Origin of the sequence: Flavobacterium melibiosi, from assembly GCF_048158545.1 — a bacterium.
GTDB lineage: Bacteria > Bacteroidota > Bacteroidia > Flavobacteriales > Flavobacteriaceae > Flavobacterium > Flavobacterium melibiosi.
This window is the reverse complement of record NZ_JBLNKU010000015.1, coordinates 1-115,343: the sequence shown is the minus strand read 5'-3', so window position 1 is coordinate 115,343 and position 115,343 is coordinate 1. Positions and strand designations below refer to the sequence as shown.

General features: G+C 32.1%; 106 protein-coding genes, 1 tRNA gene, 1 other RNA gene and 2 pseudogenes (1 of these 110 running past the window's edge). 69 read left to right on the top strand and 41 right to left on the bottom strand.

Annotated elements, in window-relative coordinates:
• The coding region annotated (locus ACM55F_RS16400; protein WP_416854919.1) for an immunoglobulin domain-containing protein crosses the window boundary (this coding region is incomplete at its 3' end): on the bottom strand, positions 1-684 show 684 of its 1,964 nt. The annotated region extends 1,280 nt beyond the left edge of the window.
• 546 nt (positions 685-1,230) lie between these two features.
• Here ACM55F_RS16400 and ACM55F_RS16395 point away from each other — a divergent pair.
• The 4 genes from ACM55F_RS16395 to ACM55F_RS16380 all read left to right on the top strand — a co-directional run bounded on the left by ACM55F_RS16395 (position 1,231) and on the right by ACM55F_RS16380 (position 5,340).
• Positions 1,231-1,716, top strand: a complete 486-nt coding sequence (locus ACM55F_RS16395; protein WP_416854918.1) for a SixA phosphatase family protein — start codon at positions 1,231-1,233, stop codon at positions 1,714-1,716.
• A 5-nt stretch (positions 1,717-1,721) separates the two neighbouring features.
• Positions 1,722-3,791 carry a polyphosphate kinase 1 gene (gene ppk1, locus ACM55F_RS16390; protein WP_416854917.1) on the top strand — a complete coding sequence of 690 codons (2,070 nt, stop codon included), beginning with the start codon at positions 1,722-1,724 and terminating at the stop codon, positions 3,789-3,791.
• A gap of 68 nt (positions 3,792-3,859) precedes the next feature.
• A complete protein-coding gene (locus ACM55F_RS16385) occupies positions 3,860-4,750 on the top strand; it encodes a Ppx/GppA phosphatase family protein (RefSeq protein ID WP_416854916.1) in 891 nt (296 codons plus the stop codon).
• Between the two features lie 8 nt (positions 4,751-4,758).
• Positions 4,759-5,340, top strand: coding sequence for a TMEM175 family protein (locus ACM55F_RS16380; RefSeq protein ID WP_416854914.1), 582 nt, complete (start codon positions 4,759-4,761; stop codon positions 5,338-5,340).
• Positions 5,341-5,361: 21 nt separating this feature from the next.
• On the opposite strand, the gene ACM55F_RS16375 is transcribed toward ACM55F_RS16380, so the two are convergent.
• The 4 genes from ACM55F_RS16375 to ACM55F_RS16360 form a co-directional block, all read right to left on the bottom strand.
• Positions 5,362-5,736 (bottom strand): DNA polymerase III, encoded by a 375-nt coding sequence (locus ACM55F_RS16375; protein ID WP_416854913.1) that lies wholly within the window; start codon positions 5,734-5,736, stop codon positions 5,362-5,364.
• A gap of 278 nt (positions 5,737-6,014) precedes the next feature.
• Entirely contained in the window at positions 6,015-7,100 is a 1,086-nt protein-coding gene (gene dnaX, locus ACM55F_RS16370; protein ID WP_416854912.1) for a DNA polymerase III subunit gamma/tau, read from the bottom strand.
• 224 nt (positions 7,101-7,324) lie between these two features.
• Positions 7,325-8,437: a class I SAM-dependent methyltransferase gene (locus tag ACM55F_RS16365; protein ID WP_416854911.1), complete on the bottom strand. Its 1,113-nt coding sequence runs from the start codon at positions 8,435-8,437 to the stop codon at positions 7,325-7,327.
• Between the two features lie 62 nt (positions 8,438-8,499).
• On the bottom strand, positions 8,500-8,808 hold the full coding sequence (locus ACM55F_RS16360) for a hypothetical protein (protein WP_282713065.1): 309 nt from the start codon (positions 8,806-8,808) through the stop codon (positions 8,500-8,502).
• Positions 8,809-8,929: 121 nt separating this feature from the next.
• Between ACM55F_RS16360 and rnpB the strand changes: the two genes are divergently transcribed.
• The 3 genes from rnpB to ACM55F_RS16345 all read left to right on the top strand — a co-directional run bounded on the left by rnpB (position 8,930) and on the right by ACM55F_RS16345 (position 11,003).
• Positions 8,930-9,247: RNase P RNA component class A (gene rnpB, locus ACM55F_RS16355), an RNA gene on the top strand.
• A 174-nt stretch (positions 9,248-9,421) separates the two neighbouring features.
• Entirely contained in the window at positions 9,422-10,345 is a 924-nt protein-coding gene (locus ACM55F_RS16350) for a ketopantoate reductase family protein (protein ID WP_416854910.1), read from the top strand.
• Between the two features lie 100 nt (positions 10,346-10,445).
• Entirely contained in the window at positions 10,446-11,003 is a 558-nt protein-coding gene (locus ACM55F_RS16345; protein WP_416854909.1) for a hypothetical protein, read from the top strand.
• Between the two features lie 76 nt (positions 11,004-11,079).
• Here the strand turns inward: ACM55F_RS16345 and ACM55F_RS16340 are convergent, their stop codons facing one another.
• Complete coding sequence (locus tag ACM55F_RS16340) at positions 11,080-11,679, bottom strand: RsmD family RNA methyltransferase (RefSeq protein ID WP_416854908.1); 600 nt, start codon at positions 11,677-11,679, stop codon at positions 11,080-11,082.
• Positions 11,676-12,482: a DUF3822 family protein gene (locus ACM55F_RS16335; RefSeq protein WP_416854907.1), complete on the bottom strand. Its 807-nt coding sequence runs from the start codon at positions 12,480-12,482 to the stop codon at positions 11,676-11,678. Before ACM55F_RS16335 ends, ACM55F_RS16340 begins: the two co-directional genes overlap by 4 nt.
• Before the next feature lie 166 nt (positions 12,483-12,648).
• Here ACM55F_RS16335 and ACM55F_RS16330 point away from each other — a divergent pair, with 166 nt between their 5' ends.
• The 6 genes from ACM55F_RS16330 (at position 12,649) to kdsB (ending at position 18,712) form a co-directional block, all read left to right on the top strand.
• Positions 12,649-14,070, top strand: a complete 1,422-nt coding sequence (locus tag ACM55F_RS16330) for an ATP-dependent DNA helicase (RefSeq protein WP_416854905.1) — start codon at positions 12,649-12,651, stop codon at positions 14,068-14,070.
• Positions 14,071-14,180: 110 nt separating this feature from the next.
• On the top strand, positions 14,181-15,011 hold the full coding sequence (ygiD, locus tag ACM55F_RS16325) for a 4,5-DOPA-extradiol-dioxygenase (RefSeq protein ID WP_416854904.1): 831 nt from the start codon (positions 14,181-14,183) through the stop codon (positions 15,009-15,011).
• A gap of 58 nt (positions 15,012-15,069) precedes the next feature.
• A complete protein-coding gene (locus ACM55F_RS16320) occupies positions 15,070-15,999 on the top strand; it encodes a restriction endonuclease (protein WP_416854903.1) in 930 nt (309 codons plus the stop codon).
• A gap of 111 nt (positions 16,000-16,110) precedes the next feature.
• On the top strand, positions 16,111-16,791 hold the full coding sequence (locus ACM55F_RS16315) for a GNAT family N-acetyltransferase (protein WP_416854902.1): 681 nt from the start codon (positions 16,111-16,113) through the stop codon (positions 16,789-16,791).
• Between the two features lie 191 nt (positions 16,792-16,982).
• On the top strand, positions 16,983-17,987 hold the full coding sequence (locus ACM55F_RS16310) for a virulence RhuM family protein (RefSeq protein ID WP_416854901.1): 1,005 nt from the start codon (positions 16,983-16,985) through the stop codon (positions 17,985-17,987).
• Complete coding sequence (kdsB, locus tag ACM55F_RS16305; RefSeq protein WP_416854899.1) at positions 17,987-18,712, top strand: 3-deoxy-manno-octulosonate cytidylyltransferase; 726 nt, start codon at positions 17,987-17,989, stop codon at positions 18,710-18,712. The genes ACM55F_RS16310 and kdsB overlap by 1 nt, the downstream gene beginning before the upstream one ends.
• Here kdsB and ACM55F_RS16300 read toward each other — a convergent pair whose 3' ends face one another.
• The gene (locus tag ACM55F_RS16300) at positions 18,713-19,423 is read right to left on the bottom strand and encodes a potassium channel family protein (RefSeq protein ID WP_416854898.1); all 711 of its coding nucleotides are present in this window, start codon (positions 19,421-19,423) and stop codon (positions 18,713-18,715) included.
• Between the two features lie 104 nt (positions 19,424-19,527).
• On the bottom strand, positions 19,528-20,193 hold the full coding sequence (locus ACM55F_RS16295; protein WP_416854897.1) for a spermidine synthase: 666 nt from the start codon (positions 20,191-20,193) through the stop codon (positions 19,528-19,530).
• A gap of 61 nt (positions 20,194-20,254) precedes the next feature.
• On the opposite strand from ACM55F_RS16295, the gene ACM55F_RS16290 reads away from it, so the two are divergent.
• Entirely contained in the window at positions 20,255-20,806 is a 552-nt protein-coding gene (locus ACM55F_RS16290) for a 1-acyl-sn-glycerol-3-phosphate acyltransferase (RefSeq protein WP_416854895.1), read from the top strand.
• A gap of 84 nt (positions 20,807-20,890) precedes the next feature.
• The gene (locus tag ACM55F_RS16285; protein WP_416854893.1) at positions 20,891-21,892 is read left to right on the top strand and encodes a hypothetical protein; all 1,002 of its coding nucleotides are present in this window, start codon (positions 20,891-20,893) and stop codon (positions 21,890-21,892) included.
• Between the two features lie 71 nt (positions 21,893-21,963).
• Here ACM55F_RS16285 and ACM55F_RS16280 read toward each other — a convergent pair whose 3' ends face one another.
• The gene (locus ACM55F_RS16280; RefSeq protein ID WP_416854892.1) at positions 21,964-22,440 is read right to left on the bottom strand and encodes a helix-turn-helix domain-containing protein; all 477 of its coding nucleotides are present in this window, start codon (positions 22,438-22,440) and stop codon (positions 21,964-21,966) included.
• Positions 22,441-22,751: 311 nt separating this feature from the next.
• On the opposite strand from ACM55F_RS16280, the gene ACM55F_RS16275 reads away from it, so the two are divergent.
• The 4 genes from ACM55F_RS16275 (at position 22,752) to ACM55F_RS16260 (ending at position 27,668) form a co-directional block, all read left to right on the top strand.
• Positions 22,752-23,906, top strand: a complete 1,155-nt coding sequence (locus ACM55F_RS16275; protein ID WP_416854890.1) for a M14 family metallopeptidase — start codon at positions 22,752-22,754, stop codon at positions 23,904-23,906.
• A gap of 77 nt (positions 23,907-23,983) precedes the next feature.
• Positions 23,984-24,463 carry an Lrp/AsnC family transcriptional regulator gene (locus ACM55F_RS16270; RefSeq protein ID WP_035672404.1) on the top strand — a complete coding sequence of 160 codons (480 nt, stop codon included), beginning with the start codon at positions 23,984-23,986 and terminating at the stop codon, positions 24,461-24,463.
• 94 nt (positions 24,464-24,557) lie between these two features.
• On the top strand, positions 24,558-27,143 hold the full coding sequence (locus ACM55F_RS16265; protein ID WP_416854889.1) for a phosphoenolpyruvate carboxylase: 2,586 nt from the start codon (positions 24,558-24,560) through the stop codon (positions 27,141-27,143).
• A 9-nt stretch (positions 27,144-27,152) separates the two neighbouring features.
• On the top strand, positions 27,153-27,668 hold the full coding sequence (locus ACM55F_RS16260) for a DinB family protein (protein WP_416854888.1): 516 nt from the start codon (positions 27,153-27,155) through the stop codon (positions 27,666-27,668).
• Position 27,669: 1 nt separating this feature from the next.
• On the opposite strand, the gene ACM55F_RS16255 is transcribed toward ACM55F_RS16260, so the two are convergent.
• From ACM55F_RS16255 to aroB, 6 genes are all read right to left on the bottom strand, one after another.
• Positions 27,670-28,146, bottom strand: coding sequence for a DNA-deoxyinosine glycosylase (locus tag ACM55F_RS16255; RefSeq protein WP_416854887.1), 477 nt, complete (start codon positions 28,144-28,146; stop codon positions 27,670-27,672).
• 5 nt (positions 28,147-28,151) lie between these two features.
• Complete coding sequence (gene recQ / locus ACM55F_RS16250; protein WP_416854886.1) at positions 28,152-30,263, bottom strand: DNA helicase RecQ; 2,112 nt, start codon at positions 30,261-30,263, stop codon at positions 28,152-28,154.
• Positions 30,264-30,344: 81 nt separating this feature from the next.
• On the bottom strand, positions 30,345-30,755 hold the full coding sequence (locus tag ACM55F_RS16245; protein ID WP_416854885.1) for a DNA primase: 411 nt from the start codon (positions 30,753-30,755) through the stop codon (positions 30,345-30,347).
• A gap of 9 nt (positions 30,756-30,764) precedes the next feature.
• Complete coding sequence (locus ACM55F_RS16240) at positions 30,765-31,736, bottom strand: deoxyhypusine synthase family protein (protein WP_314897938.1); 972 nt, start codon at positions 31,734-31,736, stop codon at positions 30,765-30,767.
• A gap of 92 nt (positions 31,737-31,828) precedes the next feature.
• Positions 31,829-33,229, bottom strand: a complete 1,401-nt coding sequence (locus tag ACM55F_RS16235; protein ID WP_416854884.1) for a type III PLP-dependent enzyme domain-containing protein — start codon at positions 33,227-33,229, stop codon at positions 31,829-31,831.
• A gap of 289 nt (positions 33,230-33,518) precedes the next feature.
• A complete protein-coding gene (gene aroB, locus ACM55F_RS16230) occupies positions 33,519-34,586 on the bottom strand; it encodes a 3-dehydroquinate synthase (RefSeq protein WP_416854883.1) in 1,068 nt (355 codons plus the stop codon).
• A 92-nt stretch (positions 34,587-34,678) separates the two neighbouring features.
• Here aroB and ACM55F_RS16225 point away from each other — a divergent pair, with 92 nt between their 5' ends.
• Positions 34,679-35,848: a proline dehydrogenase family protein gene (locus tag ACM55F_RS16225; protein WP_416854882.1), complete on the top strand. Its 1,170-nt coding sequence runs from the start codon at positions 34,679-34,681 to the stop codon at positions 35,846-35,848.
• 97 nt (positions 35,849-35,945) lie between these two features.
• On the opposite strand, the gene ACM55F_RS16220 is transcribed toward ACM55F_RS16225, so the two are convergent.
• Positions 35,946-37,733: an ABC transporter ATP-binding protein gene (locus tag ACM55F_RS16220; protein ID WP_416854881.1), complete on the bottom strand. Its 1,788-nt coding sequence runs from the start codon at positions 37,731-37,733 to the stop codon at positions 35,946-35,948.
• A 213-nt stretch (positions 37,734-37,946) separates the two neighbouring features.
• Between ACM55F_RS16220 and ACM55F_RS16215 the strand changes: the two genes are divergently transcribed.
• From ACM55F_RS16215 to ACM55F_RS16150, 14 genes and pseudogenes are all read left to right on the top strand, one after another.
• A tRNA-Val gene (locus tag ACM55F_RS16215) sits at positions 37,947-38,021 on the top strand.
• A gap of 272 nt (positions 38,022-38,293) precedes the next feature.
• Positions 38,294-39,538: a site-specific integrase gene (locus ACM55F_RS16210; RefSeq protein ID WP_416854880.1), complete on the top strand. Its 1,245-nt coding sequence runs from the start codon at positions 38,294-38,296 to the stop codon at positions 39,536-39,538.
• A 461-nt stretch (positions 39,539-39,999) separates the two neighbouring features.
• Positions 40,000-41,067 carry a sensor histidine kinase gene (locus tag ACM55F_RS16205; RefSeq protein WP_416854878.1) on the top strand — a complete coding sequence of 356 codons (1,068 nt, stop codon included), beginning with the start codon at positions 40,000-40,002 and terminating at the stop codon, positions 41,065-41,067.
• The gene (locus ACM55F_RS16200; RefSeq protein ID WP_416854877.1) at positions 41,060-41,755 is read left to right on the top strand and encodes a LytR/AlgR family response regulator transcription factor; all 696 of its coding nucleotides are present in this window, start codon (positions 41,060-41,062) and stop codon (positions 41,753-41,755) included. The genes ACM55F_RS16205 and ACM55F_RS16200 overlap by 8 nt, the downstream gene beginning before the upstream one ends.
• A gap of 135 nt (positions 41,756-41,890) precedes the next feature.
• Positions 41,891-42,268, top strand: a complete 378-nt coding sequence (locus ACM55F_RS16195) for a DoxX family protein (RefSeq protein WP_416854876.1) — start codon at positions 41,891-41,893, stop codon at positions 42,266-42,268.
• 215 nt (positions 42,269-42,483) lie between these two features.
• Positions 42,484-43,911 carry a C1 family peptidase gene (locus tag ACM55F_RS16190; RefSeq protein WP_416854875.1) on the top strand — a complete coding sequence of 476 codons (1,428 nt, stop codon included), beginning with the start codon at positions 42,484-42,486 and terminating at the stop codon, positions 43,909-43,911.
• A 46-nt stretch (positions 43,912-43,957) separates the two neighbouring features.
• Positions 43,958-45,604, top strand: a pseudogene (locus tag ACM55F_RS16185) (TonB-dependent receptor); the annotation flags it as partial.
• Positions 45,605-45,636: 32 nt separating this feature from the next.
• Entirely contained in the window at positions 45,637-47,178 is a 1,542-nt protein-coding gene (locus ACM55F_RS16180) for a hypothetical protein (RefSeq protein ID WP_416854874.1), read from the top strand.
• Between the two features lie 89 nt (positions 47,179-47,267).
• Positions 47,268-47,807 (top strand): hypothetical protein, encoded by a 540-nt coding sequence (locus tag ACM55F_RS16175; protein WP_416854873.1) that lies wholly within the window; start codon positions 47,268-47,270, stop codon positions 47,805-47,807.
• A gap of 12 nt (positions 47,808-47,819) precedes the next feature.
• A complete protein-coding gene (locus ACM55F_RS16170) occupies positions 47,820-48,224 on the top strand; it encodes a helix-turn-helix domain-containing protein (protein WP_416854872.1) in 405 nt (134 codons plus the stop codon).
• Positions 48,214-48,669: a hypothetical protein gene (locus tag ACM55F_RS16165; protein ID WP_416854871.1), complete on the top strand. Its 456-nt coding sequence runs from the start codon at positions 48,214-48,216 to the stop codon at positions 48,667-48,669. The genes ACM55F_RS16170 and ACM55F_RS16165 overlap by 11 nt, the downstream gene beginning before the upstream one ends.
• A gap of 70 nt (positions 48,670-48,739) precedes the next feature.
• Positions 48,740-49,762, top strand: coding sequence for a hypothetical protein (locus ACM55F_RS16160; RefSeq protein WP_416854870.1), 1,023 nt, complete (start codon positions 48,740-48,742; stop codon positions 49,760-49,762).
• Between the two features lie 10 nt (positions 49,763-49,772).
• Positions 49,773-50,339: a hypothetical protein gene (locus tag ACM55F_RS16155; RefSeq protein ID WP_416854869.1), complete on the top strand. Its 567-nt coding sequence runs from the start codon at positions 49,773-49,775 to the stop codon at positions 50,337-50,339.
• Positions 50,340-50,511: 172 nt separating this feature from the next.
• Positions 50,512-53,511: a TOTE conflict system archaeo-eukaryotic primase domain-containing protein gene (locus ACM55F_RS16150; RefSeq protein WP_416854868.1), complete on the top strand. Its 3,000-nt coding sequence runs from the start codon at positions 50,512-50,514 to the stop codon at positions 53,509-53,511.
• A gap of 802 nt (positions 53,512-54,313) precedes the next feature.
• On the opposite strand, the gene ACM55F_RS16145 is transcribed toward ACM55F_RS16150, so the two are convergent.
• A complete protein-coding gene (locus tag ACM55F_RS16145) occupies positions 54,314-54,478 on the bottom strand; it encodes a hypothetical protein (RefSeq protein ID WP_416854867.1) in 165 nt (54 codons plus the stop codon).
• 522 nt (positions 54,479-55,000) lie between these two features.
• Here ACM55F_RS16145 and ACM55F_RS16140 point away from each other — a divergent pair.
• A complete protein-coding gene (locus ACM55F_RS16140) occupies positions 55,001-55,456 on the top strand; it encodes a DUF6943 family protein (protein ID WP_416854866.1) in 456 nt (151 codons plus the stop codon).
• A gap of 30 nt (positions 55,457-55,486) precedes the next feature.
• Positions 55,487-55,666, top strand: coding sequence for a hypothetical protein (locus ACM55F_RS16135; protein WP_187017824.1), 180 nt, complete (start codon positions 55,487-55,489; stop codon positions 55,664-55,666).
• A gap of 246 nt (positions 55,667-55,912) precedes the next feature.
• On the opposite strand, the gene ACM55F_RS16130 is transcribed toward ACM55F_RS16135, so the two are convergent.
• Genes ACM55F_RS16130 through ACM55F_RS18775 form a run of 3 tightly spaced genes read right to left on the bottom strand, consistent with a single transcriptional unit; the run spans position 55,913 to position 57,297 of the window.
• Positions 55,913-56,131 carry a hypothetical protein gene (locus ACM55F_RS16130; protein ID WP_416854864.1) on the bottom strand — a complete coding sequence of 73 codons (219 nt, stop codon included), beginning with the start codon at positions 56,129-56,131 and terminating at the stop codon, positions 55,913-55,915.
• Positions 56,132-56,143: 12 nt separating this feature from the next.
• On the bottom strand, positions 56,144-56,539 hold the full coding sequence (locus ACM55F_RS16125; protein WP_416854863.1) for a DUF5675 family protein: 396 nt from the start codon (positions 56,537-56,539) through the stop codon (positions 56,144-56,146).
• Entirely contained in the window at positions 56,539-57,297 is a 759-nt protein-coding gene (locus ACM55F_RS18775; protein ID WP_465245392.1) for a hypothetical protein, read from the bottom strand. Before ACM55F_RS18775 ends, ACM55F_RS16125 begins: the two co-directional genes overlap by 1 nt.
• Positions 57,298-57,563: 266 nt before the next feature.
• Between ACM55F_RS18775 and ACM55F_RS16115 the strand changes: the two genes are divergently transcribed.
• Both ACM55F_RS16115 and ACM55F_RS16110 read left to right on the top strand, forming a co-directional pair.
• Positions 57,564-57,767 carry a hypothetical protein gene (locus tag ACM55F_RS16115; RefSeq protein WP_416854862.1) on the top strand — a complete coding sequence of 68 codons (204 nt, stop codon included), beginning with the start codon at positions 57,564-57,566 and terminating at the stop codon, positions 57,765-57,767.
• Between the two features lie 359 nt (positions 57,768-58,126).
• Complete coding sequence (locus tag ACM55F_RS16110) at positions 58,127-59,269, top strand: serine hydrolase (protein WP_416854860.1); 1,143 nt, start codon at positions 58,127-58,129, stop codon at positions 59,267-59,269.
• Here the strand turns inward: ACM55F_RS16110 and ACM55F_RS16105 are convergent.
• The 8 genes from ACM55F_RS16105 to ACM55F_RS16070 form a co-directional block, all read right to left on the bottom strand.
• Positions 59,266-60,198 carry a transglutaminase gene (locus ACM55F_RS16105; RefSeq protein WP_416854858.1) on the bottom strand — a complete coding sequence of 311 codons (933 nt, stop codon included), beginning with the start codon at positions 60,196-60,198 and terminating at the stop codon, positions 59,266-59,268. The two genes, ACM55F_RS16110 and ACM55F_RS16105, sit on opposite strands and share 4 nt — an antisense overlap.
• Positions 60,199-60,219: 21 nt before the next feature.
• Positions 60,220-61,086: a substrate-binding domain-containing protein gene (locus tag ACM55F_RS16100; protein WP_416854857.1), complete on the bottom strand. Its 867-nt coding sequence runs from the start codon at positions 61,084-61,086 to the stop codon at positions 60,220-60,222.
• The gene (locus ACM55F_RS16095; RefSeq protein ID WP_416854856.1) at positions 61,086-61,613 is read right to left on the bottom strand and encodes a GNAT family N-acetyltransferase; all 528 of its coding nucleotides are present in this window, start codon (positions 61,611-61,613) and stop codon (positions 61,086-61,088) included. The genes ACM55F_RS16100 and ACM55F_RS16095 overlap by 1 nt, the downstream gene beginning before the upstream one ends.
• A 113-nt stretch (positions 61,614-61,726) precedes the next feature.
• The gene (locus tag ACM55F_RS16090; RefSeq protein ID WP_416854855.1) at positions 61,727-62,851 is read right to left on the bottom strand and encodes an SDR family oxidoreductase; all 1,125 of its coding nucleotides are present in this window, start codon (positions 62,849-62,851) and stop codon (positions 61,727-61,729) included.
• 94 nt (positions 62,852-62,945) lie between these two features.
• A complete protein-coding gene (locus ACM55F_RS16085) occupies positions 62,946-63,338 on the bottom strand; it encodes a VOC family protein (RefSeq protein ID WP_416854853.1) in 393 nt (130 codons plus the stop codon).
• Positions 63,339-63,391: 53 nt separating this feature from the next.
• Positions 63,392-64,258 (bottom strand): nucleoside phosphorylase, encoded by an 867-nt coding sequence (locus ACM55F_RS16080; RefSeq protein ID WP_416854852.1) that lies wholly within the window; start codon positions 64,256-64,258, stop codon positions 63,392-63,394.
• A gap of 131 nt (positions 64,259-64,389) precedes the next feature.
• Positions 64,390-64,719, bottom strand: a complete 330-nt coding sequence (locus tag ACM55F_RS16075) for a translation initiation factor (RefSeq protein WP_416854851.1) — start codon at positions 64,717-64,719, stop codon at positions 64,390-64,392.
• Positions 64,720-64,842: 123 nt separating this feature from the next.
• Positions 64,843-65,793, bottom strand: a complete 951-nt coding sequence (locus ACM55F_RS16070) for an isopenicillin N synthase family dioxygenase (RefSeq protein WP_416854850.1) — start codon at positions 65,791-65,793, stop codon at positions 64,843-64,845.
• A 174-nt stretch (positions 65,794-65,967) separates the two neighbouring features.
• Between ACM55F_RS16070 and ACM55F_RS16065 the strand changes: the two genes are divergently transcribed.
• Positions 65,968-67,944, top strand: coding sequence for an alpha-ketoacid dehydrogenase subunit alpha/beta (locus tag ACM55F_RS16065; protein WP_416854849.1), 1,977 nt, complete (start codon positions 65,968-65,970; stop codon positions 67,942-67,944).
• 214 nt (positions 67,945-68,158) lie between these two features.
• On the opposite strand, the gene ACM55F_RS16060 is transcribed toward ACM55F_RS16065, so the two are convergent.
• The gene (locus tag ACM55F_RS16060) at positions 68,159-69,052 is read right to left on the bottom strand and encodes a LysR family transcriptional regulator (protein WP_416854848.1); all 894 of its coding nucleotides are present in this window, start codon (positions 69,050-69,052) and stop codon (positions 68,159-68,161) included.
• A 96-nt stretch (positions 69,053-69,148) separates the two neighbouring features.
• Between ACM55F_RS16060 and ACM55F_RS16055 the strand changes: the two genes are divergently transcribed.
• Together ACM55F_RS16055 and ACM55F_RS16050 are read left to right on the top strand one after the other, a co-directional pair.
• On the top strand, positions 69,149-69,742 hold the full coding sequence (locus tag ACM55F_RS16055) for an NAD(P)H-dependent oxidoreductase (RefSeq protein WP_416854847.1): 594 nt from the start codon (positions 69,149-69,151) through the stop codon (positions 69,740-69,742).
• Between the two features lie 2 nt (positions 69,743-69,744).
• Positions 69,745-70,035, top strand: coding sequence for a putative quinol monooxygenase (locus ACM55F_RS16050; protein WP_416854846.1), 291 nt, complete (start codon positions 69,745-69,747; stop codon positions 70,033-70,035).
• Between the two features lie 288 nt (positions 70,036-70,323).
• On the opposite strand, the gene ACM55F_RS16045 is transcribed toward ACM55F_RS16050, so the two are convergent.
• A complete protein-coding gene (locus tag ACM55F_RS16045; protein WP_416854844.1) occupies positions 70,324-71,868 on the bottom strand; it encodes a hypothetical protein in 1,545 nt (514 codons plus the stop codon).
• Positions 71,869-72,022: 154 nt separating this feature from the next.
• On the opposite strand from ACM55F_RS16045, the gene ACM55F_RS16040 reads away from it, so the two are divergent.
• From ACM55F_RS16040 to ACM55F_RS15975, 14 genes are all read left to right on the top strand, one after another.
• Positions 72,023-73,198 carry a 2-isopropylmalate synthase gene (locus ACM55F_RS16040; RefSeq protein WP_082014141.1) on the top strand — a complete coding sequence of 392 codons (1,176 nt, stop codon included), beginning with the start codon at positions 72,023-72,025 and terminating at the stop codon, positions 73,196-73,198.
• 47 nt (positions 73,199-73,245) lie between these two features.
• The gene (gene leuB / locus ACM55F_RS16035) at positions 73,246-74,361 is read left to right on the top strand and encodes a 3-isopropylmalate dehydrogenase (protein WP_416854843.1); all 1,116 of its coding nucleotides are present in this window, start codon (positions 73,246-73,248) and stop codon (positions 74,359-74,361) included.
• 268 nt (positions 74,362-74,629) lie between these two features.
• A complete protein-coding gene (gene ilvD / locus ACM55F_RS16030) occupies positions 74,630-76,303 on the top strand; it encodes a dihydroxy-acid dehydratase (protein WP_039108086.1) in 1,674 nt (557 codons plus the stop codon).
• Positions 76,304-76,450: 147 nt separating this feature from the next.
• On the top strand, positions 76,451-78,145 hold the full coding sequence (gene ilvB / locus ACM55F_RS16025) for a biosynthetic-type acetolactate synthase large subunit (RefSeq protein ID WP_416854842.1): 1,695 nt from the start codon (positions 76,451-76,453) through the stop codon (positions 78,143-78,145).
• Positions 78,146-78,149: 4 nt separating this feature from the next.
• Positions 78,150-78,671, top strand: a complete 522-nt coding sequence (gene ilvN / locus ACM55F_RS16020) for an acetolactate synthase small subunit (RefSeq protein WP_416854841.1) — start codon at positions 78,150-78,152, stop codon at positions 78,669-78,671.
• A 119-nt stretch (positions 78,672-78,790) separates the two neighbouring features.
• Positions 78,791-80,260, top strand: a complete 1,470-nt coding sequence (ilvC, locus tag ACM55F_RS16015) for a ketol-acid reductoisomerase (protein WP_416854840.1) — start codon at positions 78,791-78,793, stop codon at positions 80,258-80,260.
• A 482-nt stretch (positions 80,261-80,742) separates the two neighbouring features.
• Positions 80,743-82,650, top strand: coding sequence for an acetate--CoA ligase (acs, locus tag ACM55F_RS16010; protein ID WP_416854839.1), 1,908 nt, complete (start codon positions 80,743-80,745; stop codon positions 82,648-82,650).
• A 168-nt stretch (positions 82,651-82,818) separates the two neighbouring features.
• Positions 82,819-83,949 (top strand): NAD(P)/FAD-dependent oxidoreductase, encoded by a 1,131-nt coding sequence (locus ACM55F_RS16005; protein WP_416854838.1) that lies wholly within the window; start codon positions 82,819-82,821, stop codon positions 83,947-83,949.
• The gene (locus ACM55F_RS16000) at positions 83,950-84,696 is read left to right on the top strand and encodes a methyltransferase domain-containing protein (protein ID WP_416854837.1); all 747 of its coding nucleotides are present in this window, start codon (positions 83,950-83,952) and stop codon (positions 84,694-84,696) included.
• A gap of 50 nt (positions 84,697-84,746) precedes the next feature.
• Positions 84,747-85,799, top strand: coding sequence for a type III polyketide synthase (locus ACM55F_RS15995; RefSeq protein ID WP_416854836.1), 1,053 nt, complete (start codon positions 84,747-84,749; stop codon positions 85,797-85,799).
• Positions 85,800-85,831: 32 nt separating this feature from the next.
• Positions 85,832-86,323, top strand: a complete 492-nt coding sequence (locus ACM55F_RS15990) for a 3-hydroxyacyl-ACP dehydratase FabZ family protein (RefSeq protein WP_416854835.1) — start codon at positions 85,832-85,834, stop codon at positions 86,321-86,323.
• A gap of 357 nt (positions 86,324-86,680) precedes the next feature.
• Entirely contained in the window at positions 86,681-88,000 is a 1,320-nt protein-coding gene (locus ACM55F_RS15985; protein ID WP_416854834.1) for a beta-ketoacyl-[acyl-carrier-protein] synthase family protein, read from the top strand.
• Positions 88,001-88,093: 93 nt separating this feature from the next.
• A complete protein-coding gene (locus tag ACM55F_RS15980; RefSeq protein ID WP_416854833.1) occupies positions 88,094-88,351 on the top strand; it encodes an acyl carrier protein in 258 nt (85 codons plus the stop codon).
• Between the two features lie 29 nt (positions 88,352-88,380).
• Positions 88,381-88,866 carry a 4'-phosphopantetheinyl transferase family protein gene (locus tag ACM55F_RS15975; protein WP_416854832.1) on the top strand — a complete coding sequence of 162 codons (486 nt, stop codon included), beginning with the start codon at positions 88,381-88,383 and terminating at the stop codon, positions 88,864-88,866.
• A gap of 339 nt (positions 88,867-89,205) precedes the next feature.
• On the opposite strand, the gene ACM55F_RS15970 is transcribed toward ACM55F_RS15975, so the two are convergent.
• Positions 89,206-89,802, bottom strand: a complete 597-nt coding sequence (locus tag ACM55F_RS15970; protein WP_416854831.1) for a 3'-5' exonuclease — start codon at positions 89,800-89,802, stop codon at positions 89,206-89,208.
• 2 nt (positions 89,803-89,804) lie between these two features.
• Positions 89,805-91,721 (bottom strand): DUF294 nucleotidyltransferase-like domain-containing protein, encoded by a 1,917-nt coding sequence (locus tag ACM55F_RS15965; RefSeq protein WP_416854830.1) that lies wholly within the window; start codon positions 91,719-91,721, stop codon positions 89,805-89,807.
• Between the two features lie 184 nt (positions 91,722-91,905).
• On the opposite strand from ACM55F_RS15965, the gene ACM55F_RS15960 reads away from it, so the two are divergent.
• Positions 91,906-92,412 (top strand): DUF2911 domain-containing protein, encoded by a 507-nt coding sequence (locus ACM55F_RS15960; protein WP_416854829.1) that lies wholly within the window; start codon positions 91,906-91,908, stop codon positions 92,410-92,412.
• A gap of 250 nt (positions 92,413-92,662) precedes the next feature.
• On the opposite strand, the gene fucP is transcribed toward ACM55F_RS15960, so the two are convergent.
• Genes fucP through ACM55F_RS15945 form a run of 3 tightly spaced genes read right to left on the bottom strand, consistent with a single transcriptional unit; the run spans position 92,663 to position 95,876 of the window.
• A complete protein-coding gene (gene fucP, locus ACM55F_RS15955) occupies positions 92,663-94,018 on the bottom strand; it encodes an L-fucose:H+ symporter permease (RefSeq protein ID WP_416854828.1) in 1,356 nt (451 codons plus the stop codon).
• 28 nt (positions 94,019-94,046) lie between these two features.
• Positions 94,047-94,967, bottom strand: coding sequence for a carbohydrate kinase family protein (locus ACM55F_RS15950; RefSeq protein WP_416854827.1), 921 nt, complete (start codon positions 94,965-94,967; stop codon positions 94,047-94,049).
• A 54-nt stretch (positions 94,968-95,021) separates the two neighbouring features.
• Positions 95,022-95,876, bottom strand: coding sequence for a sugar phosphate isomerase/epimerase family protein (locus ACM55F_RS15945; protein ID WP_416854826.1), 855 nt, complete (start codon positions 95,874-95,876; stop codon positions 95,022-95,024).
• A gap of 838 nt (positions 95,877-96,714) precedes the next feature.
• Between ACM55F_RS15945 and ACM55F_RS15940 the strand changes: the two genes are divergently transcribed.
• Positions 96,715-97,452 carry an NUDIX hydrolase gene (locus ACM55F_RS15940; RefSeq protein ID WP_416854825.1) on the top strand — a complete coding sequence of 246 codons (738 nt, stop codon included), beginning with the start codon at positions 96,715-96,717 and terminating at the stop codon, positions 97,450-97,452.
• Between the two features lie 446 nt (positions 97,453-97,898).
• A complete protein-coding gene (locus ACM55F_RS15935; protein ID WP_416854920.1) occupies positions 97,899-99,128 on the top strand; it encodes a multidrug effflux MFS transporter in 1,230 nt (409 codons plus the stop codon).
• A 13-nt stretch (positions 99,129-99,141) separates the two neighbouring features.
• Here the strand turns inward: ACM55F_RS15935 and ACM55F_RS15930 are convergent, their stop codons facing one another.
• The 4 genes from ACM55F_RS15930 to ACM55F_RS15915 form a co-directional block, all read right to left on the bottom strand.
• Positions 99,142-100,422, bottom strand: coding sequence for an NAD(P)/FAD-dependent oxidoreductase (locus ACM55F_RS15930; RefSeq protein WP_416854824.1), 1,281 nt, complete (start codon positions 100,420-100,422; stop codon positions 99,142-99,144).
• A gap of 97 nt (positions 100,423-100,519) precedes the next feature.
• Complete coding sequence (locus tag ACM55F_RS15925; protein WP_416854823.1) at positions 100,520-101,857, bottom strand: DEAD/DEAH box helicase; 1,338 nt, start codon at positions 101,855-101,857, stop codon at positions 100,520-100,522.
• A 187-nt stretch (positions 101,858-102,044) separates the two neighbouring features.
• Positions 102,045-103,589 carry a DEAD/DEAH box helicase gene (locus ACM55F_RS15920; RefSeq protein WP_416854822.1) on the bottom strand — a complete coding sequence of 515 codons (1,545 nt, stop codon included), beginning with the start codon at positions 103,587-103,589 and terminating at the stop codon, positions 102,045-102,047.
• A 106-nt stretch (positions 103,590-103,695) separates the two neighbouring features.
• Positions 103,696-104,223, bottom strand: a complete 528-nt coding sequence (locus tag ACM55F_RS15915; protein WP_416854821.1) for a DUF6155 family protein — start codon at positions 104,221-104,223, stop codon at positions 103,696-103,698.
• A 146-nt stretch (positions 104,224-104,369) separates the two neighbouring features.
• Between ACM55F_RS15915 and ACM55F_RS15910 the strand changes: the two genes are divergently transcribed.
• Both ACM55F_RS15910 and ACM55F_RS15905 read left to right on the top strand, forming a co-directional pair.
• Complete coding sequence (locus tag ACM55F_RS15910; RefSeq protein ID WP_416854820.1) at positions 104,370-104,654, top strand: DUF3817 domain-containing protein; 285 nt, start codon at positions 104,370-104,372, stop codon at positions 104,652-104,654.
• Positions 104,647-105,903 (top strand): mechanosensitive ion channel family protein, encoded by a 1,257-nt coding sequence (locus ACM55F_RS15905; RefSeq protein ID WP_416854819.1) that lies wholly within the window; start codon positions 104,647-104,649, stop codon positions 105,901-105,903. The genes ACM55F_RS15910 and ACM55F_RS15905 overlap by 8 nt, the downstream gene beginning before the upstream one ends.
• Positions 105,904-105,948: 45 nt before the next feature.
• Here the strand turns inward: ACM55F_RS15905 and ACM55F_RS15900 are convergent, their stop codons facing one another.
• On the bottom strand, positions 105,949-106,332 hold the full coding sequence (locus ACM55F_RS15900) for an acyl-CoA thioesterase (protein WP_035672571.1): 384 nt from the start codon (positions 106,330-106,332) through the stop codon (positions 105,949-105,951).
• 69 nt (positions 106,333-106,401) lie between these two features.
• Here ACM55F_RS15900 and ACM55F_RS15895 point away from each other — a divergent pair, with 69 nt between their 5' ends.
• From ACM55F_RS15895 to ACM55F_RS15855, 9 genes and pseudogenes are all read left to right on the top strand, one after another.
• Entirely contained in the window at positions 106,402-106,806 is a 405-nt protein-coding gene (locus tag ACM55F_RS15895) for a glyoxalase (RefSeq protein WP_416854818.1), read from the top strand.
• A gap of 213 nt (positions 106,807-107,019) precedes the next feature.
• Entirely contained in the window at positions 107,020-107,733 is a 714-nt protein-coding gene (locus ACM55F_RS15890; RefSeq protein ID WP_416854817.1) for an esterase family protein, read from the top strand.
• A 50-nt stretch (positions 107,734-107,783) separates the two neighbouring features.
• On the top strand, positions 107,784-108,731 hold the full coding sequence (locus tag ACM55F_RS15885; protein ID WP_416854816.1) for an ATP-grasp domain-containing protein: 948 nt from the start codon (positions 107,784-107,786) through the stop codon (positions 108,729-108,731).
• Positions 108,732-108,853: 122 nt separating this feature from the next.
• Positions 108,854-109,960: a carboxylate-amine ligase gene (locus tag ACM55F_RS15880; protein WP_416854815.1), complete on the top strand. Its 1,107-nt coding sequence runs from the start codon at positions 108,854-108,856 to the stop codon at positions 109,958-109,960.
• Between the two features lie 42 nt (positions 109,961-110,002).
• Complete coding sequence (locus ACM55F_RS15875) at positions 110,003-110,833, top strand: type 1 glutamine amidotransferase (RefSeq protein WP_416854814.1); 831 nt, start codon at positions 110,003-110,005, stop codon at positions 110,831-110,833.
• A 15-nt stretch (positions 110,834-110,848) separates the two neighbouring features.
• Positions 110,849-112,039, top strand: coding sequence for a hypothetical protein (locus ACM55F_RS15870; protein WP_416854813.1), 1,191 nt, complete (start codon positions 110,849-110,851; stop codon positions 112,037-112,039).
• Between the two features lie 692 nt (positions 112,040-112,731).
• On the top strand, positions 112,732-113,292 hold the full coding sequence (locus tag ACM55F_RS15865; protein WP_416854812.1) for a gluconate 2-dehydrogenase subunit 3 family protein: 561 nt from the start codon (positions 112,732-112,734) through the stop codon (positions 113,290-113,292).
• Between the two features lie 109 nt (positions 113,293-113,401).
• A complete protein-coding gene (locus ACM55F_RS15860; protein ID WP_416854811.1) occupies positions 113,402-115,105 on the top strand; it encodes a GMC oxidoreductase in 1,704 nt (567 codons plus the stop codon).
• A 28-nt stretch (positions 115,106-115,133) separates the two neighbouring features.
• A pseudogene (locus ACM55F_RS15855) lies at positions 115,134-115,343 on the top strand (gfo/Idh/MocA family oxidoreductase); the annotation flags it as partial.

Below are 115,343 nucleotides of genomic sequence, written 5' to 3'. Positions count from 1 at the left end.
ATCTCCCGTGTTTGCATTGTTAGGTTTTTGACCCGTATAATGGAAAATAAATTTCAACCTATAAACTCCTGTTGTATGAGTTGTGGCACCATTACCTGCATCAAAATTTGCAGCCCAGCTATAAGTTGAGGAACTTCCAGTTACAGTTTGAGTAGATAAGGGTATATCAGGATGTGTTGCATCACCTACTAAAACCAATTGAACAGAATAATTTCCACTATCGTAATTTACATCTATAGAAACATTAGTGTCATCTTCAATGATTAAATAAGGCGTAGTTACCTTAGAATCTTTTGAACTATCACCATCGTTTCCTGAAAATAATTTTATGTGTCCACCACTGCCTCCAACTCTTGAAATATAATTAAAATTCCAACAATCGGCTTTTAATAGTGATTCATTTAATTCAAATAACATTTGGAAATTGGCATTTGGATTCGAACCTAATGAACAATTTTGGGATATTGTAGGCGTAGTCCAAGTAAAATTAGCCCCGGACTGACCATTAACAACCACATCGGCACATTTAAATTGGTCAGGAGGACAATCAGTAATACTAATACAAGCATCACCATTTACAACACCTGTAGATTGTTGGGCATAAATGTTATCTAAATCAAAAATTATTGTTAAAAACACTAATGTTAATGAAGTAACGAACTTTAAAAAAGTAATTTTTTTCATGATTTCTTATTTAATTTATTTGGGATAAAAAAACAAAACATTTGTATAAATTAGATTTTTTTTAGATCCTTAAATATCGATATGATATGCTAAACTAATCAGAATGATTTAATTATAATTTTTTTTTCTACCAATTACCTAAATACTCGTTGAAAAGACATTTCCTGTTAAAAAAACTAAAAAAAGGCGTTAATTTTACTTTTTTTAAAGTGCTTTTTAATCTTTTAAATCCTATTACAGTTTTTTTTTGTAAAATTTTAACATTTCAAATCTATATTTTAAATTAACATTAACAAATAAAAAGCAAGAATAAACACTTAAATAACTGATTACATGTGTTTTTACTTATTTTTTTGTAAGTATAGTTGTATTTTAATTTGAGTTATTAATACTTTTACTTTGTTTTTTATTGTAAGATTAATATTTGTAAATCAATTTCATTTTATTATTTGTATTTGAATTAATAATTACATTTAAAATAAATTTTGTAATTTGTAATCTTAAATAAATTGATACAATGCCATTGGTAAATAAAAATTTTGGAGTATGAAAAATTTAATATTAGTAAGGCATGCAAAATCAAGTTGGGAAGCGCCTTTGCATGACAAGGATAGACCTTTAACAAATCAAGGAATGAAAGATGCACATCTTGTTTCCTCTTATATAAGTGATTTTATTCCTAAAACCTATATGATTTGGAGCAGTTCAGCAGAAAGAGCATCAGAAACAGCACTAATTTTTGCCCAAAATATATCTTATCCTATCGAAAGCATTGATTATAAAGATGAGCTTTACACTTTTGATGAAAATAAATTAGAGAAAGTTATTAAATCTTGTAATAATGGTATAGAAAGTGTTATTCTTTTTGGACATAATGAGGCTATTACAAATTTTGTTAATAAATTTGGAGATGCATTTATTAATAATGTTCCTACAGCTGGATTTGTGTCTTTACAATTTGATACAGATAACTGGGATAAAATTAAAAAAGGCAAAACTCAAAAAATAATATTCCCCAAGGATTTAAAATAAATAAAGTGTTAGAACATAAATATATTGATAGAGAAAAAAGTTGGTTAGCGTTTAATGCAAGAGTACTTCAAGAAGCTGCGGATGATTCAGTACCATTATTAGACAGATTACGATTTTTAGGTATTTTTTCGAATAATCTTGATGAGTTTTTCAGAGTTCGTTTTGCTGCTATCAGAAGATTAAGTCTCTCAGGAATATCTGGAGAAAAATATCTTGGTGGTATTTCGGCGCAACAATTAGTAAAAGATATTACCGAAATAGTAATTCAGCAACAGTCCGAAAGTTTACAAATTTTAAATAATATTGAAACAAAACTTGGAAAAGAAAACATATTCATTATTAATGAAAATGAAATTTCAAGAGAACAGGAAAATTTTTTAAAAGACTTTTTTATTCAAAAATTAAGTCCGGAATTAGTTACGATAATATTAAATGATTTAGCTGAGTTCCCATTATTGAAGGATACTTTAGGGTACTTAGCAGTAAAATTAGTTATGAATCAAAGTAATGAGGTTCGATATGCAGTGATTGAAATTCCAAAAACAATTAATCGATTTGTTGTTTTGCCATCTAAAAATGAAAAGCAATATGTAATATTGCTTGATGATGTAATAAGACATAATTTGAGTAGTATTTTTAATATTTTCGATTACGAAAGTGTTTCTGCCCATATGATTAAAATTACTAGAGATGCACAGTTAGACATCGATAGTGATTTGAGTAAAAGTATGATTGAAAAAATTTCTACAAGTGTAAAAGATAGAAGAATAGGGGAGCCCGTTCGTTTTATTTATGATCAGTTGATAGAAAAAGACACACTTCAATTTTTCCTCGATAAGATGAAAATTGTTACTACTGATAGTATTATTCCTGGTGGTAGATATCACAACAGACGTGATTATATGAATTTTCCAAATCTTGGCAGATTCGATTTATTGTATCAAACGAATGAACCTTTGCCAATTCCAGGATTAAGTCTTCAAGGAAGCATATTAGAAAAAATTAGCACTAAAGATTATCTGTTAAACGCACCATATCAATCTTTTTCTTATCTCACTAAATTTTTACGGGAAGCAGCTCTTGATCCAAAGGTAACTTCCATAAAAATTACTTTATACCGATTGGCAAAAAATTCTCAGATAATCAGTTCTCTGATTAATGCTGCCAAAAATGGAAAAAAAGTGACTGTTCAAATCGAATTACAAGCTCGTTTTGATGAAGCTTCTAATATTTCGTATGCAGAGCAAATGAAAACGGAAGGTATTGAACTTATTTTTGGAATAAAAGGACTTAAAGTTCACAGTAAAATATGCGTTATCGAAAGAACCGAAAATGATAAAATCAAACGTTATGGTTTTATTTCTACCGGGAATTTTAATGAATCAACAGCAAAAGTCTATACTGATGTGACTCTTTTTACAAGTCACCAACAAATTCTAAAAGACATTACAAAAATTTTCGAATTTTTCGATATTAATTATAGAGTACATCGATATAAACATCTTATTGTTTCTCCTCATTACACCCGAACTAGATTTTATAAACTGATTGATAGAGAAATTTTGCATGCTTCAGCAGGTAGAAAGACGCATATAAAATTGAAAATGAATAGTTTGTCAGATTTTAAAATGATTGATAAATTATATGAAGCCAGTAATGCAGGAGTGAAAATACAACTCGAAATTAGAGGTATTTGTTCATTGATACCGGGAATTCCGGGGATGAGTGAAAATATAGAAGCAATAAGTATTGTAGATAATTATCTGGAACATTCCAGAATTTATATTTTTGGAAATGCCGGTCAAACGGAAGTTTATATTTCTTCAGCTGATTTTATGACTAGAAATCTTGATGGTCGAGTAGAAGTTACTTGTCCTATTTATGATCAAGAAATAAAAAATGAACTCATTGATAATTTCGATTTAGGTTGGAAAGGAAATGTAAAAGCAAGATATCATTCTTATAAATTAGATAATAAATATAGAGTTCGAAATCATAACCCAGTTTTTAGAGCGCAATTAGAAACGTATAAATATTATCGAAATAAAATTGACGTTTTAGAAGAAATTGTTTAAAAAGTGGTTTCATATTTGCTATTGTCCTCGAATAAAATAAGAAACTAAATTCAAATCATAAATTAAGAATGATTAAATTAAAAAAATATGCTGCAATAGACATCGGTTCAAATGCGATGCGTTTATTGGTAGTAAATATTGTTGAGCAAGAAGGAAAAGAACCTCAATTCAATAAAAGTTCTCTTGTACGTGTACCAATTCGTTTGGGACAAGATGCTTTTACGGTAGGTGAAATTTCTCAAGAGAATATGGAAAGGATGTGTGACGCCATGAAAGCATTCAATCTATTGATGAAAGTGCATAAAGTGGAACGTTATATGGCATTTGCAACTTCGGCGATGCGGGAAGCCTACAATGGTAAGGAAGTAGTAGCAATGATTAAGAAAAAAGCAGATATCAAAATAGAAATTATTGATGGAAAAAAGGAAGCAGCTATTATTGCTTCAACTGATTTGCATCATTTGTTAAAAACAGATCAAACGTATCTTTTTGTGGATGTTGGTGGTGGAAGTACTGAATTTACCTTGTTTTCCAATGGTAAAATGATAAATTCCAGATCATTCAAAGCAGGAACAGTTCGGTTGTTGAATGAGATGGTTTGTGATGTGGTTTGGGATGAAATTGAAAAATGGATAAAGGTAAATACTCAAGAATATGATGAAGTTACTTTGATAGGTTCCGGTGGAAATATCAATAAACTCTTCAAGATGTCAGGAAAAATGCAAGAAAAGCCTTTGTCTTACATTTACATGAATTCTCAATATGCTTTCTTGAATTCACTTTCTTACGAACAAAGAATTTCAGAATTAGGATTAAATCCGGATCGTGCCGATGTAATTCTTCCAGCGACAAGAATTTATCTAAATGCAATGAAATGGAGTGGAGCAAGAAATATTTATGTGCCTAAGATTGGACTTTCTGATGGTATTGTAAAAGCTATGTATTACGGTAAAATATAAATTTTAAAATGAATAAAAACAGACTTGAAGCTTTTAGTGATGGTGTTTTGGCTATCATAATTACCATTATGATACTGGAAATAAAAGTTCCGGAAGGAGAAAATTTCACCGATTTACTATCTCTTTTTCCTAAATTTATAAGCTACATATTGAGTTTTGTATATGTAGGTATATATTGGAACAATCATCATCACATGCTGCAAAGTGTTACTAAAGTAAATGGTAAAATTCTGTGGGCAAATCTTCATTTGTTATTTTGGTTATCACTAATTCCAGTTTCTACAGGATGGATGGGGGAACATAATTTTGCCAAAGCTACCATTACATTGTATGGAGTAATTCTTTTTTTCGCAGCAATAGCTTTTTGGATACTTCAGAATGTAATTATATCTAGTGAAGGAGAAAATTCAATATTGGCAAAAGCAGTTGGGAAAAATTTTAAAGGAAGTATTTCTAATCTTTTATACCTAGGCGCAATATTGATTTCTTTTTTTTATGAAATCGTAGCTGCTTCTATTTATGTTATAGTGGCAATGATGTGGCTTATACCTGATACAAGAATTGAAAAAATAATCAATTCTAAAGAATGATCTAATTCTTATGGCATAAAATTATGCATCTAAATCTAATCCAAATGTTGTTCGTAAGAGTTCAATATTTGGATTTATTTCAAGAAGCCTGTTGTATCGGTCTTGGTCATTAAAGTTTCTTTTACTTTCAACACTTTCATTAACAATAACTTCTATTGTAATGTCATGATTGTGTAAATGACCTTTCAAATGCCCTAAAAGTCCATTCAATTCTTTTTCAAAATCCAATTTTGAACCTTCATTTGGCAATTCAATCGTGATGGCAGTTCCATTTAATTTAGGATCGTTGATGAGTAACAACGATTCCATAATTTTATATCCTTTGTCGCCTAAACGTTGTGCATATTTATTCCAATACAATAACATTTCAGTTTCGGTAAAAGATTCAGTTGGCAAATGAACGGCTTCTTTTACTATTCCTTTATTGCTTTCTTCTAATACTTTTTTTGCACGAATACTGGCTAATGAAAAAGCAGAAACCTTTGGTTCATTAGATTGCGTAATGTCAATTTTTACCGTAGGAGTTTGAACTGGAATTGTGGGCGCACTAACTATAGCTTCCGGTTTTTTTTCTTGAACCGTCGCTGCAATTGGAGTGTTTGCAATACTTTCTACTTTAGCTTTTGGACTTTCTACAATTGAGTAATCATTCTTTCTAAAATAAGTAGGAGGAATTATAAATTGTTCAACTTTTTTTTTTCTCCATCAAAAGTGATAGAGGCAAGTTGCATCAGACAAAGTTCAACAAGAAGTCGTTGATTTTGGCTTAGTTTGTATTTTAAATCACAATCATTTGCAATTTCGATTCCTTTTAAAAGAAAATCTTGACTGCATTTTTGCGCTTGTACACTATACATTTGTTGCGCTTGTTCTCCAACTTCTAATAAAGATAAAGTAGAAGGTGTTTTAGAAACCAATAAATCTCTAAAATGGGAAGCTAATCCCGATACAAAATGATGCGCATCAAATCCTTTGGCAAGAATTTCATTGAAAGCGATTAATAAATCTGGGATTTTATTTTCCAGAATCAAATCGGTTACATTAATGTACGTTTCGTAATCCAACACATTCAAGTTTTCCGTAACGGCTTGACGTGTTAAATCTTTTCCACAAAAAGAAACTACTCGGTCAAAAATTGACAAAGCATCACGCATAGCTCCATCAGCTTTTTGAGCAATGATATGTAAAGCATCATCTTCGAAATTTACACCTTGACTGGTAGCTACTTCGGCAAGATGTTCTTTTGCATCTTTTACGGTAATTCTTTTGAAATCAAATATTTGACAACGAGAAAGTATCGTTGGAATAATTTTATGTTTTTCGGTCGTAGCCAATATGAAAATGGCATGTTTTGGTGGTTCTTCTAATGTTTTCAAGAAAGCATTAAAAGCTGCCGAAGACAACATGTGAACCTCATCAATAATATACACTTTGTATTGTCCCGTTTGTGGCGGGATTCGGACTTGGTCAATTAGATTACGGATATCATCAACTGAATTGTTGGATGCTGCATCTAATTCGAAAACATTAAAAGCAAAATCTTCATTTGGATCGTCATAACCTGGCTGATTTATTTTTCGAGCGAGAATACGGGCGCAAGTTGTTTTACCAACGCCACGAGGTCCTGTGAATAATAATGCCGAAGCTAAGTGATTGCTTTCTATGGCATTCAATAAAGTATTGGTAATGGCTTTTTGTCCTACAACATCTTTAAATGTTTGAGGACGATATTTACGAGCCGATACAACAAATTGTTCCATAGAATTTTATTCGAAAGCAAATATAGGTTTTAATTTAATGATGGAAAAATTTAAGTATTGAAAGATTTTATAATTTTTCAAATGGTTTTTATATACCAAATTTCCTAGCCCAGATAAAAGTGGAAATCCTTAAGAACCGGTTTTCGGCGAATAAGATTCTAACGGATAGCTGGACAAGAGCGAAGCGAACTGACGAAGTAAATTGCTCCATATAAATTGTAATTTCAAGTGTATAAAGCTCTTGAAGAATTTAAAAATTTCAATCCCGAGAGTGGATATTCCGAAACTCCTTTTTGTTGTATCAATACTTTGAATTTTATTCCCATATCCATTAATAATCTATAATTAATGAGTGATTCCTGCATGGCTAATACTAAATTATTTGGATTATTATTTAATGTTGAATTTTGATATTCTTTTATACCCAGTGCCAATAAAAATTCTGCTTGATTCACAATTCCACAAGGTTCTATCCCATATTGTGAACCCCAATGCGATAAAGCCGAAAAGTTGATATGAGTAGTTATGTCTTGCTGGCCAATAAACTGATACGGATTGTCGCTTTTGTGATGTTTATAATAACACAGGAGTGTCCCGAAACTTCTTCGATTGTTGTATAATTCAGCCGATAATAATCCATAATCGATGGTGATTACATAGCCTTTTTGTAAAGATTGAGAAACTTCTTTTATCCAAGATACGGCTTCTAAATTGACTTCGGTGCGAAATCCTTCAGGCAATTGTACATTTAATGTTTCGAAATATTGGATAAGTTCTTTTTTAGCAGGTTTTAAAATTTCAATAAAACCCTCTTTGTAATCAACGAATACTTCTTTAAGCTGTTCTTCCATAATTACCTGATGAACAGAGAAATTATCAATCAATTCATTTGATAACACACAGCCGTTAATTTCAGGAATATCTTTAATGGAGTTGTACCAGTTTACTTTTTTGTGTAAATGTTTTTTTTGAATCTCCCGCATACTGTTACTTTTCTCGATAATGCAGTAGGTTAGGTTCTCATATAAAGGAATGTTATTTCCGAGATAATCTAAAATATCATGACACAATAAACCGGTTCCGGCACCATATTCAATGATTTTAAAAGGTTTTTTTTCTAAGTTTTGCCACATTTCTTCTATTTGACGACCTATCATAACACCAAAATCAGCAGTAAGATTTGCACTGGTGTAAAAATCACCATCTGCTCCAATCTTGTTTTGGGCCGAATTATAATATCCTAATTCCGGGTAATACAATGCCATCTCCATAAAATCCCGAAAAGAGATTGGTCCTTCTTTCTTGATCCGCTCTATTATGATTTCGGATAACAGCATCGAACTTAAATAATTAAATTTTTTTGAAGTTCTATTTCTTAAAATAAGAAGCTATACGATAACTAGAGTTTGCATTGCCCACTGGATTCGATGCATAATTTTTCCAGAACAAGCGCAGCTTCATTATCTGAATTTGCGGAAAAACCAGCTACAAAAACTCCTTTTTCACCAGAAGCAGCGCTGATACCATAAACCACTGATTCTTCTCCAGGGTCAGTATCTCCTTCATAGCGGTACACATGATTTACTTCAAATTTATGGGGATTTGCTTTAATATCGTCTTGATGAATATTAAAATCATAGGTAAAACCTTTTTCTTTTAGATCTTCTAAGGCCTCTATAACGGTGGTATAATGGTACGTTGGTTTCATGATTAATGGAAGATTAATTGTTATTTATAAAGATAACTATTTTATTATTAAGTCATTGTGAAATGGATGTTAAAGTAAATAATCTAAAATTGAGATACATGAAAAATTGTTGTAATTTCGCACCGCAGACCGCCTTATCGCCGTTTTGAGCAATCAAGAAGGAGGAAAGTCCGGACACCATAGGGAAGCATAGCGGGTAACCCCCGTCGGTTCAAGTAATTGGATTAGGACAAGTGCAACAGAAAGTATGTACAGGTAATGCTGTAGTGAAACCAGGTAAACTCTATGCGGTGAAATATCAAGTATATCAGCATTTAAGGGCTTCTCGTCCGTTGTTGAAGGGTAGATAGCTTGAACTTATGAGTAATTATAAGTCTAGATAAATGATAAGGCTCCGATTTATCGGGGACAGAATCCGGCTTATAGGTCTGCATTTTTTTTACTGCTCAATGCATTTTTTTTTGCCACAAAGACACAAAGGCCCTAAATTTTTTTCTCCTTTTTAAACGTTACACTTTTAGAATTATTTATCAATTACTCATTTTCTTTGAGCCTTTGCGGCAAGTTTGAATAATTATCTTTGTCTATTACTTGAAACGGAACTTACTATAATATGAAAACAAGAATTGGGATTTTAGGATTGGGTGGAGTAGGTGGTTATTTTGGAGGATTATTGGCCAAAGCTTATTTTGAATCAGATACTATCGAAATCGTATTTATTGCTCGTGGTGAAACCCAAAAAGCAGTAGCTCAAAATGGATTTAAAATTATTTCTGATACTAATGAAGCAATTGTTTTTCCTAGTTTGGTTTCAAATAATCCAGATGAAATAGGCAAACTTGATTACCTTATTTGTGCCACTAAAACCTATGATATAGAAACCAGTTTTGAATCCATAAAAAACTGTATTACCAAAAAAACGATAATCCTACCTTTATATAATGGTGTCGATGCCACGGAACGCATACAAATACTATTTCCTGAAAATACGGTTTTACAAGGTTGCGTTTATATTGTTTCGATGATTGTTGGTTCTGGAATTATCAAAAAAATTGGCCCTTACGAAAAACTATTTTTTGGTTCTAAAACGGCACCAATTTCTAAATTGAAGGAATTACAATCTATTTTTGAAAAGGCCAATATCGAAAGTTATCTTGTAGAAAATATTGAAGAAACGGTTTGGGAAAAGTTTATTTTTATTTCCGCTTTGGCTTCAGCTACTTCCTATTTGAATCAAAACATTGGAGGGATTTTGAATAATCCTGAAAATAAAGCAGTTTATATTTCATTGTTAAACGAGATAACTGCTGTCGCTTTTGCAAAAGGGTTAGCGTTGCCCAATGATATTGTTGCTCAAACAATTATCAAACTCGAAAAAACTCCAAAAGATGCTACCTCATCGATGCACAGAGATTTATTGGCAGGAAGAAATACCGAAGTAGTTTCCTTGACTGAATATGTGGTAAAAGAAGGTCTGAAATATGGAGTTACTACTCCTATGTATCAGATGATTTTAGACAAATTAAGGAGAGATTAAGCTTAATTTTAAAATAAAATTCTGACAAATTAAAATTTATTATTATGTTTGCTTCCGATATAAATCAAATGATATATCGACAACTTAATAATAATTATACATGCAATTATCAGTATTTAAAAATGGTAAAGCAGCGATTTTAGCTGTTTTTATTTTAATAACAATTTCACATTCTTACGCACAAGAAAAACCAGCCGTAGCAAAAAGTCAATTTAAAATAAATGTATTACTTCCGGGATTTGTTTACGAACATGGTTTAAGTGATAAAAACACACTTTACTCAGAATTGAGTTCAGGTTACGGATATACATCGAATGGTTTTGGGAAAAACTGGACCTTTTATCCTTACATTAATGAACAGTTTCGTCATTATTATAATTTAGAGAAAAGAGCTAAAAAAGAAAAGGTTACTTCTCATAATTCAGGAGGATTTGTAGCTATGTCCGCTTTTTATAATTTCAAATCAATTTCAACTAATGATAACTTTTTATCCGAAAATGCATCGATTACTATTGCTCCGGTTTGGGGTTTTCAACGAACCTACAAAGGAAATTTTAATCTTGATTTGAATATGGGTGTTGGTTATAATTTTGAAAAATATGACAGTGGCTTAGTACCTGTGTTAAATTTTACTTTGGGTTGGGTAATTGGTAAATAGTTACTTTAAATCTTTACTAAAAACAGAAAAGCTCTTGAAATTTACAAGAGCTTTTCTGTTTTATATTCTATCAAGATTATTCTTCTTCACTATCGTTTTGGTCTGATTCGTTTTCAGAATCTTCTTCTTTTTCACCAGAGCCAATTTCGAAGAAACTAAAAATAGAACCTCCGTAACTTTTTTGGAACGAAAAGTGAATCATGTGATCTAGTTTGGTATATTTCGAATGTTCGATTACCATCATTCCTTCTTCATTAAGCAATTCTTTTTCGAAAACTATCAAGATGATTTTCTCGAAAGTTTTTTGGTCCAAAGCATAAGGTGGATCCGCAAAAATAATGTCATAAGACGTTTTACATCTTTCTAAATATGTAAAAACATCACTTTTTGTGGCGGCAATATTAAAATCATATTCGGCAGCAACTTGCTTGATGAATTTTACACAGCCAAAATCACCATCAACAGAAGTAATTGGCGTGCTTCCTCTTGAGGCAAATTCGTAACTGATGTTTCCGGTTCCTGCGAATAAATCTAATATTTTAAGTCCTTCAAAACTGAAATGATTGTTCAAAACATTAAATAATGCTTCTTTAGACATATCAGTAGTAGGGCGAACGGGTAGTCCTTTTGGTGGAAAAATGCGTCTTCCTTTGTATTTTCCTGAAATGATTCTCATGAGTTGAAAAGTATAAAATGATTTCTGTTTTCGGCCTCAGAAAAATAATTGTTCCATCGCAAATCTTCCACATCTATAAGGGAAACGTTACGAATGTATTTATAAGCGATTTTGAAATAGTCGCTTTCGGTATCAATATTCCCGATTAGTTCCAATGGGAAATTTTCGGGATTTAAATTCAATTGTTCGGCTGTAAATAAAATGTAATACAAGAAATCTTCGGGCGTGTTGTAATCAAAAGAATTGAAAAGTAATAATTTTTGGTTCTGAACAACAATGATTTCAAAATGACCTGTATTAATATGTACAAACATTTTTTTCTCATCCATATTTTTGGATGCAACCAAAAGTTTTGAAACCAAAATACTATTGGCATGTTTGTAATCGAATGAACCAAATTGATCAATAAAAAAATTATTGATATTCACATACGGAATGTACACCGCATTCATTTGATAGTTTGGAATTTCATCAAAAGCAAAAAAATCGGTTTCAAAAACTTTAGTGTTGTATTGCAAATAACTTCCTAAAAAGTTTTCGTCAAATAAAGGTTCAGGTACAAAAGTCGAAAGGTTATTATTATGAATCACCAAAATTTCATCATACGAATCCTTTAACTCCGGATAATCTCTAAAAGCATCACCAAATAAATCTTCAATTTTTGTGGCTTTATGAAACGTATCGAAATGTACTTCGTTAAATGAAGTTACTGTATTATTTAGCGTGTCAAAACAACAAAAAGAAAGCCCCGTCAAGGAAACTTGAATGGAAAGTTTTTTATATTTTTTTTCGGCTATGTTCATAATACTATTGATTTTTTCAACAACGCAAACTTACAAATTTTAAAATCAATAACAATATCAATTGCAATGGCAATGGCAAAAATCAATAGTAGTAATTGAAAATTGAAATTGCTATTGGCATTGAAATTGAAAAAACATTCTTTACTTTGCAGTCAAATAATACGAAATGAATTCCTCCTTGTTTTATAGTCTTTTACAAAAAAAGTTCCCTTTTCAACCCACGTATAAACAGGATATTTTTTTTCAAAAAATTGCTATTTTTTTAACCGAAGCCGATAATAAGACCATTTTCGTTTTAAAAGGATATGCCGGAACTGGAAAAACAACCGTTATTTCTACGATTGTAAATAGTTTATTGGACATCAATAAAAAATATGTTTTGCTAGCGCCAACGGGTCGTGCGGCAAAAGTAATTGCTAATTATTCGAACAAACCCGCTTTTACAATTCATAAAAAAATCTACTTTCCCAAGAAATCTTCCGGTGGTGGCGTTTCGTTTACGTTGCAACAAAACAAACACAAGAACACCATATTTATAGTCGATGAAGCTTCGATGATTTCGGATACGAACTCGGATTCTAAGTTATATGAAAACGGTTCCCTATTGGATGATTTGATTTCTTATGTGTATTCAGGAATCAATTGCAAAATGATTTTATTGGGGGATACTGCTCAGTTGCCTCCGGTGAATTTGGATATCAGTCCCGCTTTGGACATTCGCACTTTAGGAATGAATTATGATAAGGAAGTAGAGCATATTGAATTGGACGAAGTCATGCGTCAGGAAGAAAGTTCCGGGATTTTGCATAATGCAACCGAGCTTAGGGAGTTATTGAAAGATTCCTTCATCGATGAATTCAAATTTGATGTCAAGAAATTCAAAGATATTGTTCGGTTGACCGATGGTTACGATATTCAGGATGCGATTAATTCCGCCTACAGTAATTACAGTATAGAAGACACGGCTTTTATTGTTCGTTCCAATAAAAGGGCGAATCAATATAATGAGCAAATCAGAACCAAGATCCTCGATAAAGAAAGTGAACTTTCCACAGGTGACTTTTTGATGGTGGTAAAGAATAATTATTTTTGGTTGAAAGATTCTGATGAAGCGGGTTTTATTGCGAATGGTGATATTATCGAAATATTAGAAATTTTCAATATCAAAGAATTGTACGGTTTTAAGTTTGCTAAAGTAAAAATACGAATGATTGATTACCCGAATCAGATTCCGTTTGAAACTGTATTGTTAATGGATACCATAAAAAGTGAATCGCCATCTTTAACCTATGAAGAATCCAACAGATTGTATCAGGAAGTATTGAAAGATTACGAAGGCGAAACCAAGTTCAAACAATTCCAGAAAGTAAAAGCCAATGAATATTTCAATGGTTTGCAAGTAAAATTTTCGTATGCAATTACGTGTCATAAATCACAAGGCGGGCAATGGAATACTGTTTTTATAGAACAACCGTATTTGCCCGATGGCATCAATAGAGATTATATCCGTTGGTTGTACACCGCTATGACCCGAGCAAAAAATAAATTATATTTGATAGGCTTTAAGGATGAAAATTTTGTAGAGTAAATTTCATAAACATATAAGTCATATAAGCTTAAAAATTAAAGTAAAACTTAAATGGCTTATATGGTTTAAAAAATTAATTTACCTGTTTTAAACTTTTAATAGAATTGGTTATGAATACACTAAACGACTTACATAAAATTTCAGGCTCTTTTTCGAATACTGAAAAAATGCCGGTGCTGTTTTTGGGACATGGAAGCCCGATGAACGCCATTGAAGAAAATCAGTTTGTGACGGGTTTTCGAAATTTGGCTAAAACGTTACCACAACCAAATGCTATTTTATGTATTTCAGCGCATTGGTTTACCAAAGGTACAAAGGTAACCGCTATGGAAATGCCAAGAACGATTCACGACTTTGGTGGTTTTCCGCAAGCGTTATTTGACGTGCAATATCCTGCCAAAGGAAGTCCGGAATTAGCGATAGAAACCAAACAATTGTTGACACCGATAGAAGTAGAGCTGGACGAACATTGGGGTTTGGATCACGGTGCTTGGAGTGTCATCAAACATTTATATCCCGAAGCCAATGTTCCCGTAATTCAGTTGAGTATTGATTATACGAAATCCGGGCAATACCATTTTGAGTTGGCTCAGAAACTAAGTGCATTGCGTACCAAAGGAATCCTGATTGTAGGTAGCGGGAATATTGTGCATAATTTAAGGTTGGTCGATTATCACAATTTCGATAAAGACAATTACGGTTACGATTGGGCAATTGAAGCTAGGGAATCAGTAAACAATTATTTATTAGATGGGAATTTCCAACCGTTGATTGATTTTGAGAAACAAAACAAAGCGTTCCAGTTAGCGATTCCTACGCCAGAACATTATTTACCTTTGATTTATACTTTAGGCTTAAAAGGAAAAACGGAAGAACTGAGTTTATTCAATGATAAATTATTGGCGGGTTCATTGAGTATGACTTCGGTGAAGATTATGTAGGATGGTTTTGTGAAATAAATCTTATATTTGAATAATTTAATTAAATTAAAAAGTCAAAATGTCTATACCCAAACATGATGAAATTAGAGTTCCTGCTATGGAACTATTGTTGAGAAATAGTGAGATGAAACTTAGAGATTTTATCGAACCACTTTCTAAATATTTTAAACTTTCAGAAGAGGAAATTAACGAAATGTATCCTTCTGGGAATGGACATGTTTTTTATGATAGAATTTCTTGGGCGTTGAGTTATTTGAATATGGGAGGTCTTTTAGATAAACCAAAACGAGGAATATATAAGATTAACCAAAAGGGAATTGATTTACTTAAAACGCCTGAAAATGTTGATTTTTATATAGAAAAACAATTAGAAAAAAGAGAACCAAATAAAACAAAAAAGAAGTCAAGAGAAGAGCAAATTAATATTGAAGAAATTGCTTCTGAATTAACACCTCAAGAAAGACTATACTCATCTTTTTCCAATATTCGTAACTCTGTTTATTCGGATATTTTAAATACTATTTTGACAAAGACACCAACTTCATTTGAAAAATTAGTAGTGATGCTTTTGCAAAAAATGGGATATGGTGGTGAAATCGAAAATTCAGGTTTAGTAACTAAAGTATCAAATGATGGAGGAATTGACGGTATAATCAAAGAGGATGTTCTTGGACTTGGGAGAATACATATTCAAGCTAAAAGATATAAAATGGATAGTTGTATTGGAAGAGAGGAAATTCAAAAATTTGTTGGAGCTTTAGCTGTTGCTCAATCAAATAAAGGAGTATTCATAACAACTTCTTATTATTCGAAAGGAGCAATGGAATATGTAAATAATTTGAATGGTTCAACAACAATAGTTCTAATTGATGGTAAGCAGTTAGCTGAATATATTTATGACTATAGTCTTGGAATGCAAGTTGAGCAAACTATAGAAATAAAAAAACTTGATGCAGATTTTTGGGACTCGATGAAAGATGAACAGTAATAACTTGGTTTTTAATGACGTGAACGTCTCACTCATGAACTCAAACTAAATATAACTTTTTCTTTTAATCATCATCACCAATCCCAAAACCAACTTTCAAAACTACTTATTGTGAAAATACAAGACGATAAAAAATTAGATAATCCAGTTTGGTTTTCGTTATCAGAAACGAATCAAAATTTTGCGGTAGATTATGGCAATGTGAAATTTTATCATCCTGATTATTGTCCGTTTGGAGGTTTTGAAAAAGGAAATGCGATTGCAAAGTCTGTAGATGAATACTCTGTGATGGTGGACAATTTTTTTATTGTTGGAGAAAAACCGGAACTTTCAAATCTATTGAAGTTAAATAAAGAATTGGTTTGTCTTCAAATGATTGTTTACAATCCAATCGATATTGCAATTAATGATCCAATCATAAAACTGACTGACGAACATATCGATGCTTTATATGAGTTGGTGAACTTGGTGCAACCGGGTTATTTTAAAAGAAAAACTGCTTTATTAGGCAATTATTATGGTATTTTCAAAAACGATGAACTTGTTGCTGTGACTGGTGAACGCATGCAAATGAATGACTTTGTTGAAGTAAGCGCAGTAGTCACACATCCCAATCATACCGGAAAAGGATATGCCAAACAATTAGTTGCCTATGCTGTAAATGAAATTTTCAAGCAAAATAAAACGCCTTATTTACATGTGATTGAAGATAATAAAGGAGCAATACAACTTTATGAAAAATTAGATTTTACAATCAGGCGAAAAATTAGTTTTTGGAATATCACAAAGTAAATTTAAGAATTAAGAACAGTTTTGTAAATCCTAAAAACATATTAACTTAGCGCCAAGCGAACTTGATTATTATGTTTGTTGCAGTAAAATTTAAAAATAAAACTTTGCGACTTAGTGTCTTCGTGGCAAATTAAAAATATAAAAAAAATAGCAATCATTCCAGTACGTTACGCCTTTTCTAATTAACATTTATGAAACAATTACCGTCTAATAATTCAGATTTTATACTTTATACCTCTTCTGATGGAGAAGTTCGTGTTGATGTTTTTGTAAATGATGAAACCGTTTGGCTGACCCAAAAAGCTATCGCAAATCTTTTTGATGTGGATCGAACAGTAATTACAAAACATCTTAAAAACATTTTCGATAGTGCTGAATTAGAAGAGAATTCAGTATGTGCAAAAATTGCACATACTGCCGAAGATGGTAAATCATATCAAACCAAATTCTATAATCTGGATGTTATTATTTCCGTTGGTTATCGTGTAAATTCAAAGCAAGCCACCCAATTTAGAATCTGGGCAACGAAAACTTTAAAAGAATTTATCATAAAAGGGTTTGTTTTAGACGATAAGCGATTGAAGCAGGGAGGACAGGTTTTTGGGAAAGATTATTTTGAAGAATTATTAGAAAGAATAAGGGAAATTCGAGCATCGGAACGACGATTCTATCAAAAAATAACCGATATATTTTCGCAATGCAGCGTTGATTATGATGCTAAGTCAGAATTGACAGTTAATTTTTACAAAACTGTACAAAATAAATTGCACTGGGCGATTACAGGAAATACCGCAGCAGAGATAATTGATAAAAGAGCCGATGTTGCAAAACCAAATATGGGTTTAACAACTTGGAAAAATTCGCCAGAAGGAAAAATTTTAAAGTCTGATACTGAAATTGCTAAAAACTATTTATCCGAGAAAGAGATTCGAGAATTGAACAGATTGGTCGAATTGTATTTAAACTTTGCGGAACTTCAAGCTGAAAGAAACATTCCAACAAAAATGAAAGAATGGGTTGAAGTTTTAGATTCATTTTTAAAATTAAACCGCTATGAATTACTAAATAATTCGGGTAGTATTTCACATAATCAGGCAATGTCTAAAGCTGAAACCGAATACCAAAAATTTAGAATTATCCAAGATCAAAAATTTATTTCAGATTTTGACAAAGAAATTAAAAATATAAAAAAGTAATGAAAATAATAGCAGTCATTCCCGCCCGTTACGCTTCGACACGATTTCCCGCAAAACTAATGCAGAATCTGGGTGGAAAAACCGTGATTTTAAGAACTTATGAAGCAGCCATAAACACGCAATTGTTTGATGATGTTTTTGTGGTAACGGATTCGGATTTAATTTATGATGAAATTGTTTCTCATGATGGAAAAGCCATTCGAAGTATCAAAGAACACGAATCAGGAAGTGATCGAATTGCAGAAGCAGTCGAAAATCTGGATGTTGACATTGTGATTAATGTACAAGGAGACGAACCGTTTATTGATGCGGAACCTTTGGCAAAAGTCATTGAAATTTTTAAAAATGATTTGGATAAAAAAGTGGATTTAGCTTCTTTGATGCGCGAAATCACAAATGAAGAAGATATCAATAATCCTAATAATGTAAAAGTAGTGGTGGATCAAAACGGATTTGCATTGTACTTTTCACGTTCGGTAATTCCATATCCAAGAGAGAAGAATGTGGGCGTTCGGTATATGCAACACATCGGGATTTATGCTTTTAGAAAACAAGCCTTATTGGATTTTTACAGTTTACCGATGCAATCTTTGGAAGCATCCGAAAAACTGGAACAATTGCGTTATCTGGAATTTGGAAAACGCATCAAAATGGTCGAAACCACTCATGTCGGAATCGGAATTGACACGCCGGAAGATTTAGAAAAAGCCAGAAAAATGTTGTAATTATTCCAGATTTTCATGATCAAAATACCCTTTCGTTTTTACTTTGGTGGAAAAGAAATTCAAGAAAAGCACAATGAAAAACAGAAACAACAACGCTTGTGTAGTTACCAGGAATTTCCCGATGGTAGTAATTGGATGGTAATCGCCATATCCTATGGAAGAGGAAGTTACGATACTAAAATAAACTGCATCAAACCAATGAAAGAAAGGTCTGTTCAAGTAACGATCAATAGAATAAAACACAGCATACGCAAATGCAATCTCTAAATAATTAAAAAAAAGCAATAACATTGACCTCTTGTACGATCGTGGTTTTGAAAATAAATCAGAAGCGAAAATCAATGTTGGAATGTAAAAAACGGTTTCCAAAAATACATAAACAAGAATCCAAATTATCCATTGATGACTTTGCCAATGATTTATTAATATCAATATTGGAAAAACCACTTTGAGCAAAACATAGAAATCCAAAGCTAAATCCTGATATTCGACTCCTTTTTTGCTGGCCCAATATTTAATGTAAATTCCAGGGAAAAGCAATTGGGAAGAGGCCAGCAATAACCGAACGATTTTTTCAATTCCATTGTCTTCCTGATGATCGTTATTCCAAATGGATTGAATATTTTGTATCCGTTTTTGAATGGGATTAAATTTGGGCTGAAAACCCTTTGACGTTTTCCCAAGAAGCAGTTTTTTTAAAATTTTTTTCATTCCGGCAGAGTATTAAATAACGCTATGTAAGAGTACAAAATAATTGCGTTGCTTTAAGACTATTGGATTGCAAATTTTCAGAAAGAACATTTAAGGTTCATTATTTAATTTAATTTTTCGATTACGATCAACTCATTATGAACTTCAACTCTAGGAATGGTTTTTATTTGAAATTCATTTTTGAAAAACTCGGACACGTATTTTTTATTTCTTAAATTTTGACTGTCATTTAATAGCATTGTATTGAAAAGAATAAAACCACGACTTTTTAAAAGAGAGCAAACCCTATTGATGAAAAAAGTTTCAAATAGGAAATTAGGCATTGTTGTATCTTGGAAAATATCAATAATAATTAAATCGTATTTGGCTTTAGTTTTTAGAACAAATTCAAAAGCATCATCAATTACAATTTCAAGATTTTTTACTTCATCCAATTTAAAATAGGTGTTGGCTATTTTAATTATTTCGGGGTCAATTTCAACTCCGGTAATTTTTCCTTTATATTTTATTTCATCCACCAACGTTTTGATAACACTTCCGCCGGCAACTCCCAAAACTAAAACATGATTCATTGGAACTATTTTTTCATAGCCAATATTTTTTAATCCTAATCTTAAAATGCGCTGCAAACTGCCGTACGAATAATTTGCGTTTTCAGAATCTAAAACTAATTCGCCATTAGTCCACGTCACTTCAATCGATTTACTCAATGAAGATTTTGTTTCATAAATTTTTATTGGAATGAGATAACTGAATATTTTTTTAATCATTGGTGGCGGTTTTACTCAAAAATAAGATATAAATTATTTATTTTGTACTAAATAATAAAGAATGAAGAAACAATTTTACAAATGGATATTTTTCAGGCTCATGGGTTGGAAAATAGTTGGAGGAATTGATGCAAATATCAAAAAATGTGTGATGATGGTGATGCCGCATACGAGTGCGCATGATTTTTATTTGGGAATTTTTACTAGAGGAATAACCGGATTAGAAATGAACTGGGTTGGTAAAAAGGAATTGTTTCGTTTTCCTTTCGGATTTTATTTTAGATATATGGGCGGAGAACCATTAGATCGTTCTGGAGGTTTGAACAAAGTCGATTCTATTGCGGCTATTTTTCAAAGAAAAGAAATTTTTCGTTTGGCTGTTGCTCCTGAAGGAACCCGTGAAAAAGTTACCGAACTAAAAACAGGATTTTATTACATTGCTTTGAAAGCAAATGTTCCTATAATTCCTGTAACATTTGATTTTGGAAGAAAAGAAGTAAATTTAGGAAATCCAGTTTTACCTTCTGGAGATATCGAAAGTGATATGGCTATTTTGAAGAAACATTATATAGGTGTAAAAGGTAAAATCCCGGAAAAAGGATACTCATTTTAACAAAAGTTATAATAGTATTAAAAAAGTTAAAACCAAAAGTTTAAATTTTTCGTAAGTATAATTAAATCTCTAAAAATTATACACATGAAAAATTTATTTATTAGCTCGGCTTTTTTGATGTTACTTTTCGCTTCGTGCGATAACAATGATTCTGATGGTACTCCTGCAGAGGCTTCTTTGGTCACTTCAAGTAATACTTCGGGAAAAATCACCTACTTAGACCTTTTAGCCACAACTCCAATGGTAAAATCATATATCGTAGGATCACTCGATGCAGAGGGAATTTCATACGATAGCGAAACGGATGCTGTTATTGTGGCTTCAAGAACCAATAATCGTTTGGAAACGTACACCGGATTAAAAACTGCACTGACCGCAGGAACCGATAATTTGATGTTGTCATTAAGTAGTCTTACTGGCGAATTTACTAATGCCAGAGAAACTGCCGTTTCAGGTGAAATAGTGGTTGTAACTCAAGATCAACTGGCTTCGAATGGTTTGATTAACAAACTTTTGGTTTACAAAAAAACGACTACAGGTTTCTCTTTATTGAAAACATTCACAACAGATTTTAAACTTTGGGGAATACACATGGTAGGAGCTGATTTGTATGCAGTAGCTGATTTGACAGGAGATATTGTTTTATTTAAGGACTTTATGACGAATGCTTCAGGGAATATTGCGGCAACAAAACGTGTAACTATTGCAGGTTTAGTTCGTACACACGGAATTACCTATTCCGCTTCGGATGATGTTATGATTTTAACGGATGTTGCAAGTGCTACTTCGGCAACTGATGGTGGATTAATTGTAATAAAAAATTTCTCTAGCGTTTTTGCTTCAACTGCAGCTGCAGGAACAATTGCTTTAACGAATCAAGTGAGAGTGTACGGTCTAAATTCACTTTTGGGAAATCCTGTAGATGTTGCGTATGATAGTGCTACAAAATATATTTACGTTGCTGAAAGATTGAATGCAGGAGGACAAGTTTTGACCTATAGTTATCCAACGGCTTCTGGAGATTTTGCTCCAATAAATGTAAGAGCCGAAGCTGGTGTAACTTCAGTTTTTGTTCTTAGAAAATAGAATAATTACCCTTTAGAATATTTTTTTTTGAATAACCCCAATTTGGAAATCTGAATTGGGGTTATTTTTTTTTAATCGGGAACATAACTTTTAAAAGTTCCATTTTTATAAAAAATTACGATTTTATCAATGGCACCAGAATATGATTCTTTAGCGCTATTTTGATTTTCTATTTTTTTTGTTTCTAATTCAGGAATCGGATTTGGGATTTTTATTTCCGAAAATAAATTCTCAGGAATTATTTCGGTTTTCAGTGGAGTAGGAATGTTTTGTTTTACAACTTGATCAATGTTGTTTTCTTTTGTCTCAAACTGTTCCAAATTTTTTGGAAAATTTCCTTTTCCATTCAAAATCCAATACAAATCTACATCAGGAAAAACCTCTAATATTTTAAGAATAAAATCCAAGCTGGGTTTGTTTCTTCCTGAAAGTAGGTGAGACAAACTGGAGCGCTGTACGCCAATTTTATCCGCAAAAGAAGAAGCATTCAAACTGTAGTAATCCAGTATAATTTCTAATCTTTTTATAAAATCTTCTATGTTTACCATTGTAAATTAGTATTAAAAATTAACTATTTACAAATGTAATCAAAATAGACTGAAATACCAAAATTACAACTGTAAATAGTATTTATTAGATTAAATTGTTTAAAGTTTGTAGTAACATGGATTAGTATAATATATTGATAAATAAGTATATAAAATTGATTTACTTAATAGGTGACAATTGTTAATTATAGGGAGTAGGTTTACTAGAGTTAAACGCCAAATAGTGTTTACATCGTTGAAATATTTTAAATTAAAGCAGTTTACAAATGTAAATATAAAGATGTTTACTTTTGTAAATCAAATAAAACAGTATGAATTTAGAACAATTATTCAGTCAATATAAAGAAGAAACCATTCACGGTCGTTACATTACTTTAGATTCGATTGAGCCGTTATTACAAAAATTAAACACCAATAATCAACTTAAAATTATTGGAAAATCAGTTCTTGGAAAATCTATTTATTCGTATGAAATCGGAGAAGGTAAAACTAAAATTTTCCTTTGGTCGCAAATGCATGGAAATGAAAGCACGACCACAAAAGCATTATTTGACTTTTTAAATGTGTTACAGAGTGGTTCGGAATTGGCACAAAAATTACTGAATGCATTTACTTTTTGCAGTATTCCAATGTTAAATCCTGATGGCGCAACATTATATACAAGAGAAAATGCTAACAAAGTAGATTTAAATCGCGATTCACAAGAGCTTACACAGCCAGAAAGTAAGCTGCTAAGAACGACTTTTGAGTCATTTAAGCCGGATTATTGTTTTAATCTTCATGATCAGCGAACTATATTTGGCGTAAGCGATACCGGAAAACCTGCTACATTGTCATTTTTAGCGCCTTCTTATAATGAAGAGCGGGAAATAAATGAATCCAGATTGAAGGCTATTAATTTGATTGCGAGTATAAATGAGGCGCTTCAGGAGTATTTGCCAAATCAAATTGGCCGTTTTGATGATTCGTTTAATTTAAACTGCATTGGTGATACTTTTCAATACTTAGGAGTGCCTACTTTATTGTTTGAAGCGGGGCATTTTGCAAATGATTATGAAAGAGAAGAAACGCGCAAATATGTTTTTATGGCACTAATTTCGAGTTTTATGACACTTTGCGAAAACGTTATAGTTAGCAATGGAATTGACAAATATTTGAATATTCCTCAAAATAAAGTCGTTTTTTATGATTTTATGTATAAAAACATCAGGATAAATTATGATGGTATCGAAAAAATCACCAATTTTGCATCACAATACAAAGAAGAGTTATTTGAAAATCAGATTTGTTTTAACGCCTATATTTCACAAATTGGCGAATTAGAAAATCATTTCGGTCATTATGAGTATGATGCTAAAGGAGCGCTATATAAAGATGACTATGATAATTTTCCGAAATTAAATCAAAAAGCTGATTTTTGCTTAGATAATAATATAAAATTTGTTAATGGAATGATAAAAGTATAATATTTATATCGTTTTATTAATTTTTATGTATATTTTTATACTTTGTAATAGCAATTATTAATATTAATTAAAGAAATATGAGTAAGTTTCGTTTAGATGAAGTAGATCACCAGATATTAGATATGTTGATAGACAACACAAGAGTTCCGTTTACAGATATAGCAAAAAAATTGTTGATTTCTGCAGGAACTGTGCATGTTAGAGTAAAAAAAATGGAAGATGCAGGAATTATAATGGGATCCTCATTAGTTCTGGATTATGACAAATTAGGATATTCTTTTATTGCGTACGTAGGTGTTTTTCTTAACAATACGTCTCAGACAAAATTTGTTTTAGAACGTATTAATGAAATTCCTTATGTAACAGTTGCGTCTGTAACAACAGGTAAATTTAATATTTTCTGTAAAATCAGAGCTAAAGATACTAAACATGCTAAAGATGTTATCTTTATGATTGATGATATAGAAGGAGTTTACAGAACTGAAACTATGATTTCTCTTGAAGAAAGTATAAATGATAAGAAGCGCTTGATGCATACTATTTTCAAAAATATGTAATTAAACTTGACGCTATATTTTAAAATATAACCTCAAGTTTATTCTTGGGGTTTTTTTATGATAAATTGACTAACTAAACCAACTACAACTAATTATGTACACGCTACCTAAAATAGAACGTTTCAATCAAGACGTTCTTTCTAAATATCACATTTATAATAGTGTTTTTATTACATTACCTTTTGATTCTATAGACAATACTGGTGTTTTGCTTCCTTTGTTTACAGATGTTTGTGATACTGGTTTTAAGAAGCAAGAAACTCCTAAAGAAATTGTTGATTTTTTTGCTAAAAGATATTTACATAGCGCCTCAGAAACAGAGAAAATTGATTTGATGTTTCGTTTTATTCAGTACATTGAAAGACAAATCGTTTTGTTTGATGCTATTGAAGATGCTGCTTTTCCTGTAGTTAATAATATGGAGGGAAGAGGCTCTTTGAGAGATATTAAAGAAAAGTCAGAAGCGAAAGAGAAGGAAGAAGAGTTGATTGATTTCTTAGAAAATTTCAACGTAAGAACAGTTTTAACAGCTCATCCTACCCAATTTTATCCAGGTGCTGTACTCGGTATTATCAATGATTTAACAGATGCTATCCGTAAAAATAATTTACTTGATATCAAGCAATTGTTAGCTCAATTAGGGAAAACTCCTTTTATTCAAAATGAAAAACCGAATCCTTTTGATGAAGCGGTAAGTTTGATTTGGTACCTTGAAAATGTATTTTATAAAACTTCGGGAGATATGGTTCATTATCTTCAGAAGAATATTTTTAATGGAAATTCAATTAAAAATCCATTAATTAAACTTGGATTTTGGCCTGGTGGAGATCGTGATGGAAATCCATTTGTAACTACAGAGATTACTTTAAAAGTTGCTGAACGTTTAAGAACTTCTATATTGAAATGTTATTACATTGAAATGAGAAATTTAAAACGTAAGTTAACATTCTCAGGTGTAGATGTTTTAGTTTCGGAACTTGAACACAAGCTTTACCGTTCTGTTTTTTATTCAACAGGAGATATTTTTATCACTTTGGATGAATTTAAGTCACAGTTGAAAAAAATAAAGCAAATAATTATAGACCAACACCAATCATTATATCTTGATGAGTTAGATTCATTGTTAATTAAAGTGAATTTATTTGGTTTTCATTTTGCGTCTTTAGATATTCGTCAAAATAGTAAAATTCACGATGCTGTGTTTAATGATGTTGTTGAATTTTATTTGAATTCAAATCCAGCAGTTTTTCCTGAGAATTATTTTGAATTATCAGAAGAAGAAAAATTTACAGTTCTCTCAAATGCTAAAGGAGATTTAGATCCAAATGTTTTCAATAACGAAATGACTAAATCTACTATTGAATCAATTCAGTCTATCAAAAAGATACAGGAAAAGAACGGGGAATTTGGTGCGAACCGTTATATTATCAGTAATAATGAAAGTGCTCTTAATGTAATGGAGACTTTTGCATTATTCCGTTTGAGTAATTGGGAAAATCCATCGGTTGACATTATTCCGCTTTTTGAGTCTGTAGATGATTTGCAAAATGCTCATGCTATCATGGAAAAGTTATACACTAATCCTGCTTATGCAAAACATTTAGTGAATAGAAATAACAAGCAAACTATAATGCTTGGTTTTTCTGATGGTACGAAAGATGGTGGTTATTTAATGGCAAACTGGAGTATTTATAAGGCCAAAGAAGAGCTTACTGAAATCTCTCGAAAATATGGTATAAAAGCTATTTTCTTTGATGGTCGTGGAGGTCCTCCGGCTCGTGGTGGTGGAAAAACGCATAAATTTTATGCTTCATTAGGTCCAAATATTGAAAATAATGAGATTCAGGTTACGGTACAAGGGCAAACGATAAGTTCTAATTTTGGGACTTTAGATTCTTGTCGTTATAATTTAGAAAATTTACTAAGTGCTGGTGTAACCAATCAAGTTTTTAGTAAAGGTCAAAACGAATTGTCAACTAACGAAAAAGATATTTTAAATCAATTGGCAGAGTTAGGATATGAAAAATACTTGAGTTTTAAGAATCATCCTAAATTTATTCCATACTTGGAGCAAATGAGTACTTTGAAATATTATGCTAAAACTAATATTGGAAGCCGACCTTCTAAAAGAAGTAAATCTGAAAGTTTAGATTTTGCAGATTTGAGAGCAATTCCTTTTGTGGGTTCTTGGAGTCAGTTAAAACAAAATGTACCAGGATTTTTTGGTGTAGGATCAGCTTTGAAACATTTTGAAGATACGGATCAATGGAATAAAGTTCAAAATTTATATGATAACTCTTTATTCTTTAAGACTTTGTTAGAAAATAGTATGATGTCACTGGCAAAATCATTTTTCCCATTAACAGCTTACATGAAAAAAGACCCTGAATTTGGTGTTTTTTGGCAAATAATCTATGATGAATTTTTAGAAACAAAACGTTTGCTTTTGAAAATTGCAGGTCATAAAGAATTAATGGAAAATTACCCTGACGGTAAAGCATCCATACAAATAAGAGAACGTATAGTGTTGCCATTGTTGACAATACAACAATATGCTTTATTAAGAATTAATGAAATTAATAAAGAGAAAAATCCTGATATAGACTTGATTAAAGTGTATGAGAAAATTGTAACACGTTCTCTTTTTGGAAATACAAACGCAAGTAGAAATTCAGCTTAATTGTAAAAAATGAAAACAGATCAATTGCCTATAAGTGAATATTCTGAATTCAACGCAACTTATATTAAAGCTGCCGGGAATGTTGAAATGATTGAAGAATTGGAAATTTGTCTACACGATTTTATTCGTTTTGTACAAAACATTCCAATGGATAAATTTGATTATAGATACGCCGAAGGCAAGTGGACTATCAAAGATATTATTCAACACATCATTGATACAGAAAGGATTTTTGGGTATCGTGCGTTGCGAATTTCTAGAAATGACAAAACACCATTGTCTGGTTTTGAAGAAAATGATTATGTAGATAATACGAATGCAAATGATAGAAATATTCAGGACTTATTGACAGAATTGTCAGCGGTTAGGCATTCAAATTTGTTTCTTTTTAAAAGTTTTTCAGAAGAGCAATTAAAAAGAATTGGAACAGCTTCAAATACGTCTATTTCAGTTCGTGCGATTGGTTTTATTATTATTGGTCATCAAAAGCATCATCAAAAAGTTTTTCTAGAAAGATATTTATAGTTTATTCGAAACAAGTGGACCAGATTTTTAACTTGTTTTCAAAAGACATGGTATTAGCAGGACTAGTTGAAGGCATCACATAATACGTGATGCCTTTTATCTGTCCGAATTTTTTCAGAAAGAACTTATGACTTTCTTTTCCGTTAAAGACAATTTTATTTATTGCGGGAAATTCTTTAAAAAGCGATTCAAAATCATTTTCTTTATGATTTTTAATGTGGATGTCCAAACTTCCTTTTCTTTCGCAATTTTCCAATACATCCCACAATCCAATTTTGTTATCTTGAAGTAATTGTATTTTTTCTTCGAAAATCTCTGAAATTGGTAAACTATCCAACAGTGTGTACATTATTTTCCAAAAATGATTCCTTTTGTGCGCATAATATTCCTGTTTTTCCAGAGATGCGATGCCAGGCATCGTTCCTAAAATCAAAATTTCAGTTTTGGAATTTAGAAAAGGGGAAAATGATTGTATCATAATTTTTAAAGTACAGCGTTTTCTTTTTCTAGTATAGCCAATGCCAAGCGTATTTTTCCGTAATCCATTTTCTCTTCAAAATAATCAAAATACGGTTTCAAGGTATTTGGAGATGCAAGTTTTATTTGTGCTTCGGCAATTTGAGAGACTTCTTCTTTAGATATAAATGGCGATAAATCAATAGCAACTCCGTCAACATATAATTTGGCTAAATGTGACATAATCGTACTCAAGCCTAATTTTCGCTTTTGAGAAATTTCTTCAACTGATAATCCATTTTGGTATAGTTCTAATGTCTCTTTATAAGTTGTGGTTTCTTTCTTTTTTTTGACAACTTTAGATTTTTGAAAATCAATGATAGTTTTTATAAACTGATCGCCATATTTTTCCAGTTTAGCTTTTCCAACGCCATCAATTGCCAGTAATTCCTGATCGCTTGTAGGTCTTTCTGTTTCCATTTGACGTAAAGCCGCATCACTAAAAATTACATAAGCAGGAACCGATTCTTCTTTTGAAATTTCGTAACGCAGTTTTCGTAACGTATCAAATAGTGAATTTACGGTAAATTTACTTTTTATTTCTTTGACTTCTTGTTTGTCGAAATTGATTTTCTGAACCGTGGTCAATTGTACTTTCTCTCCTTCAAACAAGACTTTTTTGGCAAATGCAGTTAGTCTAATTTTGTTTTGCTGATGAAAAGCAATTTCGCAATAGCCTAAATTAATCAGTTGAATTAAATATTGATTCCAATCAAACCAGGAAAGATCAATACCAACACCATAGGTTTTTAGGTTTTGATATTCTTTTTCATAAATATAGGCATTTTTTGAACCGCGTAAAAAATCAATGATTACGGGTAATGGTTCCGTTTCTTGCAAACGAATAATTGCTGATAATGCTTTTTGGGCAATAACAGTTCCGTCAAAAAAGGAAGGCGGGTTTTTGCAAATGTCACAATTCCCACAGTTTTCCGTAACGAGTTCTCCAAAATACGAAAGCAATATTTTCCTGCGACAACTTAAGGCATCGGCATATTGCTTCATTCTTTCTAGTTTTGCCAGCTGTACCTCGGCATTTAAACCTTGGGAAGCAAATTTTTGCAATTGGATTACATCACCGTAACTTTCAAATAATACCGTTTCTGAAGGCAGTCCATCGCGACCTGCACGACCAATTTCTTGATAATAACCTTCTATGTTTTTGGGTAAATTATAATGAATTACCCAACGAACATTCGATTTGTCAATTCCCATTCCAAAAGCTATTGTAGCGCATACTACTTGGCAATCATCATTGATAAACTCGTCTTGGGTTTTGGAGCGAATTTTATTGTCTAAACCAGCGTGATAGGCTTTTGCATTAATACCAATTTTTTGCAGTTTTTCGGCAAGTTCTTCCGTTGTTTTTCTGCTTAGGCAATACACTATTCCTGATTCGTTTGGCTTTTCTTGGATAAAATCAATAATCTGTTTTACTCTGTCTAAAGCGGGACGCACTTCTAAGCTTAGATTTTTTCTATCAAAAGAAGCGACGATTGTTTTAGGGTTTACTAGATTTAATTGTTCGCTAATGTCCTTACGGGTAGCTTTATCGGCAGTTGCAGTTAAAGCTAAGATTGGAGTAGAAGGGAAGCGATTTTTTAGATAACCCAAATTAGTATAAGCTGGACGAAAATCATGTCCCCAAGCCGAAATACAATGGGCTTCGTCAATAGCAATAAGACTTATGGTTAAACTATTGAAAATGTTATCAAGATAAGAAAGGCTTTCTGGTGCAATGTAAACTAACTTTATAACGTTCGATTTTAAGCTTTCAATATAAAATTGACGTTCGTCTTCAGTTTGACTACTATTTATAAAACAAGCTTCAATGCCATTCGCTTTCAAACTATCGACCTGATCTTTCATCAAAGCAATTAGTGGTGAAATCACGATTGTTATTCCCGGTAAAATTAAAGCTGGTAATTGAAAACAAATAGATTTACCACCACCGGTGGGCATAATAGCCAAAGTATCTTGACCGGAAAGTACACCATTTATTATGTCTTCTTGATTGGGTCTGAATTTTTCAAAACCAAAGTTTTCCTTTAGTTTGGCATGTAAAATTTGTTGGGTCATTTTGGCGTGTATTTTGAATCCTAAATTAACAAAAAAAGGAACTCGATGGGAGTTCCTTTTTATTTTTATCTAGATTCGAATTTAATCTTCATCATCATCATCGTCTTCGTCCGATATGTTTTTATCTTCAATATCGTCGTCGTCATCGTCCCCGTCATCTCCTGCGTCAGAATCTGGTTTGTCGATGGCATCGTCATCATCGTCATCGTCTACTGCATCATCATCGTCAAGTTCTAAACCGCTTATTGGTTCAACAACTGCATCGATATCATCATCTTCGTCATAATTTTCAATTCTGTCTGCTAATTTTGTACTGACTTTTACTAAATAAATGGTGTCTTCAGTACGTACTTCGACAGCTTCTATTAATTCATTTTTAGCATTTCTAAAACGGATAATGTTTGAATCATCATATCCTTCAGGAAATTTTTCTACCAAAAGGTTCAAAATTTCATTTGTAAGTTTTGCGTAATCAACTATTACTCTTTTCATAAAGTTATTCTATAAATCTAATAAATAAGCGAAAATTAAAGGTGCTACAATGGTAGCATCGGACTCAATAATAAACTTAGGAGTTTTTATATCTAATTTACCCCAAGTAATTTTTTCATTCGGTACCGCTCCAGAATAAGAACCATAACTAGTTGTTGAATCTGAAATCTGACAAAAATAACTCCAAAACGGAATGTCGTGCATTTCCATATCTTGGTATAACATTGGTACAACACATATAGGGAAATCTCCTGCAATCCCTCCTCCAATTTGGAAGAATCCTACACCATTAGTACTGTTTTTTGGGTACCAATCTGACAAGAAAACCATATATTCAATACCGGATTTCATTGTAGACGCTTTTAATTCCCCTTTAATGACATAAGATGCAAATATATTTCCCATGGTACTGTCTTCCCATCCTGGCACAATAATAGGTAAATTTTTCTCAGCAGCTGCATACATCCAGCTGTCTTTTAAGTCAATTTCATAATATTCTTCAAGAACACCTGAAAGTAACATTTTGTACATAAACTCATGTGGAAAATATCTTTCCCCTTTATCATCAGCATCTTTCCAAATTTTGTAAATGTGTTTTTGTAAACGACGGAATGCTTCATGTTCTGGAATACAAGTATCTGTAACTCTATTTAAACCTCTTTCTAATAAATCCCATTCATCTTGAGGAGTTAAATCTCTATAATTTGGAACTCTTTCATAATGAGAATGAGCTACTAAATTCATAATATCTTCTTCAAGATTTGCTCCTGTACAAGAAATAATCTGGACTTTGTCCTGACGGATTATTTCTGAAAAAATCTTTCCAATCTCCGCTGTACTCATAGCACCGGCCATACTCACCATCATTTTTGCACCGTTGGCTAATTGTTGCTCGTATGCCTTAGCCGCGTCAACTAAAGATGCAGAGTTGAAATGCAGGTAATGCTTCTCAATAAACTGACTGATTGGTCCTTTGCTCATTTTTTTAAATTTAAAGATTTAAAAATCGTAACATTGAATTTGTATTTCAAATTTAACGAATTTTTAAATTGACTAATTGTATAATTAAGTATTTATTTTTTGTCGTAACCTAATATTTTTAAAACATCATCGGAGGTTTGTTGTTCTGAGAAAACCTCAGTTGCCAAAATTCCGTTTTCGTCTCTATCTATCAGTATGTGTTTGGGTTGCGGTATCAAGCAGTGGTGTAAACCGCCATATCCACCTATTGTTTCCTGATACGCTCCAGTGTTGAAAAATCCGATATATAATGGTTTCTCTTTGTTGTATTTTGGCAAATATATAGCATTCATATTTTGCTCAGAATTGTAATAATCATCGCTATCACAAGTCATTCCGCCTAACAAAACCCTTTCGTAAGTTTCATTCCAACGATTTACTGCTAGCATGATAAACCGTTTGTTAATAGCCCAAGTATCCGGTAAAGTTGTAATAAAAGAGGAATCAATCATATTCCATTTCTCTCTATCATTTTGTTGCTTTTGATACAATATCTGATAAATTGCACCACCGCTTTCACCAACAGTAAAGGAACCAAATTCTGTGAAGATATTTGGAACATCAACTTCTGCTTCGTCGCAGGCAATTTTTATTTGATTGATAATTTCGTCAATCATGTATTGGTAATCGTATTCAAATGCCAGTGAGTTTTTGATTGGAAAACCACCTCCGATATTTAACCCATCTAATGTAGGACATTCTTTTTTTAATGCAACATAAACTTTGATACATTTTACCAATTCATTCCAGTAATATGCATTGTCATTTATACCCGTATTAATAAAAAAGTGCAACATTTTAAGCTCCAATTTTTTATTTTCTTTGATTTCTTTTTTATAAAAAGGAACGATGTTTTTGTATCCAATTCCTAATCTTGAAGTATAAAATTCAAATTTAGGTTCTTCCTCAGCAGCAATACGAATTCCAATTTTAAATTTTCCTTTTATTTGGCCTTGAAGTAAATCCAGTTCTTCGTAATTATCAATAATTGGAATAGCATTCTTATGTCCATTATTTACTAATCGAGCTATATTGTCAATATATTGATCTCTTTTAAAGCCATTACAAATAATATAGGTGCTTTTGTTGATTTTTCCATTTGCCAATAAATTTTCAACAATATTTATATCAAAAGCAGAGGAAGTTTCTATATGAATGTTATTCTTGAAAGCTTCATTCATTACAAATTCAAAATGAGAACTTTTTGTGCAATAGCAATAATAGTATTTTGCCTCATATTTATTTTTTTCCATCGATTTACGAAACCAGCTTTTGGCTTTGTTGATGTTATTGGAAATTTGAGGTAAATAAGTAAATTTTAATGGCGTACCATATTTCTCTACCAGTTTCATCAAATCAATATTGTGAAACTGAAGATTGTCTTTGTTTAAAGTAAATTCTTCTTGTGGAAAGTAATAAGTTTGATTTATTAGATCAGAATATTTTGTATTCATTTAGTTTTCAGGATTTTAGATTAAATGTACGTAAAAATAAATAATCTAAAATTCACACTCTGATATTTGCATAAATTATTTGAAGCTTTTCATTATCTGCTTTAAAATATTGAAAAACATCAAAACTAAAGTTTCCTTTGATAGAATAAAAACGTTTCAATATTCTTAAAAAAGACATATTGTTTCGGTTTTTCTTAGAACTATAATTTCTCTTGTTTTGACTTTTTTTCATCGCAGCAAATGTAAAAAATATTATATACGTAACGCAATCCTTTTTATAAAAAAATAATTAAGATTTATAATCCAAGAACGCTTTAAGAATTAATTCATTCTCAACCGATTGATTGATTTTTATTTTTCCGATACCTTCGATTAATGCAAACTGAATGTTACCGTATTCATTTTTTTTGTCGTGAATAAGCAATTCCAGAATAGGTTCGATATCATTTTCTTCGAAAATAATGTCGTCATAAATAGTCTTGATAGTTGATTTTATTTGGAAATATTCTTCTTGATTGATTAAATTTTTATTCAAAGAAATAAAGCTTTCCAATATCATTCCAACAGCAATCGCTTCTCCGTGTAATAAAGTAGTTTTGGCTTCACTTTCGAGAAAATAGCTTTCAATCGCATGACCAAGTGTATGACCAAAATTCAATGATTTTCTAATATTTTTTTCAGTTGGATCTTGTTTGACAATTTCATTTTTTATTTCGACAGAACGATAAATTAATTCATCAAAATCTGCAAAATCTATGGATTTCAAATCAAGAAATTGCTCCCAATATTCTTTGTCATATATCAAACCGTGTTTCAGCATTTCTGCAAGACCGGAACGCATTTCATTTTGTGGCAATGTATCCAGATATTGTGTGTCAATAAGAACCATTTTGGGTACATTGATAACTCCGATTTGGTTTTTTAAATTACCTAAATCAACACCATTTTTTCCACCTACAGAAGCATCAACCATGGATAATAAAGTAGTAGGAATATGAATAAAATCAACTCCTCTCTTGAATGTTGAAGCAACAAAACCACCTAAATCAGTAACAACACCACCACCTAAATTAATCACAAGGCTTTTTCTGTCAGCACCAAGTTCAGTTAATACATTCCAAATTTGAACACAAGTTTCTATATTCTTGTTTTGTTCTCCTGCTTCAAACTCAATGATTTCAATAGTAAGATCCGTTTCTAAAAAAGGTAGGAATTTTGGCAAACAAAACTCATTTGTATTGCTGTCTACAATAATAAATAGGTTAGAATACTTGTTGTCTTTTAAATGAAGGTTTAATGCTTCGTATCCTTTTTCGTTGAAATGAATAGGATAACTGTTGGCTTGAATTGATTGCATCTTTATTGATTAATTGAAAGGGCAAAATAAGGTAATTTTTGGGGAATATTATTCAAAACTCTATCTATATTTGTACAAAAATATCACAAAAAATGGAAAAAATATTCAATAATACACAAGTTGCGTTTGCATTAAAAAGCGATACTGAACTCGATAGAGCTTATTTTCTTTTCAAAATGATTGATAATCAGCCTTTAGTTCGAATAGGAACGGCGGTTACGAATTTTGCATTGAAAGCAAATCTTCCTGTTGAAGGTTTAATTCGCGCTACCGTCTTTGACCATTTTTGTGGCGGAGTAAATGAGGTTGACTGTCTTTCTGTAGTGGACAAAATGTTTACCAAAGGTGTCTCATCCGTATTGGATTATTCTGTGGAAGGAAAAGAAGAAGAAGATCAGTTTGATGCCGCATTGGAAATGACTTTAAAAACGATTGAATTTGCCAAAGAACGCGAAGCAATTCCTTTTGCCGTTTTTAAACCAACGGGATTTGGACGTTTTGAATTGTATGAAAAATTAGGAGAAAAGCAAACCTTAACTGCCGAAGAACAAGCAGAATGGAATAGGGTAGTGGAGCGTTTTGATTTGGTTTGTAAAGAGGCTCATTCTAAAAATGTAGCACTTCTTATCGATGGTGAAGAAAGTTGGATGCAAGATGCCGCCGATGATTTAGTGACCGACATGATGCGCAAATACAATAAAGAAAAACCAATTGTTTTCAATACGTTGCAAATGTATCGTTGGGATCGTTTGGATTATTTAAAAAAATTACACGAACAGGCAAAAAAAGAAGGATTCTTCATAGGAATGAAATTGGTTCGTGGAGCCTACATGGAAAAAGAAATTGCGCGTGCAGAAGAGAAAAATTATCCATCACCAATATGTGCTTCAAAAGAGGCAACAGATGAAAATTATGATGTGGCAGTGCGTTACATGATTGAACATTTAGATGTGATGTCCATTTTTGCAGGAACCCATAATGAGGAAAGTACCTATACTTTAATGGAATTGATGCAAGAGAAAGGAATTAAATCAAACGATGACAGAATCTGGTTTGGTCAACTGTACGGAATGAGCGATAATATCAGTTACAATTTAGCCGCAAATGGTTATAATGTTGCTAAATACCTGCCTTTTGGTCCAGTTAAAGATGTGATGCCGTATTTGATTCGTCGTGCCGAAGAAAATACTTCAGTTGCTGGGCAAACCAGTCGGGAATTATCAATGATAAAAGCGGAACGTAACAGAAGAAAAGGGAAGTAGAAATCAGTATTCAGTTTCTAGTATTCAGTTGTCCCGTCCTAAAAAACCCATTCAGCTTATTGAATGGAGTTTTTTTTATGTCAATGACTAATGAAATTTAAGAATTACTAAACTGCAAATTGCTTAAGTTTTTATACATTCCATTTTCTAAAGCTATAAGTTCCTGGTGAGTTCCTTGTTCAGTTATTTTTCCGTTATCAAGAACTAAAATTTGATCCGCACTTCGTATAGTAGAAAGACGGTGCGCGATAATAATACTGGTTCTTCCTTCCATCAAAATTTCTAATGCTTCCTGAACTAGCTTTTCACTTTCACTGTCTAATGAAGAGGTGGCTTCATCGAGAATCAAAATACTTGGATTTTTTAACAATGCTCTGGCAATTGCAATACGTTGTCTTTGTCCACCAGAAAGTTTGATTCCTCGTTCACCAACAATAGTTTCGAATTTTTCAGGAAATCCTTCAATGAAATTTAAAGCATTGGCTTGTTTTGCTGCCAGAAGAATTTCTTCCTCAGTTGCATCCGGTTTCCCGTAGGCAATATTTTCTTTGATGGTTCCGCCAAATAAAATTACATCTTGCGGAACAATACTCATATTTCCTCGAAGGTTTTCTAAATCATAATCATAAATATTTTTTCCGTCAACCAATATTTCGCCACTATCAATATTATAGAAACGTAACAATAAAGAGGCGATAGTCGATTTTCCAGTTCCACTAGGACCTACAATCGCTATTTTCTGACCATAATTAGCAGTAAAACTAACATCTTTCAATACTTTAATTTCTTTTCTGGAATGGTAACTAAAAGCTACATTCTTGAAAGTAACATTACCTTTTATTTTGTGGGCAGAGGATGCATTTTGGATTGAATTAATTTTTTCAGGAGTTTCATCTAATAATTCAAAAACACGTTCGGTTGCACCAATTGCCTTTTGGATTTGTGCATAAAGTTCTGCGATTCCTCCAAAAGAAGCACCTACAAATGTAGAGTACAATACAAATGAGATCAATTGTCCTACGCTCATTTCTCCGCTAATGCTCAAACGAACACCAAACCAAACAACAGCAACAATGGCTCCAAAAAGGCAGAAAATAATAAATGAAGCAAAGTAACCTCGGTATTTTCCTCCTTTGATGGCTATTTTAACTACTTCTTTTATCTTGCCATTATAGCGTGCAATTTCGTACCATTCATTGGCGAAAGCTTTAACAATACTAATCCCTTGCATAGTTTCTTCAACAATAACCTGACTTTCGGCAACTTTATCTTGAACGTTTTTTGAATATTTTCTGATAAATCGTCCAAAAATAACCGCAGCTACAGCCACAAGTGGTACTACTGATAACATTAACAAAGTTAATTTGATACTTTCATTTGCCAATAAAAGAACACCACCAATAATTAAAATGAATTGTCTTAAGAATTCGGCTATAGTAGAAGTTAAGGTATCTTGTATTTGGGTTATATCAGAACTGATTCGGCTGTTTAATTCCCCTACACGCTTTTGCGAAAAGAATGACATGGGCAACTTTACCAAATTGCTATACAGTGCTAATCTAAGATTGGCTAACGTATGTTCGGTAAAATTGACAAATAATGACAATCTGAAAAAGGAAAAAATAGATTGAAAAAACAAAATAACAACTAAGCCGAATGCGATATAATTAGCCTGTGCATTATCTTTATTTTTCACACAATCGATAAGCATTCCCATTAATTTAGGAAAAGCTAGTGCGGTTGCACCTGTTAGCAATAAAAAAACTAAACCAACATAAAATTTCCAACGATGATTTCCTGCATATTGAAATATTAGAGTTGCTTTAGTAAGTGAACTTGCGGTAATTTTTGATTTGGGTAAATCATTTTCTTTAAACCTTGCCATTATTTATAATTTATTGTCACAAATGTAAGACTATAACAACTCAATACAAAAAAATAGTATGGTTTCATCCTGCATTTAAAGTGCTATTAGAGAGTGCAAAAGAGAATTGTCGTTGTTTTTTATTTTCTTTTTTTTAAATTTAACTTGTAAATACGATTTCTAGATGTATATTTGCACTCGCAATAAGGAAATGAAAAAGTCTAAATTGTAATAGGGCGATTAGCTCAGCTGGTTCAGAGCACCTCGTTTACACCGAGGGGGTCGGGGGTTCGAACCCCTCATCGCCCACAAGTTTAATAACAAATGGTTTCAAAACCCTATAAATCTTACGATTTATAGGGTTTTTTCTTTTGTGCATATACCAAATTATTCATTCAATCTTAATTGGAAAGGGACAAAATCGAGACCCTGTAAAATTCAAAATTTAGGGTCTCGCTAAATCTTCTCAATCCTTGCAAACAGTCGTACTAACAACCAGTTCAATGCTTGTTCAGAATATGTACATCTTGTTTGTTATCCTTTAGAAAATTAAATTGAATACTAATTAAAAGGTTACCACTATGAAAGCAAAAATCACTTTACACATTTATGCAAAAACCACAAAAGCTAATGCAGCTGGACAATTACCAATTTATATTCGGCTAACAGTTGACGGCCAACGTTTCGAATTTAGTTCCAAGAAATTCATTGAAAAATCCAAATGGTCTCCAGAACTATCTAAAATGAAAGGAAGCTCGGAAGAAGCTAGAACATTAAATAACTATCTTGATTTAATGAAATCGAAAGTTTTTGATATTCAAATGGAGCTAATCCATAAAAATGAAGAATTATCCCTAGAGAATTTCAAATCAAGAATATTAGGAACCCATCAACGTGAGCGAATGATAATTCCAATTTATCAAAATCACAATGATAAAATCGAAGAACTTATCGGAAATGGGTATGCGTATGGAACACTGGAACGTTTCAAAATATCTTTGAAACACTTGCAAGAATTTATCCAATGGAAATACAGTGTTTCAGACATTAGCATTAATAAAATTGATTATGCTTTTGTAACCGAATTTGAATTCTACTTGCGAAGCGTTAAAAAGTGCAATAATAATACTGCTGTGAAATATGTTAGGAATTTTAGAAAAATAATTAAAATCTGTTTGGATAACGATTGGTTAGATAAAAATCCTTGTAGCCGATACGAAGGGAAAATGAAAGAAGTGGAACGAGATTTTCTTACTGAAGAAGAACTAAATAGAATTTACAATAAAAGGTTTTCAACAGAACGATTAACTTTAGTAAAGGATATTTTTATTTTTTCCTGTTACACCGGTTTGGCTTATGTAGATGTAAAAGGGTTAAAGATAGACCATATAGCAATAGGCATCGATGGCGAAAAATGGATATTCAAAAACCGTCAAAAAACAGATACCAAGTCAAAAATTCCAGTGCTGCCAATTGCCCAAGAAATCATTCTAAAATATGCCAACCATCCAAAGTGTTTAAATGAAGATAGTATTTTGCCGATTTTGACCAATCAAAAAATGAATGCTTATCTCAAAGAAGTTGGAGATCTATGTGATATTTCAAAAGAAATTACTTTTCATATGGCAAGACACACATTTGCTACCTCTGTAACTCTCACAAATGGCGTCCCTATTGAAACTGTAAGTAAAATGCTTGGACATAAAAACATACAAACTACTCAACATTACGCAAAAGTTTTGGATAAAAAAGTGAGCGAGGATATGAAAATTTTGAGGGATAAATTTGCAATAAACAATATTCAATTCAAGCAAATTAAAATGTAATAAAGATAATTTAATTGAGTTGTATATTTTAAAAAAAAATACTTGTGATTTTTGGTTTTTATCAAATTTTAGTAATGAAAAATTCTATACAAGTAATATATTATTTGTTGACATTTCTACTTTTGCCAATGTAGAATTTCCTTTAACATCAACTATGAAAATCCATACTTCTCATTTTGTTGCATCCTTTTTTAATGCAGGAAACTATCCAAAAGCAACTGGAAAAGGTAAATATGTGACCTATTTATCTTTTAAAACAACTTTCAATTTTTAAAATAAAGAACTTCATTTTTATTCTATCTCGAATTACGGAAACAATTCTATTAGCATTATTTTTTATTTAGCCATCTACATGAGACTTTCCCAATTTTGCAGACATATATCCCCAGTTTGAATAATATATTTTCTAATGATTTTAAAATCATCGAATATTGTTCTTCTAAATCCCTAAATTTGATCTTATGAAAAAATCAATCGTTATTTTATTACATATTGGTTTTTGGTTGTGCTATTTATTGTTAATAGCAATCATGTTAACCGTTTTCTTCAGAAGCAGTAGTCATGAAGTCGATCAAACAGCACGAGTTTTAAATGCTTTAAAATCCCTTTCCCTTTTTGCATTTCTACCTTCTTTCATAACATTTTATGGTTGCTATTTAATTGTATTTCCAAAATACTTACAACAAAAAAAATTTTTACTTTCCTTTATTTTTGGCATTATGATTTCAATAGGAACTTCTATAATAGGGTATTTACTGATGCGGTATTTAATAGAATCAGGACAACTTATTGACATGGACCAAGGAGGAATAAACGGTAGGTCAACCGCAGTTAAAACAATACTATTTATGAGCTTTATTGCTTCAATAGTTGGTTTAGCAGCATTAATAATTAAAGGTTTTATTACCTGGGTTAAAGAAATAAAGTTGAAAGAAGAATTGAGACAAAAAAATCATGAAACTGAAATGGCATTGATTAAATCCCAGCTAGATCCTCATTTCCTATTTAATACGCTGAATAACATCGATGTACTGATTTTAAAAGATGCGACAGAAGCTTCCAATTATTTAAATAAGCTATCCGATATTTTGCGTTTTATGCTGTACGAAACGAAAACAGATGAGATTTTACTTAAAAAAGAAATTGAATACATAGAGAAGTACATCGAATTACAAAAAATAAGAACAGCAAATGCAAATTATGTAAGCTTTAAAGTAATAGGTAATCCAATAAATATTACAATAGCCCCAATGGTTTTTATTCCATTTATTGAGAATGCTTTTAAGCATAGTACCAATAAGAAAATAGATAATGCTATTAATGTTCAGCTATTTATTAATAAGGAAAACATCCTGTTTGTATGTGAAAACAAGTTCGATTCCAATCGAAAATTAATACAAGAAAGCAATGGTTTAGGTAATAATCTTATTCAAAAACGTCTAAATTTGTTATATCCGGAACAACATCTATTAGAATTAAACAAACAAATGAACCTTTACAGTGTAAAATTAACAATCAAAAATGGATAGATATTCTTGTATTATAATAGAAGACGAACCTTTGGCGCTTGAGAGAACCAAGAGTTTTGTAATCAAAGTACCTTTTCTTAATTTATGCGGTACGTTTGACAACGCACTAGATGGTTTATCTTATTTAAAAGCTAATAAAGTAGATATTCTTTTTTTAGACATTAATATGGATGAATTATCTGGTATTGAATTGCTTGAAAGTTCAAAAATAGAAAGTCAAGTTATTATAACCACAGCATATCAGGAATATGCGATAAAAGGGTATGAACTCAATGTAACCGACTACCTTTTAAAACCTTTTACGTTTGATAGGTTTTTAAAAGCTGTAAACAAAGCACAAGAAAATAGCAACCAAAACCTTCCTAATGTATCATTAGACTTTATTTTTGTAAAGACTGAAAATAGATTAGAAAAAATAGATTTAAGCGATATTTTATTTATCGAAGGAATGCGAGATTACCGTAGAATTCATACGATAAATAAAAAGATTATGACACTACAAAATTTTAGTGAACTAGAACAAATCATACCCTCCAATTTGATTTGCAGGGTTCATAAATCGTATATGGTTGGAATTAACAAAATAGAATCTATCGAAAGAATGAGAATAAAAATTGCTAATCAGAGAATCCCAATTTCAGAAACTTATAAAGAGCTTTTCTTTCAGGTAATAAATAACAGAATATAACTTTACATTAAATGTCTTGCAGGATTTAAATATGAGTTTGCAGACATCTTCACTTACTTCGCATAATAAAATTGTATCCCTAGCTCTATTCTTGGACTTTTGTATAAAATAGTAACAATTTATACAAAAAAAATCATGAAAACAGAAAACAAAAAAATTACGTATTTTTATTGGTCACTTTTAATACTATTGGCTGTCTTTTTTGCCATAAGTGGCTTTATGGAGATAACTAAAAACCCTTCTACCTATCCAAAGACATTAAGAATGGGTTATCCTCCTTATTTTATATTAACACTTGGTATTGCTAAAATTGCTGGTGTTATAGCCTTATTGATCCCTAATCTAAAACGATTAAAAGAATGGGCGATTGCAGGTTTTACTTTTGATGTAATTTTTGCTTTTATATCTGGACGTTCAATAGATAGTAATGCCGACTGTATAAAAGCAGTAATTGTATTTTGTGTATTGATGTTAACCTATTTTTTATTCCTTAAGAGAGAATCGTTACAATAAGATAGTAAAGAAACTTTATAAAAAGTATTAGTCAACTTGGGTTTTGCTATGGCATTCTTGATAATTAAAGTCAATTTCACAAAAGTCCTATTCAACTTCATCTTTGTCCTATCCAGTAAGTAACATCTGAAAGTACTTTCGAGGAATAAAAAATATTAAAATAAAAAAAATACTGGGATAAATTTCAAGTCAAATTTTTTTAAAACAACTTTTTTATGAAAACAAAAAACACAATTATAATTATCCTAATATTTATTGGATTTCTATCAAATGCGCAGAATAAAAAACAAAACCCGTTAGAAGGTTCTTGGATGGGTAAAACAAATACCAAAGACCTGTCAACATCAGAATTGGTGCTTTTTAGATTTGAATTGAAAAACAATTCAATTAAAGGTTTTATGGATTTTCCGGAGAAAAGATTAAAAGACATCGCCCTAGATAAAGTTTGGCAAGTTAAAGACAGTGTATTTGCAGATGCAAGAGTTTCATTAGGCTGGCCAGAATCTGCTCCATTAATTTTTAAAGGAGTTATAATACCTGGAGATTCCATAATTGATGGAGTGTGGGGTGGCAATACGCCTTTAAAATTAGGCCGTACCAATTATGTATTTAAACTAAAAACAAATTTAAATCCTAAAATTACAGGATATAAAATAATAAAATTAATAGAAAGCACACCTATTAAAGACCAGCAAGCTACTGGGGATTGTTGGAGTTTTGCGACCACATCCTTTATAGAAACAGAAGCCATTAGACTTGGTAAAAAACCAATTGTGCTTTCGCCAATGTTCTTTGTTAGACCAACATATATCAATAAAGCAGAAAATTATATAAGAAGAAATGGAAGTAGTTTTTTTGGTGAAGGAGATTTAACTTTTAGTGTTTTAAAAGCATATAAAGATTTTGGAGCCATTCCAGAAAGTATTTATTCCGGAAAAAATGCTACGGATAGTAAACACGATCATGGCGACATGAATAATGCCCTATTGGAGAAGGCTAAATTTTATAAAAACTCCCATGGTGATTTAACTCCAGAGATTTACAGAAGAGATATGGATGAAATCCTAACACAAACTATGGGAGAAGTTCCCAATACTTTTACTTACGATGGAAAAGAGTTTGATACTAAATCTTTTGCCAAAGAAATGATTGGAATAAATCCAAACGATTATGTGGAAATCACATCTTTCACCCATCATCCTTTTTATTCAAAGTTTAATTTAGAGATTGAAGCAAACTGGAATAATAATCAGTATTTAAATCTTCCTTTAGATGATTTCAGTACCGTAATTGATGGTGCACTGATGAATAATTATTCTGTTTGTTGGGATGGAGATATATACGAAGGCTTTAACGATGGTTTCGCAGTTTTGGGTGATAATAAAATTATTACACAACAAATTAGACAGGCAGCATTCGATAATCGCACCACCGAGGATATTCATAACATGCATATTATTGGTATTGCCGAGAACGAAAAAGGGAATAAATTCTATATCATTAAAAATTCAGGCGATGCCAAAGATTGCGGAGGATATCTTTATATGTCCAAAGAATATCTGTTGTTAAAAACAATTTCTGTAATGGTCAATAAAAATGTAATACCCAAAACAATAAGTAAGAAAATTGGCAAAAATCTTTAATGCTTTTATCAATTGAAAATTAAAAATCTTTTTAAAAAATAAGAACATGAATACAAAAATAATGTATATCCTAACAACTACAATGCTGCTTTTTTTTAGTAGTATGTTTTCACAAGACGCGAGCATAAGCGAACTGCCAAAGCAAAAATTTACCTTAAGTGGAACTGTTTCTGATGCCAAAAACAACGAAACTATAATTGGTGTTAACGTGTATTTTCCTGAATTAAAAACAGGAACAACCACCAATGAATATGGATTTTACTCTATCACAATTCCCAAAGGCAACTATACAGTCCAATTGAGTTTTGTGAGTTTTAAAACGATAACTGAAAGCGTAAATCTCGACAAAAACACCAAAAGTAACTTCAAACTATCCAGTAACGAAGAACAATTAGAAGAAGTTGTGATTACAACTGATAGAAAGGCAACAAATATTAGAAAAGCTGAAATGAGTATCAATAAACTTTCTATTGCTACGATAAAAAAAATGCCTGTAGTCCTTGGTGAAGTTGATGTTCTGAAATCTATTTTACTGCTACCCGGAGTAACCAATGCTGGCGAAGGTGCTTCTGGTTTTAATGTTCGTGGCGGAGGTGCTGACCAGAATTTAATACTTTTAGATGAGGCAACTATTTTTAATTCTTCCCACGTTTTTGGCTTCTTTTCGGTCTTTAACCCTGATGCAATAAAGGATTTAAAATTATACAAAGGAGGAATTCCAGCAAGATATGGCGGCAGAGCTTCTTCAGTTTTAGATATATATCAAAAAGACGGAAGTAGTACTGGTTTTCACATGACGGGTGGAATTGGATTAATTTCTAGTAGATTATTGGCTGAAGGACCAATAGTGAAAGACAAAGGATCTTTCCTTATTGGTGGTCGTGCTTCTTATGCACATTTATTTTTAAAACTCTCCGAAGAGCAAAAAAACAATGCAGCCTATTTTTATGATTTAAACACGAAATTATCGTACAAACTAAACCCAAACAATAACATATTCTTATCGGGCTATTTTGGTCGGGATGTTTTTAGTTTGGACAAAAGTTTTACAAATACGTATGGCAATTCAACTTTAAACTTGCGTTGGAATCATTTATTTAATGATAAGCTATTTTCAAATCTATCAGTAATATATAGCGATTATTACTTCGGATTAGATTTAGATTTAGTTGGTTTCAAATGGGATTCAGGAATTAAAAATTACAATATAAAATATGATTTCAAGAATTATATATCTGATAGATTCAAATTAAATTTTGGTGCTAATAGTATTTATTATGATTTCAATCCAGGAACAATAAATCCAACTAATCCAAATTCAGAAATAAATTTCACACAACTAGATAAAAAATATGCTTTTGAACCTGCCCTATATATTGATGCCGAACAAGAAATCTCTAAAAAAGTTTCACTTTCGTATGGTTTAAGATACAGCTTGTTTTATAGGTTAGGTAAATCAACAACAAATATTTATGCTAATAATGAACCCGTGACTTTTAATCAAGATGCACAGATTTATGAAAAAGCAACTCCCATTGGAACCAAATTTTATGATAAAAACAAAGTAATTCAAAGCTATAATTATTTAGAACCTCGATTTTCTATTGCTTATGAATTGGATAAAAATCAATCCATAAAAGCAAGTTATAATAGAATGGTTCAGTATTTACAATTAGTTTCTAATACTTCATCTGGGAAAGAACTCTTGCATCTTTATATGGTGTTGTGTTAGCAAAGCACAATGATTTGAATGATACTAATTTTAAAGAGATTGTTCTTCCATTAATTGTAAATAAATTATATGAGTTAATTTTTAAGAAAGACGCTCCATTTTCAACTACTCACATTTTAGCCAGAGATTATGCTTCAAAATGTATTGAAATTGGAATTAAACACAAAAAAGGAACATTAACGCTTATAGAAATTAAAAACACAAAAGCACCTTATAAATTTGGGGGTAATCGTAATCCTAAAGAATTTAATTCTTCAAAAGAAGAAGGCATTTCATCCGAGCCTATCAGTATGGATTTTAGTAATTATACAATTGGTAGAATAGTTAAAAATGGTCATTCTTACTCAAATCCTCCAGAGAAGAAAAAAGTACGCAGACAAATTTATTGGCGTGTTTTTAATCTTGGTTGGAACAAAGAACAATTTGATAAAGTGGATAATCGAATTAGAGAAGATAACTATCGTAGTTCACGCAGTGAACAACCAAATATCGAGAGATATGGTAAGAAGTATTCTTGGATTGCTTATTTTGAAATTGCAGGATTGCAAAGTGATAAAAACTTACTTGATAATGACTGGGAAAGATTTAGACTATCTGATGCAGATATTGACCCAACTTTTCCAATAAAACAAAAAAACAAAAAGTTCGTTGTGAAAGATTATCTTGGAGATAGAAATTTATCATTAATTGACTGGTACACAAATGGAGGAAAACCTGATATAAATGAATATTTACAAATTGAAAACCTCCAAAAACAAATTGGTAATTGGATATGTTTAGATGGTTATATAGTTCAAGAAGACAAAAAAATCAATAGAGAAGTTTTTTCATTCATCAGAGGTTTGCTGATAAAAAATGATGATTACAACGAAATTGTTGAACATCTTAAAAATATAGATTTAGGAGGTGGGTTTTTACCAAGTGTTAGGTCTAACTATTATTCTTTTGCTGGAGAATTATTTAGTATTGAAGATTCAACGGTAGAAAACTTATCTGAATTAAGATTTGAAATTAGCAGAAAAAAAGTAAAAGTTAAAAAAGAGGAACCAGGTTATTTTCATAAAGTATTTTTTGAGGATAATGAAATCAAACATTTATTTCCAAAGTTTGTAGAAATTGATAGAGTAACTTCAAAGGAATATGAAGTTTTATTGCCAGTAATGTCATACAATTGGGAAGGACACCATAGTGAGTTAAATGATGCTGGACACGAAACGATTGTTGCAAGAGAAATAGCAAATTATTTAAAATTGATTGACAAACCCCAAACATTTAATCTTTGTGATGAAAATGGTAATTTAGCATCACAAAACATTAGGTATCATAAAGATTACAATAACAACCATCATTTTGTTTATTTAAGAGACGATTTATTAGATAAATTTCTTTTAGAAAATAATTATAAACTAGTTTGGGCAATATGGGGAGAACGACAAGTAAACTTTAAGGATTGGGATGGTCGCAGAAAATTTCATTCCGATAATGATATTTCCGATTTACAAATTTTTAGTGAAGTTATTAAATACAACAGCTGATAATTCAATACTGTATTCTTACATTTGAAAAAAATAAACAAAAAAGTATAACAAATAATCATAAAATACACTTAAAAGTGTATTTTTGTTTGCAAACAAATAAAAAAGTGAATATATTTGCTCTAGAAATATGGGATGATGAAGGTGCAAAATGCACTTTTTACACCGTAAAATATGATGATGTTGATACAAATGAAACTGATTTATTCTTCGAAAAGTATGATGCAATGCCAGAATACAAAGAAGCAAATCAAGAATTATTATCACATATCACATATGCAATTGGAGACGATCACGGAGCAGTTGATGAATTATTCAATAGAGATGAAAACGAAGTTAAAGGATTACCGGTTCAAGGAAAAAGAACAGTCGAAAATATTACCTACCATTTTCCAGAATTCCCATTAAGATTATACGCCTTAAAAATCACAAACAATATAGTTATCCTTTTCAATGGAGGTATTAAAGATGGTCCAACAAATCAAAAAAGTTCATTGCATTTAGAATGGAGAGCAGCTTGTGAATTCGCAAAACGAATTGATGAAGCTATTCGCGATGGTTCAATTATTGTAGATGAGAAAAATAGAAAACTAACTAATTATGATGGTTCAAATGAAATCATCCTCTAAAAATCCAAAACTATGAGAAGCAAAGTAGCCCAAAGAATTCTAGCAGAAACACCCGAAGAAACAAAAATCTTCGCAAGGTTGTATGCTGATATAGTGGTACGAGTAAATCAGCTATTGAAAGCAAAAGGATTTAGTCAAAAAGATTTAGCCGATAAGTTAGAAAAAAGACCTTCGGAAATCAACAAATGGCTAGTAGGAGAACATAATTTCACATTGCGTTCTCTAGCAAAATTAGAAGCAGAACTAGGAGAAACAATTATCAATGTGCCTCATAGAAAACCAATATCTTCTTCAGTAGGAACTAAAACATATGTAACCGTTTACAAAAACGCACACATCAATACAGATGTTGAATATACAAATGTTTGGAAAAAGTCTAATGCAAAATCAAAAACGCATTTAGCAAATGTCAGCTAATATGTTACAACCAGAAAAAATAGAAATTGTAGATTTTAAAATTATTAAAGGACAAATAAACAGTCCATTTGATTTTGAAATTGAAAAAGTAGAAGGTCACACATTCAATGTTGATTTTGAACTTGGATTTAATTTAGATGATAAATTAGTAAAAGCTGATTTCTCGGTAAATGTTGAAACCAAAAGCAAAGAAGAAGATATTGAAGAAGCAATTGGAGCATTCAGTTTTGTTTATGTTTTTTATGTAGATAACATCGAAGAATTGACAACACTGGAAAAAGACCAAACTGTTACATTGCATCCATCACTTGGAAATGCTTTGGCATCGATTACTTATTCAACATCAAGAGGAATTCTAATGACACGTTTTCAAGGAACCGCTTTGAGTGATTTTATTTTACCAGTTATTAATCCCAATAATTTATTAGAAAAAGGGAGTAATTAATAGTCTAAAGAGATACTATAATTTGTCCCATTTATTATAAATATTTGGGACATTTTTTTTAAACTTAATTATGAAAGATGTAATCAAAGACTTTGCACTATTAGACGAAATTGAAGCAGCAACCAAATTAATAAAATTAGGTTTGGGAGAACTTCAAAACATTAATTCGTCTAATGATTTCTATTATTTGCCTTTTCAATTACTATCATCAGGATTTGAGAGAATAATGAAGTGTTACATTTGTTTAGCTTATTTTAATGTAAATAATAAATTTCCTGAACATAGTTATTTGAAAGGAATTGGGCACAATTTATTAGATTTACTCAATGAAATAAACACGAATTATTATACAACTGACTATCGACCAATAATAGTTGAAGATAAAATATTTTTAACCCAAAATGATGAATTGAAAGAATTAATCAATATTCTATCAGAATTTGGTAAAATGGCTAGATATTATAATTTAGATTTAATCACAGGAGCAACAAAAATAAGTATTGATCCAAAAAAAGAATGGGAAGTTTTCGAAAATAAAATAATGCAATCAAATCCTAAATTATATGAAAAAATAATGGACTGGGATTTAAGCCAAGAAGTGTATTATTTTATATCAAACTATATAATTATCATTTTTGAAAAATATCTTGGGGCGTTAAGTAGGCAATTTATTTTTGGATATTTAGGTGATAAGGGAAAACAATTCTCAAGTACCTTTTTTGACTTTGGAATGATATATGAAAAAGATTTAGGAAAAACGGACTATCGAAAAATCACTACTAGATATAAAGAAACACCAAAAAAAGTTCATAAAAGAACATTACTAGATGAAATTGAGAGAAAAACAAATCTGAATTTTAAATCATTAAAAATTATCAAATCTGAATATGTTGGCGAATGGCCTTTTTATGCAGATGAAGTAATTGTTGAATGCAGGAAAAAACATTGGTGTATTATAACGATAGAAGGTTACGATTATGCCTTAAATGGTTCTGCTAAAGGGCACTACAAATTAGAAAACCCACACGATGCTGGTGTAGCAGTTGGAGGAAAAAGTATAGGAGAGTTTATCAAAATAGCATTGGAATTATAAAAATTAAATTATGAAGAATTTTGAAGGTTTTGTAAATCATATAGTTACAAAGTGGCGTGCTGAAAACAAAATAATTTTGGAAAAAGCAGGATTAGGTATGTCAATTCCTAACAGGATAGCAGGTGATTTCGCAGAAAAATATATTTTTAATAAAGTTGATAAGTTAATTCCAAATTACAAACCATATTTTGCAAAAGGAAGTCAAACACCATCTGACATCTATTCGATAGCAAGAAGAGACGGTTATTGGCATATAATGTTAATTCAAGTCAAAAGTTCAACAATTAAAAATAATATCTATGAATTGAATAAGTCTGATATTGAATTGTTTTCAAGTTTAGCTTCGTTTATGATAAAAGAAATTAAAAAGAGTGAAATTTTAGCAGATTATAAAGATAAACCAATTATAATTACAACTGGATATGCTGGTGTTCTTTCAATTGAATTTGATAATAAAGTTCAACATCGTTTATCAAAAACGGAAATTTTTAAAACATTCAAAATGAATGCTTCAATGTTAGATATCCTGAATATTAAAGAAAAAACATTTATCAGTCATAAGTTAGGAATGAAATAACCCATTATCTCATTCAGCTGCACAAAACTTTCATTTAGTCCAAGTATTCCTAAATTCAAGTCTTTGTTTGCTTCATTTCACTAATTACATTCACATCTAAAATATTCCATAAATCTAGCATTCTAATTCACTTGCAATTTCTTTAAAATAGACTATTTGAATAATCTAAATTATGCCATCAAGCCCAACAAATAACATTCAACTATTCAAATCTGTTTTTGCAGGAAGAGAAGATGTGTTTGCGGTTCGTTGGGAGAAAGGGAGCAAAAGTGGCTATATGCCAGCATATTTTTATGATCCATATCGGTATCGAGCTCATAAAATGAATGGTGGAACTTTTCAAAATTATGCAGATAAAGAATATTTACCTTTCACTGAAAAAGAAATTGAAAAACACCTTAACGGCGAGCAACATATTGGCATTTATCCTTTGCTCAAAGATAATACTTCGTGGTTTATCGTTGCCGATTTTGACAAAGTGGAATGGATTGATGATTGCAAAAAGTTTATAAATACTTGCAATGAAAAAGGAATTTCTGCCTATTTGGAACGTTCTCGATCTGGTAAAGGTGGACACGTTTGGATGTTTTTTGAACAACCTTATCCAGCTATAAAAAGCAGAAAGGTTTTCATTTCAATTTTAGAGCAAACAGGAGTTTTTTCTTTATTTGACAAAAGTTCCAGCTTTGACAGAATGTTTCCCAATCAAGATTTTCTTTCCGGAAAAGGATTTGGAAATTTGATAGCACTTCCGTTGTATAAGAAATCTTATGAACAAGGAAACAGTTGTTTTATTGATGTTGAAAGCCTAGAACCAATTCCAAATCAATGGGATTTCATAAAGAAAATCCAAAGAATTTCGACAATAAAACTGGATGAACTATACCAAATTTATAATACACCCCAAAATAGTACTACTTCGATTGCACCAAAATTTCTCAATAAAAAGTTAATCATAAGATTGGCAAATGACATAAAAATTAATCGCTATGCCATTTCAACCACACTAATTAATTTTCTAAAAGAAGAGTTGAATTTTCTGAATACCCAATTTTTAATAAAAAAGAAGATGGGTAAAAGTGCTTTTGGAACAGAGCGATATTTCAAATTGGTTGAAGAAACGGAAAGCGAAGTCATAATTCCTAGAGGTTTTATTGGTAAAATAATTCGCTTTTGTAGAGAAAATAATATTGAATATGACTTCAAGGATGAAAGAAAAAAGTTAAAAGAGGTTTCTTTCTTATTCAATGCACAACTCCGAGAACATCAGCAAATAGTGATTGATACGATTGCAAAAAAAGATTTTGGGGTAATTGTTGCGCCTCCAGGTTCTGGAAAAACCATCGTTGGACTAAAAATTATTGCAGAGAAAAAGCAACCTGCTTTAATCATCACACATCGAAAACAAATTGCCGACCAATGGATGGAAAGAATTGAAACTTTTCTTGGAATTCCAAAAAATGAGATTGGAAAAATAGGTCAAGGAAAAACCAAAATCGGTAAGCAAATAACAGTTGCAATGATTCAAAGTTTATCAAAAGAATTGGAAAAGCCTGATACGGCAATGCTTTTGAATTCTTTTGGGACTATTATTTTGGATGAATGCCATCACATTCCTGCTGAAACTTTCAGAAATACAATTTCAAAATTGCAAACCTATTATCTGTATGGATTGACGGCAACTCCATTCCGAAAATATAATGATAGCAAATTGATTTTTATACATTTAGGCGAAGTGATTTCCGAAATAAAATCTAACGAAATAAGCACCTCAAAAAAACCAAAAATCATTATTAGAAACACAGAACTAGATGTTCCTTTTAATTCAAAAACGGACAAATTTGAAACGTTATCAAAAATTATAGTTCACGATTCTACTCGAAACAAAGCAATTCTTCAAGATGTTATCAATGAATTAAAATCGGACAAAAAAGTCATTATTATTACTGAACGCAAAGAACATATTGACTCGATTTATCAATATTTAAAGCAATCTTACGAAGTGATTACCTTGAGTGGAGAAGATTCTGAAAGCAGTAAAAACTCAAAATGGACATTGCTAAAAGAAGGAAATTATCAAGTGCTAATTACCACAGGACAATTCTTCGGAGAAGGAACCGATTTGCAAAATGCTAATTGTCTTTTTCTAGTTTATCCGTTTTCTTTTGAAGGAAAATTGATTCAATACATCGGTAGAGTACAACGGTCGGAAATAACACCCACAATTTATGATTATCGTGATATCAAGATTGATTATTTGAACAAAATGTTTCTAAAAAGAAATGTCTATTACAGGAAAATAGACAAACAGGCGACATTGTTTGATGAACCCGAAGAAGAAATTATTGTTCCGAAAAACAATTTTAGTATTGATAAAAAAGTAAAAATTCCTTTTGAAAAACTTGAATTTCGTTACGGAAGTATCTCTTTTAAATATGATGTTTCAGAAATGAAAACCGAACTGGAATTTGATATTGAAAACTTTGAAATAAGACCAGAATTTGAAGTTTTGAAAGCTTATTTCTCCAAGACACTTAAACTAAAAAATATCTCAATTTCCATTTATGCTGAATTCGAAGACGGAAAACTAATTTCACAATTGGCATTCTCCAATGATCTAAAAAAGATAACTAGAGAATTGATTGAAAGTGTAAAGTTTAAGTTTATTGCAAAGACTTACTTGGGAAAACCAAACACGATTGGCAAAGAAAATTTACTCGATATAAATCAATTACAAAATGAAAATAATGTCAAATTATACGATTCTGGAGACGAATTATTGAATGATTTTTTGCAGAATCAAAATTACAAACACCAAACGCATTTACAATATTTAGCCAATCATCACGAGAGAACTATTCTTAAAATTCGATTTGTATTGAATCCATTTTCATTTGTTTTTCTTCTAGCAGGAAAGACAGGATTTCATATTGTTTTAGAAACCTTAAATACTGAAGAAGCAACTTATATTTGGCATTTTGATAATAAGAAACAATCACTTCCTGATAAATTAAAACAAATTGACAACTATCTAAATACCATTAGAAATAACGGAAGACAAGCTTTTATAGAAAATCCACCAAGTAATTTTAGTAGAATACTTCACGATTATTCAGCCGATAGAAAAGGTTTTGTAATTTGGAAAGATTTGATTGAGGAAAGGATTACTTGATTAAGAAATAAATGTCGCAATTACAGCAAATTTTCAGGGTATTCCCATAATCCATTATCTCATTCAGCTGCACAAAAATCGCTCCTAGTCCAAGTATTCCTAGCATCAATTCTTTGTTTGCTTCATTTCGCTAATTACGTTTCCAATAACGAGAATATTCTTTTTTGTCCGTTGGTAAAAAGATGTTTTACTTTCCAATTGGCACTCCTTTGCCAATGCTCCAAAAGTTTTTGTACGCCCTAGAACGTTTACGGTTCAAAAGAAAATTTAATGGTAGGGCAACAAAAACTTTCCCCAAGCTGTGTTACATAATTGAGTATTATAGTTCATTACAAAGCTTTTATATTGTTTTTTTTGGTTTTTGCAATGAAGCTATAATATCATTTATGTAAAACAGCCGCCACACCCAACGCGCTTGCCAGTGGCTCCAGGACAACATTTTTTATTGCTTCCTCGCACCGGCCTGCAATAAAAAAATCCGTCCTTCGCCACTGTCCTTAACAACGTTCGCCATTTCATAGGGAATTTTACGGAACTACCTGATTTCAAGAACTTTCACGGTCACTGTTTTTAGCAACTTTGTGTTTAAATCGGTAGTGTTTGCATTGCTTTTATGAATAGAAAAATGGCTTTAACCCGTAGTTGATTTGCCTATGGATAAAGCCATTTTTCTACCCATAAAACCAAAAAACCAGCAAGAGTGTGATTTTTTATTTGCCAGAACTATCGAAGTAATTGTTTTTACGATGGCCAAGATGCCATATCAATTTCATAGCACATTATTTAATTACCGAAAAATTAATTATTCCACGAACGTTTGTGGCATCAAGCCATCATAAAAACAATCAGAAACACCCCAGTAGGCAAATAAAAATTCACACACTTGCCTGTGCTTCTGCACCATCGCACTCGGATTTATCTTTTCATTGTTTTTGTAAGTATTGAAAATCACTTGAAACTTTTCCATAAAATTAAAAATATTGGAAAAGTGATTTTCAATACCCACAAAATCAACACTAGGAAAGAGTATGAAATTTTAAAGCAGAAAAATAATCGGAATGGATTTTACATTTCTTTTTTCTGCTTTAAAATTTCATACCCTTTCTGAAGAACTTCATCTTTATAATCAACTTTTCTCGATCCCATTTCATAAGAAGTTTATCGGTCACGAGGAAAATAAAAAAATAAATAAAAAGAAAGTAAAGGTAAGTTCCTGTTTCAAGAAAAGAAAGTTCAAGCCCTACGGGTTTTCAATAAAATCTCCACCCTACATTTTCGCTCGCATCAACATTTCTGTAAAATCAAAACTCCAATTCCGAATAACATTATCGTAAAGACTCGGGTAGTATTTTTTTGAAAAAACTTGCTTTTCTTGAAACCTCCACTTGAGAGATGACTTTCTTTTTTTTTCTTTTTTTTCTTTTCAAAAAATTTAATGGGTGCGGAGCGTAGCGAGGAACACTCAGTTTTTAAAGAGAAAATTAAAAAAATGAAAGTATGTCAAATTTTTAAATCCGAAAGTATGCCAAATTTCATCATCAAAACACACCAAAAAGATACGTTGTACACAAAACCCCATTTATTCATACTTAACAAAGGGATGAACAGCGGAAAGCCACAAAAAGAACCATTTACGAACAGTTTTGTGGTCATTTTTCAGAATGAGGAAGATTGTGAAAGTATTTATTTTGTGGCTTACAGCTTATGGAAAACCAAGTTTTGGCATCCATTTTTAGTTGGTTCTGTTATTCCATTTTTACGCCTTCCAGATTTCTCAAAAGAGTTTAATCCAAAAGCTAGTTCAATGATGCAGGAACACGAAGAACATCAAAAAAATGTCGCAGCTCTCAAGCTTTTAGAGCAAAAAGAAAAGCAATTTCACGAAAACATCAACCTTATCAATGATTTAAGAAGGGTAATTCTGTATCGCTATTCCAAAAAATAAAAACCAATTTCTAACTTTAAATTTTCACTAATGAAACTATTTATTTTGTACCAAACAGACAATTGGAAATCCAAAGCATCAAGAGTGTGTTTTGGAATTTTCGACACCAGAGCCAAAGCCATTGACAGCGCAAAATGGCAAGAATTATACAATCACAATTCAGAAGTGGTAGTTTTAGAAGTTACACTTAATCTATTTGAAGAAGTTTAATTTTTAGCCACAAAAAAAGCCCATTCCTTGCGGTTTGGGCTTCAATATGATCTAATCCAAAGGTCACCACAACTAGAATCAGACTATTTTTTGTGCTTCTTGATGAAAATTTTGAGTACCAAAGATATTGTAAAACTGACAATCGCCCCAAGCGTGGCAAGAATTATAGTTTTAAGAACATCTTCCGAATGTAAATTCGGTAAAACACTCAAAAATGTACCGCCAGCGGTACCAATTACAGTTGAATTACTGTGCTCCATCTGCTTTTTCGGTTGTCAATTGGCTAACTGCCGAAATAATACCTCCAGCAACCGCCAAATAACCTGCTGCCGAAGTAACAATGACTGGAAAAGTAACTGGTGCCGCCAAAACAGTTCCGCCAACGGCGGCCAATGCCAAACCAATATTTCGAAGCACTTTGAAAAATTTTGGAGTTGGAGCTTTCGCTCTTTTTACTACATTCATAAATTTATGAATTTAAGATTTAACAATCAATTGAACACTTTCATTATTACTTAAAGCTTTATAAACCAAGTCTTTTAATTTGGTAAAAGCTTTTCGAGACATCAGACCTAAACCTGGTCCTGAAAGTTTCGTTACTGGAGCAATACAACCATTCAATTCTTGCAAAGCATTATTGGCAGGATGAAATAGAATTAAACTTCTGTTTTTTACTTCCAAAACCTCCAAATGCCATTGAAATTTCTTGCTGTATCGCTTTTTTATAAAATATTTCCCTTCCGGAATGCAGGAAACTTTCGTTTCGTTATTCTTCCAAGGTAATTCAATGGTATTACAAATAAATTTACCCTCGCATTCGAGTTTACCATTCGTTCCATCGGGGAAATAAGTTCTAGTTATCGAGAGAACCATTATACACCGCTATCTACTTTCACAATTGATAATGGATTGTAAGAGCCATTTTTCAACGCATACATTTGACCATTTACCTCTTGATAAAACTCAACTCCCAGAGCCAAAAACAAAGGTTTAGTACTAGCAGGAGTAATAGGATTTGAATGATTGATAGCAACTGATGCATTGATATCCCAAGGTAAAATAGCCGTTTCCGAATTTGAAGCAACAAAAGTTTCAGCTTCAAAATCAATTTCTGCACCTGCAGAAATAACTTTATAATGAGTGGCTCCACTAGGTGCAGCAATCATATTCAAAGGAACAAATGAAGCTAAATCAACAATAATATCACCCGTTACACGGTTGATAGTTGCCACAAAAGGAGCAAACAAGGTAGTCCCTAGTTTTCCACCAATGTTGAATTCAAAACCTGCTAAAAGTTCGGCTTCGCCATCAATTACATTTCGCAATCCTCTAACACTAGTGGTATCAGCTTGGATAACTTTAACCATTTGCTGCGTCAAACGACTAACCATTCTGCTGTCCGCAGAATTCAAAAGCAAGGCTCTAAATGCTGTTCTCAAAATCTTTCCAGCTTTTCCCGCTCGACCAAATTCAGAACCATTTTCACGTGTTCTTCGAAACGCAGGATCGCTCGCAATTCTGCTCGCATCGATGCCACCTTTTTCACGTGCTAAATGACCATCTTTGGTTTTGTAAAAAGTAATATCTCCGATAGTACCTTTTAATTTAATTATGCCTTTCTGTCTTGCCATAATTTCTAAAATTTAGATTAATAATTATTCTAAATCATCTTTCCGTTGCAACATCTTCCGATTGATTTCGAAACAAATTTTAAGCTATTTCAGAACAATAAAAAGGGGAAGGTGTTCGAGATGTCCTAAAACGACACAAATGACTCAATAGAACATCAATAACCATTATTGGACATCTTGAAATAATGATTAAATTGCATCAGTTTTAAAAAGAGTAGCAAACTATCAGAAGTATAGCATAGCCTACTCAAAGCTATAGATAGAGTATGAAAATACAAATTAAGAGAATATGTATCTATCCAAAAGATATTGAGCGCATCACAGGCAAGAGTTACAGACAAAGCACTAGAATGTTGCAAGCCGTCAGAAAGAGCCTGAGTAAGCTTGAAAATGAGTTAGTAACCATTGAGGAGTTCTGCCAGTATGCAGGTTTGAAAATTGAACAAGTAGAGCCACTAATTTTTGGATAAAAAGAAGAAACAAAAAATAGAGAATGAATTTCCCTAGAGTACCCAACTAGTTTAATAACTAGTTCATTTTTTAGTATGAATTAATTGTACATACATTTGGTCAATACCTTATTAATCAGTAAATTTACATTATAAGATTTAGTGATATTTGTATCTGTTTAAAGGAGCAAAATCGAGACCCTTATGTTTTAGACTGATATAATTTATTATATATGAGCGCATTACGAGGAAAGTTCGAACCCCCTCATCGCCCACCAAAAAACTCCTCAATTATTTTGAGGAGTTTTTTTTTTTGACATATTTAGCATTCTCAAACACATTTATTTATTGCTAAATTGCATTAAATTAAAACATATACAATGAAAATATTAAGTAAGTTCTTTTTTTTATTTCTTTGTTTTCTATTAATTGGATGCTCGGGGGCGAAAAAAAATATTCTTCAAGAAACTTTAGTTTCTAAAAAAGAAAGTATAAAAAGAGTAATGGATAATCCAGAAGAATTTGAACTTCAGATTATCTATACTCAGATTATACGAAATCAAAATAATGAAGTGAAGTTTAAAGATTATGCATATAATCTAAATGCCAAAAATTATTTTTATCCTGCAAGTACTATAAAATTTCCCATTGCTGTTTTAGCTTTAGAAAAATTGAATACGATACAAAATACTTCAATAAATTCAGAATTTTTAATTGAAGGAAAATCAAATAAAATTAAATTTTCAGAGGAAATTTTGAAAATTTTCGCTGTTAGTGATAATGATGCCAGTAATAATTTATTAGAATTTATAGGTTTTGATTATTTAAACAAAAGTATGCATTCAAAAGGATTGAAACGTTTCAGAATATCACATCGACTGTCTACACCAGATTCAGGAAATCCAGTAACTAAGTCTTTAACATTATATAAAACAGATAATTCAATTTTGACTCTACCATCAATATTCAGTAAATACAACAAACCCTTAGGATTTAATAAAATAAAGAAAGGAATTGGATATATGGATGATGACAAGCTAGTGCAAATACCATTTGATTTTTCAAATAAGAATTATTATCCATTAGAAACGTTACACAATACTTTGAAAAGAATTGTTTTTCCTGAAGTTTTTAAAAAGCGGGAGCGTTTTAATTTGACAGAAAAGAATAGGGAATTTATTCTTTTTTCTATGCAAAATCTGCCTAAAAATGCGGGTTATGATCCGATTAAGTATTATGATGGTTATTGTAAGTTCTTTATGTTTGGTGATACTAAAGAGTCTATTCCTGAGCATATAAAAATATATAATAAAGTAGGGGATGCTTATGGAACTTTGATAGACTGCGCTTATATTGTCGATACAAAAAATCAAATTGAATTTATGATTTCGGCTACAATTTTAGTGAATAAAGATCAAGTTTTTAATGATAATATTTATGAGTATGACGAAGTTGGCCTTCCTTTTTTGGCAGAATTAGGCAGGCAACTTTATGATAAAAATTTAAAAAAGAAATCCAATTAATCGAATGTTAATGCACCTAATATTTCTTCAGATAGGAAAGGTCCACCGGGATATTTAGCTGTATAATCCAGATTCATCCAGATTTGACCACGCTCATCAACGTGATAATGTAGCTGTTTTTCATTGCTTTCATTTACAAACAGAATATTCTTAATTAGAAAGTTTACTTTTTCTAAATCATTTTGAGAACCAATTAGTATTTCTGGATAAATATGCCCTTTAGTATGAATTAATCGAGGTGTTCCGCCAATAGCTTTGATACTGGCTGCCATTAATATAGAATGGTCATCGCAGTCGCCAGAAAAATAAAGCAGTGATTCAGTAGCAGTAGCTATATAATCTCGTGCTTTTGGGTCGCTTACATAATTCCATCTGCTATTTATTTCCTTGAAAACGGCAAAGCATTGTATAATGGTTCTGTAATCAGAATACCCTTTTACGTCTTTGAAATGTTTTGAGGTTGCCATAATCGCAAAATTCCTGATTTTAGGATTTTGATATTCTATGGCATTGATAATTTTTGATTTATTGGGAAACGGAAGCAATTTCGCAATAATAATATCTTGTGGATATGGATTATCGGACATTGTGTACATAATTGAATTATAATCTTCAAAAACGCTGTTAAATCCATAGTTTCCAATAGTAGAACCGTAAACTAAAACAAATAAATATAGAATGATACAAAAGAGAATAATCGTTCTCAAGAATCGAAGGATAATTTGAATAACAACAATCATCAACAAAAATAAAACTACTCTGTCTATATTCAGAAACCAATTGGGATTGATTAAATTTTGATGTACAATAATAAAGAGTGGAATAGCAATTAATATGTTCAGGATAAAAATAATAACGTCATCCCAAGGTTTTTTGACCTGAAATTGCTGTTTAATACCCTGAAAATTAATTTCTTTTATTTTTATCATAGTAAAAATAAAAACAGTAATCTAGACTGTTTTTACAATATCCTCAAAAGTACCTTTTTTATCGATAATTTTAAGTTGAAAAAGTTGATTTTGAACTTTGTTTAACATTTCTGCTGATAATGGTTTTTGTGACCATTGCGTTAATGACAACCATTCTTGAATATCTTCAATTTTTTGATGATAATTTGAAGCCAAAGTTTTGTCAATACTCGGAATTTCTTTAAAATCTTCTGTAGTTTGATTAATGATTGCAAGAATTTTTGAAATAATGGTTGGATTGTTTTCCAAAACTTCTTCTCGAACTGCAATTACAAAACAAGGCCAAGGTGTTGGGCAATCAGCAATTCTTCGGAAAATACCTTTGTCAACTAGTGGTTTGGTCATAAAATGTTCCCACATAAAATAATCGGCAGTTCCATTTGTCAAAGCTTCAACTGCACCATCAATGGTATTTACAATTTCAAACTGGAGATTGTCTGTTTTCCATCCCGAATGAAGTCGGGATTGATTATCGGCATTTACATACGCCATTAATTGTGAACCGGAACCCAATCTGGAAATAGCCACTTTAGTGTTTTCTAAGTCTGCTAATGTCTTATAATTTGATTTTGCAGCCACGTGAATTCCCCAAATTAAAGGACTTTCTACATAAACCTGAACTATTTTACTCGGGTTTCCCGCAACGATATCTTTTACTATTCCTTCGGTTAGGATCACGGCGATATCCGTTTCACTATCACGAAGCATTTGGCACATTTTTCCGGTTCCTTCGGGAACGTCTGTCCATTGTAAATCGATATTTTCTTTTTCGAAATCTCCGTTTTCTATTGACAAATGCCAAGGAAGATTGAAATGTTCCGGAACTCCGGCTATTTTTATTGTTTTCATTATAGGTTGGGATTTTTTAATTCGTACCAATTCCAAGAAACGCCGTCCTCCATATATTGTTCGGTCATTTTCAGTCCAATTTTTTGCAATATTCTGTTTGAGGCGATATTATCCGTATGCGCTGCGGCTTCCATGACTTTTATTTTCATTACATTAAAACCATAATCCAGCCAAGCAAAACTGGCTTCACTGGCATATCCTTTGCCCCAGAATTTTTCACTTAACCGATAGCCAATATCGTAGAAATGAATTTTGTTATTTACCATTTCGGTGTTGTATTTTAATCCGGCCCAACCAATTAATTCATTGGTTTCTTTCAAAACAACCACAAATCGTCCAATATTATTTTGGATGTATTGTTGTCTGACAAATTCTATATAGGAATGTACTTCACTAATATCCGTTAATGGTTTATTCCAAAGATATTGATGTACATTAGGATTGCTGTCCATTTTAAATAAAGCTTCGGCATCTGAAAGTTTCATTTCCCTTAAAATCAATCTGTTGGTTTCTAAAATAAGATTCATGTTTTGCTAAAAATTTGATGGTTCCAGATTTAGCCCTGATGGCAACGTAAATCCTATTGCGCCGGGGTTCGGCGTAATAGATTGCAGTGTACAGCAGGAATTAGCTCCTAAAACTACACATTAATATCTTTAAAATTATTCAATCTCGCATACCGAATCATTTTGGTGAACGCCTCCTGATCCAGTTTTGGAATTTCCAGAATGGAGTTCAGCAAAGTGGTATCATATTCATTGGCTGCCGTAGTGAAATAAGGGTTTAAATGTTTTCCAATACTTTCATAATACAATTTTTCGATAGTATTTTTGTATTTAAAGTCTAACGTATTTTGTATCAAAGTGAAATTGGTATAGCCAACTTCCTTCATAATTAACTGTAATCCATTTACCATATTGAAACTTTTATAGTGTACAATATTAAGCTGTTCAACATCTCCTCTTTCGAATGTATTTACAATAACTTTTGCCACATAATCGACAGGAATAATGTTCAAAACGGTATCTTCATTGACGATAAAACGCACATTTTCTTGATCTCCTTTTCGTTGGGAAGTGAAGTGAAAGAATTTAGCCAAAAGATAAAAAACCATATATTTCGAAATAAAATACTGGTTTTCTGTCCCTAACATTTTACCTCCAATCACGCTTGGACGCAGAATTTGAAAAGGTAAACTTATTTTTTTACATTCTTGGGCTATAAAATTTTCTGAGTGGAATTTGGCATTTTCATACGCATTGCGATGCTCTGGTTTGAACCCTAAACTATGAAAATCATTGTCAATCAATCCTTTTCGATTTCCAGATGAAAAAGCAGTTCCAATGTAAATAAACTTTTTTATAAAGGGATGAAATAGATTGAAAAGGGATTTTGTAATTTTAGTATTTTCGTCAAAAATCTTTTCGCGTTGCTCTTCATCGGTAGATAAATTTACGAATCCTGCTGAATGAATGAAGTAAGCATCTTTTATTTGACTTGAAAAAGTGTCCTGAATTACAGCCAAATCGGTATCAATGATTTCAATGTATTCGTGCAGTTTTGCAATGCCTTTGTCTTTTATGATTTTAGGCGTATAACTACTGGATAAAAGTTCGTTTATTCTATCTAAAGCGGAGTTTTTGCCTTTATTTCGTGCAATAATAAAGAGTTTTCCGTCAATTTTATTGTTGATAAAAAGTTCCAGAATTTCATACATAATATGAGAACCTAAAACTCCTGTAGCACCTGTAAGTATTATTTTCATTATTGGTATTGTTGTAAAAGCAAAGGTAGTTTAAATACTAAATATTTCAGGTTTAAAGTCGCATCGAGTTTTTGAAATAGTCAATCAATAATTATCAACCTTTTGCTTTCAAATCAGAAATAATAATTCGGAATCCGTCAGGATCAAGAAACATTTTTCCTCCCGAAACCTCGGGATTATTCCAATATGGATTTTTTGAAGTTATGATTGAAATGCTGTTTTCTAAAATATTATTTATTAGGTTGTTATATTCTAAAATAGTTTCAGGATAGAATATTAAAATATCATCTTCATCAAAAGTATGATCGGCTTTTGCATCAGATTGTGTAAATTCAAAATGCCAATCTAGTTTTGGTTTTCCAATAAAAATACCATCATAATTGTTATGGTTTTGAAAACCTCCAAGACGTTTAAAACCAAGAATGTTAACATAAAAATCTTCTATTTTTTCTAAATCGTCGGTGTGTCTGGCAATTCGTAAGTTCATGTTTTTATAAATCTGAGATCAAAAATCGTTAATCAACATTCTTAAATCAAAAGCTATTTACTCAATTTCTCCAAAGTATATGCGATCAATTCATCTACCGCTTTATAAGGATCGTCACTAAAAGTTCCTGAAGCACGATTGGCAATTATAGCGTTCAATGACAATGCATTATGTCCTAAAAGAGCCGAAAGGCCATATATAGCAGCGGTTTCCATCTCTAAGTTTGTAATTTGGTTGTCACCAAATTTAAAATTATCCATTTTAGAATTCAATGCTTCGTCTTGAATGTTCAAACGCAACACACGCCCTTGTGGTCCGTAAAAACCTCCGGCAGTTGCTGTAATTCCTTTATGCATTTTGTCGCTTTCAATCATTTTTTCCAGTGATGAAGAACATGAAATCACATACGGTTTTCCTTTTCTTAAATCCCAATTGGTGTGTTTTACAAATGCATCTTCCATTTCCAGATTTGAAACTTCGTCAATCAAATAGGAGCGGAGCATGTTGTCCAAACCTAATCCAAATTTTGACATCACAAAACTGTCCACAGGAATACCTGCTTGCAAAGAACCCGAAGTTCCAATTCGGATGATGTTTAAAGAAGTCAGATTTTCTTTTGGTTGACGGGTTTTCAAATCAATATTGACCAAAGCATCCAGTTCATTAATGACGATATCAATATTGTCAGGACCAATACCTGTTGACATCACGGTAATTCGTTTCCCTTTGAAAATCCCGGTTTGAGTTTTGAATTCTCTTTTTTGAGTCGAAAATTCGATGCTGTCAAAATACTGAGTGATTTTTTCGACACGATTTTGGTCACCTACAAAGATGATATCATGCGCAATATGTTCCGGTTTTAAATTCAAATGGTATACGCTTCCGTCTGGATTTAATATTAATTCTGATGATTGAATCATTGTTAAATTATTTCTCCTCACCCCAACCCTCTCCAAAGGAGAGGGAGCCAGTGCCGGATATTGATTATTTTTTTGTTTAAAGCTTAAGGTTTCAAGTTGCACAACTGAACACTAAAAACTTAATACTTTTTCTAACCTCCAACACGTTTTACTTTAAATCCTTTTTCTTTTAAAATAGTCATGATTTTATCCCGATAATCACCTTGTATAATGATTGAATCATCTTTGAAAGTTCCACCAACGCTCAATTTGGTTTTGATCTCTTTGGCTAATATTTTAAAATCTTCGTCAGTACCTTCGTAACCCTCAATTATGGTGGTCGCTTTTCCTTTTCGTTTTTCGAATTTGCAAATCATAGGTTCTTTTTGAACGTATAATTCGTGAGCAACTTGTTCAATTGCTTCTTCAGGCGATGGTTCGTGATCTGGAAAAAGATTTTTTAATTGGTCTTGTAAGTCCATAATGTAAATTTTTTGAACGCGGATAACACGGATTTTACGGATTATCGCAGATTTTAAATGGTAAAAAACAAAAGACATTAAGCATACACTCAATGTCTTTTAGCATTTGACGTAAATTTAAGTTTATTTTTTGATAAGCCCTAAATCTACTAAACGTTCGTATAAATAGGCTCCCGCAGTAATATCTTCGAATTTTTTTGGATGTTCTGCATCAATGCAGTTTTCCAAACAATCCAATTTCATATCACTCACTGGGTGCATAAAAAATGGAATAGAATAACGTGAAGTTCCCCATAATTCTCTTTGTGGGTTTACCACTTGATGAATGGTAGATTTTAATTTGTTATTGGTATGACGCGATAACATATCACCCACATTGATAACTAATTCATCAGGTTCAGCAATGGCATCAATCCATTCTCCATCGTGATTTTGTACTTGCAATCCTTTTCCTTGCGCACCCATCAATAAAGTAATCAAATTGATATCACCATGAGCAGCAGCACGAATAGCGTTTGCCGGCTCTGAAGTTATAGGAGGGTAATGAATAGGTCTTAAAATTGAATTTCCGTCTTTGGCATACTTGTCAAAATAAAATTCATCTAAACCAAGGTGTAAAGCCAAAGCTCTCAAAACATAAACTCCTGTTTTTTCTAACATTTGGTAGGCCTCTTTACCTACAACGTTAAAACGGGGAAGTTCTTTAACTTCTACGTTTTCTGGATACTCTGAAGCGTATTTTGAATCTTCAGACACATATTGTCCAAAGTGCCAAAATTCCTTCAAATCCCCTTCTTTTCTGCCTTTGGCATGCTCTGTTCCAAAAGAAACATAACCTCTTTGTCCTCCAATTCCAGGAATTTCATAACTACGTTTTGTTTCTAATGGCAAAGCGAAAAAATTTCTGATTTCACCATACAATTCATCAACCAGCTGGTCGTCTAAAAAATGCCCTTTGAGTGCTACGAAGCCAATATCTTCAAATGCACTTCCGATTTCATTTACAAATTTTTGTTTACGTTTCGGGTCATCCGAAAGGAAATCACGCAAGTCAACACTAGGAATGTTTTGCATACTTTTAAAATATTTTTTTATATCTTACAACGTCCAAAAACCTTGCAGATACAAATGTAAAGAATATTTCTCTATCTGGATTTTAAAATTCACAAACAAATTAAAAAAATATAACAAAAAAACACCTAACTGTTATATTTTTTTATCTTTGAGCCATACAATAAAACTGAAAAAATGACCTTCGACAGAAAAAATCTTACAGACAATCAATTATTAGATTTATATAAAAGAATACTGAAACCAAGACTAATTGAAGAGAAAATGTTGATTCTGATTCGTCAGGGAAAAGTATCTAAATGGTTTTCTGGAATTGGTCAAGAGGCTATTTCTGTTGGAGTTACAGCTGCTTTAGATTCAGATGAGTACATTTTGCCAATGCATAGAAATCTTGGTGTTTTCACCGGAAGAAATATTCCATTGTACCGATTGTTTTCGCAATGGCAAGGCAAAGCCAATGGTTTTACCAAAGGTCGTGATCGTAGTTTTCATTTTGGAACACAACAATACAAGATTATAGGAATGATTTCGCATTTAGGACCTCAATTGGGTGTGGCTGACGGAATCGCTTTGGCTAATAAACTCAAGAAAAACGGAAAAGTAACCGCTGTTTTTACTGGTGAAGGTGCAACAAGCGAAGGCGATTTCCACGAAGCGTTGAATATTGCTTCTGTTTGGGAATTACCGGTTTTATTTGTGATAGAGAATAACGGTTATGGACTTTCAACTCCAACAAATGAACAATACCGTTGCGAAAACCTAGCCGATAAAGGAAAAGGTTACGGAATGGAAAGTCATATTGTTGATGGAAATAATATTCTGGAAGTTTTTAATTTGTTATCTGAATTGAAAGTTTCGATGAAAGAAAATCCACGTCCTGTTTTATTGGAATTCAAAACCTTCAGAATGCGTGGGCATGAAGAGGCGAGTGGTACTAAATATGTTCCACAGGAGTTAATGGATCTATGGGCAATAAAAGATCCCGTTGAAAATTATAGAAAATACTTAACCGAAAACGGAGTTCTTACCGCCGATTTTGATGCTGCTTTACATGCTGAAATAAAGAAGGATATTGATGAAAGTTTGGCTATTGCCAATTCAGAACCTGAGATTGAATCGTCATTAAGTGAAGAACTAAATGATGTTTATAAACCATATGTATTTGAGCAAGTTAATCCATCAGAAGAAAAAGAAAATATTCGTTTTATAGATGCGATTTCTGCCAGTTTGAGACAATCAATGAAACGCCATGAAAACTCAGTAATCATGGGTCAGGATATTGCTGAATATGGAGGAGCTTTCAAAATCACTGATGGTTTTGTAACGCAATTTGGCAAAGAACGAGTCATCAATACGCCAATTTGTGAAAGTGCAGTGGTTTCGGCAGGAATGGGATTGTCAATTAATGGATATAAAGCGATTGTGGAAATGCAGTTTGCCGATTTTGTTTCGACAGGTTTTAATCCAATTGTGAATTTATTAGCCAAATCACATTACCGTTGGTTAGAAAAAGCCGATGTTGTAGTCCGGATGCCTTGCGGTGGAGGAACACAAGCAGGACCTTTTCATTCGCAAACCAATGAAGCATGGTTTACCAAAACACCAGGTTTAAAAGTAGTTTATCCGGCATTTCCCTATGATGCCAAAGGACTTTTGAATACTTCCATAAACGACCCGAATCCGGTATTATTCTTTGAGCACAAACAATTGTACAGAAGCGTTTATCAAGATGTACCAAAAGAGTATTATACCATTCCATTGGGAAAAGCCGCTTTGTTGAAAGAAGGAAATCAGGTTACGATAATCTCGTTTGGAGCAGCGGTACATTGGGCTTTGGATACTTTAGCAAAAAATCCTGAAATTTCGGCAGATTTATTGGATTTAAGAACCTTACAACCTTTGGATACAGAAGCAATTTTTGCTTCAGTAAAGAAAACGGGAAGAGTGATTATTTATCAGGAAGACAGTATGTTTGGTGGAATTGCCAGCGATATTTCGGCAATGATAATGGAAAATTGTTTCAAATACCTTGATGCGCCGGTAAAACGGGTGGCAAGTTTAGACACACCAATTCCGTTTACAAAAGCATTGGAAGATCAATATTTGCCGAAAGGCAGATTCGAAAATGATTTGAAACAACTTTTGGTATATTAAGCTTTAAACTTATTGTTAGGTTATTTTTAGCGTTTTGATTCTAAAAATAACCTAATAGCCAATAGAGTATTATAAAAATAATAATTGTGCCAAAACAGCCACCACCTAATTTTTTGGCGCCGTAACCTGCTAATATTGTTTTAAAAAATCCATTCATAGTTTTAAATTTTTAAGTATTCTTTAAAAGTAATAAATATTTTCAGAACGCAGTGTTTTAGTTTAATTCCAGAAATATTTTCTTAATCAAAGCTATTTCTTCCTGATACATTGTTTTTTTTCTGGTTGCAAAATAGAGCGTATTCTTTAGTGGCGTTTTCCCTTCCCAAATCATTTTAATTGAACCATTGTCAATTTCTTTTTTGCAAAGAAAATCAGGAACAACAGCCAATCCCTTGCCACTGCTCAAACAACGCACGATAGAATTTAGATTTGGAACAATATAATTAGGTCTAAAATCAGGATGTTTATTAAAATTTAATTGCCAAAAACGACGTAAATGCTCCATATCCCCAGTAGTTCCGTACCATTTTTGTTGCTTTAGCCAAAGTTCGATTTCTTCTATACTTTCCTTTTTTTCTATCAAATTGAATTCCGAATCGTCAATTTCACTTCCGCCAACAAGTACAATAGTTTCTGATGAAAATGCCTGATATTCAATTGTGTTTTTAACCACCATTTGTGGAGTGATGATTAAATCAAGAATCCCTTTTTCTAAACTTTCGACCATTTCCGGATATTCGCCAAACTGAATGATAACATTAAATGGTAAGGTTGAAATATACTGTTCCAGTGTAATTTGGAAAGTTTCAAAACACATTCCTACGCTTATGGTTGGTGTGTTTTTTTCGGTGCTTCTTTGAAAATTTTTTTCGGCTTCTTCTAATTTAGCCAATGCCTCTATGATGAAGTTGTAGAGTACTTTTCCTTTTTCGGTGGGAACCATTTTTCGACCTGTTCGGTCAAATAATTTATAGCCCACATAATTTTCCAAGGAACTCAAATGCAGACTCACACCAGGTTGTGAAATAAATAATACTTCCGCAGCACTAGTTAGTGTTCCTGTTTTGTAAACCGCTTTAAACGTTCGATACCATTCTAAATTCAACATAACTATTATAATTATGATACAAAGGTATGAATTAAGTTATTTTAATAATAGACTTTGTCGTTCTAACTTTGCAGCATCAAATTAAAAACATAAATCATGACAAAAATATTTATAATCAATGGCGGACAAAAGTTTGGTCATTCAGGAGGAAGATTTAATGAAACCATTTCGAATGAAACCTTAAATTTTTTCAAAAACAATAGCGATTTTGAAGTAAAAACAACGAATATCAATGAGGAGTACAATCCAGTTTCTGAAGTTGAAAAATTTGTTTGGGCAGATGTAATCATTTACCACACGCCAATATGGTGGTTTCAGTTGCCTCACGGATTTAAAAAATACATTGATGTCGTTTTCACCGAAGGGCATTCAAAAGGAATTTATAAAAGTGACGGGCGTTCCGCGGAAAATCCAACGATTAATTATGGAACTGGTGGAATGCTTCATGGCAAAAAATATATGTTAACGACATCTTGGAATGCACCAAAAGAAGCTTTTACTTTGCCGGGAGAATTTTTTAATCAACATAGCGTTGATGAAGGACCGTTATTTGGTTTTCACCGAATGAACGCTTTTATAGGCATGAAACCGTTACAAAGTATTCATTTTCATGATATTGAAAAAAATGCTGATGTAGACAACGATATTAAATTGTATCATAACCATTTAACACAATTATTTTTAAATTAATTATGCCAATAAATCTAACAGTAATCATAAAAAGTAAACCGGAAAGTATAGAGACATTGAAATCTCTTTTACTCGATTTGGTTCAAAATTCCACAAAAGAAGCGGCTTGTCTTCAATATGATTTGCATCAAAGTTATGATGAACCCAACACCTTTATTTTTCATGAAATTTGGGAAAATCAAAACGGATTGGATAACCATAATCAACAGTCTTATATTCAGTCGTTTTTCGAAAATTCGAAACCATTGTTGCAAGAAGCTCCAATTCTTTATAAAACAGATAAATTAGCGTAATAATTTGGGTAGTATTGTTCGGTATTTTAATTTTGAAAAAAAAATAATTATATAAAGTTACAATGAAGCCTTTAAGAGAAAAATTGCTAATAAAAGACGTGACATCAATAAAGTGTAATTTGATAAAGAATGGTTTTACAAGTTGAACGACATGTTTTTTTATTTAAAGGAAGATTTGTCGGAAGTTGAGTTTGTTTATCTGCCTATGATTATTGATGGCGAAAAAGAATTGTATTAAATAGCAACAAGAAAGGAGGCTTTAAAACCTCCTTTCTTGTTGCTAAAACCTTATCGATTACTCAATTTCGCTTTTTCCTTAATGATATCGCTGATTTTTCGGTTTTCAATTTTACTTTCTAGCCAAGAGATGATATCAAGATAAAGAAAGGCTCTTTTTTCGTACTTGTTTTTTTCCAATTCGATAAATCGCTCTCTCATTTTTACAAATTCTTTTTTGATATCACCAGGGTAAATAGAATTTAAGTTTTTCATGAATTTGATAATTTCCTTTTGGACTTCATGCAAATCATTCATTTTCAACAAAAATTTATAGGTGTTTTTCAATTGGTTTTCCAAATAATAATCCTTACCCAATTCATAATGAGCTATCAGGCAAAGTATTCGAGAAAAACACATTAAATCTTCCCGCATCGTAAGATTTTTGTTGTTTATGATTTTCTCCAAATAAAAGATGGATTCATTATACTTTTCGTTACCAAAATAAATAGAAGCTATTTTATAGTAAAACAACATTTCGTGATGTTCATCAAGATGTTCACTGTGTATTTTTAATTTATCTAAAACTTCAGGAATTAAGTATTCGCTTTCAGCAAAAGTACCTTCTAGAATATGATAATTTAATTTGTTATTGTACAAATACAGGAATGACAAAGAAGCTATATTATCGTTTACGGGAAAGCGTGGATCTTTGATGGTTTCTTCCAGAAGTAATAAATATTTCTTGAATTTTGTTTTGTATTTGAGCATATATAAAGATTCCAGTAAATAATGATTTCCTTTTAAGAAAAATACAGGATTTAGGTAAATCATATTGGGGTTGTCATAAAAAAGAGTGACCCATTTGTAGGCATATTTATAGCTGGCTAAAAAGTCTTGCACTAAGAAACTATGCCAAAGATTGGCATTATAAAACCAGTATTTTTCGCGAAATCCAAATTTTTTCTCGTCAAATTTAGAAATGTGCTTGTTGAAATAGTCGTCTATATACTTGTACTCCTCGTCACTTTTTACATAACCGGTTTTTAGCATTATACCGTATAACTGCAAAGATAAATTAGATAATTTGCTGGAAATAGTATTGCGATAATTTAACTCCTTCGCTTGAATAACTAACTCATCAGCACGCCCTTGAATACTTCGCGTAATGTATTGGGATTCAATTAATTTTTCGAATTCTACAATCTCATACGCCATGAGTTTTTCGTCATTTTCTAATGCCAGAATCTTTGTTTTATCTAATATTTTTAAGCTTTGTTTGTACAAACCTTTATTGTACAATATAGCGGCAAAATCAATTTGTTCCCTTAGCTGATAGCGAATGTTTTGACTCGGAATATTCAATCTAATACTCACTAAAATCTGTTTGTATAAATAGGACTTCAGGTTGGATAATTGTACTTTTTTAATAATACCGCTTTTCAAAATAAGTTTCTCATCATAGACTTCTGATTTGTCTAAAATATTGAATAATTCAATGAATTTTGTATTGGAACTCGTCTCGAGTCGGCTGGCAAAAATCTTAAATTGTCTTTTTTCAGACTTAGAAAGGGATTTTATTAATACAAATAAGAAATCTTTTTGATGGTTAGCCATTGTAAAATATTGTAGCTTAATAGCTTGTTAATCAATATGTTATAAAGTTTTAATTATCTTTATAAGCAGTATATTTCGTTAAAATGAGTTTTATATTAAAGTAATGAAATATAAATTTGTTATCGAGATGTGAAATTACATTAAATAAATGAAAATGAATAGAGAGAAAGTTCAAATTTTTGATACCACTTTACGAGATGGAGAACAGGTCCCAGGATGTAAATTAGATACCAATCAAAAACTCGTTATAGCAAATCGCTTAGACGAAATGGGTGTTGACATTATAGAAGCTGGTTTTCCTGTTTCTAGTCCAGGTGATTTTTTATCTGTTTCTGAAATTAGTAAGATTGTAAAAAATGCAACTGTTTGTGGTTTAACCAGAGCAGTAAAAAATGATATAGATGTTGCTGCAGCTGCTTTAAAACATGCTAAAAAACCACGTATTCATACTGGAATCGGAACTTCAAATTCACATATAATACATAAATTAAATACTACTAGAGAAGATATTATTGCTAGAGCAAAATTTGCAGTTTCACATGCTAAATCGTATGTTGAAGATGTAGAGTTTTATGCAGAAGATGCTGGTAGAACTGATAATGATTTCTTGGCAAGAGTTTGTGAAGAAGTAATAAAATCAGGAGCTACAGTACTTAATATCCCAGATACTACCGGATATTGCTTACCGGAAGAATATGGTGCAAAAATAAAATACCTAAAAGAAAATGTAAAAGGTATTGAAAATGTTATTCTTTCTTGTCATTGTCATAATGATTTAGGAATGGCTACCGCTAATTCTATTGCTGGAGCTGTAAACGGAGCAAGACAAATAGAATGTACCATAAATGGAATAGGGGAAAGAGCTGGAAACACTGCACTTGAAGAAGTAGTAATGATTTTTAAGCAACATCCTTATTTGAATCTATATACTGATATCAATACGAAACAGTTGAACGAAATGAGTCGCTTGGTTTCTGAAAGTATGGGAATGATGGTGCAACCAAATAAAGCGATTGTTGGTGCTAATGCTTTTGCACACAGTTCAGGAATTCATCAGGACGGTGTGATTAAAAACAGAGCAACTTATGAAATCATGGATCCTTTGGATGTAGGGGTTAATGAGTCTTCAATAGTTCTTACCGCCAGAAGTGGTAGAGCAGCATTGGCATACAGAGCAAAAAAAGTAGGATATGAACTTACTAAAGTACAATTGGATGTAGTTTATATTGAGTTCTTAAAATTTGCTGACATCAAAAAAGAAGTTTTAGATGATGATATTCATCAAATTATTGAAGCTTGTAAAATACAAAGCGATTTGATAAGAAGCTAATAAAAACACTATTTACATAATAGTATAAGTATATAAAAAACTAAACCATGAATTTAAAAATAGCAGTACTGTCAGGAGATGGAATAGGACCAGAGGTGATCTTACAAGCAAAGAAAACTTTGTACGCTATAGGTGTGGTTTATGATCATGAATTTGTTTTTGAAGATGCACTTATGGGTGCTGTTGCCATAGATAAAACCGGAAAACCTCTTCCGGAACAAACCCTTAATCTTTGCCTTAATACAGATGCAGTTTTGTTTGGCGCTATTGGTGATCCAAAATACGACAACAATCCTAGTGCTAAAGTTCGTCCGGAGCAAGGATTATTAAAATTGAGAAAAGAATTAGGTCTTTTTGCAAATATCCGACCTATAAAACCATATAAGTCCTTGTTAGATTCTTCTCCTTTAAAGAGACATATAATCGAAGGGGCAGATTTTACTATTTTCAGAGAACTTACCGGAGGTGTTTATTTTGGTGAAAAAAAATTGAACGATGCTGGTACAATCGCTTCTGATTTATGCGAATATTCAGAAGAAGAAATCACCAGAATTACTCATTTGGCTTTTAAAGCGGCACAAAACAGACGTAAAAAAGTAACTATGGTGGATAAAGCTAATGTGCTTGAAACTTCTCGATTATGGAGAAAAGTCGTCAAAAAAGTGAGTGAAAATTATCCTGATGTACTATTGGATTTTCTTTTTGTTGATAATGCTGCGATGCAAATTATCCTAAATCCAAAACAATTTGATGTCATTTTGACTGAAAATTTATTCGGAGATATATTATCTGATGAAGCCAGCGTCATTACAGGTTCTATAGGACTATTGGCTTCCGCATCATTAGGAAATAAAAATGCGCTTTTTGAACCCATTCATGGTTCTTATCCGCAAGCAAAAGGAAAAAATATAGCAAATCCAATTGCTTCCATTTTATCAGCAGCAATGCTTTTAGAACATTTTGGACTTCATAAAGAAGCTAAAAAAGTGTACGAAGCAGTAGAAAAAGCGATTGAATATAATGTGGTGACAATAGATTTGAAAGCAGATTCAAAATTTGGTACCAATGAAGTTGGAGACTTTATTTCGAATGTCATTTTAAGTAAAGACGATTTATATTTTAAAAGTGACAATGTCCAAATAGGACAATCGACTATTGTTTAACAAAACAATGATCAAAATGCATTTAATAATTGAAAAGTGCTTATAATTTTAAGGTTCTGTTTTTTTGTTCTATTTGTTTTTCATACTTTTGATGAAAATAAAAAAATGAAAATCGTAACTATTATGTCTTCAATTATTAATGTCAATGTGGTAATCACATATGCAGTAGGAATGTTATAGATATAATTAAAAAAATATTTAAAACCTTCCAATTATTTTGGAAGGTTTTTTTTTGGAATAAATTTAAAAATACAGAAACAATCATATAATGGAATTAAATAAATACAGTAAAACAATCACCCAAGACGAAACACAACCAGCTTCTCAAGCGATGTTTTACGGAATTGGTTTGACAGAAGAGGATCTTAAAAAAGCGCAGGTAGGAATTGTGAGTATGGGTTACGATGGAAATCCTTGTAACATGCACTTAAACGATTTGGCTAAAGATATTAAGACTGGCGTCTGGAAAGAAGATTTAGTGGGTTTGATTTTTAATACTATTGGTGTAAGTGATGGTATTTCTAATGGTAATGATGGAATGCGTTTTTCTTTAGTTTCTCGTGATGTAATTGCAGATTCTATTGAAACAGTTATGGGAGCGCAATGGTATGATGGTATGATTGCTGTTCCAGGTTGTGATAAAAATATGCCAGGGGCGTTAATGGCTATGGGTAGAGTAAATCGCCCTTCTATTATGGTTTACGGAGGATCAATTCACCCAGGAAAATGGAAAGGTGAAGATTTGAATATTGTTTCTGCTTTTGAAGCATTAGGAAAAAAATTCAGCAATTCTATTACACCTGAAGATTTCAAAGGAGTAATACAAAATGCTTGTCCAGGTGCAGGTGCTTGTGGTGGAATGTACACTGCTAACACCATGTCATCAGCAATTGAAGCATTAGGAATGAGTTTGCCTTACAGTTCTTCTAATCCTGCTTTGAGTCCGGAAAAGAAACAAGAATGTGCTGATGCTGGTAAAGCAATCAAAATATTACTAGAAAAAGATATTAAGCCTAGAGACATTATGACTCGTAAAGCATTTGAAAATGCAATTACGATGGTAGCAGTTTTAGGAGGTTCTACAAATGCAGTGATGCACTTAATTGCAATGGCTCACGCAGTAGGTATTGAACTCACATTAAAAGATTTCCAGGATATCAGCGATAAAACACCATTATTAGCCGATTTGAAACCAAGTGGTAAATATTTAATGGAAGATTTACATAATGTAGGAGGTGTTCCAGCAGTAATGAAATATTTATTAAAAGAAGGTTTCTTACACGGTGAATGTTTGACAGTAACAGGAAAAACAATAGCTGAAAATTTAGCTTCAATTCCTGATTTACATGATGGCCAAGAAGTAATTCATGAAATCCAAAAAGCATTAAAAGCTACTGGAAATATTCAAATTCTATACGGAAACTTAGCTTCAGAAGGTTGTGTGGCTAAAATTAGCGGAAAAGAAGGAGAGTTTTTTGAAGGTACAGCAGTAGTTTATGAAAATGAAAAAGATGTTATTAAAGGTATACAAGGAGGTGAAGTTAAGCCTGGAAACGTAGTGATTATTCGTTACTGTGGTCCAAAAGGTGGCCCTGGTATGTCTGAAATGTTAAAACCAACATCTGCCATTATGGGAGCTGGTTTAGGAAGTACTGTCGCTTTGATTACTGACGGACGTTTCTCTGGAGGTTCTCACGGTTTTGTGGTAGGACACGTTACTCCAGAAGCCTATGAAGGTGGAGGAATTGCTTTGATAGAAAACGGTGATGTGATTACAATTGATGCTGTGAAAAATACTATCAACATGAAAATATCTGACGAAGAATTGGCAAAACGTAAAGCCAACTGGGTTCAACCAGAATCACCAATTAAACAAGGAGTGTTACTTAAATATATGCGTTCGGTCTCCAGTGCCTCTGAAGGATGTGTAACCGATAAATAATTCCCTAACTCCCGAAAGGGAAATAATAATAGGGTTTGGACTTTTATTTGAAAGTAAAAAATAAGAATACTATATCAATCTCGACTAACTTTCTTTTGGAGAGCCCCGAAGTTTCGGGAGGGATGAGGAAAAATAATAAACGTACCCATGGGAACAAATAAAATATCAGGCGCAGAAGCCGTTATTAGATGCTTATTAGAAGAAGGAGTAGACTTGGTTTATGGCTATCCAGGTGGTGCCATCATGCCGGTTTACGACGAATTATATAAATTTCAAGATCAATTACAACATGTTTTAGTACGTCACGAGCAAGGTGCAACTCATGCCGCTCAAGGATTTGCAAGAGCAACAGGAAAAGTTGGAGTGGCAATAGCTACTTCAGGCCCTGGAGCAACAAATCTTGTAACTGGAATTGCTGATGCTCAGATTGATTCCACTCCGATGGTTTGTATCACAGGTCAGGTAGGAAAACATTTATTAGGTTCAGATGCGTTTCAAGAAACTGATATTATTGGAATTTCGACTCCGGTTACCAAATGGAATTATCAAATTACAGAGGCACATGAAATACCTGAAATTATTGCAAAAGCATTTTATATTGCAAGATCAGGTCGTCCAGGTCCCGTTTTAATTGATATTACAAAGAATGCGCAATTTGACGAAATTGAATTTAGTTATAAAAAATGTACCAGCATTAGAAGTTACAATCCAAAGCCAACTTTAGATATTGAAAAGGTTAAAGAGGCTGCGGAACTAATTAATAATGCAAAAAAACCATATATCGTTTTTGGTCAGGGAATTATCCTTGGTGAAGCCGAAGAACAATTAAAAGCATTAGTTGAAAAATCAGGAATTCCTGCCGCTTGGACTATTTTAGGACTTTCGGCATTGCCAACAGATCACCCTTTGAATGTAGGAATGTTAGGAATGCACGGAAATTACGGACCTAATTTATTAACAAATGAATGTGATGTTTTGATTGCACTTGGAATGCGTTTTGACGACCGTGTTACAGGAAATTTAGCTACTTATGCGAAACAAGCTAAAGTAATTCACTTTGAAATTGATCCTTCCGAAATTGATAAAAATGTAAAAACAACTGTGGCTGTTTTAGCTGATGTCAAAGAATCGCTGACTGCTTTACTTCCTTTAATCAAAAGTAATACACATGAATCTTGGCACAATGAGTTCAAGGAAATGTATAAAATTGAACTGGAAGCGGTAATCAATGAGGAGTTAAAACCTAAGAAAGAAGGAATTTCTATGGGGGAAACTATCGAAATGATTAACAAACATTCTAAAGGTGACGCAATTATGGTTTCGGATGTGGGGCAACACCAAATGTTTGCTTGCCGTTATGCCAAATTCAATTCTACAAAAAGTAATGTAACTTCCGGTGGTTTAGGAACTATGGGATTTGCTTTACCGGCTGCTATTGGTGCCAAAATGGGAATGCCAGAACGTGAAGTGGTTGCCATTATTGGTGATGGTGGTTTTCAAATGACTATTCAGGAACTAGGAACTATTTTTCAAACTAAAGTTCCTGTGAAAATTGTGGTCTTGAACAACGAATTTTTAGGTATGGTACGTCAGTGGCAACAATTGTTTTTTGACAAAAGATATGCTTCTACTGAAATGATCAATCCTAATTTTATAGCGATTGCTGAAGGCTATTATATTAAAGCCAAAAAAGTGACCAAAAGAGAAGATTTAGATGCGGCCGTTGCTGAAATGATGGCTTCAAAAGAATCGTACTTCCTTGAAGTTATGGTAGAAAAAGAAAATAATGTATTCCCAATGATTCCAACAGGAGCATCGGTTTCTGATATGCGATTAAGTTAATATTATGGAAAATAAAACATTCACCATTTCTGTTTATTCAGAAAACAACGTTGGCTTATTAAACAGAATATCAGGAATATTCTTGAAACGCCATATCAATATTTTAAGTTTAAATGTATCCGAATCAGAAATTGAAAACGTTTCCAGATTCATCATTGTAGTGGACACAACTGAAAAATGGGTGCGAAATATTGTAGGTCAAATCGAAAAACAAATCGAAGTAATCAAAGCCTTTTATCATGTTGATGAAGAAACTATTTTCTTGGAAAGTGCTTTGTTCAAAATAAATTCGAGTTTGTTATTTGACGAAAGACAAATACAAAATATCATCAAAGAAAGTCATTCAGAAATCGTTACCGTATCAAGAGACTTTTTTGTAATTTCAAAATCAGGAAGACGTTCTGAGATTGAAGAATTATACGAAAAATTAAAACCTTTCGGAATCATGCAATTTGTACGTTCAGGAAGAATATCGGTTTCCAAAGAAAAAATGGAAATATCAACTTTATTAGAAGAGCTTTCTTAGAAAGTGTTCAGTGTTCAGTTTTGAGTATTCAGTTTTGTAACATTAAATAAACCGGAATATTCAATTCTTTAAATTTTTAAATTAATTATAAATTTCACATTCATTAAATATTAAAAAAAATGGCAAATTATTTCAATTCATTACCACTTAGATTACAATTAGAACAATTAGGCGTTTGCGAATTCATGGATCAATCAGAATTTTCAAATGGCATAGCAGCATTAGCAGGAAAAAAAGTAGTTATCGTAGGTTGTGGAGCTCAAGGTTTGAACCAAGGTTTAAACATGAGAGATTCAGGTTTAGATATTTCTTACGCATTGCGTGCAGAAGCAATTGCTCAAAAAAGAGCTTCTTACATGAATGCTGCTGATAATGGTTTCAAAGTGGGAACTTATGAAGAATTAATTCCAACTGCTGATTTGGTTTGTAACCTTACACCAGATAAGCAACATACAGCTGTAGTAACAGCAATCATGCCTTTGATGAAAAACGGTTCAACATTAGCGTATTCTCATGGTTTTAATATCGTGGAAGAAGGAATGCAAATTCGTAAAGACATCACAGTTATTATGTGTGCTCCTAAATGTCCAGGATCTGAGGTACGTGAAGAATATAAAAGAGGTTTTGGTGTACCAACTTTAATCGCAGTTCACCCTGAAAATAATCCAAACGGTGAAGGTTTTGAACAAGCAAAAGCGTATGCAGTTGCTACTGGAGGACATAGAGCAGGGGTTTTGAACTCTTCATTTGTAGCTGAAGTAAAATCGGATTTAATGGGAGAACAAACCATTCTTTGTGGAATGTTACAAACAGGTTCAATTTTATGTTTCGACAAAATGGTTGAAAAAGGAATCGAGCCAGCTTACGCTTCAAAATTAATCCAATACGGTTGGGAAACTGTAACTGAAGCTTTGAAACATGGTGGAATTACAAATATGATGGATCGTCTTTCTAATCCTGCAAAAATCGAAGCTTACGAAATTTCGGAAGAATTGAAAGATATCATGCGTCCGTTATTCCAAAAACATCAAGACGATATCATTTCTGGAGAATTTTCAAGAAACATGATGATTGACTGGGATAATAATGATGTTAATTTATTGACTTGGAGAGCTGCAACTGCAGAAACTAACTTCGAAAAAACGGCACCAACAGCAGCTCATATTTCAGAACAAGAATATTTTGATAATGGTGTTTTAATGATTGCCATGGTTAAAGCGGGAGTAGAATTGGCTTTCGAAACAATGACACAATCAGGAATCATTGAAGAATCAGCTTACTACGAATCTTTACATGAATTGCCTTTGATTGCTAATACAGTAGCAAGAAAAAAATTATATGAAATGAACAGAATCATTTCGGATACTGCAGAATATGGTTGTTATTTATTTGACCATGCTTGTAAACCGTTATTGACTGATTTCATGAAAACTATTGACACAAATGTAATTGGAAAATCTTTTTCTACTTCAAATGGTGTTGATAATGCGGTTCTTATTGCAGTAAATAAAAGTATTCGTCAACACCCTATTGAAGAAGTAGGAGAGTGGTTGAGAGAATCTATGACTGCTATGAAAAAAATAGGTTAATAAAAATAGGAATTACACACATAAGAGGGTGTGTTGGGATTTGCATTATATCATTTGAATCCATAATATTTTGAATTAGTAAGCACTTATTAAAAGAAAAAGAGATATGGATGCATATTACATTCACTTAACTTCGAATGAGTTCGAAAGTTAAGTGAAGTAATTCCTTTCTAAAATAGAATTAGGTACTACTTTTTAATATCTGAATTTACTTTTTGAGAGGTTTCAATTGCTATTATAATAATGCATATTTTTATTAGTAAAATTATTGTTGTTAAATTTTGTTGAGATAAAAGGCGGGGTAGATATTCTATCTCGCTTTTTTTGTTTGTATCAAAATTTTAAAAAACAGTAAAAAACGAACAAATTATCATTAAAAAGTTATTTTTTTTATTTAATATTTAAATTTATATAGGAATTTATAATTTAAATAATATTAAGAATAGCTTGAGATTTAATACTTTTATAAAAAATTAAAAAACATGAGCTACTATAAAATTGATAATTTAGAACAATATTTTAAACATTATAATAAATCAGTTCGTGAGCCCAGAAAATTTTGGAGCAAAATAGCAGAAGAAAATTTTACTTGGTACCAACAATGGGATAAAGTTGTCGATTTTAATATGGCTGAAGCCGAAGTAAAATGGTTTACTGAAGCTAAAGTGAATATGACCAAAAACTGCATCGATAGACATCTTGCTAAAAGAGGTGATAAAACTGCTATTATTTTTGAACCTAATGATCCTACAGAAGTTGCTTTACATATAACCTATAATGAATTACACCAACGTGTTTGTAAAATGGCAAACGTATTGCGTGAACAAGGCATAAAAAAAGGAGATCGTGTTTGTATTTATTTACCAATGATTCCTGAACTTGCTGTAACAACTTTGGCTTGTGCCAGAATTGGAGCCATCCATTCGGTTGTTTTTGCAGGATTTTCGGCTTCGGCAGTTGCAACAAGAATTAACGATAGTGAATGCAAAATGGTCATCACGTCAGATGGTGGTTACCGTGGTAATAAAACTATTGATTTAAAAGGAATAATTGATGAAGCATTGACAATTTGTCCTTGTGTTTCAAATGTTTTAGTGGTTAAAAGAACGAATACTTCTGTAGATATGAAAGAAGGTCGTGACCAATGGTTGCAACCTCTTTTAGACGAGGCTTCAGATAACAATGTTGCTGAAATCATGGATGCCGAAGATCCATTGTTTATCCTTTACACTTCTGGTTCTACTGGTAAACCAAAAGGAATGGTACATACTACAGCAGGATACATGGTTTATACTGCTTACACGTTTAAAAATGTTTTTAATCATGAAGAAAATGACATTTTTTGGTGTACCGCTGATATAGGCTGGATTACTGGACATTCTTATGCTTTATATGGTCCATTATTGAATGGTGGGACAACTGTTATTTTTGAAGGCGTTCCTTCTTATCCTGATTTTAGTCGTTTCTGGGAAATTATCGAAAAACATAAAGTTACCCAGTTTTACACTGCACCAACGGCTATTCGTGCTTTAGCAAAAGAAAGCTTAGAATATGTACAAAAATTCCCTTTAAAATCATTAAAAGTAATCGGTTCAGTGGGGGAACCCATCAACGAAGAAGCTTGGCACTGGTATAATGACCATGTTGGAGATAAAAGATGTCCCGTTGTGGATACGTGGTGGCAAACTGAAACGGGTGGAATTATGATTTCTCCAATTGCCTTTGTGACGCCAACTAAACCTACTTACGCTACTTTGCCATTACCAGGGATTCAACCGGTATTAATGGACGAAAAACGGAATGAAATTGAAGGCAATCAAGTGGTAGGTAGCTTATGTATTAAATTCCCGTGGCCTGGAATTGCCAGAACCATTTGGGGAGATCATCAACGATACAAGGATACGTATTTTTCGACCTTTCCAGGTAAATATTTCACTGGAGACGGCGCTTTACGTGATGAAGTAGGCTATTATAGAATTACAGGTCGTGTAGATGATGTGGTTATCGTTTCAGGACACAATTTAGGGACAGCTCCTATTGAAGATGCCATTAATGAGCATCCGGCAGTAGCGGAGTCAGCCATTGTAGGCTTCCCTCATGATATCAAAGGAAATGCCTTATATGGTTTTGTAATTCTAAAAGAAACCGGAGAAACTAGAAATAAAGAAAATCTTATTAAAGAGATTAATCAACACATAACGGATCACATTGGTCCAATTGCTAAGTTAGATAAAATTCAATTTGTTTCCGGTTTGCCAAAAACTCGTTCCGGAAAAATCATGCGTAGAATTCTACGTAAAATAGCCGAAGGAGATTATTCGAATTTTGGAGATATCACAACATTGTTAAATCCTGAAATTGTAGAAGAAATAAAAGAAGGAAAATTGTAAATTAATTAAAAGCTGTTTGTAATAAAACAGCTTTTTTTTTGAATTATGTCCCGTCCTGAAATAACGATACACAAATAACCATCGTTATGGAAGCAAATATTAATTATGTAAGTTTTTTATTAAATAATATAGCTGCGTTCCCAAACAAATCCATAAATTTACTTCAGTATGAAAAATAAGGAAGTCTTAATTATTGGTGGTGGCTTAGCAGGATTAACTGCTGCAATTCATTTATCCAAAATTGGATTTCAAGTTATTGTAATTGAAAAAAATGAATTTCCAAAACATAAAGTTTGTGGAGAATATATTTCTAATGAAGTATTGCCTTATCTCAATTGGCTAGATTTAAAAATAGCTAATTTATATCCTGCAACGATTACAAAACTTGAATTTTCGACAGTTAACGGAAAGACAATTAAAAGTACTTTGCCTCTTGGTGGATTTGGAATTAGTCGCTATACGCTGGATGAGTATTTATATAAAAAAGCAATTGCAAATGGTTGTAAAATTATTCAGGATTTAGTTGAAGGAATAGCTTTTGAAGATGAAGCATTTATCGTAACAACTTCAAATAATACTATTTTAAAAGCTAAAATTGTAATTGGAGCTTTTGGTAAACGTTCTATTATTGATCAAAAACTAAATCGTAATTTTATTCATAAGAAATCACCATGGTTGGCTGTCAAAGGGCATTATTCAGGAGATTTTCCTAGTGATTTGGTTGGATTGCATAACTTTAAAGGCGGTTATTGTGGTGTTTCAAAAGTAGAAGGTGATGTCATTAATATTTGTTATTTAGCAGATTACGAAACTTTCAAGAAGTTTAAAAACGTTGAAGAATATCAAAATAACGTCGTTTCTCAAAACCCACATTTAAAAACAATTTTCGAAAAAAGTAATTTGCTTTTCGAAAAACCATTAACAATAAGCCAAATTTCTTTCGGAAAAAAGCAAGCAGTTGACAATCATGTTTTAATGATTGGAGATACCGCCGGATTAATCCATCCTTTGTGTGGAAATGGAATGGCAATGGCTATTCATAGTGCTAAAATTGTTTCGGAATTAGTGGAGAAATATTTCAATAACGAAATTAAATCCAGAAATGAACTAGAAGAAAAATACAGTAAGGAATGGAGTTCTAATTTTGGTCAAAGACTAAAAATAGGGAGATTTTTATCGAATCTTTTGCAAAAGCAAAAACTCTCAGGTGTATTAATGCGTATATTGATTGCATTTCCGTTTTTATTACCGAAAATTATAAAAAAAACGCATGGGAAACCTATAATTTTAAGTTCATAGATGTTTATAAACACCAAATACAGAACTGATCAGCCTGAAACTATGGATGATTTTGCCATGGAAGGAGAAATCTTGCGTGATGCATTAGATAAAATAGCCAAAATCAATCAGCTTTTAGGAGGGAACCAGCTAACTTTACAAGGCGTTCAGGATTTGATGGGGAATATTTCAAAATCAAATGAAATTGTAATTGTAGACGTAGGTTGTGGCAATGGTGACATGTTGCGAACTTTAGCTGATTTTGGATTAAAAAACAAGCTAAAATTCCAGTTAATAGGCATTGATGCCAATAGTTTTACAATTAGTCATGCGCAAAAATTATCTAAAAATTATGCTAACATTAGCTATCGTTGTGAAGATATATTTGATAAATCATTTAATGAATTAAAATATGATATTGTACTGTGTACTTTAACATTACATCATTTCAAAGACGATGAAATTATTTATTTATTAAACATGTTTTATACGAATTCAACTATTGGAATTGTTATTAATGATTTACACCGAAGCGCAATAGCCTATCGGTTATTTCAGGCATTGTGTTTCGTGTTTCGATTGAATGACATGTCTCGTGAAGACGGATTAACTTCAATTTTAAGAGGTTTTAAAAAAGAAGAGTTGATTCACTTTTCTGAAAAATTAAGTTTTAAAAACTATAAAATTCATTGGAAATGGGCTTTTCGCTATCAATGGATTATAAAAAAAGACAAAGCGACAATAGACATAAAGATAAAAGAGGCATAAAGTTTAAATCTATTATCTATCTGCCTTTCATTTAAAAGTCTTAAAAAAATATGAGTGTAAAAATCAAAACCGTAACAAAACAGCTACCAAAATATTCCAGAACAACTGAAGAAATCATCCCTTTTTTGGATGCTTGGCTCGTTGGGCAAGATGAGCGTTTCATTAGAAAAGTAAAGAAAATTTTTGAAGGAGCAGCTGTTGATAAACGGTATTCCATAATGGATCCAATCGAAGTGTTTACCAAAACTTCTTTTGAGGAAAGAAATGATATTTATGTTCGTGAAGTCATCGATTTAGGTGAAAAAGTTTTAGAAAAAGCGTTAAAGAAAGCCAATTGGAATCCCGAAGATTTGGACTATATAATAACGGTAAGTTGTACCGGAATTATGATTCCGTCTTTAGATGCATATTTGATTAATAAATTAAAATTACGTCAAGATATAGTTCGGCTTCCAGTAACTGAAATGGGTTGTGCGGCAGGAATTTCAGGAATTATTTATGCTAAAAATTTCTTGCAGGCCAATCCCGGAAAACGGGCTGCTGTAATTGCAGTTGAAAGCCCAACAGCTACATTTCAATTGGATGATTTTTCAATGGCTAATATTGTAAGCGCAGCTATTTTTGGCGACGGTGCGGCTTGTGTTTTGCTTTCTTCCCATCAAGATGAGGAAGGCCCAGAAATTTTAGCGGAGGAGATGTATCATTTCTATGATAATATTCACATGATGGGTTTTAAACTCACGAATTCTGGTTTGCAAATGGTCTTGGACATAGAAGTTCCAGAAACGATTGCTTCTCATTTTCCGGATATAATTTATCCGTTTTTAGAAAAAAATAAGTTACAAATTGAAACTATTGATCATCTTATTTTTCATCCCGGCGGAAAGAAAATTGTTCAGACTGTAGAGGCTTTGTTTTCCAGTTTAGGAAAAAATATTGACGATACTAAAGAAGTATTACGCTTGTATGGAAACATGTCAAGTGCTACTGTTTTGTATGTATTAGAACGAATTATGGACAGCAAACCCCAAAAAGGAGAGAAAGGATTAATGTTGAGTTTTGGTCCGGGATTTTCGGCACAACGGGTTTTGTTACAGTTTTAGCTCCCTAACCCAAATGGAGGAATAGAAAAAGTATGAGAAAAGAAGAAATTATATCAAAATTACCGTATTCTAAGCCGTTTTTATTTGTGGACGAAATCCTTCAAATCGATGAAAATGGGGTGGAAGGAACTTATATTTTTGATGAAAACCTTGATTTTTATAAAGGACATTTTAAAGAACATCCGGTAACTCCAGGAGTGATTTTGACGGAAGTTATGGCTCAAATTGGACTGGTTTGCTTAGGCATATTTTTATTAAATGATAAATTTAGTAAAACTACTTCAATTGCTTTAACATCAACAGAAATAGAGTTTTTAAAACCTGTTTTCCCAAATGAAAAAGTGATTGTGATTTCGGAAAAAATATATTTTAGATTTGGAAAATTAAAATGTAAAGTAAAGATGATTAATGAAAGAGAGGAAATAGTTTCCATGGGAACAATTGCAGGAATAATCCTCGCCCCTCCCGATCCCGAAGCGTCGGGACGGGACTCTCCAAAGGAGAGGGAGCCAAAACCGGATTAAAATAATTATTGTGTCATTGCAAGGAACGAAGCAATCCCATTTGTTGCTCTCATTATGTGATTTGTTTCAGCTATTTAATTCGTTCGAGTCCAATTTCATTAAGGATAAAATGATAAATTTGATTGCAGATTTTTGATTAACGATTTTTGATTTCAGAAGTGCGAGCCCCGTATAATCGACTATTTTTTATTTATTAACACAAAATCTTAAATCAAAAATCGTTAATCTACAATCAAAAATCCCTTAACCTTAATGACCTTGTCAGCGAACTGGTGAAGCAAAGGAGAGGGAGCCAAAACTGGATTGGAACAATATGTTAAAATTGTCATTGAAATTGTCATTAAAATTAAATTTTATATGGAAAAACGTGTTGTAATTACAGGACTTGGTGTTCTTGCTCCAAATGGAGTAGGACTTGATACTTTTACTCATGCCATAAAAAATGGAATTTCGGGAATTAAGCACGATGCCGAATTAGAAAGATTACAATTTTCCTGTCAAATTGCGGGGAAACCTGAAATTTCGACTGAATTAGCATTGCAGTATTTTTCGGAATTAGAGTTGAGGAATTTCAATTCAACGGGAATTTTATATGGTGTAATTGCAGGAATTGATGCTTGGAAAGATGCTGGTTTACCTTTGGAAATCAATGAAGAACCAGATTGGGATAGCGGAACTATTTTTGGAACAGGAACCTCTGGAATTGATAAATTTCGCGAAAGCATTTATAAAATCGATGATTTTCAAACCCGTCGATTAGGGAGTACAGCCGTGGCACAAACTATGAATAGTGGCGTGAGTGCTTATTTAGGCGGGAAATTAGGATTAGGAAATCAAGTCACGACCAATTCTTCGGCATGCACAACAGGAACCGAAAGTATTTTGATGGCGTATGAGCGTATAAAATCAGGGCAGGCAAAACGCATTTTGGCTGGAAGCACGAGTGATTCTGGACCCTATATTTGGGGTGGATTTGATGCAATGAAAGTCTGTACTTTTAAACATAATGAAAATCCGGAACAAGGCTCAAGGCCAATGTCTGAAAGTGCTTCAGGGTTTGTTCCAGGAAGTGGAGCAGGGGCTTTAGTCTTGGAAGATTTAGAAAGTGCTTCGGCACGAGGTGCTAAAATCTATGCAGAGGTTTTGGGTGGAAATGTAAATTCTGGTGGCCAACGCGGTTTAGGAACTATGACCGCTCCAAATCCCATAGCAGTTCAAAAATGTATTAAAAATGCTATTGAAAATGCTGGAATTTCTGCTAATGATATTGACACTATAAATGGACATTTAACAGCCACATCAAAAGATAGTTTGGAGATCCAGAATTGGAGTGAAGCTTTAGGAAGAAAAGGAAAAAATTTCCCCTATATAAATTCATTGAAATCAATGGTTGGCCATTGCTTATCAGGAGCGGGAAGTATAGAAAGTGTGGCTTCGGTATTGCAAATATATGAGGGATTTATTTTTCCGAATATAAATTGTGAAGATATAAATCCTGAAATTACAGCAATAATTGATGAATCGAGAATACCACAACAACTGATTGAAAAAGAATTGAATATTGTTGCCAAAGCCAGTTTTGGTTTTGGAGATGTGAATGGATGTGTGATTTTTAAGAAATTTAAATCCTATCCCCAACCCTTCCCAAAGGGAAGGGGGCCGAATCCGAAAACATAAGTATTATTTATAAAAATCTATTTGTAAATTAAGCTTAATAAAAATAAACGACCTAGCTTTTAAGTCTTTACGAGCTAAAAAAATAAAAAAACTATGAATAAACAAGAAACGATCGAGCAATTAAAAGCTATTGTAAAGCCTTATATTCAAAACCAAGAGGCATTTGATGCACTTACTGAAGATACTGATTTTATCAATGATTTGAAGATTAATTCTGCTAATTTAGTAGATGTTATTTTGGATATCGAGGAGAAATATAACATTATAATCGATAATGAATCAATGGAACAGATGGTTAACGTAAAATCGGCATTGGGAATTATTGAAACTAAATTATCCGAGAAAAATTAGTGAATTAACGGTGAAAAAGTCAGTAAAAAATGATTGGAAATGACATTGTAGATTTGGCTTTGGCCAGAAAAGAAAGTAATTGGAAACGAAACCGATTTTTAGACAAAATCTTTACTGTAAAAGAGCAATTACTCATTATTGATACTGAAAATCCTGAAATAATGGTTTGGAATTTATGGTCCCGAAAGGAAGCTGCTTATAAAATTTACAACAGACAGACGAATATTCGTGGCTATTTTCCTTTGCAACTAGAATGTTTTTATGAAAGTGAAACTTTAGGAATAGTTTGCTGCAATGGAAATATCTATCATACACAAACTATAATTTCAAGTGACTGTATCTATACGATTGCAGTTGTAAATAAGGAATATTTTAATGAAATAAAGACTTTAGATTCTAAAGCTAAAATTAGTAAAATAAACGGAATTCCTTTTATAATTGACGAATTGACGAAAATTACAAAGCACGTTTCAATTTCTCATCACGGGCGTTTTTGGAAAGGAATTACAATGTGATGATGATTCTCTTTCAATTTAGTTGATTTTACAGTTAATGGAATTTTTATTTCTGTATTGTTTTAAATCTTTGAACAGCAAAAAGTTTCATTCATTCAAAATCTAAAAAAACAAAATTGAAGTTTTAAAAGGGAGTTGATTTTTTAAATTGCCATTGGCTTTAGCCAAAACATAGCACTTATTTTGACTAAAGCCAACATTTTGAAATATTATGATCCATTGGTTAAAACCAACGGCAATTTAAAAGACGGAGCATTCAAAAAATCGTAAAATGGGCTAAATTGATGTTTTAATTGGTAATCCATCCATTTCATTTAAAACAGGAAAGGAGATTAGCTTTTATTTTATCCCCAGTCTTGATTTTAATTTTAAGAAAAGCAAAGCAATTTTGTATGCATCTTCAGAGGAAGAATTTCGATCGCTTTTGGGAATCTTGTAGATGTTGCATAATTCATCAAGTGAAAATTGTCGATCATTAATGTCTTGAAGTTTTCTATACATGACGTCAACATCTAAGGCCTCGTTTTTTAATCGGCCACAATCTAATCTTTCAAGGGCTGCATTGATCATTTCCACGTCAAAATCAATGTGATGTCCAACCAAGACCGCATTACCAATAAAATCTATTAAAGATTGGATCGCTTCAGGTTCTGAGAGTTTTTTCATTTTACTTTCGACTATAAACTCATTCGAAAGCCCGTTATCGTGTAGGAATTTATATTGCAATAAAACTGCTTCAAAACTATCTCCAATAACAATACTGTCATTGATTACAGCAAAAGAACCAATAGATAAAATAACATCTTTTATAGGATTTAAGCCAGAAGTTTCTGTTGATAAAACCACAAATCGCTTTGATTTTTTATCAAATTTGGACAGATATGTTTTCCAAAATTCAGGATATTCTTTATTAATGTTTTTAAGCCAGTCTAACATAATTATGAAAATTGAGTGAGTTGAAATTTACTTTTTATTAACTCTTCCAATTCCTTCATTGGAGCCAAAGCATTTTTCAATTTTTCCTTATCAATTTTTGATAATTCATTTAAATTTATAAACTGACCGGAACTGTCATTTTTTAAGCCTTCTAAAGTTCTGAATTTTGATAAAGTCAAAAATGCCTCGGCGCAATTAAGATAAATTTCGGCATATTTCGGATCTGAAATTGCTAATTGCTTGAATCGTTGGAATGTATTATTAATTCCTCTTATGCCGTGACTCATTGTAAACAAACGTGCACCGTCGATCAGTGGCATCAAAGCACGTGTTTTTATATCAAATTTATCTTTGTTGAGACCTTCTTCTTCTACATAGAAATTTTTGAAAAAAGTCAGTGGTGAATTTTTTCTTAAGGCGTCATTTCCTAAGAAATCAAAGAACAGTGTATTATTTTTTGCATTTTTGAAAACAATATTTCCAATAGCATCTTCAATTCTTTGTTCTCCAAAAGTAATTTCATAATCAAAGAAAATACTACTTAAATCATTACTATTTTCACCTGGAGTATTCATCCAGCTATCGTATTGTTTTGTCCAATCAGTCAGTGACTTACACCAAAGCATGTTGCTTCCCATATGTCCATTTGGACATAATTCATAACCGATTTTTTCAAGTGTGGCAGTAGTTCTTTTTCCAAGTTTAAGAAAATAGTCTTTAACATCTCTATATTTCTCTGGTGTAACATCTTCAAAAATCAAAATACTGTCCTGGTCGGTTAACAATAATTGTTCTTTCCTCCCTTGGCTACCAATGCTTAACCAAGCAAAACGGGCAGGAGGTGAGCCTAAATCTAAAATTGATAATTCTACAGAACGCTTAATTAATGCCAGATTAATTTCACTGGCAATATTGAAAACATGAGAAAGGGGTATGTTTTTAGAAATGGAAGTCTGAATCAGATCTGTTAAACGTTCGCGAATTTGTTTTAATTCTTTTGGGGTTTGAGAACGCTTAATTTCTTTTATTAAAACACCAGGATTATTGGCCTGGGCAACTATCAAATCATGTTCAGTAATGATTCCTTTAACATCAGATTTATTAGTTCCGTCCTGTGTCACACATAAATGTGTCACATTGTGTTTTAACATCAGTAATTGCGCTTCTGCCAGCGAAATATTCTCTACAACTGTTATAACGGGAGATGACATTATTTTATCTACTGTAACTGTAACAGGATAACGGCCAGTAGCGATTTTTGAACGCATATCAGTATCTGTGATAATGCCTAAAGGAATATTATTCTCACATACAACAACGTTGTTCTTTAACGTTTCGGTCATTAACTGAGCAACTTCTTGTACAATTGCTGTAATTGTTATTTTTAATGGTGAAATATTATAGGATAAAGATTGAAAATATTGCATTTCTGATTGCTGATCCGAATAGAAAACATTGTCAGATATTAGTTTTCCAATTAAATTTTCTTTATCCTTTGGGTTACGGGTATTTACCGCAAAACTTTCTAATAAAAAATTTAAAACTTCAGAATTATTGGCAACAAAAGGCCTGAAAATAGCTATCGGAATAGCATATACAATACTTTCTTCCCTAGCTTTTGCCGTCATCATGTAATTGTTTTTGGCAAAAAATGGACGTAAACCAAAAATATCTCCTTCGTTACATTTGTTTAATAACGTTTCTTCGGCATCAGCAATTACAGATAAATTGATAACTCCAGAAGCCACAACATAGAAACTATCGTGTAGAACATCGTTAATTTGAAATAATATTTTGTGCTTTTCTAAATTTACAACGCGAATGCTTGTAGCTATTTCAGATAATTCTTGAAATGTCAAGTGATTAAATGGTGGATATTCTTTTAAAAAATCAGCAATGTGTTCAGCAATTGTATTCATAATTCGGCAAATAAATAAAGTATCGTTTGTAAAAATAACAAATTTAAAAATTATAACGCTGTCATTAAGGAGGCAAAACAATTAATTTATAAAATACTTAATTATTTCTTAAAATATATGGGAATCATAACAAATTAAATGAAGTTATTTTACTTTTATCACTTAAACTAAAACATTTTAAATCATGGGATTACTTAGAAAAATACATTTTTCAATTATTGCATTATTTTTTATAAATTTCTTGATTGCTCAAGAGAAGCCAACAAGCACAAAGGAAGTGGTTTCAGGAAAAATTAATGGCGCTACAATTAGCATTAATTATAGTAGTCCTTCAGTCAAGGGAAGACAAATTTGGGGAGCATTAGTTCCGTTTAATGAAGTTTGGCGTGCTGGCGCAAATGAAGCAACCACTTTTGAAACAGACAAAGAACTTACAATTGAAGGATCAAAATTACCTGCAGGGAAATATTCTTTTTTTGTTTTACCAAATGAAAAAGAATGTGTCATCATTTTTAATAAAGTAGCCAAACAATGGGGAGCTTATAAATATAATGATAAAGAAGATCAGTTAAGAGTTACGGTAAAACAGCAAATTGCTAATTCCACCGCTGAAAAATTAGTTTATACAATTAATAAAGATAATATTGTTTTAAGTTGGGAAAATTGGAACATACCATTTTCTGTTAAATAATTTTTTTAAAAGATTATAATCTTGAAAGCATTACTGAAAGGTAGTGCTTTTTGTATTTCTTAATAATTGTATGAATATAGATGTTTTATTAAATTCTATTTTACATAATATAAATTATAGTGCATTTAAGTACAATGAAATATTCTAGTTTTTGTACAAATTTAATCACATTTGAAACTATTATCATTGAGTTGTCTATTAATACAAAGAGAAACGAACAATAATAATTTATTGTTCGTTTTTCTTTAAGCTAAACTATTGCATCTGCAACATCCAAAACTTTAATTTTCTTAGACGCTTTAAACGTGCTATACCCATAATACGCAACAACAGCCAAACAAATTAATGATAAAATGAAGGAAAAATTCACTTCAGGAATAAAGCCAAATAATTGAATATCAGCAAAACCTGAACCGCCTAAATCCAAGATACTTCCTTGCATAACAGGCATCAATGCGCCACCAACGATAGCCATAACTAAACCTGCAGATCCAATTTTTGCTTCGTCTCCCATATCTTTTAGTGCTATTCCATAGATAGTTGGAAACATAATTGACATGAAAATAGAAATACAAACCAGCGAAATTAATCCAGGCATTCCTTGTAAAACAATAGCTCCAGCTGCAAAAATCACGCCTCCAATACCAAAAACCATTAATATTTTTGATGGATTTATGGTTTTCATCAAACCAGTTCCAATCCATCTGCCCAATAAAAATAAAATCATAGCCGCTATGTTGTAATATGTGGCAGTTAAATCTAATCCAAATGCTTTATTGATGTTGTCTACGTATTGAAAAATAAAGGTCCAACACATAATTTGTGCGCCAACATAAAAAGCCTGTGCAATAACACCATGTTTATAATTTTTATTGGCAAATAACTTTTTGAATGATTCAGATACAGACATTTTTTCTTCTTGTGCCGTTTTAGGCATTTTTGTTAAAATAATAATGATTAAAATTACTAATACAAAAATTCCTAATCCAATGTATGGAATGCTAATTATATCTAAATCATTTTCTCTAATACTCGCTAACTCATTTGAAGTTAAAGCTTTATAGGCTTCTTGCGAATAATCATCTGATTTTATTTCTTTGATGACTAAAAACTGCGCCATTACCAATCCAGTTATTGCTCCAATTGGGTTAAATGCCTGCGCTAAATTCAGCCGTTGTGTTGCGGTTTCTTTATTACCAAGGAATAAAATTAAAGGATTTGAAGTGGTTTCCAGAAAGGCTAAACCACAAGTAATCACCCATAATGAAACAAGGAAAAAAGTATAACTTTGGTAATGTGCAGCCGGATAGAATAAAAAAGCACCTGTTGCATATAATAAAAGTCCTAATATTATTCCCGATTTATAGCTGTATTTTCTAATGAATAATGCCGCCGGCAATGCCATAAAGAAATAACCGAAATAAAAAGCAAATTGTACTAATGACGCTTGTGTATTCGAAAGTTCCGGCATCACTTTTTTGAAAGTTGAAACCATCGGGGTTGTTAAATCATTGGCAATTCCCCACAGCGCAAATAATATCGTTATTATTATAAATTGAAAAACAAATTCTTTACTGACTACAGGGATTTTTTTGGATAGATTCATTATTTTGTTTATTTAATTAAAATGTATTTTATTCCTTGGCTTTACAGTTTACTTGTTCAAAGCCACATAAAAAATCATCTATTTCCGATGGAGAAATTACAGGGTTTGCACCTTCGTTTTGAGCGACAATTGCGCCAACAGCACTGGCAAAATTAATGGCGTATTGAGGATCTTCTCCATTGAGTAACATTATGATTAAGGAAGCCAAAAATGAATCTCCGGAACCCACAGTATCTACAACATGTACTTTGAATCCACAGTTATGATAAAAGGTATCGTTACAATACAATACTGCTCCATGAGATCCTAAAGTAACGCAGACCGTATCGGTGTTGGTTTCCTTTGCAATAAATTTAATATTTTGCTCTAATGATTTTTTATTTGAATTTAAATCTTCGCAAATTTCATTTAACTCATCATCATTAAACTTAATAAAATCAGCTGTATGCAATAAATCCAAAACATTTTTCTTCGTATAATGCGGGACTCTTAAATTCACATCAAATATTTTATATTTTGCAACATCTAAAAGTTGTTCCAATGTATTTCTGGAAACTAAATCTCTTGAAGATAGACTTCCATAGACAAAAAAGTCTGCTTTTTCAACAATGGAAATATTCTCGTTTGAAGTTTCAATTTTGTCCCATGCCGAAGGATAATTAATATCATACGAAGCATTTCCTTTTTCATTCAAAATAACGTTGACTAAACCCGTTGGATAATTATCCTTTACTTGAACAGCATCGGTGTTAATGCCACAAAGACTTAAATAATCTATTAATTCTTTCCCATTGGCATCATTTCCTACTCCACTGATAACGGAAACCTCCCCTCCTAGCGAATTTAATCTTGAAGCCACATTTAGTGGAGCTCCACCAATTTTTTTATGCTCCAGAAAAACATCAAAAAGGATTTCTCCGAAACAAACACCGTTTAATTTCTTTTTCATTTTTTGCGATTTTTTGTAAAAAAAGCATTAAATAATTACTTTTTTTATGTTTAATTATATTTGATTCGTATACCATTTATCTACCATTATCCTCATAAAAGCAAGACTGCCTTTAGCAAGATCTTCCGAGTTGTATTTAGAAGGTCTCCACAAGGAAGTTGGGCCAACTAATGCTGTAATTTGTGAAGAAAAATTCTCCAAAACTAGCGGACCTTGATAGTTAATTGCCGCCAAAGCTTTGAAAAAATCATCCCAATGAACGTTTCCTTCGCCAGTCATACCGCGATCACTTTCCGTTATATGCACATGTTTTAATCTGTTTCCTGCACGAATAATTGGGTCGTAGAAATTCCGTTCTTCAATATTCATGTGAAAAGTATCCAGATGCAATCCTATATTATTTGTACCAATGGACTCAATCATATCCAGAACTTCATCTGCAGCTGTAAATACATAACTTTCGTACCGATTAATAGGTTCTGGAGCAATGGTGATATTTCTTTTGTTGGCATAATCAGCAACTTCAGTAAATACTTGCTGAATGATTATCTTTTCATCTTTGGTGCAGGGATTCCCAGTGAATGTTCCAATGGCAGAATGCAACACGCCTCCTAAAAAATCACCATCCATTTCGGCTACTTTGTCAAGAGCTGATTTTATAATTGATGTGGCTTGTTCCGGATACAAAGGAATGTGACAGTTTGTTGGTAAATTCAACGTGCAACGTCCTAAAATGCTGTTATCGTCAAGTAGTTTTTTTGTTTTTTTAGTATCGAAATCCAATGAAGCCGGCAAAATAATTTCAAGCATATCAAAACCATATTCAGCAGTCTTTTCTATTGCAAAACGACCTCCTTCGGCACTCCATCCGGGGATAAATGATAAAATTGTTGTTCCAAAAATTGGCATATCTATATAATTTTAAATTATTTCTATTTTGTTTTAAAGGTTGGTCTATTTATAAGATTCTACTGGTTTTCTGTAGAAATAATAAACAGCAATACTTTTTAAAAAAAGTCTAACTATTTTTTTTATATGAAATATAATGTATTTAAGTTTTACCTTAAAATATTTGGCTTATATGTTATTATATTTCGGGCTTCAATATAAGCTTCAGGTAGAATAAAAGTCAAACCATTATTCGAACGGGTACTTACATTCTGTACAAACTGCCCGTTTGCAGCATACATTTCTAAATGCATTTAGAAAGTCACATTATAGTAAATTAGTGAAATTCGTGGCTGTCTTTTTTATAATATCATAAAATCTGTGTTATCTGTGCCCTATTTTAAACTTGTGTCCAGACGGTAGTTTTGGCATATAGGTTTATCTTAAAAATTTGGCTGTAAAATGGTTGTTTAAGTATTTCAAAAGTTGGTAAAACGGCCAGTAGATTTATTAAATAAAGTGCATAAAATTTGGGTTTTTGATTATCATTATCGGTTTTTAATATTAAGCGTCATTTTGAGTATTATTTTTCAAATGTATTATATTTTTTTAATTTACAATAAAAAAAAGTAAAAATATATCTAATATAGGCAAATTTAAACCCAATAATATAAATTTTTAATAAATAAAGATTAATTTGTTATAAATAATATATAACGTAATAGTGACGTTTAATTAAAAATAAAGAACATTTTACTGCAAATATATAATTACAAATAAATCATTAGTTTTGTATTATTAAAAGATTATATAAAACAGTATAATCTTTCAAAAAACTAATTATATCCTACGTTATCTTATGATGCCTAAAATAATTCCAAATATATCTGTAGACTGCGTCGTTTTTGGGTTTGACGTCAGTACTAAAGCACTTAACGTATTATTGATAAAACGCTATTTAGAATCTAAGGAAAATCACGAACCATTAGTTAATGATTATGTTCTTACAGGATACCATACATTAGAGGATGAAACCATAGATGAAACTGCTTCCAGAGTTTTGAAGGAGTTGACAGGGCTTGATAATGTCTACAAAAAACAATTTAAAGTTTTTGGAGACCCAAATCGGTTGATTAATGAAAAAGATATTATTTGGGCCGAAAATGAAAATTTTAACCAACGAACAATAACTATAGCCTATTATTTTTTATTGAAAACACAGGAAGTTAATTTAGAAAATAATAAACATTATCCGCAATGGTTTCCAGTTAATAATTTACCGGAATTAGGATTTGATCACAAAGATATTATCAATGAAGCGTATGCTGATTTAAAAGAAAAAGCATTGTATAAACCTATTATTTTTGAACTTTTACCTGATAAATTTACCTTCAAAGAATTGCAGGATACCTATGAATCCATATTAGGGAACGAAATTGACAATAGGAATTTTAGAAGAAAATTGTTAACAAAAAAGTACATTATTGAGTTGGATGAAAAACAAGTGGGCGTTTCAAAAAGACCTTCTCAACTCTTTATGTTTAGTAAAGATGTTTATCAAAAAATTTATAAGGAAACATATTTAATCAATATCTAGATTGCTGTTTTTTAATCAATAATTTTAGGTTTATATAGGATAATACGTGGATTTGCTTATGATTTTCTAACAGCAACAGAACTTCTTTCCAATTTATTGACGCGTTCATGATTTTTTGACATTAATATTATGAAAAGCATTGAATAAGATAGATTTGCCTTTAAAAAAGTCTAGATTTTTACAATGATCATCAATATAAAATTATATTTTCCAGCTAATAAAAGGAAAATGCTCTTTTAACCAGCCGTGTTTTTTGCTTAATGAAAGTGGAAATGAAATTATTTAAGTGTATTAAAATGAAAAAACATTTATTATCATCTATTTTAATATTTTTTTAAAGGCTATAAAAATATTTATGCAATCTATTTTGGTTTTACAGTCATAGATTAAGGTTCTAAATATTTACCTTTGCAAAAATTAAAAAAGATTTCATGACTGATAGCGTAATGACAAAAACAAAATATTTCAAATTAATTCTAATTTTAGGATCACTGACTGCACTTGGTCCATTTTCAATTGATATGTATTTGCCAGGTTTCGCAGGAATTGCTAAAGATTTGAATACATCTGTTGCTAATGTTTCCATGACTCTTTCCAGTTATTTTATTGGAATCTCTGCCGGACAATTACTTTATGGCCCCTTATTAGACCGTTTTGGACGAAAAAAACCACTGTTTATAGGACTATTAGTTTACATTTTAGCTTCTTTAGGTTGTGTCTTTGTAACTGACATTGATACTTTCATAGGTTTACGTTTTATTCAGGCTATTGGCAGTTGTGCAGCGTCCGTAGCTTCGGTTTCTATGGTTCGTGATTTATTTCCTGTGAAAGATATTCCTAAAGTATTTTCTTTATTAATGCTGGTTGTTGGCCTTTCGCCAATGTTAGCGCCTACAGTTGGTGGTTATGTTACCGAAGATTATGGTTGGCATACCGTTTTTTTTATATTAATGTGTATGGGGATTTTGATTCTTTTGGCAGCCCAAATCGTTTTGCCAAATACTTTTAAACCAGACACTTCAATTTCATTAAAACCAAAACCAATTATTACAAATTTCATCAGTATTGTAAAAGAGCCTCAGTTTTATACCTATGCTTTTACAGGAGCTATCGCTTTCTCAGGATTATTTACTTATGTAGCTGCTTCTCCTATTTTATTTATGGATATTTTCAAAGTGGATGCTAAAACATATGGTTGGATATTTGCATTTATGTCGTTAAGTTTTATAGGTGCCAGTCAGCTTAATTCATTATTATTAAGAAAATTTACCAGTGAACAAATGATTTATGGTGCATTGATTGCACAATCAATCGTTAGCATTTTATTCCTCATTTTAGCAATGAATAGTCTTTTGGGTTTATATGAAACGATTGCTTTGCTATTCTTATTCTTAGGTTGTTTAGGGATCTCAAATCCCAATACAGCAGGACTTACTCTTGCTCCTTTCTCAAGAAATGCGGGAAGTGCTTCGGCATTAATGGGTGCTATTCAGTTAGGACTGGGAGCTTTGGCATCTTTTGCAGTGGGTGTTTTTGTGAAAAATTCGATGTTACCAATGGTTATGATTATGGCTGTTTCAACAATTCTGGCTTTGATTATTTTAATTTTTGGAAAACGAAACATAAAAAAAACTATTACAACTTCTCATGATGAGGGAATTGCAGTAGTTCATTAATTATAGATTTGATTTAGTATTGTTTTGGTTCTGTTTTGACTTTTTTATCAGGTCTGATAATCATACGTAAAGATTGATCTTTTGCAAAATAAGCAATCATCCAATTGAAGAATGTTTTTACCCTGTTGCGATAGGTTATCAATGAAATGAGGTGAATAAATAGCCATATTATCCAGGCAAAAAATCCTTTGAAATGCATTTTAGGTTTTGGTAAATCAACCACAGCCTTATTTTTTCCAATAATAGCCATAGATCCTTTATCATTATATTCAAATGGTTTTAATGGCTTTTTTTGGCTCATTAGTTTAAAGTTATCAGCCAAATTTATTCCTTGTTGAATCGCAACTTGCGCCACTTGTGGGTGACCATTAGGAAAATCGGCATCTGTAAGCTGAATGCAAGTATCGCCTATCGCAAAGATATTTTCTGTGCCGTTAACTTTATTAAAAGCATCAGTGGCCATTCTTTTTCCACGACCATAACTTTCTGTTGGAATTCCTTCGAAAACTTTTGCAGAAACTCCCGCTGCCCAAATTAAATTTTTGGTTTGAATTGTTTCCCCATTTCCAAAATATACCGTGTCATCAATATAATCCACCACTGTAGTATTTAATTTTACTACAACTCCTAATTTTGTCAGCGCTTCAAGCGTATCTTCCTGTGAAGCTTTGCTCATTGGAGATAATACGGCATTGGCACCGTCAACTAGATAAATATTACTTGCAGTAGTACTTAATTCCGGGTATTCTTTTAGCAAAATATTTTTACGCATCTCAGCAAACATTCCCGAAACTTCAACGCCTGTTGGGCCACCACCAGCAACTACAATGGTTAATAATTTTCTGCGTTCGCGAATGTCTTTGCAAATGGCTGCTTTTTCTAAATTTTTCAACAATGTATTACGCATTACAATGGCATCATTCAGCGTTTTCATTGGAATGGCATTTTTCTTTACGTTTTCCATTCCAAAATAACTCGTTTCGGCACCAGTGGCAAAAACTAAGTAATCGTATGTTAATTCTCCATTGTTGAGAATGATTTTATTTTCTGAAGGGTTTACTTTTAATAAATTTCCTAAACGGAATTGTAGATTTTTTTTACCGGAGAAAAATTTTCTAAAAGGGTAACTGATGCTTGAGGGTTCTAAAAAAGCGGTAGCAACCTGATATATTAGTGGCGGAAAGAAATTATAATTGTTTTTGTCAACGAGCGTTACATTGATTCCTTTTTCATTTACTAGTTCTTTAGCAAGATTTAATCCTGCAAATCCTCCTCCTATTATTATAATTTCCATATCGTGTTTTTGTAGTCTAAAATTTAAAAAGCATCCATAAATATACATTATTTATGGATGCTGCTAAAATATTAAATATTAAAAAAACTTTAAATGTTTAGTTCTTTTTAAGCTTTTTAACGGGCTTTTCCAAAGGTTCATTTTTGTTTTGCAACAAATAATTAGCCAATAACTTCTCAATTAATTCATCTTTAGTCAAATGATGAAAAACTGTTTTTATTTTGGTCTTAAGTTCCGCATCAACATCATGATTGGGCTTGGTTTTAAAAATTTGTTTGGCCCACAATAATGTGTTGTTTTCTTCGATGCTGGCAACCGTTGGTTTTTTGAACTGGGTGAATTTTATTCCTAATTCTCTTTCGAAATCAGCAATTTCCACCACTTCTTCCGGTTGTAAAACCGTTAAAGAAAGTCCCTTTGCTCCTGCCCTTGCCGTTCTTCCGCTACGGTGAACGTAAGCTTCGTAAACGTCCGGCAAATGATAATTCACTACATAAGAGATTTCCTTTACGTCAATTCCTCTTGCTGCCAAATCGGTGGCTACTAATATATTGATATGTCCTTCACGGAATTGCTCCATGATTCTATCTCGAATTCCTTGAGATAAACTTCCGTGCAATGCGCCTGATGAAAACCGGTTGATGGCTAAGTTTTTGGCTAATTTATTGACAGCGGCTTTTGTTTTGCAAAAGATAATTCCGCGCTCTCCTTCTTTAGTATTCAAGAAATGCATCAAAACATCCAGTTTTTCAATGGGATCCACCACAATATATTCATGGTCAATTCCTTGATTCCCTATCGTTTCCATGTTGGCGCTAACTTGGACAACATTTTTATTCAAATAGTTTTGAATCAATTGTTTTATAGTTCCGGGCATGGTTGCCGAGAATAAAAAGGTATTGTGATTTTTAGGTAATTCGGCGATGATTTCGTCTAAGCCTTCTTTTAATATGGTAACCATTTCATCGGCTTCATCAAGCACGAGGAATCTGGTTTCTTTTAAGTTTATCGCTTTGCGCTGAATCAAATCAATTAAACGTCCAGGTGTTGCCACCACAATATGTGTAGGCAATGAAAGTCTTTCTATTTGTGGTTTGATTGGAATTCCTCCGCAAGTTGCTGCAATTGAAACTTCGGGTAGGAATTTAGCAAAAGATTCTAAATTCTTAAAGATTTGTTGTCCCAATTCTCTTGTTGGTACAAGAATTACTGCTTGTATAACAGATAAATTGGTATCTATTAATTGTAAAATAGGTAATCCAAATGCCGCTGTTTTTCCAGTACCCGTTTTGGCAAGTCCAACCAGATCCGTTGTATTTGATAAAAGCAACGGAATTGTTTTTTGTTGAATTTCTGTTGGTACAGTAAATTTCAATTCATTTATTGCTTTTAATATGGGTGCTGAAATTCCTAAATCAGAGAATTGCTTTGGCATTTTTTTGGATTTTATAATTTTATAAAAAAGTTGTTTTGTAAACGTAATTTCTAGCCACAATAGCAGTGAAAATCCTTTTATTTTTTCTTTAAAAATAAAAGATTACTTCACACTACTTTTATTTTAATTGGAGTTCAGTGAATTTATTTGTAACGAATAGCGGGATTAGTTCCTTGAAAAAGAAATATTAATCTTCATCCGGTTCGTTCATGATTTTTTCACGATATTTTTTCCCGGTTAACAATACCAGTTTTAATTTGTAATCATCAACAAGCCACTCGCGGTAATTTTTACTGCACTGACTCAAACATTTTGAATAGCGCTTGATGCGACAATCGATATCATCATCTAACAATTTTCCTAATGCTTTAGCTTCTTGCAAAGTCTCTGAATTATCAACGCACATAGCAGCGTGTTGTTCCAATGATTTTTCCAGCACTTCTTTTGAGCGCAAATTTTGTTTGATGATGAGTTTATGTTCTTCATCTACATCAAAAGTCACGACTTCCGTTTTACTGAATTTAGCCCGTATATCTGGAGGCATGCTGTATTTAAAATACAATTCGATTTCCGTATCATCACGTAAATTTTCCAAGTAAAACTCCGGTGATTTAAAGATGTGTTGCCAGTTTACCGGCTCACTCCATAGTCCAAATCGTGCTGCATTATTTCCTAAATCGATAACGCTAAAAATATCTTTATTAGGTAGTTTTCTAGAACCACGACCAATCATTTGGTAATATAATGTCAATGATTTTGTCGCTCTATTTAAAATTATTGTTTCTACAGTAGGCTCATCAAAACCGGTGGTAAGAATCCCAACTGATGTTAGAATTGCATCCGGCGTATGCTTAAACCAATGTAAAATATCTTTTCTTTCTTCGTTATTACTGGTATTGTCTAAGTGACGAATCGCATAACCGGCTTCTCTAAATGTTTCATACACATATAAAGATGTATTGATTCCATTATTGAAAATTAAGGTTTTCTTGCCTAAAGATTTCTCTGTATAAGCATGCAATAATTTTTCCTGCATGGCCATATTCGTATATAAATCATCCGATGATTTAACAGTGTAATCACCATTGATACCTACTTTTAATGAAGTCAAACCTACATCATAACTATAGGTAATCGCTTTGGCCAAAAAGCCATTTGCAATCAAAGAGCTAATGGTGTCTCCTACGATTAATTCATCGTAGCTTTCATGCATTGGTAATTTAATATTCGAACTTAAAGGCGTTGCGGTAACTCCTAATATAAAGGCATTTTTGAAAGAGCTTAATAATTTTCTAAATGAGTTGTAGTGCGCCTCATCGATGATTACCAATCCTACATTATCTAAATGTAATTTTTCGTCATTGATTCTATTTTTCAAAGTTTCCACCATGGCCACAAAACAAGAATAATCGTTTTGATCCGGAAGTTCTTTTACTTTACTGTTGATGATTTTGTTTTTTACATCAAAACCCTTCAACATTTTTGAAGTTTGCTTACACAACTCAATTCGGTGTGTTAAAACAACTACTTTTTTATCGTGTTGTGATAAATAACGACGCACGATTTCTGAAAACACTACTGTTTTCCCACCACCTGTAGGCAATTGGTATAACAAATGATGTTGTGGCGGTGCATTATCTATGCGTTCAAATATGGCGTCAATGTCGCCTTTTTGATATGCATAAAGTTCTTTTTTGTCTTCGATTTCTATTTCTAAAGTGTTTTGGGACATTGCTTATTGTTGGATTTTTGCAAAAATACGCCTAAAAAACAGTTTAATTGTCAATTTTAATTAAAAAAAAAACGATTGATTAAATAAAATTGAATTATGCAACAACTTAATATTCAAATCGCTCTATAATCGCATTGAATTCAGGTTCATTATACCATTTTTGAGTAATGGTTTCGTTATGAATTCCTATTATTCTTGTTTTGAAGTCATTGAGTATTCCATTTGCAATCAAGAAAATTACAGCTTGCTCAAAAGAATTGAACATACTTTTAAAAAATAAGTCTTGTTTTACAATATGTTCCGATGAAAATGTCTGTGCAATTTCAATGTTATAAAGCATCACATCAGCAATTATAAAGGGATCTACTCCCAAAAGCGTGAAATGCTTGATGTATTTTTGGGCAACAGAACGTCTCATTTTTGGTTTGCTGCGTCTTCCGGCCTTTTTTAAAGGATAATATTCATTCGAAATTTTAAGTTTACATTCCTGCAAAAGCGTTTCTTCCTTTGGATTGAAAACAAAATTATAATAAACTTTTACGGGGCTGAACTTCTCGTACAATTCGATAATCTGTTCTTCGAGTTGCTCTTTATTAAGTTCAGCTAAGTATTTTTTTAAATCGCGTTTGCTCATTATCAAAGTTTAAGAATACAAAAGTAAATTACTTTAGTAATGAATACATCCAAAATCAATGATAATACTTAATTTTGCCATAAAAAAATAGTAAGTCCGTTTTTTCAAAACCTATTTTTTTACTTTTATACACTAATTTAATTTTTATGCTTAGATTTTTTAAGATTGTTGCTATTCTCGAAGGAATTTCCTATTTGGTTTTATTTTCAAATATGCTTATTGTAAAACCTACAAATTTAGTTCTTTACAAAACACTTTTATTTCCAATAGGAATGGCTCACGGACTGTTGTTTATTACCTATATTATATTGGCAGTACTATTAAAATTTAAAGAAAATTGGGACTACAAAAAATTTGGAATTATTTGTCTTGCATCAATTGTTCCTTTGGGGACTTTTTATGTAGAAAAGAAATACTTGCAAAATGTATAAATACATAGAAAAAATATTCACTTTTCTATATCCTGTATTCCGAAAATGGGGTTTAGGGAGTAGTTCAGCTTCCTATTTAAGTTTGCTAATAAACATAGCTGTTTTATGTGTATTAGCGTATGCCATTTATGTGATTTTTCGTCTTATTTTGGTTACTATTATGGCAGTTATAGCCCAAAAAACCAAAACTAAATTCGACGATTTATTAGTTACGAATAAAACAGCAAAATATATTGCACATTTAATTCCGCTCTTGTTTATCTATAAATCTGTTCCCATCATTTTAGAACGATTTGAATATTGGGAAGGATTTTTTGGAAAATTAGTTGGAATCTATATTGTCATATTAGTTTTGTGGATTATCCGTACTGTTTTTAACGCATTAAGAGATTATTTAAAACTAAAACCCCGTTATAGCGATAAACCGATTGATAGCTTCATTCAGGTTATCATGATAGTGCTTTGGATGGTTGGAATCACTATGATTATATCAAAATTATTTGATATTGATCAAAAAGAGCTTTTAACCATTTTAGGAGCAGTTTCTGCGGTGATAATCTTGATTTTCAGGGATACAATTTTAGGATTTGTGTCCAGCGTTCAGGTCTCTATAAACGATATGGTTCGCATAGGTGATTGGATTACGATGGACAGATTTGGTGCAGATGGAGATGTGATTGAAATCAATCTGGCTACTGTAAAAGTTCGAAATTTTGACAATACCACAACCACTATTCCAACCTACAGTTTGAGCTCTGATTCGTTTCAAAACTGGCGTGGAATGTTAAATTCTGATGGGCGACGTATCAAAAGACATATTCTTATTAAAACGAGCAGCATTCGATTTTTAGTAGAAGAAGAATTAAATGAGTTAAAAAAAATACAACTGATTTCGGATTATATTGACACCCGAAAAGTAGAAATTGATACTTTTAATACAGTTAATAAAATTGATAAATCATTAGCAATCAATGGCAGGAATTTGACTAATTTAGGATTGTTCCGAAAATATATTACCCAATATCTTCATCATTATCCGGGACTAAATAAAAACATGATTACACTTTGCAGGCAATTACAATCTACTTCTCATGGTGTTCCACTTGAAGTTTATGCCTTTTCACATGATAAACGATTTGAAAATTATGAATACATTATGGCAGATATATTTGATCATATCATTGCTTCTGTAAAATATTTCGATTTAGAAATTTTTGAAACTGCTTCTGAAAATGATTTTCAAGTATAATAGCACTTTTTTATTTTTACTTTCTTTAAATATAAAAAGGGAAAACTACAAACGATCCTTAACAAATTCAATTTCTGTTTTTCCGTGTGCTTTTGGTTTACCATCAGCTCCTAAACTAACCATTGTAGTATGATCAATTGTGATAATTGTTTCCCGTGTCATCATATTTCTAGCTTCACATTTTAACGTAAGTGAAGAATTTCCAAATTTTACAACATCAATACCAATTTCTATAATATCTCCTTGTTTTGCTGAACTTCTAAAGTTGATTTCAGACATATGTTTAGTAACAATTCTGGTATTTTCTAATTGGATGATGGTATACAAAGCTAATTCTTCATCAATCCAAGCTAATAATTTACCTCCAAATAAGGTTCCGTTTGGGTTCAAATCTTCTGGTTTTACCCATTTTCTAGTGTGAAATCTCATAATTTTTCTTTATATCTGCAAAAATAAACTTTTCTTATGGCTATTTTCTTTATTTTTAAAGAAAAAACCATGAACGAACGCGATACTTTTTTAAAAGAATTCCGAGGACAAACAATAGGCTCCGTAACTACCCAATCTTCAACAGAGGAATCATTTCAAAATGAAGTGCTTAGGCCAATCTTGAAATTGCAAAACGATTTATTTATAGCTTCATTCATTAATTATGTTGCAAAAAATAAAGCAGATTTTTATGGTTATACTACCGAAAAAAAATTATCGGTCATAGAAAATGCAATTCAAAAAGATATCAAGTTTAGAAATGCTTTAAAAGGAATGATAATCGCATTATTTACTGCCGATGAATATGCTGAGTATATAAAAAATTCCTCTAACATCAACAAAAGAATGATGAGTATGCTTATCGAACGATTAAAAAGCCAAGTCCAATTGTTTAACATTAATCAAAAGATATAATCAGATTTAAACTCATTTTTTTAGAAATGATGAAATGTTAAATCAACTTGATTTGTTGTTTATAATTTAAAAAACAGACGCTTATTGATGTAAATATTACAATTTAATTATGATTTAATAATCGCAATGTTTTTTATAATAAATATTAGTTAAGTAAAGTTATTTATGCTATTCTCTCGGATTTTTTCATTATAATTGTTAAAAATAAAGTTTATGAAGGAAGAATATTTCAAATGGCATTCACCCAATCTGGGTAGAGATATTGAAATGCTGGTTTTTGGACATGCAGGATATCCTGTAATCTTATTTCCTACTTCTATGGGCAGTTTCCATGAAAATAAAGATATGGGATTGATTGATTCTGCAAAATGGTATATTGAGCAAGGTTTAATTCAAATATTTTGTCCAGACAGTATCGATAAAGACAGTTTTTACAATAAACAAATTCATCCAGTACATCGCATAGAAAATCATGTTAGATATGACAAAATGATTTGTCATGAAATTGTTGAAAAAGTAAAAAACAATACTTCTTCGGGTAAAGTTGCTGTTGCGGGTTGCAGTTTTGGCGGGTATCATGCCGCTAATTTCGCTTTTCGACATCCAGGTTATGTAAGTCATATGTTTTCTATGAGTGGCGCTTTTAATATCAAGAGTTTTTTGGATGGTTTTCATAATGATGATGTGTTTTACAATAGTCCTGAGGATTATTTATACGGACTCGATGATCATGAATTGTGGAATATGGATATTGTTCTTGGAACTTCAAATTGGGACATTTGTTTTAATGCAAATCTAAAATTGAGCAAAGTTTTAAGTGACAGAAACATACATCACTGGCTGGATATTCGTCAGGAGCGAAAACACGATTGGCCAGTTTGGCAAGAAATGTTTCCGCATTATTTATCAAGAATTAAATTTTTCTAGCCCACAAAGGGGAAACAAAATAAAATTAAGTAATTTATAAACGTATCAAGATGAAAAAAATAGGAATTTTATTTGGAATGGAAGACACCTTTCCGCAAGCATTTATAGATCGCGTAAACTCAAAAAATGAAAAAGGAATCATTGCCGAAGCAGTTGCTATTGAAAAAGTAGTTCAAAATCAAGATGGAGAATATGCTGTAATTATTGACCGAATTTCACAAGATGTTCCTTTTTATCGTGCTTATTTAAAAAATGCGGCGTTAACGGGAACAAATGTTATTAATAATCCTTTTTGGTGGAGTGCTGATGATAAGTTTTTCAATAATGCTTTGGCAGACACTCTTGGAGTTCCATTACCAAATACAGTGATTCTTCCTTCGGCGGAACATCCTACGGATACCACCGGAAAATCGTTTAGAAATTTAAAATACCCAATGGATTGGGAAGGAATCTTTGATTATATTGGATTTCCAGCGTATATGAAACCGTATGCCGGTGGTGGTTGGAAAAACGTATACCGATTGGAAAATAAAGAAGAGTTTTGGGAAAAGCATCAGGAAACGGGACAATTAGTGATGATGTTGCAAGAAGAAATTGTCTTTACGGAATATTTCAGAGTGTATTGTTTGGGCTGTAAAGCAGTCAGAATTATGCAATATGAACCTAGAAATCCACATCATTTGCGTTATGTGATTGATGGGCCACCGGTTGACAAAAAATTATTAGCGACTATAAAAGATTATACTTTACGTCTTTGTAAAGGATTGGGATATGATTTTAACACGGTTGAATTTGCTGTTCGCGATGGGATCCCTTATGCGATAGATTTTGGAAATCCAGCTCCTGACGCTGAATTGACTTCGGTAGGTGCCGAAAATTTTGAATGGGTGGTTGAAGAAGCTGCAAAAATGGCTATCGCTGCTGCAAAAAAACAAAAGCCAGGTAAAATCAATCTTACTTGGGGAACTTTTATTAAAGACGCCGTAGCTGTAAAATAAAAATTATAGATAAACGGAATTGCCTAGCCCCGATTGTAGTGAAAATCCTTTCTATTCCTGATTTTTTTCAGGAATAGAAAGATTGAAACGAAAAGCGGGAAATAGCTCCTAAAAAAAAAATAATGAAAAAATTACCAGTTTTCACACTTGGTGTAGAAGAAGAATATCAAATTATTGATCCTGTAACAAGGGATTTGCGTTCGCATTTGTCTAAAATTGTGGATGGTGCCAAAATAATTTTGAATGAGCAAGTGAAGGCCGAAATGCATCAATCAGTGGTAGAAGTAGGTACTAATATTTGTAATAGTGTTAATGATGCCAAAAATGAAATAAAATTTTTGCGTTCCAAAATCGTTGAATTAGCCGATAAACAAGATTTGATTGTGGGCGGTGCGGGAACGCATCCTTTTTCGAAATGGCAAGACCAACCTATTACCGATGATCCTCGTTATCATGATATTGTAAATGAATTGCAAGATGCGGCACGTTCCAATTTAATTTTTGGGATGCATTGTCATGTGGGTATTGAAAACCGTGAAATTGGATTGCAACTGATGAATCAGGCGACTTATTTCTTACCTCATATTTTTGCGCTTTCTACAAATTCTCCTTTTTGGGAAGGGAGGCAAACAGGTTATAAATCCTTTAGAACCAAAGTTTTTGACAAGTTTCCAAGAACTGGATTGCCAGAATATTTTGATTCAGTAGGATCGTATGAGAATTATTTGGAGACTTTGGTAAAGACCAATTGTATCGATAATCCGAAGAAAATTTGGTGGGATTTACGTTTGCACCCATTTTATAATACGATTGAATTCAGAATTTGTGATATGTGTTTAACGGTTGACGAAACAATTTGTATCGTTGCGATAATTCAGGCAATTGTAGCTAAACTCTACAAATTGAATATGAACAATACCAGTTTTAACATTTATCGATTGGCTTTAATAAAAGAAAATAAATTTAGAGCTGCACGTTATGGAATTGACAATAATATGATTGATTTTGGATTGCAGAAAGAAGTGGAAACCAAGATGCTTATTCTGGAATTGCTTGATTTCATTGATGATGTAGTTGATGAATTAGGAAGTCGTGAGGATATTAATTATGTACATACAATTTTGAAAAACGGAACGGGAGCAGATAAACAATTAGCTGTTTTTGAAGAAACGGGAGATCTTTGCAGAGTCGTAGACTTTATAACTGGTGAATTTACCAAGGGATTATAAAATATAAATTACCTTTGAGCATTCTTTTTTAAAAAATAGGTTATGTCCAATAAAATTATAAAAATTGCACTTTTAGATATGTATAACGGTGAACCTAACCAAGGTATGCGTTGTATTATTGATGTAGTGAATCGATTTAGTCCAGTTGTGAGTTTTAAAATATTCGATGTTCGTGTAAAATGTGAATTACCGGATATTAACAGCTTTGATATTTATATTTCAACCGGAGGACCTGGGAATCCATTAATCGGTGATGGGAATTGGGATGTTAAATATTATGAATTTATTGATTCATTGAACAAATGGAATAATGAAAATGTAATTAAAAAACATGTATTGTTTATTTGTCACTCTTTTCAAATGGCGTGTTTGCATTTTGGTTTAGCGACTGTTACGAAAAGAAACGATACTTCTTTTGGCGTTATGACGATTCATAAGACTAAAGAAGGACTTATTGATCCACTTTTTGAGGGATTAGCAGATCCTTTTTATGCGATCGATTCCAGAGATTATCAGGTTGTACAGCCTAAGTTAAGTATTTTTGCTAAAAAAGGAGCCAAAATTATTTCTTTAGAAAAAATTAGAGACCATATACAATACGAACGTGCTATAATGGCGGTTCGGTTTACGGACTATTTTGTAGGTACTCAATTTCACCCGGAAGCTGATCCTATTAGCTTTGTCTCCCATTTGAGAAATAAAGACGCAAAAGAGAAAATCAGAGCTATGAAAGGAAAAAGAAAGTTTAGAAATATGCTGGAAGATTTATTGGATGACGATAAAATTTATAGAACTAATGAAACTTTGATTCCAAATTTCCTTCGAACAGCAATTAATGACTTGATGAAAACAAAAAAAATGCTTTCTAATTAATACAATCCATTCCAAATGATTTCAAAATATCGGGAATTATTTAATGCTCAATTTACAGAAACGAAATATCAGGAATTTAAAGATGATATTGCTTCCGATTTTAATTATATGCCTACTTTTCGATTGGGTGAAACGCCTTTTTTTATTTCGAATGAACTAAAAGCACAATTGATTGAAGGAAGTAATGAAGTTATAGCTTTAATTCAAAAAGAGAACTTTAAATCGCTTACAAATAAATCATTAGAACTTAATCATAAAGTTCCAAATGAAGATGAACACACCACTTTTCTAGCAATTGATTTTGGAATTTGTGAAGAAGACGGAGCAATTATTCCCAAACTAATTGAAGTGCAAGGATTTCCTTCTTTGTATAATTATCAGATTAATTTGTATGAAAAATTCAAGAATCACTACCCTTTTCTTAGTGAGCTAACACCGTTTGTCAATAACATTGAACCGCAAGAATATCTTGATATTTTGGAAGAAGCGATTTGTAATAAACATCCAAAAGATAATGTTATTCTCCTTGAAATAGAACCCGAAAAACAAAACACCAAGATTGATTTTTATTATTGCAGAAGAGATATTAGTATACCGATAGTTTGTGTTACTGAACTCATAAAAAAAGGCAAACAACTATTCTATATAAACGAAAAAGGCGAAGAAATTCTGGTAAAAAGAATCTATAATCGGGTTATTTTTGATGAATTGGATTTGCGAACCGATTTAAAATTAAATTTTCATTTTTCAGAGGAACTTGACGTAGAATGGGCTGGACATCCCAATTGGTTTTTTCGAATCAGTAAATTTATTTTACCTTTTCTTAAAGGAAAATATTTTATAGAAACTACTTTATTAAGTGAGCTCAAAGAAATTCCTAATGATTTAGAGAATTATGTTTTAAAACCTTTGTTTTCTTTTTCAGGTACAGGTGTAATTTTTCATGTAAAAAAAGAAGACATTGAAGCTGTAGTTGAAAAAGAACTTTATATTCTTCAAAAAAAGGTAAACTACCTACCTATTGTTAAATCACCTGACGGAAAAGTAAAAGCCGAAGTGCGTGTACTCTGTGTTTGGAAAAAAGAAGATGCTGCTCCTACTCTGCTCTGCAACTTGGTACGATTGAGTCGTGGCGAAATGATAGGCGTAAAATTCAATAAAGATAAGGATTGGGTTGGCGGTACACTTGGACTGTTTGAAAGATAAGTCAGTTTATTTTGATTGAATCTCAGGATTAACTCTATGTTTATTTGTTTTAGAATGAATTCATTTTTTTGGTTACATATCTTAATATGACTATCCTTAACTAGTATCAATAGTATTTTTTGCCACAGATTTAAATGATTTTCACGGATTTCTCCAATAATCTAATTCACTTTTTTCTTTAATCTGTGTGAATCTGTGTGAATCTGTGTGAATCTGTGAAATCTGTGGAAAAAAAATAAAGTTAGTCCTCAAAGCGGACAGTTACATATCTTAATACTGAAGCATCTTTTTTTTGCAATAAATCACCTTTATATTATTTCTAATATTTAAATACTTTTTAAGATTAGTTTTTTTGAAGTAAATGTCATTTTAACGCATTGAAATTGGTTCTAACGAAAATTTGATTCTTTTTTGTAGTATAAAGCATGTTAAATTATACTGTAAAATGCCTTTTAAAATAATTTTAACTGTATCAGGTATTTTTAAAACCTAACTTTTTTCTTGTTTTAATTGATTAGCGTTACACTTTAATGAATTTTTTAAAGTGATTCCCTTAATAATTTGCAAATTATTGAATTCTATCAATAATTTAACATTAAAAAAATGAATCTATCTTATTTTTATTTATTATTGTATTGTTATAATAAATGTATAATATTCAATAATCATTAATACTTTTAATAATTTAGTAAATGGATAGACGTAGAGCAATCAAAAACTTAGCGTTGGTGCTAGGAGGTGTTATCTCAGCCACAACAGTTGGAATTTTAATTAAAGACATTATAATTCCTGACAATGAAAATAGTAATGTATCATTTTCTGCTACCGACGAAGAACTTTTAGCTGAATTTGCGGATATTATCATTCCAACTACAAAAGCAGCACCTGGAGCTAAAGCAGCTGGTTTGGGAGCTTTTATTCCTATGATGATTAAAGAATGTTACCCTGCCGATTTGCAACAGACTTTTGCAACGGGAATGAAAGAAATGGAGGAAAAATGTCAAGAACAATATAGTAAGAATTTTACCGCATTGTCTCCTGAGCAACGTGTTAAAATAATGGAAGAGTTAAGAACCGAATCGCTTGTAGATATTAAAAAGCCTTCATTTTTTATTCTTGCAAGAGATTTGACTATTTTAGGGTATTTCTCATCAGAAATTGGTTGTACACAAGCACGTGAATACCTTCCTGTCCCTAGTAGATACGATGGCAATGCCGATTACAAACCTGGGCAAAAAGCTTGGGCTACTTAAGAAATCAATTGGCGAAATAAAATCCTTTTTTATAAATTATTCTGGGACTTTATCGCATTAATTTTTTCGAAATATTATCTTCAAATTAACCAAATAGAACGCACCTAGAATGAATATAAATTCAAATTTAAAAGAAGAAAATACTTATGACGCAATTGTTGTAGGTTCAGGAATAAGTGGTGGTTGGGCCGCAAAGGAACTAACTGAGAAAGGATTAAGAGTTTTGATGTTGGAACGAGGAATGAACATCGAACATATAAAAGATTACGATTCGGCCATGAAAAATCCATGGGAATTTAAGCATGCCGGAAAAATGACCGAAGAGCAAAAAAGAACGCATCCTGTTCAAACAAGAGATTATCCATATAATGAAGCAACCGAAAAATGGTGGGTAAATGATTTGGAATGTCCATATACAGAAGACAAACGTTTTGACTGGTACAGAGGATTTCATGTAGGTGGAAAATCTTTAATGTGGGGGCGCCAAAGTTACCGTTTAAGTGATCATAATTTTGAAGATAATGCTAAAGATGGTCATGGTAACGACTGGCCTATTCGCTATAAGGATATCGCTCCATGGTATGATTACGCTGAAAAATTTGCTGGAATAAGCGGCCAAGCAGAAAATTGGCCTCTTTTACCTGATGGTATATTTTTACCTCCAATGGATTTGAACTGTGTAGAGAAATCCGTTAAGGAAAGAATGGAGAAACATTACAAAGGAACACGTATTCTTACGATAGGGCGTACAGCCAATTTGACTGTTCCTCATAATGGTCGTGGTAGTTGTCAATATAGAAATTTATGCAGTCGTGGTTGTCCGTTTGGAGCTTATTTTAGTACACAATCGTCTACCCTTCCTGCCGCTATGGCAACTAAACGATTAACGGTAAGACCCTACTCTATTGTAAATCATATCATTTACGATAAAGATACCAAGAAAGCAAAAGGAGTCATGGTAATTGATGCAGAAACAAATGAAACAATGGAGTTTTACGCTAAAATTGTTTTTGTAAATGGTTCAACTTTAGGTTCAACATTTATTTTATTAAATTCAACTTCAGAAGCACATCCGGAAGGATTAGGTAATGCTAGTGGTCAATTGGGACATAATTTGATGGATCATCATTTCCGTTGTGGCGCTTCAGGAAAAGCAGAAGGTTTTCAAGATAAATATACTTATGGCCGAAGAGCAAATGGTATTTATGTTCCAAGATATCAAAATATAGGCAATGATAAAAGAGACTATTTAAGAGGTTTTGGTTATCAAGGTGGTGCCAGTAGAAATCCTTGGCATGAGGAAGTTGCCGAATTAGCTTTTGGTGGTGATTTTAAAGATAAAATGAGTCTTCCGGCTGATACATGGAATATGGGATTAGGTGGTTTTGGTGAAATGTTACCTTATTACGAAAATAAGGTTTATATCAACCATGATAAAAAAGACAAATGGGGTCAACCGGTATTAGCCATTGATTGCGAATACAAAGAAAATGAGAAAAAAATGCGTATTGACATGATGAATGATGCTGCAGAAATGCTTGAAGCATCAGGAATTAAAAATGTAGAAACGTATGATAATGAATGTTATCCTGGAATGGCCATCCACGAAATGGGAACTGCCAGAATGGGTAACGATCCTAAAACTTCAGTTTTAAACAAATGGAATCAAATGCACGAAGTAAATAATGTATTTGTAACAGATGGTTCTTGTATGCCATCAATTGCTTGCCAAAATCCATCATTGACCTTTATGGCATTAACGGCTAGAGCTTGTGATTATGCAGTAAAAGAATTAAAAAAAGGGAATATTTAGTATACAAACGATGAATAGAAAATTAAAAATGGGTATGGTCGGTGGTGGCCAAGATGCCTTTATAGGGGCAATTCACCGCTTAGCAGCCAATATGGATGGTCTTATAGAATTAAGTTGTGGAGCATTGAGTATAAATCCAGTAACTGCTGTAGCATCTGGTAAAGCCTTGTTTCTTCCAGAATCAAGAACATACACAAGCTATGAAGAAATGTTTAAAGCCGAGGCAGCATTGCCAGTA

What these genes read in the sequence shown, in the direction of transcription:
- ACM55F_RS16190 (WP_416854875.1), top strand. Translation starts at nt 42,484, where the DNA reads ATGAAAACAAAAAACACAATTATAATTATCCTAATATTTATTGGATTT.
- ACM55F_RS16240 (WP_314897938.1), bottom strand. Translation starts at nt 31,736, where the DNA reads ATGAGCAAAGGACCAATCAGTCAGTTTATTGAGAAGCATTACCTGCAT.
- ACM55F_RS15905 (WP_416854819.1), top strand. Translation starts at nt 104,647, where the DNA reads ATGTATAAATACATAGAAAAAATATTCACTTTTCTATATCCTGTATTC.
- ACM55F_RS16285 (WP_416854893.1), top strand. Translation starts at nt 20,891, where the DNA reads ATGAAAAATTTATTTATTAGCTCGGCTTTTTTGATGTTACTTTTCGCT.
- ygiD (WP_416854904.1), top strand. Translation starts at nt 14,181, where the DNA reads ATGAATACACTAAACGACTTACATAAAATTTCAGGCTCTTTTTCGAAT.
- ACM55F_RS16100 (WP_416854857.1), bottom strand. Translation starts at nt 61,086, where the DNA reads ATGAAAACAATAAAAATAGCCGGAGTTCCGGAACATTTCAATCTTCCT.
- kdsB (WP_416854899.1), top strand. Translation starts at nt 17,987, where the DNA reads ATGAAAATAATAGCAGTCATTCCCGCCCGTTACGCTTCGACACGATTT.
- ACM55F_RS15930 (WP_416854824.1), bottom strand. Translation starts at nt 100,422, where the DNA reads ATGGAAATTATAATAATAGGAGGAGGATTTGCAGGATTAAATCTTGCT.
- ACM55F_RS16330 (WP_416854905.1), top strand. Translation starts at nt 12,649, where the DNA reads ATGAATTCCTCCTTGTTTTATAGTCTTTTACAAAAAAAGTTCCCTTTT.
- ACM55F_RS15935 (WP_416854920.1), top strand. Translation starts at nt 97,899, where the DNA reads ATGACAAAAACAAAATATTTCAAATTAATTCTAATTTTAGGATCACTG.
- ACM55F_RS16000 (WP_416854837.1), top strand. Translation starts at nt 83,950, where the DNA reads ATGTTTATAAACACCAAATACAGAACTGATCAGCCTGAAACTATGGAT.
- ACM55F_RS15985 (WP_416854834.1), top strand. Translation starts at nt 86,681, where the DNA reads ATGGAAAAACGTGTTGTAATTACAGGACTTGGTGTTCTTGCTCCAAAT.
- ACM55F_RS16115 (WP_416854862.1), top strand. Translation starts at nt 57,564, where the DNA reads ATGAAAATACAAATTAAGAGAATATGTATCTATCCAAAAGATATTGAG.
- ACM55F_RS16395 (WP_416854918.1), top strand. Translation starts at nt 1,231, where the DNA reads ATGAAAAATTTAATATTAGTAAGGCATGCAAAATCAAGTTGGGAAGCG.
- ACM55F_RS15920 (WP_416854822.1), bottom strand. Translation starts at nt 103,589, where the DNA reads ATGTCCCAAAACACTTTAGAAATAGAAATCGAAGACAAAAAAGAACTT.
- ACM55F_RS15990 (WP_416854835.1), top strand. Translation starts at nt 85,832, where the DNA reads ATGAGAAAAGAAGAAATTATATCAAAATTACCGTATTCTAAGCCGTTT.
- ACM55F_RS16195 (WP_416854876.1), top strand. Translation starts at nt 41,891, where the DNA reads ATGAAAACAGAAAACAAAAAAATTACGTATTTTTATTGGTCACTTTTA.
- ACM55F_RS16045 (WP_416854844.1), bottom strand. Translation starts at nt 71,868, where the DNA reads ATGGCTAACCATCAAAAAGATTTCTTATTTGTATTAATAAAATCCCTT.
- ACM55F_RS16140 (WP_416854866.1), top strand. Translation starts at nt 55,001, where the DNA reads ATGAAAGTATGTCAAATTTTTAAATCCGAAAGTATGCCAAATTTCATC.
- ACM55F_RS16340 (WP_416854908.1), bottom strand. Translation starts at nt 11,679, where the DNA reads ATGAGAATCATTTCAGGAAAATACAAAGGAAGACGCATTTTTCCACCA.
- ACM55F_RS15995 (WP_416854836.1), top strand. Translation starts at nt 84,747, where the DNA reads ATGAGTGTAAAAATCAAAACCGTAACAAAACAGCTACCAAAATATTCC.
- ACM55F_RS15980 (WP_416854833.1), top strand. Translation starts at nt 88,094, where the DNA reads ATGAATAAACAAGAAACGATCGAGCAATTAAAAGCTATTGTAAAGCCT.
- ACM55F_RS16260 (WP_416854888.1), top strand. Translation starts at nt 27,153, where the DNA reads ATGAAAACAGATCAATTGCCTATAAGTGAATATTCTGAATTCAACGCA.
- ACM55F_RS16055 (WP_416854847.1), top strand. Translation starts at nt 69,149, where the DNA reads ATGACAAAAATATTTATAATCAATGGCGGACAAAAGTTTGGTCATTCA.
- ACM55F_RS16300 (WP_416854898.1), bottom strand. Translation starts at nt 19,423, where the DNA reads ATGAAAAAAATTTTAAAAAAACTGCTTCTTGGGAAAACGTCAAAGGGT.
- ACM55F_RS16150 (WP_416854868.1), top strand. Translation starts at nt 50,512, where the DNA reads ATGCCATCAAGCCCAACAAATAACATTCAACTATTCAAATCTGTTTTT.
- ACM55F_RS16265 (WP_416854889.1), top strand. Translation starts at nt 24,558, where the DNA reads ATGTACACGCTACCTAAAATAGAACGTTTCAATCAAGACGTTCTTTCT.
- ACM55F_RS16210 (WP_416854880.1), top strand. Translation starts at nt 38,294, where the DNA reads ATGAAAGCAAAAATCACTTTACACATTTATGCAAAAACCACAAAAGCT.
- ACM55F_RS15865 (WP_416854812.1), top strand. Translation starts at nt 112,732, where the DNA reads ATGGATAGACGTAGAGCAATCAAAAACTTAGCGTTGGTGCTAGGAGGT.
- ilvC (WP_416854840.1), top strand. Translation starts at nt 78,791, where the DNA reads ATGGCAAATTATTTCAATTCATTACCACTTAGATTACAATTAGAACAA.
- ACM55F_RS16050 (WP_416854846.1), top strand. Translation starts at nt 69,745, where the DNA reads ATGCCAATAAATCTAACAGTAATCATAAAAAGTAAACCGGAAAGTATA.
- ACM55F_RS16310 (WP_416854901.1), top strand. Translation starts at nt 16,983, where the DNA reads ATGAAACAATTACCGTCTAATAATTCAGATTTTATACTTTATACCTCT.
- ACM55F_RS16065 (WP_416854849.1), top strand. Translation starts at nt 65,968, where the DNA reads ATGACCTTCGACAGAAAAAATCTTACAGACAATCAATTATTAGATTTA.
- ACM55F_RS15965 (WP_416854830.1), bottom strand. Translation starts at nt 91,721, where the DNA reads ATGAATACAATTGCTGAACACATTGCTGATTTTTTAAAAGAATATCCA.
- ACM55F_RS16350 (WP_416854910.1), top strand. Translation starts at nt 9,422, where the DNA reads ATGAAAACAAGAATTGGGATTTTAGGATTGGGTGGAGTAGGTGGTTAT.
- aroB (WP_416854883.1), bottom strand. Translation starts at nt 34,586, where the DNA reads ATGCAATCAATTCAAGCCAACAGTTATCCTATTCATTTCAACGAAAAA.
- ACM55F_RS16345 (WP_416854909.1), top strand. Translation starts at nt 10,446, where the DNA reads ATGCAATTATCAGTATTTAAAAATGGTAAAGCAGCGATTTTAGCTGTT.
- ACM55F_RS15960 (WP_416854829.1), top strand. Translation starts at nt 91,906, where the DNA reads ATGGGATTACTTAGAAAAATACATTTTTCAATTATTGCATTATTTTTT.
- ACM55F_RS16245 (WP_416854885.1), bottom strand. Translation starts at nt 30,755, where the DNA reads ATGAAAAGAGTAATAGTTGATTACGCAAAACTTACAAATGAAATTTTG.
- ACM55F_RS16095 (WP_416854856.1), bottom strand. Translation starts at nt 61,613, where the DNA reads ATGAATCTTATTTTAGAAACCAACAGATTGATTTTAAGGGAAATGAAA.
- ACM55F_RS15945 (WP_416854826.1), bottom strand. Translation starts at nt 95,876, where the DNA reads ATGCCAATTTTTGGAACAACAATTTTATCATTTATCCCCGGATGGAGT.
- ACM55F_RS16200 (WP_416854877.1), top strand. Translation starts at nt 41,060, where the DNA reads ATGGATAGATATTCTTGTATTATAATAGAAGACGAACCTTTGGCGCTT.
- ACM55F_RS16110 (WP_416854860.1), top strand. Translation starts at nt 58,127, where the DNA reads ATGAAAATATTAAGTAAGTTCTTTTTTTTATTTCTTTGTTTTCTATTA.
- ACM55F_RS15895 (WP_416854818.1), top strand. Translation starts at nt 106,402, where the DNA reads ATGAACGAACGCGATACTTTTTTAAAAGAATTCCGAGGACAAACAATA.
- ACM55F_RS15860 (WP_416854811.1), top strand. Translation starts at nt 113,402, where the DNA reads ATGAATATAAATTCAAATTTAAAAGAAGAAAATACTTATGACGCAATT.
- ACM55F_RS16125 (WP_416854863.1), bottom strand. Translation starts at nt 56,539, where the DNA reads ATGGTTCTCTCGATAACTAGAACTTATTTCCCCGATGGAACGAATGGT.
- ACM55F_RS15915 (WP_416854821.1), bottom strand. Translation starts at nt 104,223, where the DNA reads ATGAGCAAACGCGATTTAAAAAAATACTTAGCTGAACTTAATAAAGAG.
- ACM55F_RS15910 (WP_416854820.1), top strand. Translation starts at nt 104,370, where the DNA reads ATGCTTAGATTTTTTAAGATTGTTGCTATTCTCGAAGGAATTTCCTAT.
- ACM55F_RS16205 (WP_416854878.1), top strand. Translation starts at nt 40,000, where the DNA reads ATGAAAAAATCAATCGTTATTTTATTACATATTGGTTTTTGGTTGTGC.
- ACM55F_RS16360 (WP_282713065.1), bottom strand. Translation starts at nt 8,808, where the DNA reads ATGAAACCAACGTACCATTATACCACCGTTATAGAGGCCTTAGAAGAT.
- ACM55F_RS16155 (WP_416854869.1), top strand. Translation starts at nt 49,773, where the DNA reads ATGAAGAATTTTGAAGGTTTTGTAAATCATATAGTTACAAAGTGGCGT.
- acs (WP_416854839.1), top strand. Translation starts at nt 80,743, where the DNA reads ATGAGCTACTATAAAATTGATAATTTAGAACAATATTTTAAACATTAT.
- ACM55F_RS15950 (WP_416854827.1), bottom strand. Translation starts at nt 94,967, where the DNA reads ATGAAAAAGAAATTAAACGGTGTTTGTTTCGGAGAAATCCTTTTTGAT.
- ACM55F_RS16005 (WP_416854838.1), top strand. Translation starts at nt 82,819, where the DNA reads ATGAAAAATAAGGAAGTCTTAATTATTGGTGGTGGCTTAGCAGGATTA.
- ACM55F_RS16280 (WP_416854892.1), bottom strand. Translation starts at nt 22,440, where the DNA reads ATGGTAAACATAGAAGATTTTATAAAAAGATTAGAAATTATACTGGAT.
- ACM55F_RS15975 (WP_416854832.1), top strand. Translation starts at nt 88,381, where the DNA reads ATGATTGGAAATGACATTGTAGATTTGGCTTTGGCCAGAAAAGAAAGT.
- ACM55F_RS16170 (WP_416854872.1), top strand. Translation starts at nt 47,820, where the DNA reads ATGAGAAGCAAAGTAGCCCAAAGAATTCTAGCAGAAACACCCGAAGAA.
- ilvB (WP_416854842.1), top strand. Translation starts at nt 76,451, where the DNA reads ATGGGAACAAATAAAATATCAGGCGCAGAAGCCGTTATTAGATGCTTA.
- ACM55F_RS16060 (WP_416854848.1), bottom strand. Translation starts at nt 69,052, where the DNA reads ATGTTGAATTTAGAATGGTATCGAACGTTTAAAGCGGTTTACAAAACA.
- ACM55F_RS16070 (WP_416854850.1), bottom strand. Translation starts at nt 65,793, where the DNA reads ATGCAAAACATTCCTAGTGTTGACTTGCGTGATTTCCTTTCGGATGAC.
- ACM55F_RS16160 (WP_416854870.1), top strand. Translation starts at nt 48,740, where the DNA reads ATGAAAGATGTAATCAAAGACTTTGCACTATTAGACGAAATTGAAGCA.
- ACM55F_RS16225 (WP_416854882.1), top strand. Translation starts at nt 34,679, where the DNA reads ATGGAAAAAATATTCAATAATACACAAGTTGCGTTTGCATTAAAAAGC.
- ACM55F_RS16165 (WP_416854871.1), top strand. Translation starts at nt 48,214, where the DNA reads ATGTCAGCTAATATGTTACAACCAGAAAAAATAGAAATTGTAGATTTT.
- fucP (WP_416854828.1), bottom strand. Translation starts at nt 94,018, where the DNA reads ATGAATCTATCCAAAAAAATCCCTGTAGTCAGTAAAGAATTTGTTTTT.
- ACM55F_RS15885 (WP_416854816.1), top strand. Translation starts at nt 107,784, where the DNA reads ATGAAAAAAATAGGAATTTTATTTGGAATGGAAGACACCTTTCCGCAA.
- recQ (WP_416854886.1), bottom strand. Translation starts at nt 30,263, where the DNA reads ATGACCCAACAAATTTTACATGCCAAACTAAAGGAAAACTTTGGTTTT.
- ACM55F_RS18775 (WP_465245392.1), bottom strand. Translation starts at nt 57,297, where the DNA reads ATGGCAAGACAGAAAGGCATAATTAAATTAAAAGGTACTATCGGAGAT.
- ACM55F_RS15900 (WP_035672571.1), bottom strand. Translation starts at nt 106,332, where the DNA reads ATGAGATTTCACACTAGAAAATGGGTAAAACCAGAAGATTTGAACCCA.
- ACM55F_RS16320 (WP_416854903.1), top strand. Translation starts at nt 15,070, where the DNA reads ATGTCTATACCCAAACATGATGAAATTAGAGTTCCTGCTATGGAACTA.
- ACM55F_RS16130 (WP_416854864.1), bottom strand. Translation starts at nt 56,131, where the DNA reads ATGAATGTAGTAAAAAGAGCGAAAGCTCCAACTCCAAAATTTTTCAAA.
- ACM55F_RS16040 (WP_082014141.1), top strand. Translation starts at nt 72,023, where the DNA reads ATGAATAGAGAGAAAGTTCAAATTTTTGATACCACTTTACGAGATGGA.
- ACM55F_RS16275 (WP_416854890.1), top strand. Translation starts at nt 22,752, where the DNA reads ATGAATTTAGAACAATTATTCAGTCAATATAAAGAAGAAACCATTCAC.
- ACM55F_RS16270 (WP_035672404.1), top strand. Translation starts at nt 23,984, where the DNA reads ATGAGTAAGTTTCGTTTAGATGAAGTAGATCACCAGATATTAGATATG.
- ACM55F_RS16255 (WP_416854887.1), bottom strand. Translation starts at nt 28,146, where the DNA reads ATGATACAATCATTTTCCCCTTTTCTAAATTCCAAAACTGAAATTTTG.
- ACM55F_RS16365 (WP_416854911.1), bottom strand. Translation starts at nt 8,437, where the DNA reads ATGCTGTTATCCGAAATCATAATAGAGCGGATCAAGAAAGAAGGACCA.
- ACM55F_RS16135 (WP_187017824.1), top strand. Translation starts at nt 55,487, where the DNA reads ATGAAACTATTTATTTTGTACCAAACAGACAATTGGAAATCCAAAGCA.
- ACM55F_RS15875 (WP_416854814.1), top strand. Translation starts at nt 110,003, where the DNA reads ATGTCCAATAAAATTATAAAAATTGCACTTTTAGATATGTATAACGGT.
- dnaX (WP_416854912.1), bottom strand. Translation starts at nt 7,100, where the DNA reads ATGGAACAATTTGTTGTATCGGCTCGTAAATATCGTCCTCAAACATTT.
- ACM55F_RS16085 (WP_416854853.1), bottom strand. Translation starts at nt 63,338, where the DNA reads ATGAACTTACGAATTGCCAGACACACCGACGATTTAGAAAAAATAGAA.
- ACM55F_RS16145 (WP_416854867.1), bottom strand. Translation starts at nt 54,478, where the DNA reads ATGGAAAAGTTTCAAGTGATTTTCAATACTTACAAAAACAATGAAAAG.
- ACM55F_RS16290 (WP_416854895.1), top strand. Translation starts at nt 20,255, where the DNA reads ATGAAGAAACAATTTTACAAATGGATATTTTTCAGGCTCATGGGTTGG.
- ACM55F_RS15940 (WP_416854825.1), top strand. Translation starts at nt 96,715, where the DNA reads ATGATGCCTAAAATAATTCCAAATATATCTGTAGACTGCGTCGTTTTT.
- ACM55F_RS16380 (WP_416854914.1), top strand. Translation starts at nt 4,759, where the DNA reads ATGAATAAAAACAGACTTGAAGCTTTTAGTGATGGTGTTTTGGCTATC.
- ACM55F_RS15925 (WP_416854823.1), bottom strand. Translation starts at nt 101,857, where the DNA reads ATGCCAAAGCAATTCTCTGATTTAGGAATTTCAGCACCCATATTAAAA.
- ACM55F_RS16075 (WP_416854851.1), bottom strand. Translation starts at nt 64,719, where the DNA reads ATGGACTTACAAGACCAATTAAAAAATCTTTTTCCAGATCACGAACCA.
- ACM55F_RS16080 (WP_416854852.1), bottom strand. Translation starts at nt 64,258, where the DNA reads ATGATTCAATCATCAGAATTAATATTAAATCCAGACGGAAGCGTATAC.
- ACM55F_RS16385 (WP_416854916.1), top strand. Translation starts at nt 3,860, where the DNA reads ATGATTAAATTAAAAAAATATGCTGCAATAGACATCGGTTCAAATGCG.
- ACM55F_RS16090 (WP_416854855.1), bottom strand. Translation starts at nt 62,851, where the DNA reads ATGAAAATAATACTTACAGGTGCTACAGGAGTTTTAGGTTCTCATATT.
- ilvN (WP_416854841.1), top strand. Translation starts at nt 78,150, where the DNA reads ATGGAAAATAAAACATTCACCATTTCTGTTTATTCAGAAAACAACGTT.
- ACM55F_RS16105 (WP_416854858.1), bottom strand. Translation starts at nt 60,198, where the DNA reads ATGATAAAAATAAAAGAAATTAATTTTCAGGGTATTAAACAGCAATTT.
- ACM55F_RS15890 (WP_416854817.1), top strand. Translation starts at nt 107,020, where the DNA reads ATGAAGGAAGAATATTTCAAATGGCATTCACCCAATCTGGGTAGAGAT.
- ilvD (WP_039108086.1), top strand. Translation starts at nt 74,630, where the DNA reads ATGGAATTAAATAAATACAGTAAAACAATCACCCAAGACGAAACACAA.
- ACM55F_RS15970 (WP_416854831.1), bottom strand. Translation starts at nt 89,802, where the DNA reads ATGTTAGACTGGCTTAAAAACATTAATAAAGAATATCCTGAATTTTGG.
- ACM55F_RS15870 (WP_416854813.1), top strand. Translation starts at nt 110,849, where the DNA reads ATGATTTCAAAATATCGGGAATTATTTAATGCTCAATTTACAGAAACG.
- ACM55F_RS16220 (WP_416854881.1), bottom strand. Translation starts at nt 37,733, where the DNA reads ATGGCAAGGTTTAAAGAAAATGATTTACCCAAATCAAAAATTACCGCA.
- ACM55F_RS15880 (WP_416854815.1), top strand. Translation starts at nt 108,854, where the DNA reads ATGAAAAAATTACCAGTTTTCACACTTGGTGTAGAAGAAGAATATCAA.
- ACM55F_RS16335 (WP_416854907.1), bottom strand. Translation starts at nt 12,482, where the DNA reads ATGAACATAGCCGAAAAAAAATATAAAAAACTTTCCATTCAAGTTTCC.
- ACM55F_RS16295 (WP_416854897.1), bottom strand. Translation starts at nt 20,193, where the DNA reads ATGATTAAAAAAATATTCAGTTATCTCATTCCAATAAAAATTTATGAA.
- ACM55F_RS16235 (WP_416854884.1), bottom strand. Translation starts at nt 33,229, where the DNA reads ATGAATACAAAATATTCTGATCTAATAAATCAAACTTATTACTTTCCA.
- leuB (WP_416854843.1), top strand. Translation starts at nt 73,246, where the DNA reads ATGAATTTAAAAATAGCAGTACTGTCAGGAGATGGAATAGGACCAGAG.